Consider the following 115,343-nt stretch of genomic DNA (forward strand, 5'->3'; position numbering starts at 1 on the left):
CGCATGTTGATCTTCGCCAAAAATGCGTACAACACGATGTTGATACCTAAGACGACTAAACCGACATAGCCCATACTACCAGCGGCAATATCTGCAGATTGCAATCCAGTTGCCCAAGTTTGGATGGAGGTTATCTGGCTCATTGTACCTGTAAAACCAAGGAAAATGAGCAAGCCACCAGCCGTACCTTCAGACGTCAAATTAACTAACTTGGAGCCGCCTTTAAAGTAACTAAGTAGAAGGCCAAATACACCAAGAAGAATCGCCAAAGCCAGAGGGTGAGCACCGGCAAGAGCAATCGCACCGATAAGAGGGATCATAGGGCCGTGGTTGCCTGCAAGGTTTGCCCTAGGGTTGATAAAACCAGATGCAATCACACAGAAAAATAGAGCAGGGAAGAGCATTTCTACACGAGCGACTTCGATAGCAAACTCTTTACCTAAGTTTACATGATCCCAAGCCGCTGTTAGACCATCAGCCCACGACATCATTACCGCAGAATACATTGCGATAATACCGATAGTACCAGCTAGTGCAGGTACCAAGTCTTCTAATTCGAAGCGAAAATCACGACCTGGAAGGTTAAGGCCGAAGCGACGAGGCTTCATGATTTGCAGTTCGTGATCTAGGTAATCAGAGCGGGTAGCGAACTCAGAAGCTGGACGATGCAGTTCCTGATAGCTTTTATTCTCGATATCCGAATCAGAATGCGGTTTATTGACTGCGTCTGACATAGATTCCTCATATTTTAAAAAAGTTGTAGTGCTTTAAAACTGCTCAATAATTATTGTCTTCGAACAGTTCTGATAAAACGGTTTGCTGCTTCCTGCTGCAGGTACTTTGCCTTGATATACATGTAGCAAGCAATTGCTGTGCTTCAATGTGTGGCATGTACAAAGAAAAAGCGTCTGAAGTGAGGCTTTGACTTTCGTTGTGGAGTTTATCTTGGTAACCCTAAAGAGTGATTGATTTAGATCACTTTATGAAAGAATGTGAAAGAAAACTACACAGCTATGGAGTTTACGATATCTTCACATTTATTCGATTGAAATAATATTTCACATTGTAATTTTTCTTAGACCTGAACTGTATGTGTAACGCCTTTGTTGGTTGGTTGCGCTGGATCGTGTTTTTATAAAAATGTTAATTAGGTGCGTGCAATACATTGTGGTGTCTAATGGTGTTTTATGCGTGTTTGTTAGGATATAAACCCGCATGATGAATATATACTCAGATAAAGTGGCTTGATATCCCATTTTGATAGGTTAATAATTTGTTGCATGTCATAAGGTCTAGTGCTAGTTTGTATCGAACTGAAGGCAACAGCTTTTAGGAATACCTAATATAGATAATTAAAAATGGTATACACAATACAGGGAGTATAAGCGGATGAGTGAAGTACCCGCTCTGGATATCAAGGATTTACATAAAACATTTGGCCAAAATGAAGTTTTAAAAGGCATTTCTTTAGAAGCTCATAAAGGCGATGTTATTTCAATTATCGGCTCTTCCGGTTCAGGTAAGAGTACCTTTCTTAGATGCATCAACTTGTTAGAAACCCCAACCGCTGGCGAGATTTGGGTAAATGGTGAACTCATTCAGATGAAGAATAATCGTCAAGGTGAATCTGTCCCAGCTAATGAAAAACAAGTGCAACGTATTCGTTCTCGCCTTGCGATGGTATTTCAAGGATTTAATCTTTGGTCGCACATGACGGTACTGGAGAATGTAATTGAAGCTCCTGTACATGTTTTAGGCGTGCCGAAAGCCCAAGCTATAGAAAATGCCAACGCCTTGTTAAAAAAGGTTGGTTTGTATGAACGCAAAGATTACTACCCAGGCCACTTGTCTGGTGGACAGCAGCAACGTGCGGCAATCGCTCGTGCATTAGCGGTTGACCCTGAAGTGATGTTGTTTGACGAACCGACTTCTGCGCTTGACCCAGAATTGGTTGGGGAAGTCCTGGGGGTGATGCGTGATCTCGCGGATGAAGGGCGAACAATGTTGGTTGTTACTCATGAAATGGCGTTTGCTCGCGATGTCTCAAATCATGTGATGTTTCTGCATCAAGGGTTGGTAGAGGAGCAAGGTGACCCTGCTAAACTGTTTACTAACCCAGAATCAGAGCGTCTTCAGCAATTTATCTCATCTATCTATTAGCAATTATATTTAAAGTGTTTGATAACGATCGAGCACACAGTAAACACAACAACCTATAACGAAGAAAACACAATCACAGGAGTACGGAAATGAAAAAGTGGTTAGTCGTTGCAGCTTTAGCTGCTACTGCAGCAACAGGAATGGCCCAAGCGAAAGAATGGAAAACCGTTCGTTTTGGTATTGAAGGCGCGTATCCTCCATTTAGTTGGACTGAAGCAGATGGCTCTTTGAAAGGGTTTGATGTTGATATGGCCAATGCATTATGTAAAGAGATGCAAGTGAAATGTAAGATCGTTCCTCAGGATTGGGATGGCATTATTCCTTCACTACTTGCTCGTAAATACGATGCGATAATTGCAGCCATGTCAATTACGAAAGAGCGTAAGAAAAAAGTCGACTTCACTGGCAAGTATGCACTAATCCCTAACAAATTTATCGCAAAGAAAGGGGCTGGATTGAACTTTGATGCGCTAGACGGTGTGAAGATTGGCGTACAGCGTGCAACCACGCATGATAAGTACCTAACCGATAACTATGGCGGCAAAGTGGAAATTGTACGTTATGGCTCATTTGATGAGGCATATCTTGACCTTGCAAACGGCCGTATTGCTGCGGTACTAGGAGACGCTTCTGCTCTTGAAGAAGGTGTTTTGAATAAAGCTGGCGGTGAAGCGTATGAGTTTGTTGGCCCTTCTTTGACCGATCCTAAATGGTTTGGTGAAGGCTTTGGTATTGCTGTTCGCAAGCAAGATAAAGACTTAACGAAGAAGCTGGATGCTGCAATTCTATCGTTACGTGAGCAAGGTGTTTATCAAGAAATTGCTGCTAAATACTTTAACTACGATGTTTATGGTCAATAATTCATAAACATATCGGTTGCTGGTTTTCTGTTCCTAGAGGTAGCCAGCAACCGACCGTCTGAGTTTAGGGATTAGGAACTCACCTATGCTGGATTTACAAGGATATGAAGCCTCGATTTTAAAAGGGGCCGTGCTGACGATTGAAGTCGCAGTGCTATCGTTAATATTAGCGATGATATTAGGTATGTTAGGAGCTTTGGCAAAGCTGGCGCCTTATCGTTGGGCTCGTGCCATTGCGACGCTTTACACAACAATTATTCGGGGAATTCCCGATCTCGTCTTAATGATGCTGATCTTTTTTGGAGGTCAGATCCTACTGAACAACAGTCTTTACTCCATTAATGAATGGCTCAATGAATGGTTTACATCAAGTAACCCTGATCATGAATGGACGTCTTACCTTCCTGATTATATCGATGTTAGCCCGTTTATCGCAGGGATCTTGACAATTGGCTTTATATTTGGGGCATACATGGCGGAAACCTTCCGTGGCGCGATTATGGCTGTTGACAAAGGAGAGTTAGAGGCAGCTAAAGCCTATGGTATGAGCTCTGTGTTAGCGTTTAGGAGGATTCTACTGCCTCAGATGATCCGCCACGCGCTTCCGGGTTTTGGTAATAACTGGCTTGTGTTGCTCAAAACGACCGCATTGGTTTCAATCATCGGTTTGGAAGATATGGTACGGGTGAGCTCACTTGCGGCGGGCTCGACGAAGATGCCATTTACTTTTTACATGGCTGTTGCATTGATCTTCTTATTCTTTACGAGCGTATCGACTGGGTTACTGAAATTGGTTGAGCGCAAATTTAGTATTCATGCGAGGTAGTCATCATGGACTTTTCTTTGGTTATAGAAAGTTTTCCAACCTACCTTGAAGGCTTGTGGACAACAGTTTGGTTAGTCGGGTTAGCATTGATCATTGGTTTGGCAGTCGCTATTCCACTTGCTATTACTCGAAACAGTGAAAACTATTTACTCAGCTTGCCAAGTTGGGGCTTCATTTACTTTTTCCGTGGTACGCCACTTTTAGTTCAGTTATATCTAATTTATTACGGTATGGACCAGTTTTTCCCGGTGAAAGATACCTTGTGGGAGCACGCTTGGTTTTGTGCTTTGGTTGCGTTTGTTCTGAATACGTCGGCCTATACTGCAGAAATCATTCGAGGTGCAATCAATGGTTTGCCAAAAGGTGAGGTTGAAGCTGCAAAAGCCTATGGCATGGGGGTATGGAAAACGTATCGCCGAATAATTTTACCAAGTGCATTGCGTCGTGCGCTTCCAGCATACAGTAACGAAGTAATCTTTATGCTACACGGTAGTGCGGTCGCAGGTATCGTTACGATTGTTGATCTAACGGGTGCTGCGCGTTTGGTCAACTCTCGCTACTATGCGCCATTTGAATCATTCTTAACCGCTGGTCTGTTTTATATGGGGCTCACCTTTATCATATTGTGGTGTTTCAAACTCGCAGAGAAACGCTTCCTCGCTTATCTCAGACCATTAAGTTAATTAATTTAGATCGGCATCTCAATGATGCCGATAACTTTTTGATATCCATTCATAAAATTTCTTTATTAGCTTTTCTGTCAACAGGAAAATATTTTAATGCATGGTCCTTGCTGTAAGGTTGTGCGTTATATGAATAGACGATTTGTACCCATTTCATTTGTAATGTTGTTAATGATGGGCTGTGGTGGAGGTTCAGAGGATGAGTCGATTGTCACGAGCCCAACCAAACCGACAGAGGTTCCAAACATTCCAGATGCCCCTGACGTCCCCACTACCGAAATGCCAGAACAAGAGTCCGCAGTAGAAATAGCGTTAAGAACAGGTAATGCACTTGTCGTTGAAAAACCAAACGATTTTATTGTGGCAAGTCGAGACTATGTGACCGAATGGCAAGCAAAGTACGATGAAATAAAACGCACGTTGGCATCTAGTAATACAAGATCACAATTAACAGGTCTAACTTGGGAAGTCTCACATGATGCAGCCATCCTTAAGCATCAGTTTGGCTTTAACGACACGGTACTGAAAACAAATAAAGCACTTGTTTCTGGGTATAAAGACCAAGCATTAACTTTAGGGCTTGCAGGCCAAAAAAGAGCGGCGCGCTATCTGTTTTTGGGTGCAAATCCAATGCGTAGTTGGTATCGAGAACCATCGACAGTCAATGCTCAAATGCATCAATGGTTAAGATCGGCTATTAAATGGCTTACGGTAAACAGCAAAAGCAATACGCTTAGAGTTGTCATTGCCCAAATGGATGAATCTCGTTACTTTCCTGATGAATCAGCGACCAGAGCATGGTTTGATCAGCAATTTGGCTCTGCAGTCGAATACAATGCTCCTGATTCATGCGATGACACGGCATTAAGAAGCTGTTTATCAAGCAATATTGACTTACTCATCCTTTCTCAACACATGCAGCCAACCACCTCTCTGGATGAGACGATTCGTTACATAAATGCGGCTAATATTGCGGGCATACCAGTTTTATACATGCATTTAGATGGAAATATGACGCTGTTAGGCGACGCTATCTTTGACTACTTCAACGTGCAATACGTTGGCGATAATTACTGGCGTAGACTTGGTGTCGTCGATTGGAATCCTCTTGAGCTGGAGGGCGTTTTAGACTCAGATATTGTGGAGCAGCAAGCACTATTAAACCGGTTAGAAAATGAGAGCTTTTCGGTGAATATTGCGGAGTGCGATGATAAGTCATGCCCTAATACCTCAGGTATGCAGGAGCAATTCTATATGCCAATAGCGAGTATTCGTAGCAGACTGAGACAACTGGATGAGTCAAACGTATCGTTGTTTTCTACCAAGGACTATCGGTACGAGAAACTGATGTTACTGCTTGCAGATAAATATCGACAACAAGCCATTTTTCCTATGGACAAGCAAACAACACCAACCTCAGAATTTTTACGTTCGTACTATGCAGACCATATTCAATACCACGTGCGAGATGTGAATCCCAAGCAACCCGATATGGGCAATTTCTCAAGAAGTGAGTTTATAGGTGTCCCAAGGGAAACCAAAGTAGTGAACCTTGAGTCAAAATCCTACTTTCGATCTGCAGGTGTATATGCCTTCCCAGGAGAAACCACTCAGGTGACTCGGTTAGATAACTCCCCAGTGAAGACGTCGATTGCGTTTAACACATTACGTAGTGGCGCTACTCATGAATTTAATCCCAATGGTTACAACCGACCCAAACATGTCACTTCTGGGCAGTTTGAAGTTACTCCTGGAGAAACGATTCGGCTAACATCAGCATACGGTGGCCCAGTGCAAATTCATTTTAATGTAAATGATTTACCCGTGTCTTTTCGCTTTGAGAATGTCGGCTTGCATCCTGTGTGGCGCAGCGCTGCAGACAATGAGTCTTTTATACAACAACTAGAAGCCAATATGTTTGATTGGGCTGAATTGGTCACGTCTGGGTTTGAAGTGCATTCAAAGCAAGACAAAATGAAACAGTCAATGCAGGCAACGGAATGGGCAACGCCTGCGGATATGGCGTTAGCCACTCAACGTTATGTGAGCAATTTACCTCATGCGCTTTCAGGCTTTACTGGGCCGGGTATTGACGAAATTGAAGAAATACATGGTTTTTCCAGAGATCAGAGCTGGGATATTGCGACAATAGATATTGTGAAGCATATGAATGCAGACCAGCCAAATTGTGGCTCTGGATGTTCCGGAAATCCATATGATGCGGGGTGGGCCTTCAACCCTGTAGGGCATGGTGATTTACATGAGCTCGGACATGGATTAGAGCGATCTCGCTTTCGTTTTGAAGGTTGGGAAGGGCATACCAGCACAAATTTCTATTCGTATTACAGCAAATCGATGTTTTATCGTGAAACAGGGAATGATCCAACGTGCCAATCATTAGATTTTAAGGCGATGTACGAACTCTTGCAAACCAGTCAAGGTGAGCCTGACCCAGCAGAGTATATGCGGCAACTGAATAATAATGGATGGACATGGGGTGCTCGCCTTTATATCCAGATGATGATGTCTGCGCAAGGAGAGGGGATTCTTTCAAATGGCTGGCATTTATTAGGCCGCCTACATATTTTAGAGCGCAATTTTAATCAAGCGAATAATTCTGAGTCGAATTGGGATCTAGTGAAAGGGCGGCTTGGCTTTAGTCAGTATACCTTCAGTGAGTTGAATAGCTTGAGTCAGAACGATTGGTTGCTAATCTCATTATCTCGTGTCTTAGAGAAAGACATGACTAACTACTTGACGATGTATGGCTTTGTTTTCTCAGATAAAGCGAAAGGGCAAGTCGTGGCGAATGGTTATTCGGCAATGCCTTTAAACTTTTATGTATCTTCTAATACCGGATACTGCAAAACGGAGTTCGCATCCAGTCGAGTACCGATTGACGGTTTGACATCTTGGCCGTTATGAAAAAGGGGCGTATGCCCCTTTTTCAATTCACATTTACTTAAACACAGACCAAATTGGTGCGTGATCAGACGGTTTTTCGATGCCACGCAGCTCGTAATCGATCCCTGCTTCAGTACACTTTTGTGCTAAAGAAGGTGTTGCTAGAATAACGTCTATACGTAGGCCTCGGTTGTCATCAAACCCGCGAGAGCGATAATCAAACCACGAGAACTGATCATCAACATCTGGGTGCAGATTACGGAAAGTGTCTTCAAATCCCCAGTCTAACAACGTCTTAAGCCATTCACGTTCTTCGGGTTGGAAAGAGCACTTTCCAGTTTTTAGCCAGCGTTTACGATTGGCCTCACCAATACCAATATCAGCGTCAATTGGGCTGATGTTGATGTCACCCATCACGATCAATTGTTCATCCTTGGTATGATGTTCATTTAAGTAATTCATCAAGTCTTTATAAAACTGACGTTTGTACGGGTACTTAGTCTCGTGGGAAATGTTATCTCCTTGAGGGAAGTAGCCGTTTAGTACGGTCGTTTTATTGCCATTCTCATCTTCAAATGTAGCTATGATCATGCGTTTTTGATGATCTTCATTATCTGTAGGAAAGCCTTTTTGTACATGAATTGGCTCTTTCTTGCATAGCATTGCAACGCCGTAATGCGCTTTTTGTCCATGGAAGAAAACCTTATAGCCCATAGCTTCGACATCTTCTATTGGGAATGCTTCATCATGTACTTTGATCTCTTGTAAACCGATGACGTCAGGTTGATGTTTGTCTATCAGCGCCTGTAATTGATGAAGCCTTGCTCTTAGACCATTGATGTTGAAACTAATCGCTTTCATTTCTTTTCCTTTTGACGAAATTTTTGAAATGTTATCACGCTCTATTTGGAATACCCAGAGAGGAGCAAAACAAAAGCGTAACTTGGTCGTTGTTAAAAATTTATAAACTTTGGATTGATCTCTGATGTTAATGTGTTGTAATAATTTATCGCTAAGGAAATGTTAGATTTGTTTGCGATTTAAGGATGTCATATGCGAACCCTCTCTGTTCAATGGAAGATAACGGTATTATCCGGGCTGTGTTTAGTCATTACTTCTTTCTCTCTTATTGGCTTTTCTGTTTACAACGCTGTGACAAATCAGCAAATCATTAGAGACCAAAGTGCAATCTCTGTCAGTAAAAAATCGGAACAGTTGTTAGAAACTAGGGCGCTGCTGAATGCCACTGAGGTTTCGGAATTTTTTAGCGAAGCGTTATCCAGAGCAGAGCTGCTTGCAGACAGCGTGTTATTTCAAAAGAAATTGAGTGAAGAAAACTTTGGAGAGAGTGAGTCTTTGCGCACTGCGCTTGATGAAATTGTAAGAACATCAGTATTGAATTTTCCGGAAATAGAAGGGGCGTATCTGGTATTTAAGCCCGATCTTTTGGACAGCGAAGACAGTAACTATGTGGATGCAGATTATGTTGGTTCAAATGAGATAGGCCGCTTTGCTCCCTATTGGGTGACGACGGAAAATGGTGAGAATGTAGTTGCAAACATCCTTAGCGAAGCAGCCATTAATGCTGATGAGAATAGTGAACGATTTTTTTGTCCGCTAAGCAGTGGCACTACTTGTGTAGCATCGCCAAGACTAATTTCTAATGAGCGTGGTGAATTTATTACCACCTCGATATCTGTCCCTATTTTAGTCGATGACGTTGCAATTGGTTTTTTTGGTATCGACCTAAAATTGGATCAATTGCGTTCCATCGTATCGGATTCGGACAGCCAACTGTTCAACGGTTCTGGACACATCAATATTATCAGTTTGGACGGATCTCTTATCGCCAGTGATGACGAGAACAAATCAATTGGCCAGACTTTTACCAGTGATGTGATTTCTGCTGAGCAGCTGACTAACTTTTTATTCGGAGGAAAGGTTGTAAGCCAATGGAGTCACGATGAAGCATGGTTGACCGTATTTGCACCAATTGAAATTGCAAATCAAACATGGGGCATTTTATTTGATATGCCTAAAGCTAGCGTTCTGTCAGATGCAAAAGCATTGAATGATGTCATTGAAAAACAAGTAGAATCCGGAGTTAAAACCGAACTGGTCGCTGGTGGTGTATTAATTTTCTTTGGCTTGCTAACTATCGGTATCTCTGCCGCTAAATTGGTCAAACCTATACGAGAAGTGGTTGTGCGGCTTGAAGATATTGCTTCTGGTGAAGGCGATCTAACGCAAAGGATAGACGTTAAAAGTGATGATGAAATAGGTCAGTTAGCTAAAGGGTTCAATCTATTTCTTGAAAAACTGCAATACACCATTCGAGATATTGTAGAAACCACGAATCGAATTGGTACAACAACGCTGCAGTCTACCGTTGCCGCCCAGCAAACCAGTCAAAGCAGTGAAGCACAATTTAAAGAAGTGGATTTGGTTGCCACAGCGTCTGAAGAAATGACCCAAACCTCTGGGCTGGTGGTGCAAAATGCTCAAACTGCCGTTGATGCTGCAGAGCAAGCGCATCAATCTGCCGATATTGGTCAGAATGTGATAGAGCTTTCTGAATGCGAAATGATTAAGCTGGTGGAGCGAATGGAACGAGCTATCCCAGTTGTGGAAGAACTCGCAAAAAATAATGATAGCGTGACAGAGATCCTTACCGTAATTGAAGGTATTTCAGAGCAGACAAACTTACTGGCGCTTAATGCGGCGATAGAGGCAGCTCGTGCAGGAGAGCAGGGAAGAGGTTTCGCTGTTGTGGCTGATGAAGTTAGAAATCTCGCTAGTCGGACGCAAGATTCTGTTGGAGAAATACGTCAAGTGATTGCAAATGTCCAACAAGGTACCGAAGATGTGGTGAGTGCGATAAGGGAAGGTAATGGACTTGCGAACGATGCAGCAATTCAAGTGAAGCAAGCTGTTGAGGAGCTGAATTCGATTTTTGGTGCCATTGAATCAATTAATGATATGAATTTGCAGATCGTTAAGGCGGCAGAAGAGCAGCAATCTGTTTCATCAGAAGTGAATCAAAGTGTGGCTAATATTCGAGATCTCAGCGCACAGATCCTGACACAAGCGGAAGCATCTGAATCAGTAAGCCAAGACATTGGTGCGTTGTCGTCAAAACAACAACAACTGGTCGCGCAGTTTAAAGTTTAACTGATAGAGCTGCCTCAGGCTCATATGTTTGTCAGTGAATATATGAGCCTGAGGTAATAAGTTTTTAATCCTAGGATTATTATTCTTGTGCTTCGGCCAGTTTACGCTCCAAGTCAACTTTGATGATGTTGATGGCTTTAAGGGCGATTTCAGGTTCAATTTCATTGCTTTCTAATAAGTAAATCAAATCTACTGCAAGCTTAATTTCATCGGGAGCATGATCTAATCCAGAGCTTTCATTTTGCTGTGTCATATTATTGGTTCTTTTCTCTGTAAGTGATTTGATTTTCAATCTTCAGTTTAGCTTCTTTACAACGTTTAAGCCTTTGCTCTGTCGTCATTAAAGCTTGCTGAGCTTCTTGCCTGTTGAAAGACGAAGCATTTTCTAACGCGTATTGTTTATCCCGAACCATTTCCATAAGCCTGCGTTCCCAATCTTGGTGTTGAGCGAGCTCCTGATAAAGCACATTAATTGGCTTTCTGTAATGAGATGAGTGTTTGGGTTCGACTTTACGTATGTTTTGTGTAGCAAGCTCTCTTTGTATCGCTCCGATTTGCGATAAGAGCCTTTCAGAGAGAAATTCGGCACGCTGAGGCGTTAATAGTGATGCTTTTTCCTCTCGAATAAGAGAATCTAATGTTGACCTTGCTTCTGTCACACATGGCACTAGAAGGCGAGACTTACAGCGGAATAACCTTTCATCAAACAGTATCTGATGATGTTCACCTCTTTGACGATCGACCAATGCGGCTTGTGTTGCGAGCTCTTCTAAGGTGTTGATGAGTGACTCTAGTTTTTTCATAAGTTAAATAAACCAAGCCTCATAGGCTAACTTTACGGCAAGAACGCTCACAACGCAGACAAATACTGGGCGAATAAAACGAGCACCAAAACGGATCGCTGAATGTGCACCCACGTAAGCACCGGCCATTAAACACAGTCCCATCGTTAAACCGAGTACCCAATCAATATGGCCCAGTACAGCAAACGTAATTAAGGAAGTAAAGTTACTGGTAAAATTCATGGCTTTCGCCAGCCCTGATGCCAATAAGATATTCAGGCGGTATAGAGCCATTGAGCTTACGGTCCAGAAAGCACCGGTACCAGGGCCAGCCACTCCGTCGTAAAAGCCTAAAATGAGCCCTTGAGCGTATTGCTTTTTGTTCAATGTGGGGCAAGGTTTAGGCATTACGTCTTGGTTTGCATTCGGGGTCTTATGCCATATGGTGTAAATCGCGGCCGCTAAGATAACCAAAGGCAAGATCTTTTCCAGCCACTGTGTGCTAATCGCATCGACAAACAAGGTGCCCAGAGTCGCACCAATTAACGTACAAACAAACGCTCGTCCCCAGCAACGAGGTTTGAATAACCGTTTTTTATAGTAGGTGTAAGCGGCTGTTGAAGAAGCAAAGCTTGCCGCCACTTTATTTGTTCCCAGTGCGATATGGGGTGGCAGCCCAATAGAAAGGAGAGCAGGGACGGTCAGCATCCCGCCGCCACCCGCGACTGCATCAATAAAGCCTGCGATAAACGCAACAAGCGCCAACACTAACAACATGCTTGGCTCTAAAAGTTCCATATAGTCAGTTTCTTCTTTGTTCTTATGCTATCAAATCGATAGATAACTAATATTCAATTGTGCGTTTAAAAGGGGGTAATGAGTCTAAAAGTGACTTTCCATATCGTTTCGTTACGATACGACGGTCAAGGATGTAAACTGTACCAGAATCTCGTTCCTTACGCAGTAGTCTTCCTACCGATTGGATCAGCTTTTTGCTCGCTTCTGGTACAGTGATCTGCATAAAAGGGTTTCCGCCTTTATGTTCGATGTATTCTGCATGAGCTTGTTCGACGGGTGAGGTAGGTACCGCAAATGGAATTTTAGTGATAATCAAATTTTCTAACTGTTCACCGGGTAAGTCTAACCCCTCTGAGAAGCTACCTGTTCCAAATAGGATGCTTGTCTTACCTTTATCGATCAGCATTTTATGTTTTTTTAGTATTTCATACCGAGATTCTTTCCCTTGGATTTGCAATGCCCAGCCTTTTTTAACGAATAATGTTGAGAGCGCTTCCGATACTTGGTTCATTTGCCAATAAGAAGCGAACAGCACCAAATTGGCCTTGTTAGCTTCAATGATTTCCGGAAGTTTCTCGATAAGGCATTCAGTAAATTCAGACGCTTGTGGTTCTACCGGCATTTTGGGGATGATTAACTCAGCTTGTGTTTGATAATCAAAAGGCGAAGAGAGTGCAAGAAAACGAACGCCGTCTTCTTCTCTCTCACTTATCCCGGCTTGACGACAGAAAAAGCTAAATGAGTTGAGAGCTCTCATTGTCGCTGAGGTCAATACTGCGCCAACGCAGCGGCTCCAGATCTGTTGGTCCAACTGCCAGCCCACTTCGAGGGGGGATACATTGACAATAAAGTCGCCTTCTCGATCTGGATGAATCGATAACCAGCGCGCCAACGGTGCGCCTTTTTCTCGCTTAGGCTCTGCCATCAATGTCCACACTTGCGCTAAATTATCTAAGCGCTGGGTATAAAACCCTAATTCAGCTAAAGCGGGCTCTGCTATTCGGTTTGAAACTTCCCCATCTTTTATCCGTTCTGAAATTAGGTCGGCAATTTTAGCGACTGCTTGAGCCGCTTTTTGCGAGGGGGATTTAAGTGATTTAGATTCTTCTTCTAGCCAAGCCGGGAGTTCACCATGCTCAAACCGATATACCCCCTCTTCAAATAATGCGGCATCAAACCGACTCGCTAATTGGCTCAAAGAAGGGATCAAAAGCTGAATTGAATCTTGAAGCTCATTTCGAAAACGCGCCACTCTTTTTTCATCTGCTAAATTTGCAAATTTAGTGACTGATTGATTTAGACGTTCTAACCAACTTGCTGCTCCCTTAAGGCTTGCTGAAGCGGATGAATGATCCCGCGCAACATGAGGTAAGTGGTGGGCCTCATCGAAGACATAAATCGTATTTTCTGGCTCTGGCAGAATCACGCCACCGCCGAGATCGGCATCGGCCATTACGAGACTATGATTGGCGATAATGACATCGTTTTTGTCCAGTTCTGAACGTGCCTTTTGAAACGGACATCCTCTGTGTGCAGGTAAACTGTTATTACAGCTATGTTTATCACTCACAATAAGTTGCCAAATTTCATCTTTAATTGGTTTTGGCCAAGAATCTCGGTCGCCATCCCATTTACCTTGTGAAAGGCTTCGGTACATCGTTTCTAAGAGTTCGATATCCGCTTTTTTCGGTTTACTTTCAAACATAGCAAGCTGACCACCATCAACTCCGGATGCAGAAGCGAGTTTTTCTGCACAACAATAACGTTGGCGGCCTTTAGCAAGAATGAAGGAGAAATTATGTTCAGTGATGCGGCGATAGAGTGGCAGATCTTTGTTAATTAGTTGCTCTTGTAACGCAACCGTTGCCGTTGAGATAACCACCTTGCGATTATTCAATACGGCAACTGGAATGGTTGCCATTAAGTAAGAAAGGGACTTACCAATTCCTGTTCCGGCTTCTGCAACAATCATACGAGTCGATTTATGGTATGAGCCACATAAGGTTTTAGCGATCTCTGCAACTAAGTAATTTTGAGCTCTACGAGGAATAAAATTTTCTAGTTGATCTTGTAAGTTTTGATAGCTTTTGCGAATGGATTCTTGAATGTTTTTTGTCAGCATACAGCGCCCTTTTCCTAAGGGGGCTGATACTAGCACAGATCTCTAAACAGTACTTAGTTCACGAAATGGAATCCTTTTACGATAAATCTAGATCTCGTTCACAAAAAAAAACTGAACCATCATAAACTTACAATTAATTCTAAATGTAAAAAATATAACCCTCTAAATAAAATATTCGGCTAGTTTATTATGCTGTCTAAGGTGTTATGCAAGCTATGTTGTGGTTTTTTATTCTAAAATGATATTTTGTTTTATTTATGAATATTGACTGTTGTGTGCTTAGAAGTTAGTCGAATAAAATTGATTTAACAATGTAACTCATTGATTTGTAATTGCTTTATGTTTTTTTAGTTTTGTTTTTTAGAATATTTGACAGACCGAATAATCTTTTGCAATCTTAATTCCGAATTTAGCGGCGATGACATCAAGCCATTAAAGAGCAAGAGTCATCACCGAAAATACTAAAAGGGAATCGGGCAAGGATTTCCCAATTTAAGAAAAGGCAGTGGATTATTATGAAAAAGACTCTAGTAGCTTTAGCTGTACTAGCAGCAGGTTCTGCGCAAGCAGTTGAACTATACAACCAAGATGGTGCGACTGTTAACATGGGTGGCGACATTGAAGTTCGTTACGTGCAGAGCACTGACAAAGGTTCTGAATTTAAGCAAGAGATTGACGATTCAGATCTAAACTTTGACATCCGTTATGCAGTTAACGATAGCTTCTCTATTGGCGGTTACTGGGAACTAAACGACCTAGCAACTAAAGACGGCTCAGGCGGTGATGCTTATGTTTCTTTCATCTCAACTGATTTAGGTACTCTAAAAGTTGGTAAAACTGCAACTCAACTTGATGATGCAGGTATTGGTTCTGACTTCTTGTTTGGTGTCCAGTCTCATGTTGAGACAGCTGATTTCTCTGGTGACGAAGTTATCCGTTATGACCTAGACAAAGGCGATTACTACGTTGGTCTAGCGTATATGCAAGACCGAAATGGTGGAAATGGACTAGGTAAAGATGGTAGCTTAATTGACTTGAAAGCAGGTGTCCGTGTTGCAGACCTAGACATCTCTGTATTCTATGGTATTGCAGACCTGAGCGGTGTTGGTACAAAAGAAACTGACGTTCTTTTTGGTGCTGTTGACCAAGAAACAGGTCAGCCTATTGTTGTTTCAGGTGTAGTTAATGAAGTTGTAAATTACGATGCTAAACAGTCTATTTCTGCTCTACAAGCTTCTTACGGTGGCATCGAAAACCTTAACCTAGAAGTTGGATACTACCGTGCAGATCTTGAAGTAGCTGGTGCAGCAGATCAAGATGCAGATACTTTTGCTTTCGCTGCAGACTACACGTTAGACAAAGTAACTTTTGCTGGTGGCGTGAGCACAACAGACTACTCTTTTGATAAAGAAGATCACACTGACTGGTTTGTTAACACTGGTTACAGCCTAGCTCCTAACACAACTGTTTACGCAGAAGTTGGTGGCAACGATAAAGAAGAAAGCGAGACTGGCTTCGGTGTTGGTATTAAAGCATCTTTCTAAGAGCTTAAATTTCTCATAATATAATGACCACCCTCTCGAGGGTGGTTTTTTTTTCTAGTTAGCGTAGAGGGATATATGAAAGCTCAGTTTGCGACATTATTGTTATTAATTTCAGGCAGTTTACATGCTGCTTCTTTAGAGCCAAAAAATGGTGTGAACCTGTTGTATATTGGTGGTGCTGAGGTAGAGGAGCATCGTGATATAAATAAAATTGAGCCTGGTAAAATTCAGGTTATTTTAAACTACAACAAAAAGTTAAAAGGCTCAGGTAAGGACAGAGTTTTTGATTCGAGCCCCTATGTTGTAAGCTTCGATGCACCTGATACCGATATTGTTATTACCCCTCCTAAAATGTATACCTACGATCAAGCGGCCCAAGCATTTAAGAACAACCCTCAGTGGAAGATAGAAACAGTGACTGGTAAGTCTGTTGCTTATACCCAAGAAGCTTTAGACCAAACTGGAGGTTTCATGCCATTTTTTGATATGTCAGAGCGAGTAGCTAAGCATAATGCAGCTAGAGGGATCACATTTGGTGCTTCAACTGCGATAGCTACAAAAGCACAGATAGCCGATTTACCAAAAGCAGAACCGAAAGTAACAACTTCAATCACTAAAACTGTAAAATCTGAAATGGTGAATCTAGAACAACTAAAAGCATGGTACGTAAAAGCGACACCAGAAGAGCGTAAAGAATTTCGTCGCTGGATCATTGACCAAGAATAATGGTAAAAGGGTTGGCTATGGGCCAACCCTTTTTCGTTATCTAAAACAGTCTGGTGTTTCTAAAGCATGCTCTATTGCCTTTACTAGTTTGAGGACTTGTTCTTGTGAACTAATAAAGGGTGGCATCATATAAATCAGTCGGCCGAAAGGTCTTATCCAAACACCTTGTTCAACAAATAATGCTTGGATTGTCTCCATGTTTACTGGTTGATGGGTTTCAACAACACCGATTGCGCCTAACCACCTGACGTCTTTTACTAAAGCGTGTTTGCGAAGAAGAGGAAGTGTCTGAGCAAAGGTGGTTTCAATCGACTCAGTTTGTTTTTTCCAGTTTCCTTCTTGAAGAAGTGCCATACTGGCACTGGCAACTGCACATGCTAATGGGTTACCCATAAAGGTGGGTCCATGCATAAAGCAGCCTGCTTCTCCCCCACAAACTGTGTCAGCGATGTGCTTACTGGTAAGAGTGGCAGATAAGGTCATATAGCCGCCAGTTAAGGCTTTCCCCACGCATAAGATATCAGGTTGAATATCCGCATGCTCACAAGCAAACATTTTTCCAGTGCGGCCAAAGCCAGTTGCAATTTCGTCCAGAATCAAAAGTAGCCCATATTCATCACAAAGTTTTCTTATCCCCTTAAGAAACTCTGGGTGATAAATACGCATTCCTCCTGCGCCTTGGACGATAGGTTCCAATATTACCGCCGCAATCTCGTGATGGTGTGCTTCGACTTTAGATTTGAAGTCATCTAAATCAGCAGCATCCCACTCATCCCAGAAGCCTGTCTTTGGCGAACGAGTAAAAATATGTTCCGGTAAGAAGCCTTTATAGAGTGAGTGCATAGAGTTATCAGGATCTGTCACGGACATCGCTGCAAAAGTGTCGCCATGGTACCCATCTCTGAGAGTTAAAAACTTAGAACGAGCTTCTCCGCGAGAATGCCAATATTGCAGGGCCATTTTTAAGCTCACTTCGACCGCGACAGAGCCAGAATCAGCAAGAAACACGTGTTCTAGATTATTAGGAGCGAGCGAGAGCAGGCTTTTACACAGTGTTATTGCAGGTTCATGCGTAATACCGCCAAACATTACATGCGACATCTTGTCTATTTGGTTATGGGCGGCTTGGTTTAACTGTGGATGGTTGTAGCCATGGATTGCAGACCACCAAGATGACATCCCATCGATAAGCTGTTCACCACTTTCCAGCTCAAGGTAGACATCATTCGCCGCAACAATGGGGTAACAAGGGAGAGGGTTAATGGTGGATGTGTAAGGATGCCAGATATGCTTTTGATCGAATTGTAAATCCATAAATCACCAGATTAAAAAATAATCATTTGTAAACTGTTGTTTTTTTGTTGTGTTGACAGTTTAACTGGAGACGATAGACTAGCCAAGCAACTAAACTAATTAATAACAAAGGAAAGCAAGTGGAAGTACGTCATAACTGGACACTAGAGGAAGTCCGCTCTTTGATGGAAAAGCCTTTTATGGATTTACTTTTTGAGGCTCAAACCATCCATCGTCAATATCAGCAAACTAACCATGTTCAAGTCAGCACGCTGTTATCTATTAAGACTGGTGCGTGTCCAGAAGATTGTAAGTACTGTCCACAAAGTGCTCGTTATACTACCGATATAGAAAAAGAACGTTTGATGGAAGTCGAGCGTGTTCTTGATGCGGCGCAAAAAGCTAAAAATGCGGGTTCAACGCGTTTTTGTATGGGAGCTGCATGGAAGAATCCAAAAGAGCGCGATATGCCTCATTTAACGGAAATGATCAAAGGGGTGAAGGGAATGGGTTTAGAAACGTGCATGACCCTTGGTATGTTAACACCCGATCAAGCGACAAAGCTTGCAGATGCCGGTCTCGATTATTACAACCATAACCTTGATACCTCACCAGAGTTTTATGGAAATATTATCACCACCAGAACTTATCAGGATCGTTTAGATACCTTATCGCATGTTCGCGACGCGGGGATGAAAATCTGTTCTGGTGGCATCATTGGTATGGGTGAGAGTGCAAATGATCGAGCAGGCCTGCTGATGGAGCTTGCCAATTTACCGACTCACCCTGAAAGTGTGCCGATTAATATGTTGGTGAAAGTGAAAGGGACACCATTAGAAGAAGTTGATGACGTAGAGCCTTTTGATTTTATCCGTTTAATTGCCATTGCTCGTATTATGATGCCTCAATCAGCCGTTCGTTTATCGGCTGGCCGTGAAAATATGAATGAGCAGATGCAAGCACTGTGCTTCATGGCTGGCGCAAACTCTGTTTTCTATGGATGTAAATTGTTAACGACACCGAATCCATCTGAAGATAAAGATATGCTGCTTTTTGCCAAGCTTGGTATAAATAGTCAGGAAATCTCTCAAAAACCTGATGAAGTTGAAGAAAATGAATTGCTGGATCGTGTTGTAGAGCGTGTTGCGGCTAGACCAAGTAAAGGCGATTTGTTTTACGATGCCAGCGTTTGAACATCGAATAGCGCAAGCGTTAACTAAGCGACGTGACGAAGGGTTAACTAGGAAAGAGTGGTTACTTGAAGAGGGAAATGGGGTTGCTCTAACTTTATCAGGGCAGCGTTACACTAATTTCTCTAGTAACGACTATCTGGGGTTAGCAACTGACAGTGAATTAGCGAAGGCTTGGCAAGAAGGCATTTCCAAATATGGCTGTGGTAGTGCAGCTTCCCCTATGGTTACTGGGTACTCACGTGCTCACGCTAATCTGAATGCAGCACTGTGTGACTGGCTTGGCTTTGAACATAGTACGCTTTTTAGTTCGGGGTTTTCAGCAAATCAAGCACTGCTTTTTTCCCTGTTAGATAAAGAGGATGTGCTGATACAGGACAAACTCAACCACTCCTCTTTGATGGAAGCGGGTCTGTTGTCTCCTGCCAAAATGAAGCGTTTTCGTCATAATGATGATGAGCATCTTTCTCAGCTTCTTACACCTGAAATCAATCAGTTAGTTGTCACCGAAGGTGTGTTTAGCATGGATGGCGATCTTTCTCCTTTACAAGAGATCCAAAGGATCACCCAAAGCAACAATGCGTGGTTGGTTGTAGATGATGCGCATGGCATTGGTGTACTTGGTGAAGAAGGCCGTGGTACTGCAAGTCACTGTAATATCAAACCAGATATTTTGGTGGTGACCTTCGGCAAAGCGTTTGGATTATCAGGAGCTGCAATATTGACGAGTAAACCCGTAGGGGAATACATATCTCAGTTTGCACGTCACTATGTTTATTCTACCGCGATGCCTCCGTCACAAGCTTATGCGCTAACCCATGCTATTGGTATGATCAGGCAGCAAGAATGGCGACGAGAAAAACTTGCTGAGTTGAAAGACGTATACAGAGCTTCAGCTTCTAGTTTGGACGGCTTTGTCGACACAATTACACCAATCAATCCTTTTTTGATTGGCCAGTCAGAGAAGACATTAAATATCGCTGAAAATGTCAAAAAAGCGGGTCACTGGTTAACCGCCATTCGGCCTCCTACCGTTGCTACAGGCTCTGCACGGTTGCGCATTACATTAACGGCTAATCACAGTAACGAACAAGTTGCTTCTCTTGTTCAGGCTCTCACTGAGGTATTAGAGGTGTCCGGATGACAGAATTTGCATGTTTTGATTTAACTAATGCAGGCGATCAAAAGCGCGCGATTGCAGAGGCGTTTGGTAAGGCTTCGATAACCTATGATCAGCACGCGGCTTTTCAGAGAGAGGTAGGGCATAAGTTACTCGATAAAATGCCAAAGGATCTATTGGGTAAACGAGTTCTCGATTTAGGTTGCGGTACAGGTTACTTTTCACAGCAACTTAAGTTGCGTGGGGCTGAAGTGATTTGTATGGATTTGTCTCAAGAAATGTTGCAGCAGAGCCGGCAACGTTGTGGAGACCATGACATCCACTATCACGTTGGTGATGCAGAATCTATCCCGTTGCAAAGCAACAGCGTAGATTATGTCTTCTCAAGCCTTGCGTTACAGTGGTGTGAGGACCTATCAGTACCACTTAAGGAAATGAAGCGTGTTCTACGTTCTGGAGGTGAAGCTTTCTTCACCACTTTACTAGATGGCTCGCTGCATGAGCTAAAAAAGGCGTGGGGTAAAATTGACTCATATCAACACGTGAATGATTTTATCTCGATCAATCAGGTAAAAATTGCGTTAGCGCAAGCTGATTGCCATAACCATCATCTAGACTTGCCGGAAATCACCGTTTGGTATGAGTCTTCATTTTCTCTTATGCGTGATCTCAAAGGCATTGGTGCGAATCACGTAAGTGGACGCTCTCATGGTTTAACAAGCCGACGAGCACTCATTCAAGTTGAAGAAGAATATCAGGTGTTTAAAAACCATCAGGGTCTTCTACCCGCAACTTATCAGGTTTGTTTAGGGGTTATACATCTATGATTGATGCATTTTTCATTGCAGGTACGGATACCGATGTTGGAAAAACGGTCGCTTCAAAAGCGATTCTTCACGCGATGGCAGCAAAAGGGCTGAAAACAATTGGCTATAAGCCAGTGGCTGCTGGAAGTGAAAAAACTGAATCTGGCTTTCGAAATTCCGATGCCCTTCATTTACAAAAAGCGGCAACGATCGAATGTGATTACGATGACATCAATCCATATGCTTTGGAGCTCCCTGCTTCTCCCCATATTGCCGCAAAGCATGAAAATATCGAAATTTGTTACGATGTCTTAAGCCGCAAACTGCAGCAACATAAAGAAAATGCTCAAGTTGTACTTGTAGAAGGTGCTGGTGGGTGGCGTGTTCCAGTTTCTGATCAAGATTGCTTGTCTACTTGGGTTAAACAAGAACAGTTGCCGGTTGTTTTAGTGGTTGGTATCAAATTAGGTTGTTTGAGCCACGCAATGTTAACGGTTGATGCGATCAAAGCGGATGGTTTGAATCTAGTTGGATGGGTGGCGAATCGTGTTAACCCAGGAACAGAGCATTACGCTGACATTATTGAGATGTTAGAACAAAAGATTGATGCACCTAAAATTGGTGAAATCCCATATGTGCCGAGCGTAAAGCGGAAAGAACTTTCTAAGTATATCGACCTAGAGCCACTTGCTCTGTAACCAATAACAAAAAGGCTGCCATATGGCAGCCTTTTTAATTGATGACCTGTTTATTTTTCAGCAGCCATACCCGCATAAGCCTGCTGAAAATCTGAAATCTGTTGTTGAACCGGGGAGTCAGACGATAAGCCGAGTTGCTTTTTTGCTTCCTCTTCTGTTATCCCAAGGTGACAGCACAGTAAATCAATAGCCATTTGATAGTTGTTAGTTTCAACCATGGTGATTTCCTTTCTCTACATGGTGGATTATGTTCTGATAATGAATTTAGCAGGTTTTAAACAGGCTACAATACGACCAAAGTCTAAGCCGCTTTCTCACTTTGTAGAACTGAACCAGTTTTAGTATCGCATTCTGATACAGACATCAAATGTTTCAATTTCATTCTTAACCTTGTTTTCAAAAGGATTAGACTATATCTATGTATAACAAATCGCTGTTGCTACTAGGTATCTATTAGCTCAACAGCTTATAAAAGAAGCTTGCTGTTTCGGAGAAAGTTAAATGAAGCGAGTAATGTTATTTATCGCAACGAACCTTGCGGTTATGTTGGTTCTGAGCGTTGTTTTAAATATCGTTTATGCCGTAACGGGTATGCAGCCGGGTAGTTTGTCTGGCTTGTTAGTGTTTGCTGCAGTGTTTGGTTTTGGTGGAGCAATTATTTCGTTGATGATGTCGAAGAGCATGGCGCTTCGCTCCGTTGGCGGTATGGTGATTGAAAGCCCACGCAATGAGACAGAGCACTGGTTATTGGAAACGGTGCGCGAGCAATCACAAAAGGCGGGCATTGGTATGCCAACGGTTGCAATCTATGATTCCGCAGACATTAATGCATTTGCAACCGGCGCAAAGCGTGATGACTCACTCGTCGCGGTGTCGACGGGCCTTTTACATAATATGACTCGAGATGAGGCTGAAGCCGTATTAGCGCATGAAGTTAGCCATATCTCTAATGGTGATATGGTAACGATGACCCTGATGCAAGGCGTTGTGAATACCTTTGTGATTTTCCTATCTCGCTTTATTGCTAATATTGTGGCTTCGCGAGATTCTGACGACGGCGAAGGTGGCAGCAATATGCTGGTTTACTTTGGTGTATCAATGGTTCTGGAACTTGTTTTCGGCATTTTGGCAAGCTTTATTACCAAATGGTACAGTCGCCATCGTGAGTTTCATGCGGATGCAGGCGCGGCGCAACTTGTTGGTAAACATAAGATGATCGCGGCGCTAGAGAGATTGAAGATGAGTCATGAATCTCAACTTGAAGGTTCGATGATGGCGTTTGGTATTAACGGTAAAGCTTCACTGTCTGAGTTAATGATGACTCACCCACCACTTGATAAGCGAATCGAAGCATTACGTAATTCGTAATCATGGTCAATTAATCAGTATGTGTGAGTAGCCGCCATTGATTGGCGGCTATTTTTTTATTTAATAAAAGAGACGAAGAGCACCGTGAGTAAACAGTAAACTTCGCTGAAAGTTATTTGTTCTCATTATTTTGGACTAGTCTAATTACTATGTTGTAATTAATTGGATTGGTCTGGTGCGAGCAGTTACTTACTATCTCTTAATGGCTTTCGGCATCGCTCTAGTGAGTTTTTTTTTCACCAAAGAGCTAGCTCTTAGTTTTTATACTGGAATATTTAGTGCTTTATTGCCGACAGCTTTTCTTCGCTTACACCACAAGCATTCAGAGCGTCGACTTGGGGTTCTGGACTCACTTCACCACAAAATCCTTCCCTTTTTCCACCGTCAACTAGAGTCTGCGACCAATTACACTGAGTCCGGGTTTCACCAAATCACACATTTGCTCGTTGCCTTACAACAGTCGTCGAATGAACTTCGTACTGAGCTTCAAGGGCCAGATGTCGATAAACACCATGTGGTCAAACTGACAGCGCAGATTGAGCAGATTAATCAGGAGTTGGCTGTTTTGATGCAATTTAGTGACCGATTACAGCAAAAACAAGCTGGAGTGATTGAAGCAATTGCATTGTGTCAGCAATCCATTACTCAGTTTGATCATTCGGGTGGGCATTGGAATGAAGAGGAGTTACTTACTGCGCTGGAGTGTATAAAAAGTCGAACCAATACCGAAGAGCACACCGATCCGAGTGACGAAGGTAACGTGACATTTTTCCATTAGGGGGACACATGAGAAAAAGCATTTTGATTGTTGATGATTCGGAATCCCTCAGACAGGTCGTGAATATTGCATTAACAGGCGCAGGATATCAGATCATAGAAGCGAAAGATGGTGTAGAGGGAATAGAAAAGCTAGACGGTAGAAAAATCCATCTGATCATCAGTGATGTGAACATGCCGAACATGAACGGTATTGAGTTCGTCAAACATGTTAAGAACATGGAACGTTATAAATTTACTCCCATCATTATGCTCACGACAGAAACTCAGGAATATTTAATGGAAGAAAGCCGAAAGGCAGGGGCGAAGGCGTGGATGGTGAAGCCGTTTAAGCCCGATAAAATGTTAGAGGCGGTATCGAAGATCCTCTCAATCTAACAAGGAAGCGAGATGCAGCAAATATATCAACTGCCAGAAGAACTCACGATTTATGAGGTGGGTGATGTTCATCAGCAAATTAAAGGGATACTCAGCGAAGGCGATGCGTTGGTATTGGATGGTGCGCTTGTCGAAGTATTAGATAGTGCTGGCTATCAATTGCTTATTTGGTTCATTCGATATGCGGAACGTCAAGGTATGGCAACGCCCATTATTAAACCTAGCGAACAGATCATAAAGTATGGCGAGTTACTTCAATGTCCCGCGATTTTGGAGTGTAAACCTCAATGACCCCTGAGCTGCAAAGAGCCTTAACGACGTTTGTTTCAGAATCAACAGAGTTGATTAACGATGTTGAGCAACTCTTGTTGGCTTATGAAGGCGCAAGCAGCATTAAAGTCGAGTCCGTTGATGTGTTATTTCGTTGTATACATACCATCAAAGGCAGTGCTGGGCTTTTTGGATTGGATGAATTGGTTCGTTTTGCACACCAGTTTGAATGCTTACTTGATTTATTGCGTCGTGAAGACATTTCGTTTTCATCTGAGTTGATGGCTTTGATGTTGCGCAGTAATGATGCCTTGAGACAAATGGTCGAAGAGGTTGAGTCCTATGGGCGTTGCTCTGTACCTGTTGGCGCAGAACAGATGTTTCAAGATTTTGAGCACGTTCTTCCGAGTATTGAATCGTCATTAAGCAGTATTGTTGACCCAAACACGGTGCATGACGGCGATTGGCATATTTCATTTCGCCCAAATGCGGATGTTTTTCAGCAAGGCTTAGACCCTATCTCTTTTATCCATTATCTATCGACATTAGCAGAGCTCAAGCAAATTGATGTTTCTGAACAGAAGCTGATCGATGTCGGGGAAAATTTTGATCCTGAATTATGTTACATCGGGTTTGAAATTCAATGCTCAGGAGAGCTGTCTGACCAAATTATCTTAGATGCCTTTGAGTTTATCGCCCCCGAATCCACGTTACTTATTATTCCTCCCGAAAGCAGTAAAAAGCAGCAGCAAACAGCTGAAAAAACACCATCACCTTTTTCTCATGATGGCGAAGTGAAAAGTCACAATCCTGCACTGAAGAAAATGAAAACACTTCGAGTCGAAGCTGACAAATTAGACCAATTGATCGACTTAGTGGGTGAAATGGTGATCACTGGCGCGCGAACCAACCTCCTTGCTCATCAAACCGGGAATGAACCTTTGATTGAAGCAATGGCACAGCTTGAACGCTTGGTCGAAAGCATTCGCGACAGTTCACTGCAACTGAGAATGGTGCAAATTGGTGATACCTTTAATCGTTTCAAACGAATTGTGCGAGATACAGCCAATGAACTGGGTAAAGATGTGGATTTGCTGGTGAGTGGCGCGGAAACGGAACTAGATAAAACGTTTATTGAGAAGCTCAATGATCCACTAACACATTTGGTCCGCAACGCAATCGATCATGGTATCGAATCACGAGAAGAGCGCATCGATTGTGGTAAGCCAGCCGCCGGATCATTACGCCTTAATGCGTATCATGATTCAGGTTCGATTGTCATCGAAGTTTCCGATGATGGACGGGGGATTGATGAAGAGCGGATACACCGCCTTGCCAAGGAGCGTGGATTGATTGAGCCGAATAAACAGCTGAGTGGTTCTGACATACGTCAGCTGCTTTTTAAGCCCGGCTTTTCTACTCGGGGAGAAGTAACCGACTTATCTGGTCGTGGTGTTGGGATGGATGTCGTAAAGCGCAACATCGAACTGCTGAATGGCAGTGTAGAGCTGGACAGTGAATACGGCAAAGGGAGCAAATTTTCGATTCGACTCCCGATGACATTATCGATCATTGATGGGTTCATGTTTAAGGTGGCTGACAGCGATTACGTGATCCCTTTGGATAACGTGGTTGAGTGTCTGGAATTTAATGAGGTTGCAGATGCAAATGGAGATAAGCGCTTTGTAACTTTACGACAAGATGCTTTGCCGTATTTGCGTCTTGCCGAATGGTTTGGTGTGAAGTCACACAGCACGGTTGAACAGGAAGCGTTCATTGTCGTGCAGTTTGGCTCATTAAAAGCAGGTTTAGTGGTGGATAGGTTGAGTGGCGAATACCAAACGGTAGTTAAGCCATTGGGCTCTCTATTTGACGGGTTAAAAGGCGTGAGTGGGGCCACCATACTGGGAAGTGGTGAGGTTGCGATCATTCTGGATGTTTTTTCCCTTATCCAGACCGCACTCAACCATGCCGATACTCAAGCATTGGAACGCTTTGGCCAGCAAGAGGCGGGCAAAGGAGAATAGTCATGATTGCTAAGTTATCGATCAAAAACAAAATCATACTCGCGATGTGCACCATGGGAGTGCTTTTGTTTGTGATTGCTGTTTCTGTACAGGTCAAAAATCGCACTATAGAAAGTTACGCGATAACGGTTGGTTACGAAGAAATTCCAAAGGTAATTTTGTCATTAAGTATGCTCGATGAGCTGGGTGACATGAATTCGAACGTATTGGAATTCATCACCGGGGAAGCCGAAGAAGAAGCCGACTTTCTTGCCAATTACACCGAATTTGTGACCTTTTTTGAACAGTTAAAGCAGCTCAAATCGATTGATCCGGTATTAGTCCGACAGATTGAAAATCTTTCAACTCGCTATTATGAAGACATACAAAGCTTAGTGTTTAAACGCTTTGATCCCAGCTTAGAAAGCCAAGCTGTTGAAAAGTACAATGTGCTGATCCGCGATTACGCGGATCCATTGGAAACGCTGCTCAATACCTTGAAGGAAGAAGAAGTAGCGGATGCTGGGCGTTCTGGTGATTTTGCTGAAGTGCTGAATGATGACTTACCCGGTGTGCGTTACTACCTAGAACTGATAGATGAAGAGGGGGACATGATGTCCGCCTTAAATGCCTACATGAGAGGGGAGATTGGTGCGGTTAATGCTTTTGAAAAAGATTCGCGCAATTTTGCTGAGTTTCTTGCTGAAATAAAACCACTGGAAAGAAAACCGGAAGAAATTAAAAGCCTTAGCGAAGTCGAGCGAATGTATTTGGCACTCTACAATGGAGGGAAGGATATTTTCGCAACATATCGTCCACGTGACAAAATTGTGGCAGCGCTGGAGATAGACAAACTGGAGCATGAAGTCTTTAGCAAACTGGAAAAGCTTCTAGACCAAATTAGCTCTACAGCGAATGCGCAAAGTACAGGTTCATTGGATGAGCTGGTCTTAGCGGCACGAGAAAGTATCTCTCTCGTGTGGGGCTTGTTGGGTGTTGCGGTTGTTCTGGCGTTCATTACGGCTCTATTTCTTATTAAAGGCATCGTCTTGCCAATTAAAGCCTTGTCTGAGGCGGCAGAAGATCTACGCTCAGGAGAAGGGGACTTAACTCGCCGCATCCCAGATTTTGGGACGGATGAAATAGGTGAAACCGCCAAGAGCTTTAATGGTTTTCTCGACAAGCTACAAAACATTTTATTGGACATTCAGGGCTCAGTAGAGGCGATCTCTCATAGTACGAATGAAGTGACATCAACGTCGCAAATGCTTAGCTCAACGTCAAGCCAACTCGCATCAAGTGTCGAAGAGACCAGTGCATCACTTGATCAAATGAGCTCTTCTATTTCAATGAATACTGACAATTCACGTGTGACCAATGAAATCGCAACCCAATCAAGTTCTGAGGCGAATGAAGGGGGGGAGGCCGTAAATGACACAGTTGATGCCATGACTGCCATTGCTGAGAAAATTGGCATTATTGAAGACATTGCTTACAAGACTAATTTGTTGGCCTTGAATGCTGCGATTGAGGCGGCTCGTGCGGGAGAGCATGGTAAAGGGTTTGCTGTGGTGGCAGATGAAGTTCGTAAGTTGGCCGAGCGAAGTCAGGTTGCAGCGCAGGAAATTAGCAGCTTGGCTGATAATAGCGTCAAAGTTGCTCAACATGCCGGAAATATGCTTAATCGCATGGTTCCGAACATTCAGAAAACGGCTGATCTAGTTCAAGAGATCACCGCCGCTTCTACCGAACAAAGTACCAGTGTTGCTGAAATTAACCGCACGGTTTCTCAATTAGATGAGATAGCACAGCAAAATGCTTCTGCTTCTGAAGAGTTGGCGTCAACGGCGTTGATGGTACAAGAACAAACGAATGAAATTAAAAATACCGTTAGCTTTTTCAAGCTGGTGGCAAATACGGCGGTGATGAGGCAGCGACCAAGAAGAGTCGAGCCAGAACATGTTCCCAGCTCTAAACCAGAGAAAGGTTACGTGCCTTTTGATGATTAAGGCATGATGGAGGGTATGGCCATGGCACAAGGAACCGAAAAGTACCTAGAGTTCCAATTGGGGGAGAAGAGTTTTGCCCTACCTATTGCGCATATTCGTGAAATTATGGAATACCCAGCAGTTGAATCAGTATCCGGTGCACCCTCTCAGGTATTGGGTGTGATGAACCTACGAGGCAACTTAGTGGTGGTATTTGACATTGCGCACTGCCTAGAACAACGCTCTGAGCCCATCGGCAACAAGACTTGCGTCATTATCACTGAAAATCATGGACATGGTGCCATTGGCTATAAAGTGGATGTGGTAAAGCAAGTATTTGATATCAATCTTGACCACCTAGAATCCGTCCCTCAACTCAAAGGTCGATTAGAATCGCCGATGATAAATGCGGTCGCCAAGCTGCAAAATCGAATGCTCACAATCTTAGACAGTGACAAGCTATTGTCTGATGAGATGTGGCGATGGATGAACAATAAGTCTTTAGTTTCTGAGTAAGGTAACGCCATGGATGAAACGGAAGAGAGCAACAATGATGCATTGGATCTACTGTTTGTAGAAGTGGCGCAAGAGGTAGTCGCTTTACCAATTGAGACAGTAAAGGAGGTGATTGAGTATAGTGAAATCACACGAGTGCCAATGTGCCCCTTGGTGATTCGAGGCGTTATTAATGTCAGGGGGAGTGTCGTTCCTGTCATTGACGCTGCTAGTCGATTGACACTGACTCCGCCAGAGAGATATGACCGTTATAGCTGCATTGTTCTGTACGAAACACCAAACCAAAAAAGTGATGACTCGATGACTCTCGGATTAGTGGTGAGTCGGGTGCGATCCATTAAATCGGTTGATTCGCAAAGGTTGATGACTAAACCGCAATTTGGTTTGGCAGTGCCTACTGACTTTGTATGGAAAATATTAGCACTAGAGGAGAGTTCGGTTCCCATTCTCGATATGTCTGCGTTGTTAAGCAGCCAAGATATTAATAGTCAGATGCTGCATCATCAAGTGCGGATGCTTGCGGCTTGGGAAGCCTAATTATGCTTGGGAGAGAGCAGTTTGATCATGTGAGAGCATTGCTTGAAAACCATACGGGTATCCTACTTGGTGAGCATAAACGCGCGATGGTGGAGCATCGATTGGGGATGCGGATCAATCAACTTGGTTACCAAAGCGTTGAACAATATTTACAGCTGCTTGGGCGAGGTAACTGCGATAGCGAGTTGCAGTTTTTCATCGATAGACTGACGACACATGAAACTTCATTTTTTCGTGAGCCAATGCAGTTTGAAAAACTAAAATGGTGGCTTGAAAGCCTGCCTTTTCGTGCTCCATTGAAAGCATGGAGTGCTGCATGTTCCTCTGGAGAAGAGGCGTACAGTTTAGCGATGGTTTTGGATGATTCGTATGGAAACAGCAACTGGTCATTACTAGGGACGGATGTGTCAGCCAATGTTGTTGAGAACGCAAGGCAGTGCCAATATCCACTCTCACTCGCTGAAAAAATTCCCCCGTTTTATCGTAAACGTTATTGTCTGAAAGGTATTGGGGAGAATGAAGGGCATTTTACGATTGCACAGTGTCTTCGCCGCTTTTGTCACTTTAGCCAACATAACTTATTGGCCTCTCCACAACCACAACAATACGACGTGATTTTTCTGCGAAATGTTCTGATCTACTTTGATTCTGAACGTCAGAAAAAAATTGTTGATAATGTCATAGAGAGCCTTGCTGTGAAGGGGCTACTGTTCTTAGGTCACAGTGAAAATGTTCTGCGTAAGCACTCCAAGATGGTTCAGGTTGAAAACTGTATCTATCGAAGGGAGCGCTTATGAAAAACGTTGAGGTTTTTATTGTTGATGATTCTGCGGTCATTCGCCAAGTGTTGGGGGAGATCATCGATAAAGAAGCAGGGTTAGAACTATTAGGCGTTGCTCCGGATCCTCTGATTGCAATCAAAAAAATGGAGAAGCATTGGCCGGATGTGATCTTGCTGGATATTGCGATGCCAAAAATGGATGGCATTGCTTTTCTTAAGCAGATCATGTCGACGAAGCCTACACCTGTTGTGATTTGTTCGGCAAAAACCGAAGACAACCCAACACTCAGCCTTGAAGCTTTGTCTTCTGGGGCTGTAGAGGTGATTAATAAGCCACAGAGTCAGCTCAATGAGTTCCTTTATTCTGCGGAGGTGAAGCAAATTTTAAGGGCCCTGAAGCAGGCCGCGGCAACCAAGGTAAAAGCACTTAAATTTCTTTCGGAGCAAAGCTTTCGTCAGAGATTAAGTGCGGATGTGGTCATTCAAAAACAAGATTCACCTACAAACCATAATGCTGAAGTGGTCATCGTTATTGGAGCCTCTACTGGAGGAACAGAAGCGGTTGAACGCTTTTTAAAAAACACTGATAGCAACACTCCTCCCATCGTGATTGTTCAGCATATGCCTGAAAAATTTACGACAGCTTTTGCACAGCGGTTAGACCAATCGGTAGCGTTAAAGGTTAGTGAGGCACACAACAATATACAACTGCAAAGAGGTAACGCTTACATTGCTCCAGGTGGAATACATACCGTACTGAACTGTTTAAATGGTCAATACTTCCTAGAATTAAAAGATGGGCCACTGGTTTCAAGACATAAACCGTCGGTGGATGTGTTGTTTCGCTCAGCCGCTCAATGTGCGGGGCAAAGCGCAATTGGAGTGGTGCTGACTGGCATGGGTGATGACGGCGCGCAGGGGTGTTTAGAGCTGCATCAAGCGGGTGCGGTGACATTTGCACAAGACGAAGACAGCAGCCTTGTTTATGGCATGCCAAAAGAAGCCATAGATAAGGGAGGCGTTAAGTTCAGCTGTTCATTGGATATTTTGCCATTTCAGGTACAAAGGGTTTGGGTAAAACATGAAGAACTTAAGTGATCAAATTGAAGCAATGCACATTGCGTATTTGATTGTTGATCATCAGATGAATATGGTTGAATTATCGCCTCAGGCCATGGAGCTGTTTCGCGTAGCGAAAGGGCAGAACCTAAAACAAAATGGGCTGACGTATGTTAATGAGTTTTTTGAGCCATTTTCTCTTAATACGTTCCTAGAAGATGCATGTGCTCAGGATTTCGAGCTGAATACGGAAGTTGGGATCAGCTACCCAGACAAAAATATTCAGTGGGTCGCTCTATTTGTTATTCGCTATAAAGGAAAATTTTTACTTCACCTCAAAGATCGAAGCGAGTTAGTGGCAACGCGTCGACTTAATCGTCAACTTTCGACCCAAGACCCACATACGGGGCTGTTATACCGAGAAGCTTTTTTATCCCAAATTGGTAAAGAGCCTGTTCATGGTACCGTTTGCTGTGTCCGTATTTGTAACTACCAACGGATCAATGAAATATGGGGAACCGCTGTTGCTAATTTGGTGTTTATGGAGATCCTCTCTCGTGTGATGAGTGAGATGGAAAGCGCCGTATGCAGTAAACATTCAACAGATAGCTTTAATGTGTTTATTCCACCGAATACCCCTTTTGATGTGGAAGCGTTTTATGCAATGTTGAATGAGCCATTTCATTTTAATGCTCGTCAATTCTTCAGCAATGTGGCCTTAGGCTATTACATAGAAAAAGAAGGTGATGATCATGCGCATAGTTTAAATAAAGCAGAAATGGCAATCATGGACGTTTTAGCTGATCGAGTTAGGTTGGCTGAATTTCGTGAAGATCTAGCAAGGCAAATTGAACATCAAAATACGTTGGAAACCGAGTTTAGAGCTGCGATTGCTCAACCTGTTTTAGATGGCAGCTTTGAAACACTTTTTCAGCCGATTCATGACGCAAACAATGAATCGGTATCTGGTGCAGAATGTTTGATCCGCTGGTGGTTAAATGGTCAGCTTGTTTCTCCGGTAGAGTTTATTCCTATTGCAGAAAAGCTTGGTGATATCGGTATATTGACGTTATTCAACATTCAGCAACTAGGTCGACTGGTCAGAGAATTAGAAGAGCAGGGCCGTGATACATCATCGCTGCTTTTTGCTTTAAATATCAGTGTGGTGGAAATCCTTGATGTAGATTTTGTTGAGAAAATTACGTCGAGTATTGAGACGAATGGTTTGTGTACTGAACAAATTAAACTTGAACTTACGGAATCGGCGTTGATCGATAATTTCAATTACGTAAACCAAGTGCTAAAGAAACTGCAATTGAGAGGCTTTAAAGTTTCTATTGATGACTTTGGAACGGGTTTTTCGAGTTTAAGCTACTTATGTCGTTTGAGTTTTGATGAAATTAAAATAGATCGGGCTTTTGTAACCAATGTCGTGGATGACGATCGATTGCAAACGGTATTCAACTCCATTGCCTCTTTGGCTGCGAACATGAATAAACCAGTGGTTGCGGAAGGTGTTGAAACATTAGAACAATTGGTTTATGCCCGAGCAAAATGCGTCGATTCTATTCAAGGCTTCTATTTCAGTAAACCACTCACTGCGGAGCAGTACATGGCGTATGTCTCTAGCCGTCAATAATGCTTGGAAATGGTGCGACAGACAGAGTATTTATACCCTGCCTGTCATGGTTGATTTGTTTATAACTTAAAGCGCACAACCAACTGCTCAAGCTCTTCCACTTTCTGGTACAGCTGTTTCACTGCATGGGAGCCTTCTTGTGTTGTGCGGACAGAGGCGTCTGCTATCTGGCTTATCGAGTTTATGTCACGCGACATTTCCGTCGTAGCGGTTGCTTGCTGAGAACCAGCGGTCGCAATCATATCAATCATGGTGTTGACATCTTGAGCTCTAGCGACAATCTGAACCAGTGCGTCGCCGGCAGAATTGGACAAACTGACTCCTTCTGCGACCAAGGTAGTTCCTTCACTCATGCGTTCAACAGCCTGTCGTGTTTCTTGTTGAATGGAGGTGATGAGTCCGCCTACTTCTTCTGTCGCTTTTGATGTTCTTTCCGCCAGTCCACGAACTTCGTCGGCAACGACTGCAAAACCACGTCCTAAATCACCGGCGCGTGCCGCTTCAATGGCGGCATTGAGCGCCAATAAATTCGTTTGTTCAGCAATATCGTTGATCACTTTGATCACGTTACCGATTTCTTCTCCGCGTCGGCCTAAACTGTCAACGGTTTCCGCTGTTTCATTGACGACAGCAGAGATGCGATTCATTCCATCGACGGTTTCCTGCATCAATGTGCCACCATTGGTCGCTTCTTCTCCGGCAATACGTGCATTTTGGGCAGCTTCTGTGCTTTGCTCGGCAACTTGATTAACGGTCACCTCCATTTCTTCCACGGCACTGGCAATCATGGTGGCTTTGTCAGCTTGTTCCTGAATACCGGTGGCGACTCGCTGGCTGGTTTCATCTACCTGACCAGTATTGTTGGCCACTTCAGAGGCGACTTGCGTAATGTTAGTGATGACGTTCTTCAACGACTCTTGCATTTTGTCGATTGCCCGAGCAAGGTCACCCAATTCATCTTTGTTGGTTTCATTAATCGGAGAGGCTGACAAGTCACCATCAGCAATTGATTGTGCGCGTTCAGCAATGGTTTCAACCCGTTTTTTGATCATGGAAGACAGTTGCCATGCGACGATGCCGCCGACAAGCAGAACTAGGACTACATTAGTGCTGAGCCAAAAGATAATGTTGTCCATATTCGCATTGACAGCACGTAGTGCACTGATCGAGTCGTCACGCTCTTCTTGAGCGGATTGATCAAGAATCTTTTCTAACGGAGTGATAATGGAATGTTCCAGTTCGTCGACAAGTTTAATAGCAGCACTTTTTGTTGAAGGATCATAGCCATCAAAGACTTCTTGCGCGGTTTTAATGATTTCAAAGTAATACTGTTCAATTCTTTCTATATCTTTGATTTCAGATGGCTTTTGCTCTAGTGGCTTGATTTTTTCCAGATATTCCCCAAATGAAGCTGCGTCATTGTTAAAGCCATTGCGGGCGTTAGGATCCCCCATAATGTATGTGTTTAATGATGAAATCATATCTCCCGCTTCATCCACCATTTCTAGGTAATAGCGAACACCGGGTAAATCATCATTGAGCGACTCATTGAGATCCGTGGTTTTGTAAGCGTCAGCAAATTCACCATCTTTCAATTCGTCTAACAGTTGCTCTAATGGTTGGCCAACATTTTTAGTGATTTGAGCAATCTTATTGATGGCCATTTGTTCTTGTTTAGGGTCGTATTTGGCAAAGACTTCTCGTTCGAGTTGCTCAATATATTGATTGGCAAGTGATTGGATTTTATCCATTTTCTGAATGTCAGCGGTCTTTGCAGATTCTAAAGGGCGTAAAATGGAGTAATAGTGCTTAAATTCTTTTGTGTTTTCTTTAAAACTGCTGTATTCGTCAGCTTCACCATTTAGATACTCTAGTGCGTTGGTTTGTAAGTCTCCAATTTCATCCATAACGTTTAAATAAGCCAGTACGCCGGGTACATCATCAGATTCAACTTCTTGTGAAATAGCAGCGGAGTGGTTGACTAAAGACCATGCAATTAACGCTAGTGTTAAGGTCGTGATAATGATGATGGAGAAGCCCATATAGAGCATGTGAGACAATCTGATGTTCATACTTAAGTTCCATTTGATTTATCATTCATCTTAATGATTATTGTGCGGAATTAATTGAACTGCAAAATGTTTATCTACAACATTGTTACTAACGATTTCTAGTGTTAAAAAAAATCACAGCCTAAGCTGTGATTTTATTTTCAGGTTAGATTAAGTTAACGGCGTTTGGGTTTTCGGTTGCCATTCGGTTTCGAAGCTTGACTGCTTCCTATCGTATTTGGCTTTTTACCTTTATTCGCTTGGTTTGAATTCTGGTTATTGCCATGTGGCTTGCCAGCAGGCTTGCGATTTCCTTGTTGGTTAGATTTACCGCGCCCTGAGCCGTTCATTTTTTCAAACCCTGGCTGGTTCTTAGTATGTTTTGTTGCAAAGCGGTTTGCACCATGACGCCCAGACTTTCTACGTTGTGCAGGTGTCAAGGTGGTTAAATCTTCTGCTGGGACTAAACAGCCGGGTTTGTCGCCGATAAGGTGCTTTTTACCCATGTTAATCAACGCTTCTCGAATCAGTGGCCAGTTTGCTGGATCATGGTAGCGTAGCAGTGCTTTGTGTAGACGTCTTTGACGCTCACCTTTTGCAACTGGAACGACCTCGCGTTGTTTATATTTGACTCGTTTAAGAGGGTTGGTCTCTGAGTAATACATTGAGGTGGCATTACACATTGGTGATGGGTAGAAGTTTTGTACCTGATCGCACTCAAAATTGTTCTTTTTCAACCACAGCGCCAAATTAAGCATGTCTTCATCTTCCGCACCTGGATGAGCTGAAATGAAATACGGGATAAGGTATTGTTTTTTGCCCGCTTCAGCGCTGTATTTTTCAAACATTTCTTTGAAGCGATCATACGTGCCCATGCCCGGCTTCATCATGAGATCCAGAGGCGCCTTCTCAGTATGTTCTGGGGCAATTTTTAAGTAGCCGCCGACATGGTGAGTGACCAGCTCTTTCACGTATTCTGGAGACTCGATTGCCAAGTCATAACGTACGCCAGAGGCAATCATGACCTTTTTCACCCCTTTTACCTGACGAGCCGCGCGATAGAGGTCGATGGTGTGTTTGTGGTCAGTATTTAGCTTGTTACAAATTCCCGGAAAAACACAAGAAGGGCGACGGCAGTTAGCTTCTGCCTTTGGATCGCTGCATCCAAGTCGGTACATGTTTGCGGTTGGGCCACCAAGATCAGAAATAGTGCCTGTAAATCCAGGGACTTTGTCACGGATCTCTTCCAACTCATTCAGAATTGAGTCCTGAGATCGGTTTTGAATGATCCGGCCTTCATGTTCTGTAATTGAACAGAAAGAGCAGCCACCAAAACAACCACGCATGATATTTACCGATGTTTTGATCATGTCATAAGCAGGGATCTTTGCTTTGCCATACATTGGGTGAGGTACACGCGCATACGGCAAGCCAAACACATAATCCATCTCTTCGGTTGTCAATGGAATTGGGGCTTGGTTCACCCATAGCTCTCGATCACCGTGTTTCTGGATCAGTGCACGGCCGGAATATGGGTTGGTTTCCAAATGCATGATACGGCTAGCATGTGCGTAGAGAATACGATCGTTATTGAGCTTTTCAAAATGAGGTAAACGGACGGCGGTTGTCGCTGCATCGTGGCGAGAGGGCCGAATCGTGATCGCTTGCGCTTGTGGTGCTTCCGTTTTAGCTTTGGTATCGCATTGTTCCTCTACCGCATAAGGATTTGGCGGAATAAAGGCTTCTTTGCGCGGCTTTTCGATACGGGAAGAGTCTATAATGGTGTAGTTTTCCGGCTCTGCTGGAAGATTAATCGCTGTCCCACGAATGTTCGTCAAGCTACTGATTTCTTCTCCCTCAGCTAGACGGTGAGCCACTTCAACGAGCGCGCGTTCGGCATTACCAAAAAGCAAAATATCGGCTTTCGCGTCAAAAAGGACTGAACGACGCACTTTATCGGACCAGTAATCATAATGGGCTAAACGGCGCAGGCTGGCTTCAATACCACCGAGAACAATTGGAATACCTTTATAGGCTTCACGGCAGCGTTGAGAATAAACTAGAGTGGCGCGATCAGGGCGTTTACCCCCTTCATTATTTGGCGTGTAGGCATCGTCATGGCGTAATTTTTTATCGGCGGTGTAGCGGTTGATCATGGAGTCCATGTTACCTGCTGTGATGCCAAAGAATAAATTTGGCTTGCCCAATGCCATAAAGGCATCTTTATTATCCCATTTAGGTTGAGCGATGATACCAACGCGAAACCCTTGAGCTTCGAGTAAGCGACCGATGATCGCCATACCAAAACTAGGGTGATCCACATAAGCGTCACCCGTCACAATGATGATGTCACAGCTATCCCATCCTAGGGCATCCATTTCCTTGCGGCTGGTTGGAAGAAAAGGTGTGGTGCCAAAGCACTCTGCCCAATATTTCTTATGCTCATGAATGGGCGTAATTTCACTGTACATATTTTGCTCTCAGTTCCAGGGAGCGCGAATTATAGCGACTCAATGGCTGCTTATCTAGGGATATATGACCTTCGTATAAATAAGGTTTAACTAAACTTAAGTAGTAAGTCACGATATTGAATTATCTAAGAAACTATAATCATATAAAGAGGTTAGGTCACGACGAATCGTGAGCAATATGAGTACAAAGAGGTCTTATATGGATGAATATAACGAAGGGAGTCAGTATCATCCGCTGTATCCATTGGTTGAATGGCAATGGGATCTACAACAAGGTGATTTTAGCCTTGATCAAACGGCCAACCAACTCTTGCACGAGGCCGGTATTGTTGTGGATTCTATCGATGACATTTTATCGTTAATGACTCGTGAGCAACGATTGGAAATAAAAGATGCCGTGAAAAAGGTGCTACGTAGTGGCGAAGCGCAATACACGGGTTGTTGTCTCATGCCAACCAAAGGGCATTTAGTGTATGTTGAGGTGTATATTGAGAAAGCAGACGCCAATACGTTGCAAGGTTATTTTAGGCCACTACTAAACTTACCTGCACAAGATGATTTATCTAACCTCTTTCATGCTATTTTTGAAAATCAGCACCACGGTATTTTAGTAACCGACTCCCAAACCCGGATCTTAGCGTGTAACCGTTATTTTGAGCGTCAATCTGGCTTCCTACGTAGTGAACTCATTGGTTTGAAATCCAACATATTCAATGCGAATAAGCACTCTAAAGAGTACTACAGAGAGATGTGGCAAAGTATTCATACGAAAGGACATTGGTCAGGTGCAATTCTCAGCCAGTATGCAAATGGGGAAGTGATTCCTCAAGAGCTTACCATTCAAAAAATGAAGTTACGTGGAGACAGAACTTATTACGTCGGTTTGACTGTAGATCTGTCTGAACACCTCTATCGGCTGGAAGATAAAGAGGATGGGGGAGTAGAGCTGCTAACTCAGTTGCCAACGAAGAGTATGTTTCTCACTTTGTTACATGAACTCAGTCTATCTGAGTCTCACAAGGGATTAAAAGTCGTGATTGCGTTTCGCCCTGAGTTTGATGAGCAACAAATGTATGAGCGGAAGCAAGTATTATCAAATGCTTTGTCACGAGCTCAATCATTGTCTTTTGCTGGGTACCTGGCAAATGGTGTGTTTGCTGTATGTATTGAATGTAAGCAGAACAAAAACAGCGACGTAAGATGTTTACAGCAAGGTATTCGACAGTTTTTTAGTGAGTTGAAGCAGGATGCTGGAGCCAAGGTCCATGGTGATGTTCTTAACGGTCGAATCGGTATTTCAGTATTAGGGCAGGATGCAGAGAACGCGACCAAGTGTGTTACTCACGCACTGCAAGCCATGCTTGAAAACCATTCCGGGCAAGATAGTCATATCAGCTTTTATCACAGTGAAATTCACCATCGGATTGTACGGCGCAAGAGCCTTGAAGAGCACGTAAGCCATGTAATTCAAGGGCGAGCGCTGAACGTGCACTATCAACCAATCATAGATACCAACAGCTGGAGAATTGCCAAGCTGGAAGCCTTATGTCGCTTCCCCAACATTGATGGTGAACCTGCCAGTACTCAAGAGTTAATTGAAGTGGCAGAAGATCTGGAACTTATCGCAGAACTGGATCGTGCCGTTGCGGAAATAGCGATGAAAGATCTCCCTGCACTACAGCAAGTACTTGGCGATAACGTGAGTCTAACTATCAATCGCTCTCTCAATACGCATATGGAGCCACAAAGAGTCCTCCAAGATACGGTGGAACTCATCAGTGAGCATGCGGCAGATCCGACTCAAATTACTATTGAGATCACAGAAAGTGCCTATTTTGACAGTGAATCCAGTCAAAGTAATGCGTGGCAAGCTCTTAGGGAGCTTGGTTCGACAGTGGCAATCGATGACTTTGGAACGGGATATTCTTCTTTTACGTATCTCAGTGATTGCCATTTTGATTTTTTGAAAATTGACCGAGAGTTTGTATCTAATATCAATGCTGGTGAAACTAAATACAACATTGTAAAAATGATCACTGCACTTTCTCATCAGCTCAATGTAAAAGTTGTCGCGGAAGGTGTTGAAACGATGGCCGAGCTTAAAATACTGAAGTCGTTGGGCATTGACTATATGCAGGGCTATCTTTTTTCCAAGCCTCTGGCTCTGGAGGATATCGCGCAGGCTCGTGAATACCAACAACGTTTGGCGGAACAACTTCACCAATCAAGCTCACAAGGGAAAGAAGAGTCGATAGTTGCTTTGATTGCAGAAAACGTAAGCCATTTAGACCCCGGTGACCCTATCTCACTTGTCAATGAACAGATGCAAAATAATCCAGTTGGTTATTTACCTGTGATCATCGATAAGCAATGTGTCGGTGTAGTATCCCAAGCTCGGCTGAACTTACATCTAACCCCTTCAATGGGAACCGATCTAGAAACCCTTAAAGAGGCAAATATTTGGCATCGTCCAATCAATACGGTTATGGACACCCATTTCTCTCAATTGAATATGGATACCCCTCTGAACGAGCTAGGCTTATTGGTGGATGCACACCCTTTCCCTTGGGTGGTGTGTAACGAAAGAGATGAGTTTGTTGGTTTAATTGAGCAAGCCGAAGTGATTCGTTACTTGATGCAACTAACGACAAAAAACGAATGTGACGATTGACCTAACCAGTAGTAAAAATCTGCTAGAACTGCCGGATCTGACCTAATGTTATAGAAGATAAGTCTTCTTCATTGAATTTGGATTCGTATTATGAAGCGTTTGATGGAACAACCGTTATCTGAGCAAGAGTTTCATGCATTGCCTCATGTAGATTGGCAATGGTGCTTAGACGAACATCGGTTGGAAATTGATCGAGAGCTATGCAGCAGGGTGTTGGCCTCTCCAATGCCATCGATGACCGAGAATTTTCTTTTATCTTGCCTTAACTTTGATGATCAATCGGAATTGATCAAACAGTTTGAATCGGCTCACGTGCGCCAAGAGCCAGGCGTGTTCAGCTGCCCTTTGTATCTCGATAAAGGGAAAATCAGTTATGTGGAGTTCTCATACACGCCTAGCGTTGATAAAAGAATAACGGGTAGCTTATATCCTCTTTTATCGTTTCCTTCCAATGGTCAGGTATTTGGTAGCCTCTTTGATCAGCTTTTCGATAACCCCCATCGCGGCATTCTACTCGCAGACAGTAACAAACGTATTATGCTCTCCAATCACTACTTTCAAACACACAGTGGATACCGCAATATCGATTTAGTTGGCAATAGTTTATCTATGCTCAACTCAGGGAAACACAGTAAGGAGTTTTATCAGAAAATCTGGCTCGACATTGATGAAAGTGGATTTTGGAGTGGTGTCATACTGATTAAGGCTGCAGATGGTCGGATTATTCCTCAGGAAATGACGCTGCAGCGTCTTCATTTGCGAGATCGTGTGTTCTTTATTGGCTATTTTCTCGATTTATCCAACCATTTATATCGTGTTCAAGATGTGGAACATGGTGGTGTTGAATTGCTAACTCAACTGCCGACGGAACAGCAATTTACTCAATCTGTTGCTACTCGATGGATGGACGGACAGGAAGAAAATGTCTGTTTAGTTGTGGCATTTATCCCTAAGTTTTCTGGTGATGATGAATTTGAGATGAAATCTCTATTGTCTGAACACTTGGCGAGAAATCGGGTTGCGACTCAGGTTGGCTATATTGGGGGGAATCACTTTGTTGCTTTTTTAGAGTGTGAAAAATGTCAGGGACCGTCACAAGTTAGGATCATCCATCAGACGATTCGGCGTTTTTTTAGTGGACTTAACCAAAGCGCTGGAAAAGCCATTCATCGCGCTATTTTAAATGGGAAAGTCGGCGTTTCCGTTCTCGGACATGATACGCATAGCCCGAAACTCTTAGTTTCACATGCAGTGCAGGCGATGCTGGAGCAAACTGCAGAGTCGAAAGGTTTGATCACGTTTTATCACGGAGCCATTCATAAAGAAGTCTTACGGCGTAAGGAGTTAGAAGAGTGGACGGTGAAGTGCATAAAAAGCGGGAATGTGGAGGTGTTCTACCAACCGATTGTCGACGTGCACAATTGGGATATAGTGAAGTTTGAAGCATTGAGCCGATTTAAAACGCCCAATGGGAATATGTTAAATACACAGGAAATCATTACCATCGCTGAGGATTTAGATCTCATTGCTGATCTTGATTGGTGTGTTGGTAAGAAAGCGCTGCAAGATTTAGAGGTGATTCAACAGCGTTTTGGTGCTGGTTTAGGGCTGACAATCAATCGTTCCCTCAATACGAAACTGGAACCGGGAGAAGTATTAAAGAGTGCAGAACTGATGATCCGGGAGCACGCAAAAACGCCGCATTTGGTCACCATTGAGCTGACTGAAAGTGCTTATTTCGATAGTGAATCGCGACAATCCTCTCTTATTAGCAATTTACGTGAACAAGGGGTGAGTGTTGCGATTGATGATTTTGGTACGGGTTATAGCTCATTTACCTACTTAAGTGATTGCAATTTCGATTTATTAAAAATTGATCGTGAATTTGTCATCGATCTAAAAGTGGGGTCACATAAATACTACATTGTGAAAATGATCATCGAACTTGCCCATACGCTTGAAGTAAAAGTCGTGGCGGAGGGAGTTGAAACACGTTACGAACTCGAAGTGCTGTGCAGTTTAGGGGTGGATTATATTCAGGGTTATTTTTTCTCGAAACCTTTAGCGCTAGATGAACTGGAACATGCGTGGGAGTATTTTGACAAGCTGGAAGATTTTCTTGAGCGTCGGTCAAGTGTCAGAGGTGTGGGGATATTGAGCATTACACATACGCATATTCCATGTTTAGAGCCGCAAGACACATTAGAGAAAGCAAAAGGACTGTTTGACTCAAACAATTTCAACATCGAGTTACTCCCCATCTTAGACGGAAATACTTGTGTTGGATTAATTGATCGTGAAAGCTTGAATTTTCACCTTTCTCCAACGCTGGGGACTAAATTAGAAACCACGAAGGATCTGACTATTTGGCAAAAACGATTGAATCAGGTGATGAGAACGGACCTATACCGGATTTCCTTCCAAACCAAGGTGACGGAGATTGCGGATTTACTGAAAAGTGGCGTCAATCCACCTTGGGTTGTGGAAGATGAAGCGGGTAACTATTTAGGAACCGTCACGAAGCGCGATGTGTTTGAGTATTTTGCTAATGGCTAATTCATTAAGTTTTGTTATTATCCGCGTCCAGACTTTATCATTGAACGCGACAACTTATGATCCCACAACTGCTTACGCTTTTGCCACCGATGTTATTAGGGGCTCAATTACTTTTGACCTTAATTTTAGTGAAAGGAGAGATTTGCCCGGGGCAAAGAGGGAGAATTCATAAGGTGCTTCCTGCACTGGCGATTTTATGGTTGGCCGTCGCTTCGGTGAAAATTCAATCTTTCCTGATCGTGTTTGCTTTAGCGTATTTCTACTCGCAAGTTCAAACCAAGAAAACCAGAGAACAAGGGCCGTTGTGGGTGATGTATCTAGCAAATGGATTAGCATTAGCGTATGTTGGCATTTTGGTTGCTGAGCAGCTAAGTCTTGCTTCTTCTGTCTATTTATTCCTTCTTGTCCCGCTTCTTGGGGCCTCATTTGCCCATTTGTTGCTGATCATCGCGAAAACAAGACTTCAAGCATTCCATCGTATTTTGCCTGTTGTTGGAGTGGTGAGTTCGATGTTGGTTTGCGTGACGATTTTACTAAAAGCTTACGGTTTTGACGCTCAGCAACTGACACAAGTCACGCCTTTGCTCCTTATTGGTTTAGCCCTAATGATTTCAGCGGTTGTTGTGTGGTGCTGGCATATATTCACGCACAAAGCTGCCCATAAACTGCAGTTATTTGTCGCCATGGCAATGATGTTATCTGCCTCGGTATTTAATTTCGGCTTGTTTGCGCTCTAAGTAGTATTTCTTTAGACAGGCATCACTACTTTTTTCTGCCACTAACGCTAAGCTCTAAAGTAGGTTCGTGGGCGTGCAGAGGAGCAGTGCTATGGATTTAAGTAATGTTGGTAATTTGGACAGCATCATTTTGCTGGGTATTGTGAATGAGAAGCTCAGATTAGAATGCGATAGCTTCGAAGAGTTAGTTTCCATGTATGAAATGGATGTGGAAACGGTTGTGGGCAAATTGGATATACTTGGCTATCAATATGACCCGCTCACGAATCAATTTAAATCATACGAAAGATAGCCAAATTCAATTTACGCCATCTTGATCCCTTCAAGGTGGCTTTTACATTGCTGGCGAGCGGTATTAAAGAAAGCTTGAAGGTAACGTTTCTCTTTCTCAGAATGACGAGTTGCCGCAAATAATCGTCGCCAAAGCCCATCACCAAGCGGAATGCTGGTAATTAAACCTTGTCTTGAAAACTCACTGATTGCCCAATTGGGTAATGCCGCCACCCCCAACCCTGCTGACACCATTTGAACCAACATCAATGTGTTATCGGCTTGCTTCCACTTTGCGGGCTCCACATTCGCCGGAGATAAAAAGTGCTTAACAACATCAAGTCGCTGCTTTTGTACTGGGTAGCACAGCATGGTTTCATTGGCTAAATCGTCTGGAACGATGCGTTCTTTGTCTGCCAATGGGTGAGTGGTCGCTGTGATTAAACGCATTTCAAAATCGAAGAGCGGTTCGTAGTGTACTTCAGAGCGTGGTTGAATGTCAGAAGTGATCACGAGATCCAGTTCACCACTCACTAAAGCAGGTAAAGGTTCAAAGCCAAAACCTGATGAAAAATCCAATGTTACACTTGGCCAAGCGACTTGATATTCTTTGAGTGCAGGCATAAGCCATTGAAAGCAAGAATGGCACTCAATCGCCATGTGAAGGCGGCCATTAACGTCCTCTTTGAGGCTTGCTATTTCATTCTCTGCTTTGGCTAATCTAGGTAAGATCTCATCTGCCAGTCTGAGTAAGATCTCGCCTTCAGATGTGAAGCGAACAGGTCGAGTTTTTCTTAAAAATAATGGGTTACCAATTCTAGCCTCAAGATCCTTTAGCTGATGAGACAGAGCTGACTGCGTTAAGTGCAATGCTGTGGCAGTCGCCGTGAGCGATCCTGTGTCACGCAGTGAAGTCAGGGTCCTTAAGTGTTTCAGCTCGATCATGAGTTCCTCTCATTATGCATTCATCTTTATGAATTCTGTTAACAATACTCGGATTAAATAGAGCTGTAAACATCTAGATGGCCAAATCTATGGTGCTTAATATGAATAGTTTTATAACGTTACTCATTATTATGAATTTTTCTAATAAACAAGTTGAATAATTGGAGATTGTTCAAGTGCGTGATTAGCGAGATATTTTAGCCATCCAGACATCTTAATTGTCTGACCAAACATGAAAGAATTAACGAATCAGAAGGAATAGGGACATGGCTATAACAACACACATTCTTGGTTATCCACGTGTTGGTGAAAAACGTGAATTGAAGTTTGCACTAGAAAAGTACTGGCGAGGAGAAATTGATCAAGCAGAGCTAAAAGCTGTTGGTTCAACATTACGTAATAAGAACTGGCAAACTCAAACTGACGCTGGACTGAGCTTTGTGACTGCAGGTGATTTTGCTTGGTATGATCATGTACTTACAACCACGTTGTTACTGGGCCATGTGCCAAAGCGTCATCGCAACGGGTTCCCTGATCTAGATACCTTATTTAAAGTGGGACGTGGGCAATCTCAAGTAAACTGCGGTTGTAATGGCAGTGCCGCATCCGATATGACCAAGTGGTTTAACACTAACTACCACTACATTGTGCCTGAGTTTAGCAAAGACGATTCGTTTGAGGTGAGCTGGCCACAGCTTTTTGAAGAAGTGAATGAAGCCACCAAAGCGGGACATAAGGTTAAGCCTGTTCTTCTGGGACCAATCAGTTATCTATATCTTGGTAAAGAAGTTGAAGAAGGATTTGATCGTCTAACGCTACTGCCACGCCTGCTATCTGCTTACCAAGCGATTTTTGCCAAACTTGCCAAACAGGGTGTGGAATGGGTGCAGATTGACGAACCTATTCTATCACTGGAGTTAGAGAAGCCTTGGCAAGATTCATTTAAACTGGCGTATCAAGTACTGCGTAGCGATATAAAAGTATTGTTGACCACATACTTCGACTCAGTGTCAGACACGTTAGATAAAATTGTCGAACTGGATGTGGATGGTCTACATATCGACTTGTCCGCAGCTCCGTCTCAACTCGATGATGTTGTAGAGAAGCTACCTCAAGGCTGGGTATTGTCCGCAGGTGTGGTTAATGGGCGAAACGTATGGCGCGCAGATTTGAGTGCACAACTTGAGCGTCTTCAACCGCTTAAAGACAAGTTAGGGGACAATTTATGGGTAGCAAGCTCTTGCTCATTACTGCATAGCCCGGTGGATCTTGACCTAGAGCCAGCACTTTCAGAAAACGTAAGAAGTTGGTTTGCATTTGCAAAACAAAAAGTCACTGAAGTTGCGTTGTTAGGGAAAGCTTTAGAAGGCGATCAAGACGCTATTTTAGCCTGTGATACTTACAGTGCACCGATCCAAGCGCGTAAGACATCTACAGATGTCAATAAACCACAAGTTCAACACCGATTGAGTCAACTGACCAAAGCCCTAACAGAGCGTACGGCACCTTACGCGGAACGTGCCGCTCATCAGAGTGAAGTGTTGGGGTTACCTTTGTTTCCGACGACCACGATTGGCTCTTTCCCCCAAACCAGTGAAATACGTGTACAGCGCAGCGCATACCGCACGGGACAACTGTCTGAGGTGGAATATGAAACAGCCCTAAAAGGGCACATCGCGGATGCGGTGAAGCGACAAGAAGCACTCGATCTTGACGTACTTGTTCATGGTGAAGCTGAGCGTAATGATATGGTGGAATATTTTGCTGAAAATCTGGCAGGATTCCAAACCACCAAATTTGGTTGGGTTCAGAGTTATGGGTCTCGATGCGTGAAGCCTGCAATAGTTGTGGCTGACATTGAACGTGAAAAACCAATTACAGTGGGGTGGTCTACTTATGCACAGTCTCTTACCTCAAAGCAAATGAAAGGTATGCTCACTGGTCCTGTTACAATTTTATGTTGGACGTTCCCACGTGAAGATATTAGCCGTAAGGAGATTGCAGACCAACTAGCGCTCGCATTGAGAGATGAGGTATCTGATTTGCAAGATGCAGGGATCAACATCATTCAGATTGATGAACCTGCCATTCGAGAAGGATTGCCATTGAAAAAGCGTGATCACAAAGCATATCTAGAGTGGGCAGTTGATGCGTTTAAAGTATCAGCGGCGAGTGCGAAACCAGAAACGCAGATCCACACTCACATGTGTTACTCCGAGTTCAATGAGATCATTGATTCTGTTGCGGCGTTGGATGCGGATGTGATTACGATTGAAACTTCTCGTTCAAATATGGAACTGCTAAAAGCGTTTGAAGAGTTTAACTATCCAAATGAAATTGGCCCGGGTGTGTACGATATTCATTCTCCAAATATTCCAAGTGAAGAGTGGATTGAAGGTTTGATCAATACAGCCGCAGAAAAAATTCCAGCTCAACGCTTGTGGGTAAACCCAGATTGTGGCTTAAAAACACGTAACTGGGCCGAAACTGAAGCGTCACTCGCTAACATGGTTTCTGCTGCGAAGAAGCTACGTAAGGAATTTGCAGAGCAAGCGTAAATCCATTAAAGCGAAAAGAAAATGCCGACGTTATGTCGGCATTTTTCGTTTTGTATGTAGAACAAGACCAAACGCTTATTGCGATTTTAGCTGGCTACAAGTCTCTTCTGAGATAAATTCATCTGCCATCAACTGCCCTCGGTTATTACGCATTTTAATGCGGTAGCTCAGGCCAACATCAAGGTTCGTTTTAGTATCAGGCGAAGTGCAGTAGCTGTTGATGCTGTATCTCAATACTTGCTGTGCAGGTTTTGAGTTTGGGGCGTCATCGTTGTAAACCATCATAATTTCGATAGTTGTTCCCTTGGCGTTGGCGCGCATAATCGATAACGGGCCAGATTCCAAAGGGAGTTCCGCTGCGAGCAAGTTCGCACGGTTGCTTGCCAGTAGCTCAAGGTGACGTTGTCGCTCGGCGTTCGATGAACAACCAGCGAGAAGAAGAATACTGCTAATGATACAGCAGGTAGAGAGCAGCGCTTTTTTCATAATTAGAGTACTTTTTTAAATGGTTTTACAATAACTTTCTCATAAACGCCAGCAGCGACATATGGGTCGGCATCAGCCCAAGCTTGAGCCTCTTCTAACGATGAAAAATCTGCAATAACAGTAGAGCCGGTAAATCCAGCTTCTCCAGGGTTTTCTGAATCAATTGCTGGCATTGGGCCTGCGGTGAGCAATCGACCTTCGTTTTGTAATTGTTGTAGACGCTCAAGATGTTGAGGACGAACGCTCATGCGCTTTTCTAGAGAGTTTTCGATGTCTTGCGAAAAGATGACGTACCACATGACAATATCCTTGTTCGTAATGTGCAACCTGATTGAAGTCGTATAGGTTACAAGTTGAAATTGAAACTAACTCTACCGAATGTAACCACTTTTAAAAGTCGAACTATCATCAAAATGTGAAATTAGTCGTGAATGACCCGTTATTTCACATATTTAACTCATTGTACTATGTGGTTAATTAATAGCACGAGGCTTGCCGTCAGAGTCAATAGCGACGTAATTAAATGTGGCATCACAGACCATAAAACGATCTTCTATTCCGTGTTCTTTCACTGGTTTTACCCATACTTCTAAATCGATGCTCATTGATGTACGACCAATTTTAGTACACTCACCGTAACAACAAACCACATCGCCAACTTTCACGGGTTTCTTGAAAGTAATACTGGAGACAGAAACCGTAACAATGCGGCCAGAGGAAATTTCTTTGGCCAATATACCACCAGCTAAATCAAGCTGTGACATGATCCATCCACCAAATATGTCGCCATTGGCGTTGGTGTCAGCGGGCATTGCAAGGGTTCTAAGTAATAATTGGCCTTTAGGTGAATTCATTTTCGGACTCGTTTCAACATCTACAACAAACAAAACAGCGACCAAAGAGGTCGCTGAAAAAGTGTCACAATTATACCCAAGTAACCTCGAGATGCTAGGCTCAGTGAGATTGACTTAGTTTACAAATGTGGTGGTGATTTAATTATTCCGCTTGGTTGTCTTTTGGCAGATGCTTGTAGATATAGATGCCGGTCAGCAAGGTAAATCCAAATGTCGCAGCAAGTAGGCCAAATACTTTGAAGTTGACCCACACATCGAGTGGAAGTTTAAAAGCAATATAAATGTTTAATACCGCACAGAGAGAGAAAAACGTCACCCAAGCCCAAGTGATCTTTGCCCACACAGTATCGGGAAGTGAGATCTCTTTGCCTAACATGCTTTTGATTGCTGATTTGCCAATGATATGACTCGTTGCCAGACCTATCGCAAACACAAGGTATACGATGGTGACTTTCCACTTAATGAAGTTGTCATCATGTAAGAAAATGGTCATTCCACCAAAGATTGCAACCAACACAAACGTGATTAATTGCATTTTTTCTACCTTTTTGTATAGCGCATATGTAATGACCAGTTGTATCGCTGTTGCGGCGATTAGAGCGCCAGTAGCAACATAGATGTCATACAATTTAAAGAGTGCGAAAAATATAATTAGTGGAATAAAATCAATAAGCTGCTTCATTTTTAACATCATTGAGCATAAATGGAATGCCTGACAGTGTATCTAAATAACTGTCAGGACAAAACCATCAGAGATAAATAGGTTGGATTTAGCGTCTCAGCATATCCGCTTCGAGACGGGGGATAAGACGCTTGATGTCTTCGAGATAACCTTCTTCTCTTAAGCTCTCTACAGTTATTTGCAGCTCGGTATCGCTCATAGAAAAGCAGCAAGATTTTCCGGTCATGAGATTAAGGTATTGGTGATATTCCGTTTCGGTAAAGTGGCCGATTCGATCAACAAGTAAGCTCTTAATACCATGATGAATGAGATGGTAGTAGGTGTGTCTGTGCAGCTCCATAACCAGTACTCCTATGGAGAAAGAAAGCGACAAGGTCAAGATTTTGCCGCCTCAAATTATCGTTGTACTGGTGAAGCATATTCAATGCCATTAGTGAGCGACGGCAATCTCATTGTTCGATATCGAGCTGGCTTCTTCTGGAAAGTATCGCTTCAATAACTCGCTTAATGCTTGTTTTGTCGTTGGTTTTGTCAACCTGTCGTCCATTAACAGATCGATAAGTTCTAATTCCCTTTCCCCAGACTCCCCAGATAGCGCAACAATTGGCAAATCAGGACGGAACTGCTTAATCGCACGACTGGCATCAAAGCCATTCAAAACAGGCATTTGGATATCCATTAAAACCAAATCAACGGAATTGGCTTTGACTTGTTCAATCGCTTTCAGACCGTTATTCGCTTGTATAACGTTCACGTTTAACTGATCAAGGTAGAAGATGACTAACGATCTTTGAACTTCTTTATCGTCAACGACGAGCACAGTAATGTCGGACGTAGATTCCTTGAGAGCGACAGGGTCATCTAAAAGTTGCTCGGAAAGTATCGGCTCTGGTGTGAAGAAAAACGATGAAGAGACTAACTCTTTGTTTAGAGGTAAATCTTGAGCGGGAAATATTAACTTAAACGTTGTTTTCTCCCCTTCAATAGACTCACACTCAATTTTCCCGCCAAAGGATTGCATAACACGGCGGCAATAGCCCAAACCTAAGCCACTGCCACCGCTTTTATTGTGAGAAAAGAAGTCGTCAAAGATACGATGTTGGAATTCATTTGGGATACCTGGTCCTGTGTCAGTAAACAAGACGTAATTCTCAAACTTGCTTTTATGAGTACTGATTTCAATTTGACTGTCAGGATAGGAGTCAAAATAGTAGAGCGCATTGCGAAGTAAATTGAAAATGACAAAATTAAACAAAGTATCGTTTACTCTAGCAACGAAGTCTTGTTGAGTATTGAGGTGGACCCTTGCCCGAGAAGAGGAGTTCTCGAAGGCATAGCGCTCAACGGCTTGCTCAATCGCACGTTTCATCGACATTGGCGTTGATGGCTCGCTTTCCAATGATGAGTCACTCACTTCACGTAAAATAATGTCGATTAACTGGCGTCCTCTGGAAATAGCAGCGTTGCCTTTTCTCACTTCACTTAGCAGTAATTCCGGAGAATCGCCTCGTTCAATACGGTGGCTTAACATCTCAAATTGTAATTGAACTTGCGCTAAAGGATTGCGCATCTCGTGCGCAATAGAATTGGCTAGAGCTTGGGATTGTCTGACTTTACGATCGGCGTTGATGTAGCCTTGAGCTTTCACGAACACACTTTGAAGCGCTTGAATTTCTTCACTAAAGAAGAGTTTTCCATCCCGCTTACGATTTGCCAGCAATAGGTGTGACAGACGATCTGCGTGGTCAAAAATGGGTAAAACCAAAGCCACATTATTGTGGTGCATTTTCTTTAGATGTTCCGGCATTAACCCTTCACTACCAGTTTCTGAGCCAAGTAGGAGCTCTTCAAAAACCAAAATATTGCCTTTCTTTCTAAACTGAGACCGATAAAGCTGCTCTTCCTGATCGCTGGAAATCGTTTGAAGATCATAGTCACTAATATTGAGTATTGTCGCTAGCTTATGCATTGCCTGAGTTGTTGACTTCTGAAATGTATCAGCGAGCGCATAAATTTGTTCTTGTGGGGTGGATGTTGTGCCATACACAACTCTGCTTGCCATCGGTTTGACGCGCGAATACACCCATTTCCAAGTGATGGCAGTTGCAATACAGCTTATTGCAATTGTGCCAATCTGATCAGACTTCGAGAACAACTGGATGAGAATAAATAATGGGATGATGATTAATCCGCACGTTGTCACTGTTTTTAAGCTGGTATAAAGAATGTGCTTACCACTATAAAAGCGAGAAGTTATTAATGCATATCCCATTAGCAGCATCTCTGTTATCGATAATGCTGGAGGTAACCATGCTAATGAAAAATTATTCCACATAAATGGAACGATAATATGTATTACCAATGTTGAAAACATAAACACACTGATGCCGACTATCATATAAAGAGAGCGTACCTGGTGTATGGATATTGATTTTTTCGAGTAAACAATTAGGTTTCGAAATGTGAGTATGATGAGAGTTAGGCCCGTAAGGAAAAAATAGGGTGTAGCGGGTCCAAAATCTAAAATAAATCGACCTTTATCGATAATGTCAATCCCAGCAATAGTTAGGCCTGGAATTAAATTTGTGTAACTAATATACGTAGTAAATAGAATAATTAAGGCTAAATTAGCTCTTTTATAAAAGGCAGAGTTTAGATGTCGTGTTAATTTTAAAGAAACTAAAAAAGCAAATACCAAAGCAGAATAAGAACTGATATTAGCGACTATAGCAACAGTTATTGCAGTATTCTCTCCATAATTTACTAACAGAGGAGAATAGAAATAGGCATTACTCGCTATCCAGATCATGATAGATATGGAATAGAGAATATAAGGAATAGCAATACCCTGGCTAAACTTACTACCGGCTTTGTTGATCGACTTGATGAAGTGGCCGATCCACATCGCAACAATAAGAACAGTTACCAGTAAAAGAGACAATACTGGGTTTGATATAATCTCTTGTGATAGGTTACTCATAGATAGGGCTAGCCTCTTGTTTTGTCCTAAAAACAAGCTCGCTGTAGCTTTTAAAGTTTTGCTTTTCAAAGCTTTTGGCTACATTTTTTACAAACCAAAACCCTCGGTAAGTAAACAAGTTGGTTTCATTTATTGCATACCTTGCCACATCGATATAATTACCTGGTTTCAGTGCTCTATAAAAGAATAATAACCATGTGTGATCAATGATAGTGTACGCCAACCGGAACCCACTTCTTGATAATACAAATGCGATTTGCTTTTGTGCTAAATACAAGATGAACAATCGCTGCTTAGTTGAGCCTGATGTAGAGAGCCTGAGTATTTCACAAGCTTTATCGTCATTACAAATGAGACTGGAACATTCTTTGTCAAAACTGCGAAGTGATGTGTATTTTTTAAGGGCTGACTTAAAAATTTTGGATTGACTAACGACTGCTAACTGCTCTTTGTCGACCAACATTTCCCATCCATCATGCTGGAAGAAAGGGGAGAAGCTTAACCATGAATGACGTTCACTCCAATCTTGAACCAGAGCACTAGAGGCTAGAATGGGATAGTTATCAGTTAAGCGTAGCAGAACAAAATGACGTCCTTCTGCTGACAGGGACAAGGTGTCTAAAAGCTCGAACCACTTTTGTTCCAGTACAAACAAGTGAATGTTTGAAACTAAGATAGCGTCCTTTAGCGAGTACACGCCGGGTTCGTAAGGAGTTTTTACTTGGAGATCCGTCGTGCTGATATTTTCTACCAGCTGCCCAGTGTACTCATCTTCATTCAGGCTGATTGAACAACGCTCATCACAATGGCCTAAACATCTTGATTTGACTTTATGTAACTCATAGCTTGCCCACATCTTTAAAATTGAGTCGAAAAATTTCAAGGCAAATTTTTCTATTAAAAGATGCTCAGATTGTGGTGATAGATATGAGTCTTCAATAATTAGGTTTTGATATTCTTTGGAAGCGAATATTTTATTTAAATTGTCATTAATGAAATTTGGGTTATTTCTTAGAAGTGTTTTTTTTCTGCTTTCAACAATTGTTGATAACAAAGAGTGAATAGATTCTGCTCTTTCTAGTTCAACTATAAAATTAAAAATGTCAGTAATTTGCTCATTAGTTAATTGTTGATAATTTAGAAAGTAATTAGATAGAAAATTTGTGATTTTCATAGGCTAGCCAACGTTTTTATTGTGTTTTTTGTATATTCTTCCCGATAATAACAAAAACATGATTTATACGGCTAACTTTTTGAGAAATAGCGCAACCTTATGCATAAAAAAACCACCATACTTGAGAATGGTGGTTTTTAAAAATAATAAGATTATGCGTTTATTTATTAAACTTGCTGTTTTGCTAGTCCAGCTTCTTCTTTCGACTCTTCTACTAAAGCATCAACAATTACGGCACAAGCCGCATCACCAGTGATGTTCAGTGCGGTACGAATCATATCGAAGATACGATCGAGAGCAAATAGAAGTGGTAGACCTTCAATTGGGATACCCGCAGCTAGAAGTACTGCAACAACTAGGAATGATGGGCCAGGAACTCCGGCTTGACCTACTGCACCTAAAGTCGAAGTCACGATAATAGCGATATAAGCACCAATACCTAAGTCAACGTTGAATAGCTGTGCGAAGAAAATTGCAACCAAACCATAGTAGATGGCATTACCTGACATGTTGATTGTTGCACCAAGAGGTAGAACAAATGATGCCGTTGAGTTTTTCACTCCCAGCTCATGTTCACAGGTATCCATGGTGACTGGCAGCGTCGCCATGGATGATGCGGTAGATAAGGCAACTGCTTGAGGCTTCTTCATTGCCGTAAGAAACTTTTTAGCAGATGTCTTAGTGAATAGATGCACCATTAACGGGTAGGCGATAAAGCCAAAAATAAGGATTGCTGCGATATAAACAATGAATAGTTTAAATACGACCATGAGAGCGGCAAAACCAAAGGTACCCACAGCTTCAGCCATTAAGCCAAATACACCAATCGGTGCGATGATCATGACTTTATTGATCATCCAAACCATGGCATCAACAATGCAGTTTACGCCGTTTATGATTGGTTCACGTTTTTCTTTCGCTTGCTTTGAAATCGCAATACCGAAAAACATGCAGAATACAAGGATCTGGAGGATATTTGCTTCATTCAGTGACTGAAAAACGTTGGTTGGGATCATACCTGTAATGGTTGCCCAGAAAGAAGGTAATTCACCTTTAGAAGCGTACTCGGCAGAAAACATGCCTTCTACACCAGATAAGTCGATACCGATGCCCGGTTTAAACACTTCACCCATAAATAGAGCAAGTGCAACTGCCAGAGCGGAGGTAAGGCCAAAATACCCTAGGGTGATCACGCCCACTTTACCTGCTGATTGGCTGTTACCTAAGCCAGCAGCACCAGATATCAATGCAACGGCGACTAAAGGAATAACCAACATTTTTATTAGATTAATAAAGATTGCGCCCAAGGGAGCAAAAATGGTGGCGCTATGACCCATTAAGGCACCAACGGCAGTACCCGCGATCATTGCGATGACAACCTGCACGCCAATATTGTTTAGCAAACTCTTTTCTTTTAACACTTCCATAACCTCTGTGCTAATAAATTTTAAATTCCTGGATATTGACACCGCAAACAAGGATTAATTTGGGTGAATATCTTGTCTTGCTTTTTACATGTATCCTTTACATTTCGCAACATCATTACAATGAGGAATGCCGTTCTATTCGTATTTTTATTGATGATTGGCAAAAAAATGTACAAAAGAAAACGTTTGTTATTTGTCTGTGTTATTTATCTCGTAAAAATACAGATGATGCGAATGAAAGATGCGGAGAGAGATTAGGTGAGCTTTTGTTAAAAAAAAGATCGATTCCTTAGATTGATTAAGAAATCGATCTCATAACATTTTATTTAACTTTTCAGTTATTTTTGAGTGGCAGATTTCATCGAGGAAACAAAACCAGCAAGTTGCTTTAACATGACTTCAGGTTGTTCTATGTGTTTCTCGATGATTCTTACCACGGCAGAGCCTGAGATTGCACCAGCAGCTCCAGATTCCAACGCTTGTTTAACTTGAGCTGGTTCAGATATACCAAAACCAAGTAAAGATGGTGGTGCCTTGAATTGATTGAGCTTGTCCAGCATATCTCCTACAGGCATATTGGCTTTAGTTTCTGCCCCTGTCACACCTGCTCGAGAAAGTAGGTAAGTGTAGCCTCCTCCAAGCTCTGCAACCGATTTGAGTGTCTCATCGGATGCAGTTGGTGGAGCAATAAAGATAGGGTGGATGCCAAACTTTTGCGCCGCAGCAACGAATTCAGCGCTTTCATTTGTCGGTACGTCAGCGATAAGCACGGAGTCGATACCTGCTTGTGCACAGCGCTCATAAAAGTGCTCAATACCGCGTGAGTAGACAAGGTTGGCATACATTAGTAAGCCGATCGGCAGGTCAGGGTACTTATGGCGGATCTTACCGATCAGCTCAAAACAAATATCAGGGGTTGTATTTGAATCGAGCGCACGAATATTTGCCCCTTGGATTGTTGGCCCATCAGCCAGCGGATCCGAGAAAGGAATGCCAAGCTCTAATGCATCGGCACCCGCTTCCACCAACGTTTCCATAATTTGAAGAGACAGATCAGGGTTAGGATCTCCCACCGTTACGAACGGTACGAATGCGCCTTGATTTTTTTCATTTAAGCGCTCAAACATCTTTTCATAACGGCTCATTAGATCACTCCTTTTTCTTCTAAGATTGCGTGTACAGTGAAGATATCTTTATCACCGCGTCCAGAAAGGTTGACGACGAGTAGCTGTTCTTTTTCTGGGTTATTTCGAGCCATGCGCAGGGCATGTGCTAAAGCGTGGGAGGATTCAAGTGCTGGAATAATACCTTCGCTGCGAGCGAGCTCTTGAAAAGCATCAAGCGCTTCATCGTCCGTGACATTGTCATACTCTGCTCGACCAATGGCATTCAAATGAGCGTGCTGTGGCCCAACCGATGGGAAATCCAAGCCCGCAGATACTGAATAAGATTCTTCAACTTGGCCGTTTTCATCTTGCATCAACGGTGCTTTCATACCAAAGAATATACCAGTTTTACCATGTTTCAGTGGTGCGCCATGTTGGTCGGTATCAATGCCTTTACCAGCAGGCTCAACACCGATTAAGCGGACACTTTCTTCTTCTATGAAATCAGCAAACATACCGATTGCATTTGAACCACCGCCAACACAAGCGATGATCGCATCAGGTAAACGTCCTTCACGGGCAAGGATCTGATTTTTTGTTTCTTCGCCTATCATTCGTTGGAATTCACGAACAATGGTTGGGAATGGGTGAGGACCAGCTGCTGTTCCTAGCAAATAGTGTGCATCTTCATAAGTTGCCGACCAGTCGCGTAGTGCTTCATTACAGGCATCTTTTAAGGTCGCTGAACCTGAATGAACTGGTATAACCTCAGCTCCCATCAGTTTCATACGAAAGACATTTGGACTTTGGCGCTCTACATCTTTTGCTCCCATGTATACGCGGCATTTTAGGCCGAGTAGAGCACAAGCGAGCGCGGTTGCAACGCCATGTTGACCAGCGCCTGTTTCAGCGATGATCTCATTTTTGCCCATGCGCTTGGCAAGTAGAGCTTGACCAAGAACTTGGTTTGTTTTGTGGGCTCCACCATGAAGCAGGTCTTCACGCTTGAGATAAAGTTTGGTTTTTGTACCTTTAGTGAGGTTACGCGTTAATGTCAGTGCGGTTGGGCGTCCTGCATATTCTTGCAATAAACTCATAAATTCGCTGCGAAAGTCTGGGTCTTCCTGAGCATCAATAAAGGCTTGTTCCAGTTGCTCTAGTGCTGGGACTAAAATTTGTGGTACGTATTGACCACCGTATTCGCCAAAGTAGGCATCCAATTTAGCCATTTTTAATTCCTTGTTTCAGTATGAGATGAATGTCATCTCAGAAAAATTTGTCTTAATCATTCGTAACTAGTAGTTGCGGATAGCGGCAAAAGTTTGCTCAAGCTTTTCTTTGTCTTTTTTCCCGGGCGAGCTCTCTACGCCAGAGTTTAGATCAAGTCCTAGGCAACCTTGTTGTGATGCTTTTTGTGCATTGAAAGGATTGATGCCTCCGGCGAGCATAACTTTTGATGGGTCGGCTATCAGCGACCAATCAAATACCAAACCCGTACCGCCAGTTTGAGTGCCTACTTTGGTATCGAGTAGGTGGCGATCAATATCGACATCGATTAATTCAGGGACAGTATCCGTTACGCCGTAAGCTTTCCAAACTTCCACTCCGCTAGGCAATTGAGCGGCGAGGGTAGTTACAAAAGTTTGATCTTCCGTTCCGTGCAGTTGAACCGCTTTTAATCCCAACTCGTTCACTCTGGTTAAGATGAAATCTAAGTCGTGGTTTTGGAAAACACCAACAAAGTTCAATGGTGCTCCGCTCATCACCAAGCGGGCATGTTCAAGGTCGATGGCACGTTTTGATTGCTCGACAAAGATAAGTCCACCAAATACTGCACCAGCTTGATAAGCTTTAGCCGCATCATCAGGATGTGTCAGCCCACAGACTTTGTTTTCACCGAGGGTTACTTTCCTAACCGCGAGCTCTAAGTTGTCTTCTGCCATCAAAGAACTCCCAATCAAAAATCCATCCGCATAAGTAGCGAGATCTCGGACTTGCTGGTGTGTGTAGATACCAGACTCCGAAATGATCGTTGCGTTTGGCGCGAGTTCTCGGATGGTTGGTGCGAGCTCTTTGGTGCGATTCAGGTCGGTTGAGAGATCCCGTAAGTTACGGTTATTGATACCAATCACTTTTGCGTTCAATTTGACAGCGCGGTGCAGCTCTTCCTCATTGCTGACTTCAGTCAAAATGCCCATATTCAAGCTGTGAGCGACCTCTGCGAGTGCTTGGTACTCTTCATCATTGAGTACCGATAACATGAGTAAAATTGCATCAGCAGAGTAATGGCGCGCAAGGTAAATCTGATAGGTATCGACCATAAAGTCTTTGCATAGAACGGGCTGCTTTACTTGCTTGCGAACCTGAGGCAGAAAATCGAAACTACCTTGAAAGTACTTTTCGTCGGTTAGTACAGAAATTGCGTTCGCATGGTTATTGTAGACAGAGGCAATGTAATCCAAATCGAAGTCAGCACGAATGAGGCCTTTGGAAGGCGATGCTTTTTTACACTCAGTAATAAATGCGGTTTTTCCGGTATTGAGCGCAGCATAGAAATCGCGATCAGAAGGCTCAATGGTTTGTTGAAAACTGTCTAACGGCTGGCTTGTTTTTCGCTGCGCTACCCATTGGTATTTATCGCGAACAATTTTTGCCAATACTTCGGCCATCTGTGCTTCATTGACAGAAACATGGTCGGATAATTTATCTTGTGTCTGAGTCATTTTTCTACCTTGTTTGTAGAGCGTTGCTAACTACGCATGTTGGGCGAGTTGTTTCACCAGCTCATATGCCTTACCAGAGTTCATAGCATCAATCGCTAGCTTTGTATTGGCTTTCAAATCTTCGTGGCCAAATAGACGCATTAAAAGTGCGACATTGACTGCCACTGCGCCAAGTTGGGCTTCAGTCCCTTTACCGGTCAGGATATTCGTGATGATGGCTTTGTTTTCTTCAGGGGCGCCACCTTTGATTGCATCTAATGGATGCTCGTTAACACCAAAATCAGCAGGGGTTAGGGTATATTCGGTGATCTGGCCATCTTTTATTTCAGCGACGGTTGTTTTGCCGTGAATCGCCACTTCATCTAGCCCGCTACCATGAACAACGGCCGCTCTTTTCATGCCCATTTGAAGCATGGTTTCAGCAATTGGGCGTACCAGCTCTTCGCTGTAAACACCCATTAGCTCGATATTTGGGCGAGCAGGGTTAATCAATGGCCCCAAAATATTAAAGATGGTGCGAGTTTTCATTGTTTGACGAACTGGCATGGCATGGCGAACACCACCGTGATACTGAGGAGCAAATAGGAAAGCGACCCCAAGTTTATCTACCGCACTACGGGTATCTTCTGCGCTCATAGCTAAGTTGATACCGAATGAGTCCAGTAAATCAGATGAGCCCGATTTACTGGATACACTACGGTTACCGTGTTTTGCGACTTTTAAGCCACAAGCGGCAGCCACGAAAGCGGCGGTTGTCGAAATGTTGATGGTGTTATGACCATCGCCTCCTGTGCCGACAATGTCAGCGAAGTCGTAGTCTGGACGAGGAAATGGATTTGCGTTAGCCAATAGTGCTTTCGCTGCACCAGCAATCTCATCTGGCGTTTCCCCTTTAATTTTTAGGGCCGTAAGTGCAGACGCCATTAAAATTGGGTGAAGCTCACCACGAATAATTACGTCAAATAGCTGTTGGCTTTCTTCTTGAGTCAGTGATTGTTGGTCATAAAGCTTATTAATAATCTGTTCCATGATATCGTCCCTTATTGTTGTCCTTTCTTGCCTAGTGCCCAATCAATCGCATTCGTGAGTAACGTCTCTCCGTATGTCGTCATGATAGATTCCGGATGGAATTGAAAACCACAGACTTTGTCTTCTTCTTGTACCACTGACATCACCAAGCCGTCTACTTCGGCAGTAATAGTCAAAGAACTCGGAACTTGAGTGGCAACAAGTGAATGGTATCTAGCGATAGCAAGAGGGGAAGGCAGCCCCTGATAAGTAGGATGGCTTTGATGCGCCATCATAGATACTTTTCCGTGAATGATTTCACCTGCGCCAGCAACTTTACCGCCGTATGCTTCAACAATGGCTTGGTGCCCAAGGCAAATACCAATCATAGGCACTTTGCCTTTTAGGCGTTGAATGATTTCTGGCATAGAACCGGCGTCTGATGGAGCACCAGGTCCGGGAGAAAGGAGAACCACTGGGTTTTCAAGTTGTGAAACAGCCGTCTCAATGCTTTCTGCGGCAATGCTATTGCGATAAATCGTGACATGGTGACCTAATGCACGGAACTGGTCGACCAAGTTATAGGTAAATGAGTCGAAGTTATCGATAAATACAATGTTCGCCATGTCGATTACTCCTTATGAGCGGCTTGAATAGCTGAAATAACCGCTTGTGCTTTACCACGAGTTTCGTCTGCTTCAGCTTGCGGTTCAGAATCGAAGACAACACCTGCACCCGCTTGGACTTGAGCAATGCCATTTTCAACATAAGCAGAACGTATAACGATACACGTGTCGAGCGTTCCTTCGCCGGTTAAGTAACCGACTGCGCCACCGTAGCTGCCACGACGCGCACCTTCAACGTCTCGAATTAATTGCATTGCGCGAATTTTTGGTGCGCCAGTGAGCGTGCCCATATTCATGCATGCTTGATAAGCGTGAAGCGCATCTAAATCGTCACGTAACTGACCGACAACTCGTGACACTAGGTGCATTACGTGGCTGTAGCGGTCTACCTTGAGTAGATCAGCCACATGGCGAGTACCCGCTGCTGAAATACGAGCTACATCATTACGGGCAAGATCGACCAGCATCATGTGCTCTGCATTTTCTTTTTTATCGGTTCTTAGCTCTAATTCAATGCGGCTATCGAGGTCAAAGTTAATTTCCCCATTAGGATGCTTCCCACGACGACGGGTTCCTGCAATCGGATAAATTTCAACTTGGTTCGTATCCGTTTCATATTTCAGTGCGCTTTCCGGAGAGGCTCCGAACAAAGTAAATAACTCATCCTGCATATAGAACATATAAGGGCTTGGGTTACTTTGTTTTAGTGCTTTGTATGCGGACAATGGTGAAGGGCATGGCAGTGTAAAGCGTCTTGAAGGTACAACCTGAAATACATCACCTTTGACAACAAACTGCTTTAAATCCTCGACGATATTGCAAAACTCAGGATCAGAGATGTTAGTTGTAAGTGGCACATCGCTCAGTTTCTTAGCGTCAGGCAGAGCTTCAGGGCTAGCGCATTGCTGAGCAATATCAGCAATGCGTGCTTCAAGCGTGCTTTTCTGAGACGTATCGGTAAATAGGGTTGCTTGAAGCTGACAAGATTGGGTTTGATGGTCGACAACCAACAAGGTTTCTGCAACGTAAAAGACGTAATCCGGACATTGATTATCGGCTTGTGCATCACCAAGCGGTTCAAAATTTGCCACTAAATCGTATGCAAATAGACCACCTAGGAAAATCGCATGCTTGTGTAATCCAGTAAGATCGAAGCTATGTTGGATCAACCTTAATGCATCGAATGATGAAGCTTCGCGGAGGCGGGAGTCTTCGTCGAGCGTATCGCAAGGTGACGCGAATTCTAGTGTGAGGGTGGAGCCATCAAACTGCAGTGGAATATCATCACGAATATTGTCGCTAAGATGGGTGAGCAACTGCGTACCATTTTCTGTTAGTGCAGTCATGGTAACGGTGTGACCATAACAAACAATACGCACTGCTGAATCGACGATCAGTAAGCTTTTTAAGTTTTGTTTAGAATCAATCTCCGCCGATTCAAGCAGCAAGCTGTCGGTTTTGTTTTCACATAATGAGTGAAAAAGCTGAGTAGGATCGGGGCTGTATGGCACCGACGTATTGATCAGTTCAATCTTTCCTAGCTTTTTGATTTCAATGGCCTTGTTCACAAGACCTCCTTTTAATCTTTTCAATCTTCCTACCGTACATACTCGCATAAAGCAAACGTTCACCCAATCTGGAACTGCGCTTAACTGATGATTGTTTAACCGGTTGAATGTGATATGTACGACAAAATAAAAAAGCCCGCTTTAGTAGCGGGCTTGGTGATGTCTTTTTTTGTTTAGTTAGCGATAAACTAAAAGTACACGTGAGCCCACCAGGAACTTGACCAAGTGCGCCACCAGCTCATCTCTGCACATTGTGCAGTGATTTTTGCTTTCTGCTGTTGGTTAAATTCTTGTAACATAGTGAGCCTTAACAAATTGCCTTGTAATTGCGTACTAGTTAACTGGTTCAAAGATTAAAAGTCAACTCTTTAGACTAAAAATATGAGAATAGATTTACATAGCCATACAACGGCATCCGATGGTCGTTTATCGCCTCAGGAATTAATCGAGCGCGCGATGAGCTTTAAACTGAATGTATTAGCGATCACCGATCACGATACAGTGGATGCGTTAGAACCTGCTCGCCACTATATTTGCGAACAAGAACTGCCACTGGTTCTAATCAACGGGATCGAGATTTCAACCGTATGGCAAAATAAAGATATACACATTGTTGGGTTAAATATTGACCCGAACTCAGTAGAGCTGAATCGTCTCATTGATCAACAAAAGCAGCATCGCGAATCGCGGGCAGAGCTCATCGCACATCGATTGAGCAAAGCGACCCGTGACGGTGTATTGGAAGAAGTGAAGCTGATAGCTGGAGAAGCACCGATCACTCGTGCTCACTTTGCGAAATGGTTGGTGGATAATCAGTACGCTAAAACCATGCAACAAGTGTTCAAGAAATATTTAACTCGCAATAATCCGGGTTACGTACCACCTAACTGGTGCTCAATGTCAGATGCGGTTAGCGCCATTCACGCCGCTGGTGGTCAAGCTGTGTTGGCACATCCAGGGCGTTACGATTTAACCGCCAAATGGATAAAGCGTTTAATTACGGCCTTTGTCGAGGCGGGTGGTGATGCAATGGAAGTCGCTCAACCACAACAAGGTCAACAAGAAAGACGCAACCTTGCTGATTATGCGATACAATACAAACTATTAGCTTCTCAAGGTAGCGACTTTCATTACCCATCCCCTTGGATGGAGTTGGGAAGAAACCTCTGGTTACCATCCGGTGTGGAACCAGTTTGGAAAGATTGGGGAATTGAGCCTGAACCATGTTCAACGGAACCATCCCCACAAGTATAGAGTCGAGAGACTCGATAATGAGGAATTACAATGAGCCAGTTTTTTTACGTTCACCCAGAAAACCCGCAGGCTCGCTTGATCTCTCAAGCAGTAGCAATCATTCGTAACGGTGGCGTCGTCGTTTATCCAACTGATTCAGGGTATGCATTGGGCTGTCAGTTGGAGAATAAACAGGCACTTGAACGTATTTGCCAAATTCGCCGATTAGATGAGAAACACAACTTTACGCTGTTGTGTCGTGATTTATCAGAGCTGTCGCTCTATGCCCGTGTCGATAACGCCGCTTTTCGTTTGTTGAAAAACAATACGCCGGGTCCATATACCTTTATTTTTAAAGGCACTAAAGAAGTTCCACGTCGACTGATGAACTCGAAGCGAAAAACCATCGGTATTCGTGTTCCTGACAACCGTATTGCACTGGATCTACTTGAAGCCTTGGGTGAGCCAATGATGTCGACATCATTGATCCTGCCTGGTAATGACATTACTGAATCAGATCCTGAAGATATCCGCGATAAGCTAGAGCATGCGGTTGACTGTATTCTTAACGGTGGTTACCTCGGGGAGCAGCCGACAACAGTTGTCGATTTCAGTGATGGTGAGCCTGTTATTGCCCGTATTGGTGCCGGAGAGCCAGCGCCATTTGAGTAGTCAAAATTTGGTGATTTATCTAACAAGTTTTGCGATAATGTGCGACCGCGATTTTTGGGTCGCACTTTTTGTTTGTCCGCATGCCGGATAAATGCTCCATCGACGTCTGAGAAGACGACACATAGGTAATTAAATGAACGAAAAATTACAGAAAGTACTCGCTCGAGCTGGCCATGGCTCTCGTCGTGAATTGGAAGCTTTAATTAAAGCTGGCCGAGTCAGCGTCAATGGTATTGTTGCGAAGCTCGGAGAGAGACTGGAAGATGACAACGCCATCGTGCGTATTGACGGTCACACCGTCTCTGTGAAAGCACAAGAGGAAGTGATTTGTCGAGTTCTAGCTTACTACAAGCCGGAAGGTGAGCTTTGTACTCGCCATGATCCAGAAGGTCGTCGTACTGTATTTGATCGTTTGCCGAAAATCCGTGGTTCTCGTTGGATTTCTGTTGGTCGTCTGGACGCAAACACCTCGGGTTTACTTCTGTTTACCACTGACGGTGAGCTAGCTAACCGACTGATGCACCCAAGTCGCCAAGTTGAACGTGAATATCTAGTTCGCGTATTTGGTGAAGTTAACGAACAGAAAGTGAAAAACGTGGTTCGTGGGGTTGAGCTCGAAGATGGCATGGCACGATTTGAAGATGTTGTGTATGCCGGTGGTGAGGGCATGAACCATACATTCTACGTTGTGATCAACGAAGGTCGTAACCGCGAGGTTCGTCGCCTTTGGGAATCTCAAGAATGTACGGTGAGCCGTCTGAAACGTGTTCGTTACGGTGATATTTATCTTGATAAAAAGCTACCTCGTGGCGGATGGATGGAGCTCGATCTGAAAGAAGTGAACTACCTTCGTGAGTTAGTAGAACTTCGTGCAGAGAAAGAAACCTTGGTTGATCAGAATAAGGCCAATACTTCTCGTCAGCGTGAACGTTCACGTAGTCAGAAGATCCGTCGTGCTGTTAAACGTCATGAAGAGCGTGTAAATAACCCGGGTAGAAGTAATAACCCAGCACGCCGTAAGCCGAAGAAAGGCGCTGGTGAACAAGGTCGCCGCAATAAACAGCGATAAGATAAGAAGAATTAAAAAAAGCAGCCAATTGGCTGCTTTTTTGTTGATGGTACCCCATTAAAAATGGGGTATGAACTAAAGGGTTTGGTTTAATTGGTAGTATCGCCCTTGTTTATTCAGCAAATCTTCGTGCGAGCCATGCTCAACCACTTCACCTTGCTCCAGTAAGCAAATACTGTCCATCTTATCCAAATCAACCAGTCGATGAGTAATAAAGACCACGGTTTTGTCTGTAAAATGCGCTTCAAACAATTGCATGATCTGTTGCTCAGTTTGCTTATCCAAACCTTCAGTCGGTTCATCAAGTAACAAAATCGGAGCATTATGGAGTAATGCTCGGGCAATTCCGACGCGGCGCTTTTCACCACCAGAAAGCTGTCGGCCACCATCACCCATCCAAGTGTCTAACCCCTGATCTTGAAGCAGCTTTTCAAGCCCGACTTGAACCAGAACAGCAGAGAGCTTTTCATCATCAGCATCCGGTTTAGCCATCAAAAGGTTGTCTCTTAATGTGCCATTCAAAATATCAACCCGTTGGCTGACTACACTGATGGCTTGGCGAAGCTGACTTTCACTCCATTGCTGTAGCGGTTGACCTGCTATCTCTATCGAGCCGTGCTGAACATCCCAATAACGCGTCAACAGTTGCAGTAGCGTGGATTTACCTGAGCCAGTTTGACCGACGATAGCAACTCGATGCTTCGCTGGAATTTCAAGCGAGAGGTTTTTGACCACTTGCTGTCCATTATCCGGATAATGGAAAGAAATATCGTTGTAGCGAATCGAGAAGTTCTGATCATGCATGACATCTTGTTGAGGAAATACCACATCAGGTTCAGCGAGGATCACTTCGTTTAAGCGCCTTGCAGACGTAAGGGTTTGTCCTAAATGCTGAAATGCACCGGCAATCGGCATAAGGAGTTCGACGGTTGCCATTGTCGCGAAGGCAAATAGCGCAATAAGCGGATCAGGTTGGTTGCTACCGACACCATCAGCTGCTAACCAAAGTATAAGGACTAAGGTCCACCCATTCGCCAACATTAATAATGCTTGTGCCAAGCCAGAAAAATGAGCGTTGATATGCTGATTTTTGAGTAGCTTGCCTTGAGCAGAAATGATTGCATTGCGATAGCGTTTTTCTGCGCCAAATAAGGTCAATTCACTATAACCTTGCAACCAGTCGAGCGTGCTGATGCGCATTTGTGCTTTGTGCTGTGTTAGTTCGGCTCCGTTTCGTTTGCCCAACTTGTAAAACAGAATTGGCCACAAAATGAGCAGTACAAGCAAGATTGCACCAAGTGTTAAACCTAGCTGAGTATCAAACCAACATAAAATTGCGGTCAATATAGCAATTGTGAGAGTACCCACGACCATTGGACTAATAAGCCGTAAATAAACATGATCCATGGCATCGATATCAGCAACCAATCGATTGAGCAAGTCGGCATCACGTAAATTCGATACGCGACCCGGGATCAGTGGAGCGAGTTTAGAGAAGAAGAAAATACGTAAATCAGTCAGCAACTTAAAGGTCGCATTGTGGCTGACAACGCGTTCACCCCAGCGCCCAGCAGTACGGCCCATAGCGAAGCCCCGTACAAAAGCTCCGGGAAGCATATAATTAAAGGTTTCTCGCGCAATGGTAAGGCCTGCAACGGCTGCGGCAGATAAGAACCAGCCCGATAGAGTTAGCAGCCCAAAGGAAGCAAGCAATGTGAGCAGGGCTAATAGCATACCAAGCGATAAGCCAAACCAGTGTTTTTTATAAAGCTTTAGATAAGGGAGTAAATCACGCATCTAAGTTCCCCTTATTTGAATGGGTCAATGCATGGTTTGCTTTAAGCATTTGTTGGAACAATCCTTCTGTCGCTTCGAGTTGTGTGAATTGACCTGATTGCACCAGTTGCCCGTCTTGCATAACCAGTATTTGTTCAACATTTTGCAGCGGAGCGAGTTGGTGAGTCACCATTAATGCTGTTTTATTGGTTATCTGTTCATTAAGCCCTTGCATGACTAATTTTTCACTACGAGCATCAAGACTGGCCGTTGGCTCGTCCAGCAACCAGAATTGACCATTTTGTACCATGGCCCGAGCTAAGGCTAACCGCTGTGCTTGACCCACAGACAATCCGCCTGAGCGATCAGAAATCACATAATCTAAACCATGCTTTTCCACGAATTCGTTGGCGAAAGAATTGGCTAATACTTCTTGGATACGTGAATCGGAGACCTCAGTCTGACCGAGCGTAATATTGTCACGAATGGTCCCGTGCAACAGGAGTGGGTTTTGTCCAACCCAACTGATGTGTTGGCGCCAATCATCTAAATTCAAGTTGCTGCGTTCAATTCCATTGATCTTTAATGAGCCTTGATATGGTAAAAAACCAAGAATGGCATTGATTAAGCTAGTCTTGCCTGCGCCACTTGGGCCGACAAGTGCTGTAGTTTGGTTTGCATGAATAGTAAAAGAAATAGGCCCAACCAACAGGGTTCCTTCTGGGCTAAACACCTCCAGATCAACAGCGGAAATTTCAATTTGAGCTGGGTTTGGAAGAGGGGTATCTCCACTGCGTACAGTACTGACGTCAGTTTCTAAAAACTCGACAATGCTTTCGGCTGCGCCAACAGCTTGCTGCTTAGCATGATAGAAAGTGCCAAGATCCCTTAGTGGTTGATAAAACTCCGGTGCTAATACCAGAATGAACAAACCGGAAAAGAGTGTTACACCGAGGCCATAATCACCAAAATTCAGCTCTCCGATGAAAGCAAAACCAAAATACACCGCCGTTAAAGCGATGGAGATGGAAGTAAAGAATTCTAATACAGCGGAGGACAGAAATGCGATTTTTAACACATCCATTGTTCGGCTTCGAAATACTTCAGAAGCGCCACGCATCACCTCAGTTTCTGCTTTTGTTCGGTCGAACAGCCGAATGGTGGTCATCGATTGTAAGCGATCGTAAAAGTGACCCGATAGACGCTGTAGCGCTTTAAAGTTTTTTCGGTTGGCATCAGCGGCTTTCATTCCAACTAAAGCCATAAATAGGGGAACGAGGGGGGCTGTTAATAAGAAAATCAGGCCAGCTGCCCAGTTTATTGGAAACACGACAATCAAAATGACAAAAGGTACCAACACAGAGAGCGACATCTGAGGCAAGTAGCGTGCAAAGAAGTCATGCATGTCTTCTACTTGTTCTAAGAGCAGTGTTGCCCACGAGCCAGCAGGCTTACCTTTGATGTATGCAGGCCCTAGGTCACGCAGCTTATCTAGAATTAACTGCCGGATGTAGATCCGGATTTGTTCGCCACAACGGAATCCCGCGATTTCTCTGCCCCAAGAGCACAATGCTCGGAGTGCTATCGTGACAGCAAGGGCTGCAAAATAAGGTAGCAGTTCATACTTATCGACCTGTTCGATGATCAGTTGATGCAGAATGGTGGCGAGCAAAGCGGCTTGAGCCAGCAAGAATATGCTTGAAAGTACGCCAAGGCCAACAGCAACCATCAACCATTTTTTGGCTAACTTACTTTGCTGCTTGAGCCATTTATTCAAGCTGCGCTGTTTCTTTTTATCCATTATGAAGGCTTAAATGAGAATTATTTTTTTGATGTTGAGCGCGGCATTATACAAAAGAAAGCCCTGCGGGAATACCACAGGGCTTTAAAAGTCGACGAGTAAAATAACTTTTCTTTTTTAATCGTCTAATGCATCAAGAAAGCGCTCTGCATCTAATGCAGCCATACAACCTGTACCCGCAGAAGTGATTGCTTGGCGATAATTATGATCCATGACATCACCAGCTGCGAAAATGCCCGGAATGCTGGTTTGCGTTGCATTACCTTCAAGCCCAGACTGGACTAAAATATAGCCGTTATTCATATCCAGTTGGCCTTCGAAGATCGCCGTGTTTGGCTGGTGGCCGATAGCAATAAATGCGCCCATCACATCTAGTTGTTCAATTGCGTCACTTTGAGTGTCTTTAATTCGAACTCCAGTTACGCCCATATCATCACCGACCACTTCCTCTAGGGTCCGATCCGTATGGAGAATAATGTTGCCGTTTTCCACTTTATCCATCAGACGTTTCACCAAGATTTTTTCAGCGCGGAAAGAGTCACGACGGTGGATCAGATGAACTTCAGAAGCAATGTTTGATAGGTAAAGCGCTTCTTCTACTGCGGTATTACCACCACCCACAACTGCGACTTTTTGGTTGCGGTAGAAGAAACCATCACAGGTTGCACATGCTGACACACCACGACCCTTAAAGGCTTCTTCCGACGCTAAACCGAGGTATTTCGCCGAAGCACCCGTTGAGATGATTAAAGCATCACAAGTGTATTCACTGCTATCACCTTTAAGACGGAATGGACGTTGGCTGAAATCAACTTCGTTGATATGGTCGAAAATCATCTCGGTTTCAAAACGTTCAGCATGCTCTTTCATGCGGTCCATTAACCCCGGTCCAGTAAGTCCTTCAGGATCGCCTGGCCAGTTTTCCACTTCTGTCGTTGTTGTTAGCTGGCCACCTTGTTGCATCCCGGTAACCAAAACTGGTTGCAGGTTGGCACGTGCAGCATAGACAGCGGCGGTATAACCAGCGGGTCCAGATCCTAATATAAGTAACTTACAATGTTTAACGTCGCTCATTTGTGCTCCATTAGCGGTGACGCATTAAAAAATTCTAATTCGATTGTATGGAATATATGGGGTTAGTTAAAGAGGAGGCAAGTGGGAACAGTGTATTAATTGGTTATAGATTAGAACGTAAACATTACGTCTTTATAGCTGCTCATAATACAACTTTATGAAAAGTAACATCTTTTTTCTCTTGGTAGTGAAGTTGTCTGATTTTTAATACCATTCATTTTGCAAACTAAAATTATAAACTTGAAAAGTAATAATTCTTGGTGTTACTTACTATATTTTCATTTTTGATGGATTTAAACACTAGATATCATTGTAAATGCCAAATAAATGCGCAAATAATAATTGTGAATTAATTGTTAAAATTAAGCGATTGTGTGCATTTTTCAAGGAGATGGTGATGCTAAATAATCAGGAAACAACCTTGCAACTTATGAAGCTTAGTGAAAGTACGATAGCGGAACTTGCGCCTTCTTTTACCAAACTTCCTCATACAAAACATGCAGACGGAGCTTATCGTCTACGACGCTATTCGGTTGTCGCGCTTTATGAGGGGAAGGTTGTTGATTTGAATAAAAACGAGTTTATGCAAACGGGTGAGATCAATCGCTTTCAGGGAAATATAATTCGACAGTTTCAGCCTATCGAAGACTCCACATTACTCAGTGAAGGCATGCAAGAAATTTGTACGATGTTTGCAGCGACAAACCATCTCCAAGATGGGCAAGAAATTGAGATACATCAGATTCGAATTTCAGCTGTTTATGAACAGACTCAAGTCGCGCCTGAAGGGGTCCATCAAGATGGCTTTAAACACATCGCTTTGGTAGGCATGGGTCGACATAATATTGAAGGTGGCGACATCATGTTGTACAGCAGTTTCAATGAAGCGCCGTTTTTTCGCAAAGTGCTGCAAAATGGTGAAGTCGCTATGCTTGCTGATAATAAGCTTTGGCACAACGCTCAACCCATTCGCTCGGTCATTCAAGGTGAAGAAGGCTATATGGACGTGTTTGTATTGACAGCAAAGGGAACCGAGAATGAACTTCACTCCTAATTCAGTTCGAGCACAATTTCCAGCGCTTAAGCAAACTCACAATCATTTACCCGTCATTTTTTTAGATGGGCCTGGTGGATCGCAGGTACCAGAGAGCGTACTGGAAGCGATGACATCGTACCTTGGTTATTACAACTCAAACTTAGGTGGTCATTTTTTTTCTAGTCGACTTACTACCGAGCTGATGCAGGATGCACGTCAATATGCGGCTACGTTTGTGAATGCAGAATCACCCGACAATATTGTTTTTGGTCCGAATATGACCTCTTTGACGTTTCAGTTAAGTCGTGCAATAAGTCGAGATTGGAACTCAGCTGATGAAATTGTTGTAACAGCATTGGATCATTACTCAAACGTTTCCAGTTGGCAGCAGGCCGCAAATGATAAATCAGCAAAGATTCGAGTTGCACAGGTCAAGGAAAGTGATTGCTCTTTGGATGTCGAACACCTGTTGAATCTTATCAATACCAACACCAAGTTAGTGGCGGTCACGTTGGCTTCGAACACCACAGGATCGATTGTCGATGTTGAGAGAATTATTGAAGCTGCACATGATGTTGGGGCAATGGTTTATCTCGATGCAGTGCATTACGCTCCCCATCACTTGGTTGACGTGCAAAAATTAGGCTGTGATTTTCTTGTGTGTTCTGCGTACAAATTTTTTGGTCCACATGTTGGTATTGCCTATGTCGCGCCAAAGTGGTTACAAGCATTACGTCCTTATAAAGTTGAGCCAGCGACTGAACAGGGGCCTGGGCGGTTTGAAACAGGTGCCCAGAGCTTTGAAGGGCTAGCTGGTGTAATTGCTGCGATCAAATATCTTGCCCAATGGGGAAAACAAGATGCTTCACTTCGTGAGAAGCTTGTGGCTTCTTATCTTGATTTTTCTCAACATGAAACAGCATTAACTGACCATTTTCTATCAAAGCTTAGTGAATTACAGGGAGTACATTTATGGGGGAGAGCTCAAGCGCATAGTGAGTTACGAACACCTACGTTTGCGCTGACCTTCGATGAGTATTCAACGGCTGAAATTGCTAAGAGGCTTGGAGAGCGCAACATTTGCACATGGAATGGTCACTTTTATGCGCTGGGTTTAGTGCGTCAACTGGGGTTAGAAGAAAGTGGTGGTGTGCTGCGAATTGGTTTCATGCACTACAACACGCTGGATGAAGTGGATACTTTGTTTGACGTGATGAAGGAAATTCTTAACCAAAAATAGAAGAAAAGCCCATCCGGTGACAGATGGGCTTCTGAGTATTGGCTTATGCAGTTACTCAGAAATTTCAACTTCATATGAGGTGAATTTTCTGACGTTAATGACACCATTATCGAAGATTAGGTATTGCCCTTTGATCCCTTGGACTATTCCCGAAACCTCGGGGTTTTTATCAAAATTGTGCGAAACGATTTTAGTTGGGTGCTGCTCTACTGGGTAGCGAATGGCAGTAATATTTTCATGTAAGACTTCAACAGCGTCATCACCAAATTGTTGTTTGATAGCCGCTACTTTGTCTTGAACTAACGGATACAGTTCGGCAAATTTTTGTTCTAATGCCATTGGCTCTCCGTCACCTTTCAATAACGTGCGCCAATTGGTTTTATCGGCAATGTGCTTCGCCAGCTCAACTTCAATAAGGCCTGATATGTAGCGGGTTTTTACTTTGAAAATTGGCAGGCCTTGCGTGGCTCCTTGATCTATCCAGCGAGTTGGGATCTGAGTGTGGCGGGTGATGCCAACCTTAAGACTGGAGGTATTAGACAGGTAGACATAGTGATCAACCATGCAGTTCTCTTCTCCCCATTGTGGCTCACGACATGTTCCTTGCTCGTAGTGGCAGGTTTCGGGTTTCATAATACACATGTCGCAGCTAGCAAGCTTTTTCATGCAAACAAAACAGTGCCCTTGCGAATAGCTTTTCTTGGTTTTTTTTCCACAAGAGCAACAAAAGATGTTGCCAGTATGAGTGAGAGTAAGGCGTTTTCCAATGTAGGGTTTAAGGTCGACAAGTTTATCGCCTACAGGAAGGTGGTAGTGGACTTCGTCGTCCAATGATGCACGCATTTTACTAAGCGTGCCTTTCAAAATTAAAGACATGACAGTGCTCATTTTCGTTATTTTCAGCCATCAGGTGGCTATTTTTAGCTAGCAGTTTAGCAGACTTCAATTACTTAGAAAGCATAGCTTTGTCAGGTGCTTGCTCTGCATTGTATTTGTTTGGTGAATGGGTTTTGTATTGGTACTAAAGTTTATATGCGTGCTGCAGGAATCGATAATAAAAATATAGCGTTAGTACAACAACTTAACTGAGTTATCGTGTGATAAATTTATAAAACTTAGTGAGATTCTTGATAGAAAAAAGGCTGAAAGCTAGAGTTTACAAGGCTAAGAAGCGATTAGTTTTAAATTGCACAATAAAGCGAGACGATTTTGCACGACTTTTAATCATCAGTTGATATAGGTCGAAAATTTCTATCATACAGAATGATATTTCAGTTAAAATTTGGCACTAAGGTTGTAAAATGACAATCTTAACCGTTTTCAGTAATCCGTAACTCATATGAGTTTTGAACAAGGTCTTCGCGTTTGAGAGTTATCCATAAAGCCGTATTTATTTTAGGTATATTCACCATTCTTATCGTTCAGCTCTACCGCGTTTATGGTGACCAACGTGTTTACAAAGTTATGCCTGAACATTTTGCGTTTCTACCCACCAATGATCAGGTACAGAACGGTCTGTCTACTTCATCCATAAGTATTGATGGGAAAACAGCAATATTAGAGTGCGAGCTTAAAGAGAGCGATTATCCTTGGCCATATTGTGGTGTCTCTATTGTTGTTGATCGGGAAGATCCAACCGTTGGTATTGATTTTTCAAACTACCATACAATTAAACTGGATATCGATTTTCACAACTTAGATAATGATTCTGAACCGAGAATGCGATTCTACCTTCGAAATTACAATGCCGCTTATTCGATTCCAGACAATGAATATACCCATAAATATAATGGGTTAGAATACCATCCAGGTGTTGATAAAAAAGGCACCTCAATACCCCTTAGAAACCTTCAGGTCATGACATGGTGGCTTGTGGATAACGATATTTCCATTGAGCATTCTGCACCAGAAATGGGTAACGTGAATCGTATTGAATTTGCAACAGGCTCATCTCTACCACTCGGCCACTATCGAATGACAATCAATAACATAGAGCTTGTTGGTTCTTATGTAGAAGGTGAAGATCTCTTTATGGGGTTGCTTTTTGTTTGGGTCATTTTAGGTCTTTTGTACAGTGTGTTTGAGATCCGCCGTAGTCAGAAGCTCATTGTTGATGCACAGACACGCCAGTTAAAGCTTAAAAAACTCAACCGAGCATTGAAAGCCCAAAATATTCAATTTGCAGAACTTGCGCACCGAGATGCATTAACAGGTGCAATGAACCGTCACGCAGTACGCGATTGGCTAGCAAAAAATTATGAAAGTGGAGAGAGTGCTCGAAAGCCGCTTTCTGTTATCTACATTGATATTGACCATTTTAAGACGATTAATGATCAGTATGGCCATAGCATGGGAGACGACATTCTGCGTGAATTTACCATGATGGTAATGAGTGTTCTGCATGAAAATCACTGGCTGGTCCGCTGGGGGGGAGAGGAGTTTATTGCTTTTTGTCCTTCGCTTGATCTATTAGATGCGGAACTACTGGCAGAAAAAATTCGTATGACGATTGAAGGGCATCTGTGGGTTCATGGCCAGCGAATGACATCGAGCCTTGGAGTTGCCCAGCTAGGGAATGAACATTCTTCTGCGCTATTGGCTCGTGCCGATGAAGCGTTATACCGAGCGAAACGAAATGGTCGAAATTGTGTAGAAGTTAGTCGGTTAGATTAGCTTCTACATCCTCAATTTCAGGGTTTTCTTCTACCACTTTTATAATGGGTTCTTTAGGCCCAAGGAATTTGGGTTTGGCATCGAGAACATAAAGGTCTAAGAAAGCCTTAGTACGAGCAAATACTTCTCTGAGTCGGACTTTATATCCCGGATTTGTTGGGCCTGGAACTGCAAAGCAACTGGCGTTAATGTTGTGATGCTTTGCAATGAACAACGCGCGTTCGCAGTGGAACTTTTGAGAGATGATTAAAAAGTTATCAGTGTCGAAAATTTCTTTAGCTCGGACAATCGAATCTAATGTTCTAAATCCTGCATAATCTAAATAGATGCGATCTTCAGGCACTTCAGCACGGAGTAAATCACGCTTCATTGTCCATGGCTCATTGTAAGAGCGATGCGCATTGTCACCACTTAGTAAGAAGTTCGTGACTTTGTCTTGTTGAAATAACTCAATAGCTGCATCAATTCTGTGGCTATAGTACTCGTTTAGTGTACGTCCTAGATACTTACTTGTGCCTAGAACGACAGCAACATCAAACTGGTTAACCTGATCTTCACTGGTAAAGATCTCCGCATCCGTCTGATAAGAAACCCAACGGTCAATCCCTATCACAGTCAGTATGATTGTTAGAAGTGCGAGCGGCAGTGTTTTTGCTAACAATAACAATGAACGCTTTAAAGCACTTTGTCGCTGAAAAATATTTCTCACTAGATCTGCCGGTTTCTTTGTGCCCATGAGCCGATTATCACAAAACTAATCACAATCACAACCAACATCATGCCCGGCTCTAAGGTTTTTAATGTCCGAGTTACGTAAGGTGTTGCTTTTACGATGATTAATCCGTAACCAAACGCATTTATGAGAACGAAAACAATCGTTCGGATAAGAAAGTTTTGTCCTCTCAGTAAGCGCCGTAAAAGGGCATTTATTTCCCCCCCAAACATCACAAGTAAGCAGGCTATCAAGGCGATTGAGATTTCGCTGATGTATGGTGAAAGATGGCGTGCAATCGGAGTTAGGCTTTCAAACATGAGATTATTGATGTGAAGAATGACTACGATTCGTTACTTTAGCATATTCGTGTAGCAATACTAAGAGCCACCAAGCTGGAAGTGTTAAATTCTGGGAAATACGTCATTTTGCCAGAATAAATAATGTTAAATTCTCCAATCATCGAATTAATAACATCACTAAGAGTAATGAGAAAAAATGGACGAAAATTCGCGTTGTCTTGCTCTTAAAACAAAAGGTGAATTAGAAGATTTTTAGCTTAATTTTTATAGGTGTAAGGTAATTCCTATGTTACTTGTAGCGTGATCTTACAGGTTTGGGTGGTTTTGTTGGGGTTTCGATGGTTATCACTGGAAAAAGCACAAGAGTATTAATGTGTTTTACATTCGTGTCACTAGTTACGTATTGGGGATTGGAAGGAAGTAAAGTCGTCAGCTTATTTCCTGGTAAATTTCCAATTAAAATAGAAGATGATTCGTATTTTGGTGGAGATTCAAATTCCAGTATAGATATCAATGAAGGGATAGCTTCTGTTCATTGTAATATAGTTAAAGGGAGCTATCGTTGGCCCTATTGTGCTATCAATATTGATATTGCCACTGTGATTGAGTCGGGTATTGATATTAGCGAATTCGATGTTATTCGGTTTGATATTGACAAGCGACCAAGTCATAAGGGTAGAGCATGGGCTGCACGAATATATGTAGAAAATAAAACATCGAAATCGGAGGGACTTGATTGGCATTTTTCGCATAATAATAATGGGATAGAGTTTAACTCTCGACAACATATTATTGAAATACCCATCGATAAACTTGAAGTAATGAGCTGGTGGTTATTGAATAACAAACAATTGATGAAGAAGAAAGATCCAGAATTTGATAATGTATCTTCTATTCAAATAGCGACTATCGCGAATATCCCACCTGGCAACTATCACTTTTACTTAAACACGATTGAATTAATAGGAAACCCAATCAGTAAGCCTATTTTTTATAGCTCCATTTTTTCTATCTGGCTTGTTTATGGGATTTATTGTCTACTTCATGAGCTAACTAAAAATAAGAAGAAAGTAAGATATACTGAAACGCAATATAAATATATGGAAACGCAGAAGAATAAATATATGGATCTTGCGTTTACAGATGCGTTAACGGGAGCATTAAATCGACACGGTATTCGTCAGTGGTTAATGAAATATGAAGTGATGGCGCCCCAGCCCTATATGGGAGTACTTTACTTAGACATTGACCATTTCAAAGCCATCAATGATCAATATGGGCATAAAGTTGGTGATGAAGTTTTAAAGCAATTTAGTTCGACGATCGAACAAGTGTTTAGTCCGGTCTATCGGTTAACTCGGTGGGGAGGGGAAGAATTCATCGTGTTTTGTCCCGGAATTGGCTTTTCTGAACTTATCGAGCTAGCAGAATCGATTCGACAACGAGTTGAGCTAAATGCTTGGGTTCAAGATATCCCAGTTACTTGCAGTGTCGGTGTTGAGCTAGAGCGAGGTGATGGTGTATTTGCTGCTGTATCTCGCGCTGACCAAGCTTTATATCGAGCTAAACAATGTGGTCGAAATTGTGTGCAAATCTACCAAGACACGATACTCAATAATGTTTTGTGCTGTACGTCGCAAGGAAAAAGAGCCTCATGATGAGGCTCTTAGTTAGTTAAAACGCAGTACGTTTATAACGACGATAAACTGGTTGCCAGAAGTGACCTTCGATGGCTTCTTCAAGCGCTTCGTCAGTGATTTCTTGCGCAACACCTTGTTCTATCGCTTTTTTAGCGACCGCAAAAGCAATCTTCTTCGATACTGAGTGGATTGCTTCCAGAGGTGGCAGTAGGGCACCTTGGCCATTAATAGCAAGTGGTGAACATGTCGCGAGTGCTCGGCTTGACTCCATCAACATTTCATCGGTGACACGCTTAGCTGAAACGGCCAGTACACCAAGTCCAATACCCGGGAAAATGTAGCTGTTATTGCACTGAGCGATAGGGTAACTCTTACCATTTACAACGACAGGGTCAAACGGACTACCCGTTGCGACAAGTGCTTCGCCATTTGTCCAACGCAGGATGTCATTTGGCGTTGCCTCTACACGACTTGTTGGGTTGGATAATGGGAAGACGATTGGTCGAGCACAATGCTTATGCATTTCTTTAATGACATCTTCACTAAATAGTCCCGGCGCACCAGATACACCGATCAGAACAGTCGGTTGTCCGTTACGCATGACATCGAGTAATGAATACCCCGTACCTTCAGATTCCCAATTGTCAGTGTTGCTGTACTTCTGAACTAAACGTTGTTGGAAATCAAGCAAGTTCGGCATGCCTTCTTGCAGTAGTCCCCATCGATCGACCATGTAAACCTGAGAACGAGCTTGTTCATCGGAAATACCTTCAGAAACCATTTGTGCAATGATGGCTTCTGCAATACCGCAACCCGCGGAGCCAGCACCTAGGAAGGTGACTCGTTGCTCAGAAAGTTTACTGCCAGCCGCCTTACAAGCAGCGAGTAAAGAGCCAACGGTTACAGCTGCAGTTCCTTGGATATCATCATTGAAGCAGCAAATACGGTCTTTATAACGTTCAAGCAACGGCATTGCGTTCTTTTGCGCAAAGTCTTCAAACTGAATAAGTGCTTCAGGCCAGCGGCGCTGCACTGCTTGGATGAAATCTTCAACAAAGGCATCGTATTCAGCACCAGTAATACGCGGATGACGCCAACCCATGTACATTGGGTCAGCCAAGCGTTGCGGGTTGTTGGTACCCACATCCAGAACGATTGGCAAGGTGTAAGCTGGAGAAATACCGCCACAGGCAGTGTAGAGAGAAAGCTTACCAATTGGGATGCCCATACCACCAATCCCTTGGTCGCCAAGACCAAGAATACGCTCACCGTCGGTTACCACAATAACTTTGACATTGTGGTTTGCTGCATTATTTAGCAAGTCATCGATACGATCGCGATTAGGGTAAGAGATAAATAGACCACGTCCGCGTCGGTAGATATTGGAGAAGTTCTCACAGGCTGCTCCAACCGTCGGTGTGTAGATAATAGGCATCATCTCAGAAATGTGGTTTTGTACCAGACGATAGAAGAGTGTTTCGTTGGTATCTTGGATATTGCGTAAGTAGATATGTTTGTCCATATCACTTTCGAAGTTACAGTACTGCTTGTATGCGCGATCAACTTGTTCTTGAATAGTTTCTGTAGCTTCTGGCAGTAGGCCTTCTAAATTGAAAGAAATTCGCTCCTGAGCACTAAATGCACTGCCTTTGTTTAACAGTGGTGTACTTAGAAGTGCAGGACCAGCGTAGGGGATATAGAGTGGGCGTTTATCGTTATTCATCATTTGCCTATATACAGGGTAGAGAAGTCATAAAAATGATAAGGACTGAATAGCCTATTGTAAACTGGAGTACCTCCTAAACCCAGACCCTGTAAACGATTATTTGAGATATACCCAGCATCTTATTGTCACTTAAGTATATACTACCCAGCCGCTTGAATGATGAAGTACTGCCCATGCAATCTCTGCCAATTGATATTCTGGAAAATACGTTTAAAACCGAACTCAAAAAGAACCATTTAATCGTTGAAGCTGAGACAGGCTCAGGTAAGTCAACTCGATTACCCGTATGGGCCGCAACACATGGCCGAGTGTTAGTTGTAGAACCAAGACGTATTGCCTGTACTTCGCTAGCTCAGTTCCTTGCAGCGCAATCTGGCGATAAATTGGGAGAGAGCATTGGTTATGCCATCAAGCTGGAAAACCAGTTCTGCCAGAGCAGTAAGGTCGTTTTTGTAACCCCTGGTGTTGCATTGCGTTGGTATTCTGAGGATCAATTGGCGCAATTTGACATCATCATTGTGGATGAATTTCACGAGCGTCGTTGGGATACGGATGTTTTGGTTGGGTTGTTGAAACAACACAACACTCATCGAATAGTTTTGACATCTGCGACAATTGAAGGCGCTAAGCTTGCTCACTATTTAGCTGCGGACCGGATGCAAGCGGAAGGGCGAGTTCATCAGGTGGCATTGCAGTACAGAGCCACAGACTCAAGGCAGTTGCCTGATCCTCGCAACTTAGAGATGAAGGTTCGAGACGAAGTCATGTTGCTACTTACACAAACGGCTGGGGATATTTTAGTTTTTCTACCCGGACGAAAAGAAATCGCCCAATGTGCTCAGATGTTAAGCCATCTTGATGATGTGTTGGTCACGCCACTCCATGCTTCTGTTTCTGATCAGCAACGCGATATTGCTCTAACGATACAAGCTGAGCGAAAGGTTGTATTAGCGACAAATGTTGCGGAAACCTCTCTGACCATTCCCAATATATCGGCTGTGATTGACTCTGGTTTAGAGCGTAGAACTGAGCAGCGTAATGGCCGAACTACATTAAGTCTCAAGCATATATCTAAAGCCAGCGCTAAGCAGAGAGCAGGACGAGCAGGACGTGTAATGGATGGCATTTGTGTCCGTCTATATGGGGAGCATGCTGCATTAATTGAAGTAACGCCACCAGAAATGCAGCGCGAAGCGTTAACGGAGCCAATGCTTGCAGCCGCTTGTTGCGGAGTACCTCTAAATCAATTGCCTCTAATGGACGAATTGCCAGAAAAATCATTTCAGTCAGCGCGCGCTTTATTGTCCAACATGGCTGCCATTGATTCTCAAGGACAAGCAACAGCGCATGGACGTAAAATTTATCCATTACCGATCGATGCTTTATATGCTGATTTGGTTTCAAGAATGCCGCAAAAGTCGTTACAAGAGGCCATGATTGACCTTACCGCTGCGCTTGCAGTCCCAGCTCGCTTGTTTCAATTATCTGCTAATGAAGAAACGTTGGAAAAGCTCGCGCAACAAGAGCCGTTAGGTTGTGATGCTCAGTTAGTGATTGGTTTGGTTCGTGGCCAACAATTTCGTGGCGTCTCTATCGAGTCAGACGCATTGGCTGAAGCTCAAGGACTGTCTAAACAAATGAGGGCGTTGTTTGAGCTACCTGATCTGAGTGTGGCATCCCGATATGATCACAACCAGCTGCGAGCTTCGATTGCTCAGTTACATCCAGAATTGGTTTTTGTTCGAAGAGAAAAGCGCAAAGACGCATTTGCCAACGGCTTATTAGAAGTGATGGAGGGGCGAAACTCCCGTCTTAAACAAGAAAGCCAAGCTGCATTGGTGCTGGACATTCACAGCCTACCAGGTAGGGGCGTTAAGCAAACGTTGAACCTTGCTACATTCATGATGCCCGTTCCTATTTCGCTTATTCGCGAGCTTGAACTAGGAGAATGGCAAGAGGGAGATGTTGTTCTCGTTGACGATGTCGCTCATGTCGAAATGGAGATGATATATGCTGGTCGTAGTGTGCACAGAGAGCTTCGGCTGGCCCATGGTGAATTGACAACCAAACCTTTATTAGAAGCAGTCCAAACGGGAGCCATATTCCCGGGGTTTGCGAAACGAAGAGAAAATGAAATTCAGCATTGGAAATTATATGTTGATTTAGGCCTATCTGATATGTGCCATAGCCACAATGACGAAAGCTTTGAATCTTGGTTTATCGAGCAACTCAATGCGCTTGAACTAAGTAATATGGAAGAGTTGCAACTATTTTCTGAAGAAGATTTTCCATTCGATGGGATCCCATACTGGCAATATGAAGAGTTTGCGGAACTATATCCGTTTGAACTTAGTCTTGGTGATCTGAATTTGACGGTAGAATATTACGCGAAGAAAAAGCTGATTTACGTGGTCTATAAAGATGGGTTGCGTAAAGGAGATCCCAAACGTTGGGAGCTACCTCGTTGGCAAGGCTGGCGTATACAGTTTAAAAAGGCAAGCCGGATCATTGATGTAAGATAATTTTTACTTTGCAAAATATTAAGCACATGGTCGCATATATTTACTAATTGTTCCTTGATTGTTACTTACTTGGTTTTTATATAGCGAATGATGTTTGATATGGGGGCATAAAAGATCATTGTTTTATATCCTATTGCTATATGGGGCATGTTGGCTGATAGTGGGGGAGTGCTCAGTGAAACGTTTTACTCGGCTCTCAATCAAGGCAGCCATAAACAATGAGCAAATGATGCCATTATGTCGGGGGATGATATGGAACATCAAAATAAGACATGCGTTGTATTTGACTACACTTCGTTTTTAGGCGCTTCATGTAGTAAGAAATGGACTTTTCTTGAAGCAATGAGTACGTTTGCTCCCATTTTCAGTCTTGCATGGAAAAATTCCATTCAAGATCTGCATTCGCCTGAAGAGCGGCTTTGGGAACAGGCCATGAAATCACTGTCGGTGAGTCGAAGTGATGAATCCAATTTGGCAACGTTACTAAAGTTAGCCAAAACAGAAGGCATTGATGAACTCAGAGTGGTGCTTCCTTATGAATTGGATGGGGAACAACTTGAATCATTGCGGTTGAAAACAGAAGCAACAATACAGAGCCAACAACAAGATGAACTGCTGGTGACTTTGCAATAACAGTCAGTATTTTCCTACTCAAAAAGCCCATTCATGGGCTTTTTTTGTTTGCGTATCACACCTTTTTCATATCCTACCGAAAACTTGATTCTGCTTAGGTTATGATTCACCTTAATGAGGTAAGCGTGTGCTTTGATGATTGATTTTTGCTTGCCAAAATGTGAATAGATTTAGTAAAAATCACCACGATTACCATTTTCAAGGAATGAGACGGAGTATTCGAATGAGAATAAGTTCAGCTTGGGTGATGGCCACCGCTCTTTGTTTGCCCTCTAGTGTAGTGATGGCAGACTCTTCCACTACCAATAACATTGAATATGAGTATATTCATGCAGATCTGAGTTCAGGGTCTTTGAATGAAAACTTGGGCGAAAACAATAATGTTACGACGTTGACCATTGGTGGGAATTATTTGTTTACCGATCATTGGGTTGCATCATTGGACTACTCCGCTAGGTTTATACATCCTGCTAATACGACGACAGAAATATACAGCCTTATGCCTGGAATTGGTTATCGCTATGCTTTGATTGAGGATTTAGATATGCTCGCTCAAGCGAGTGTCGGTTATATTCGTGCTCGTACTACGAATGATATTACGGATGAAACCCTAAAGAGTGATACAGAACTTCGCTACGGTACAAGTTTAACGCTAAGTTATGCTCTGAATGAGAATTGGCAAGCTTCAGTGATTGGGGAGCTAACACGAAGCGATATTTTGGATGAAAACCTGCTGACATTAAGGGGGGACTACAAACTCTCCAAACGTTTTATGTTAGGCGGTTTTTATACCCATCGTGATACGGGGGAAAGTACCACGAATGAAGGTGGTATTTCGGTTCGATTTGCTTATTAAGCTAATTTCCTATCAATAAAAAAAGCCAGCGATACGCTGGCTTTTTTAGTGAACAATATGTTTATAGGACCGCAGCGATCCCTTTACATAATGGGCCCATATTATTGCGTGTCATGCCTGCAACACTAATACGACCGGAGCCGACGATGTAAATCGCAAACTCTTCTTTAAGACGGTTTACCTGCTCTTTAGAAAGACCAGAGAAAGAGAACATGCCGTTTTGGCGTTCGATAAAGCTAAAGTCTGCTTCAACACCTTCTGATTTTAGCGTTGTGACAAATAGCTCTCGCATCTCTTGAATACGATCACGCATTTCAGCAACTTCTGCTTCCCATTCTGCACGAAGTTCAGCGTTGTTTAGAATGTGAGTGACAACTGCACTGCCGTGAGCTGGTGGGTTAGAGTAGATAGAACGGATGATCGCTTTCACCTGAGAAAATGCCGTTGCTGCAACTTCAGTTGATTCAGCTACAAGGGTAAAAGCACCAACACGCTCGTTGTATAGGCCAAAGTTCTTAGAGAAAGAGCTAGCAACTAGGATCTCTTTGTTGTATTTCGCGAAAGTACGAAGGCCTGCTGCGTCTTCTTCTACGCCCTTAGCAAAACCTTGATATGCAAAATCGAATAAAGGAAGCAGCTTTTTCTCAGCAACCAGCTTAGCCAGAGTTTCCCATTCTTCTGCCGTTGGGTCGATACCAGTAGGGTTGTGACAGCAGCCATGTAGCAATACCACATCACCTTCGCTTGCCTTTTCCAGATCAGAAAGCATCGCAGCAAAATCTTTATCTTTGCTTTCTGCGTTGTAGTAGCTGTATTGAGCCGTTTCGATACCAGCAGCGGTGAATACACCGTTATGGTTTGCCCAAGTTGGATTACTGATCCAGATTTTAGCATTGCCGAGCTGACGCTTAATAAACTCACCCGCTACACGTAATGCACCAGTACCACCTGGCGCTTGAGCTGTTTTAGCTCGCTGCTCTGCTACGATCGCCGCGTCTTCTCCAAAAAGAAGTTTTTGTACAGCAAGACCATATTCAGCAGTACCTTCGATTGTTAGGTATGACTTAGTCTTTTCCGTTTCAATCAGAGCTGCTTCTGCTTTCTTTACTGTCGCTAAAACAGGGGTTTCACCTTGTTCATTTTTGTAAATTCCAACGCCTAGGTTGATTTTCTCTGCACGAGCGTCTTTTTTAAACTCTTCTGTTAGGCCGAGAATAGGGTCAGCGGGAGCCGCAACTACTTTTTCAAACATAATCGTCATCCATGTTAATCGAAGGGGAAAGTATCTCGTTCTTTTATACCTTTGTGTGAAGGGATAAACAACAATTTGTGAAAAGAAAATGGAAAAATAGTGCGATTCTGGTTGCTAGAATCGCCTACCTTAATTTTGTGTATGAAAAGTATCAAGATTTAATAGGTTTATTGGAACTAAATCGAAAAGGTGTTCAAATTGACACCAGTATCGATTTAAGGTTATTTACGTATCGATATCTCGCTTAAATCGCCTTGATATCACGGCCAATAGCTACAAGTTTTACACTGGTTTCTGGTTCAATTGTGCAGTTCTCACTGTGAAGAGCTATGCTTTTAGGCTTTTCGTCGCCAAACGTTGGTTTGTACATCTATTTTTGGCACTCAGGTGTCATGAACTATTATTAAAGCGATTCAACTCGCAAATAATGGGGCCAGTTTACTCTTAACGGAGGAGGTAAGTTTATCTATTTAAGATATTCGTTACGAGATTGATGAGAAGTGCAAGAATTAAAAGCACACGCTAAGAAAGAGTGTGCTTTATTCTATTGGCTTATTTAAAGCAGTGCGCTTTATTGAAGTGACTTTCGATCATGCGTTGCGTGATCGGGTGTTCCGGGCTCGTAAGAACTTGCTGAGTATCTCCAAATTCAACGACTTCGCCCTCATGCATCACCATGACTTGGTCGGTAATATGTTTCACAACACCAATATGTTGAGATACGTAAATGAACGAAACCCCCATTTCTTCTTGCAGTTCGAGAAATAGGTTGATGATTTGCGAGCGCATTGCCATATCGAGACCATTCAAGGCTTCATCTGCCACAATAATCGATGGTTGAAGGATCAAGGCACGAGCCAGACAAACACGTTGTTTTTGGCCTGTTGCTAACATTTGAGGGTAGAAATACGCGTGCTCGGGAAGCAAACCAACACGTAAAAGGGTCTCTTTTACACGTCGTACCCGTGCCTCTGGTGGCATATTAGTATTTCGTTTTAATGGTCCTTCGAGGATACGCCCAATTTGGATCCTTGGATTTAATGAGGTATTAGGATCCTGAAAAATCATCCGGATTAACTTACAGCGCGTTTCGTAATCTTTGTGCGCAAGCAGTTCACCATTGACGCGAATTTCACCTGATGTAGGCTCAACAACCCCAGCTAACATACGAGCGAGTGTGGATTTACCAGAACCATTTTGACCAATAAATCCGATGGTTTGTCCGGCTTCTAGGCTGAAGCTAACCGGCTTAACAGCATGTTGCACTTTTTTATGCAATAAGCCGAAACGCGTTACAAAGTCTTTGGATAGATCGTTGACCTCTAACAGCGCACTCATGATTTCTTCTCCATATTCAGCGGGAAGTGACAGGCGAATTTATGGTTCTTTACGCGCTGTGTCATTGGTATTTCAACACATTGACGTTGTGCGTATGGGCAGCGTGGACCTAAGCGGCAGCCGATTGGTAAGTGCTGCAAGGGTGGAATCGAACCCGGTAAAGACTGGAGTTTTTCTTTATGTGGTATCCAGTCGGCAAAATCTGGCATCGCTTTTAGCAGGGCATTTGTGTATGGGTGTTTTGGTGCCTTAAGGATTTTCTGAGTATCGGCAGATTCAACCGATTGTCCGCAATACATAACCGTAATACGAGTGGCCCATTGTGTAATCGTGGTTAAGTCATGGCCGATCAGCATAATGGTTGTGTTATGTACCTGATTCATGCGGCTGAGCAGACGTAATATTTGCGACTGGGTGATAGGATCCAAATCATTCGTTGGTTCATCAGCAATAAGAAGCTTGGGTTTTGCTGCGATGGCCATTGCAATCATTACTTTTTGACACTCACCATCAGTAAGCTCGTAAGGGTAACAGCTCATCAAGCCTTTATGATCCTTGATGCCTACTTTATGCAGCAACGCAATGGCTTGTTTTTTACGCCATTTAAATCTCTCGAACCACTTACCTTCAAAAGAATGGGAAGGAATGGATTCAATCAACTGTTTTCCGACTTCCTCAGAAGGGTCGAGACAGGTGGAGGGTTCTTGAAAGATCATTGCAATGTCGCGTGCAATCACTCGACGTCTTTCGCGAGGGGTGAGTTGCAGCAAATCGATGTTACCTAGTCTCATGCGATCGGCGGTGACTTTCCAATTATCTTTACATACACCAACGATCGCTTTGGCGACCAAGCTCTTTCCTGAACCAGATTCACCAACTAGGCCACGTATTTCACCTTCATTCATGGTGAGACTCATACGGTCGACGGCTTTCATCATTCCTTGAGGAGTTTCGATCTCAATGGTCAAATGTCGAATATCTAACAGAGGCATTATTCGATCCCCGCATTGAGTGCTTGGCGAACACCTTCACCAACAAGGTTAATGACGATTACAGTAAACATGATTGCGAGCCCGGGCAGAGTTACTGTCCATGGCGCGAGATAAATTAGTTCAACAGAATCACCTAAAATAGCTCCCCATTCAGAGCTTGGAGCTTGCGCACCTAAGCCAAGAAATCCTAGTGCAGTGATATCTAAAATAGCAATAGAGAGAGCCAGTGTGACTTCTGCTGCGATCACCACAAGGATGTTCGGCAAAATGGAGTTCCAAAGCAGGTAAAAGTCATTGGCCCCATCGAGTCTAGCAGCCATGATGTAGTCTTTTTCTACTTCGGTATGCACCGCGATATAGACTGAGCGAATAAAGCGTGGAATAAGTGCAAGGCATATCGCCAGTAAGATATTGAATTCACCGAAGCCAAGAAAAGCGACAAATATAATGGCTAACAACAGTGAAGGAATAGACATGACTGTATCGAGTAAGTGGTTCAATGTACTTGAAATTAACCCCTTGGTCATGCCAGCTAAAATACCAATGAAGCAGCCTACAGTCGTTGCAATTAGTGTAATTAAAACGGCTGCACCAAATGTCAATTGCGTTCCTGCAATTAATCTTGAAAGAATATCTCGGCCTAAGTCGTCGGTGCCTAGAAAGAATTCAACGGTGCCGGCTGGGTTCCAAGATGGTGGCACCAATAACTCCCCAGTTTGTGCTTGAGGGTCGTGCGGTGTAATCCAAGGCGATGCAAGGGTGATCAAGATGATCAGTGCAAGGCACCAGAGCCCAAACATAGCAAGGCTGTTTGAACGAAAGCTGCGAGAAAAACGCTCAAACTGCGTTGGGATGCTTTCTTCTTGATAAACGTTATTTGTTAGCATACCACTCTTTCCTTACTAACGGATTTATCATCGCACCGATAAGATCCGACAGAATATTCGCGGTTAACACGAATGTTGCCACTACGATGACGCCGGCTTGGATTGAGACATAATCTTGGTTAGATAGAGCATCTAATAGCCACCGGCCAATACCAGGCCAGTTAAAAATAGATTCGGTAATAATTGTTAGGGTTAGCATACTTGATAGTTGAACCCCAATTTTTGGAATGATCGGTGGAATCGCATTGCGCAGTACGTGCTGGGTGACGATTTCGTGGGTCGTTAAACCTTTAATGCGAGCTGCGCGAATGTAGTTTTGTCCCATGACTTCAGACACTGAGGTTCGCATAAGCCCGATAACTTGCGTTGTCGGTGCTAGCGCCAAAACTAAGCACGGTAAGATCAAGTGTTCAATAACACTTTGAAGCGCATGTGCACGATAGGCGCTTTCTGAAAAGAAAGCGTCGATAAGCGCAAAACCAGTGACGTGGTCAATTTGATAAAGCAAATCGTAGCGCCCCGACACAGGAAAAACTTCATAGTGCAGCGAGAACGCCATGATCATGAGCAGTGCGACCCAAAAGAGTGGGGCAGAGTATCCCGACATCGAAGTGAATGAAATAATCGTGTCTGTCCATTTGCCTTGCTTCATACCTGCCAAAGTTCCTAGTGGGATCCCAATCAGCAATGAAAAAATAAAAGCAATTAAGCAAAGCTCTAATGTTGCTGGGAAAACCACTTTCAGCTCATCAATGATTGGCACGCCAGCTTTGTTCAAGCCGAAATTGAAATGAGTGAGTTCACCCACATAGGTTGTCCATCCTGCCCAAAAGTTTTGGATTGCCCATGGTGATGAAGGATCAAGGCGTAGTAAGCTAAATCCGACGATGGTCAGGATGAGTAGTGTGATAATGAACAGATTAAGCCGTCGAATGGTATACAAAAACATTTATCGCAACCTCTCAACTTGATCAAATGGCTGGGTGTTAAACGGGCTCATTTTGAATCCAGTTAGTGAGTCGTCATAAGCTTGGAATTGCATCCCATGGTTTAGTGGGATAACTGGAAACTCTTCGTTTAATACATTCTGTGCCTGACGATATAAATTCAATCTGTATCTTGGCTTCTCAACCTCTAATGCCAGATCCAACAAGAAGTCAAAATCGGGATTACACCAGCTGGATACATTAAGGCCTGCTCGCTCCGAATCACATGACAGTAGCGGGCGGAAAAAGTTGTCGGGGTCGGCGGTGTCTGCAATCCAACCAGTTAGAAACAGATCGATATTGGCATTGGCGTCCACCTGTGTGCGATCGAATCGGTCATCTGTAAACAGATTTAGGGTGATACCGATATCCGCTAAGTTAGATTGGATAAGTTCAGCCGTTTTCCGTGGGCTAGGGTTGTAGGCTCTTGGTTCAAGAGGAACCGACATATTGAGTTCTAGTCCTTTATCAAACCCCGCTTCTTTTAGAAGTGCGATAGCATAGTTTCGATCGTAGCGAATTTGCACCGTATCTTTTTGGTAAGCCCAAGAACTCGGCGGGAGAACCGAATACGCCTGACTCCCGGTTCCGTAATACACGGAATCTAGGATGTTTTGGCGGTTGATAGCAAAGTTCAATGCTTTTCGTACCCTAGGATCATTGAGGGCTGGATGAGAAGTGTTGACGGCGATAAAAGAAATATTCATCGCGGGCTTTGCCACTAAATTGATGTGTTCTTGGTCTTCAATTATAGGGATTTGGCTCGAAAGAGGTGAACTTAATACGTCACACTCTTTACGAAGTAGTTTAGCCAGTGTGCCGGTTCCACGGTGGGAAATATCGAAAACAACTTGGCTCATTTTAGCTTCGCCTTTCCAATAGTTCTGATGACGTTTTAAGCGAATAAAATCGTTAACTTGGTACTCAGACAAATAAAATGGCCCAGTGCCAATGGGGAAGCTATCGAGTTGTCCTTTTTCGTCTTTATGCTCTAGTTCTGTTGCATATTCTTTGGAGTGGATCACCGCGTAGCTGGTGGCAATATTAGCGAGAAACGTATTGTCTGGCCGAGCTAACGTAAACTTCACCTGATGTTCGCCAATGGCCTGCACATCGACTAATAGATTCTGAAAATCAATCCCATCAAACCAAGGGTACATGCCTCCACCGACATAATGGAATGGGTTTGAACTGTCGATGATTCGGCGAAAACTAAACACCACATCTTGAGCATTCAAAGGACGAGTGGGCGTAAACCAAGGTGTTGACTGAAACTGTACATTTTCCCTAAGCGTGAAGGTATATTCGGTCGCTTGCTTATTGACTGACCAGCTTTGCGCGAGATTACCTACCGGTTGGAAGGTGTCAGGATCGAGTGTGAGCAGAGTATCAAAAATCTGCGGGCTAAGAGCTTCAGATGTAATGCCGCTGTCAACCAGTTGTGGGTTGAGTGAGGTTGGCCCTCCTTGCCCACAATAAACAAAGCCACTTTGGCGAATTTTGCTGTGATCTATTTCTTCGCCGCAGCCTGTTAATAGGCTAAAGCTAAATAGTCCCAATGTCAGTTGTATCAAAGCTCTCATAGACAGAATACTTTTGAGAAACGAAGCATAATAAAACTTCCCATTATGCCTCAAGATCTCAATAATTTACCATTTTTTATTTACTCAAACCAACTAATCGATTCGACAACGATCAGTTCACTTTTATTGCTATTAGGAGGTCGGTTAAACATCGTTCGTTAATCGGCTTTAGTGAGGTCGTATTTTCTCACCATTCCTCTTAACTGATGGTAGCTTAAGCCGAGGAGTTCAGCTGCTTTCCTCTGGTTAAACTTTGCTTCTTCAAGCGCGGCTTCGAGTAATTTAATGTCTTGTTGTTCTTGCCATTGTTTGTAATCCATTGGAAATTCCAACGGTACGTTGTCCGTTGCTTGCTTCTCAGCCGATTGAGAAGAAGTGTCCATCCATCCGGTCAAAAATGGGTCAAAAATCAGTGCTTCGATAGGGCTATCTTGAATGCCGTGCTGGTAAACTGCACGTTCAATGACGTTTTTGAGCTCACGAACATTACCCGGCCATGAATAGGACAATAAGCTCTGCTTGGCATGCTCTGAAAAACCAACGAAGTACTCAAAGTTCAATTCGCGGCACATTTTAATTGCGTAGTATTCAGCAAGTAGCATAATGTCTTCTTTTCTTTCTCTCAGTGGTGGCAGGTGGACGACATCAAATGCTAAGCGATCGAGTAGATCCGCTCTAAACGCGCCAGTTGCGGCCATGTCAGGTAAGTTAGCGTTCGTTGCACAAATTAAACGGACGTTAGCGTTCAGTAATTCATGTCCACCTACACGTTCGTATTGCCCATATTCGATGACACGCAGTAGCTTTTCCTGAACAAGTAAGGGAGCCGTTGCTAGTTCATCAAGGAACAATGTTCCGTTCTCAGCGCGTTCGAAGCGCCCTTTATGCCGTCCTTTTGAGCCAGTAAATGAACCAGATTCATGGCCAAACAGTTCCGAGTCAATTAAGCCTTCACTTAACGTAGAGCAATTTAAGGAGACTAAGGGCTGATCCCAGCGCTTGGATAAATAATGTAGCCGCTGTGCTATCAACTCTTTCCCTGTACCTCGTTCGCCAATAATTAAAATAGGGCGGTCGATGGCAGCGAGCTTCGAGACTTTATCAAGGACCGCAAGAAAAGCGGGAGATTCACCGATTAGATTCTGTTGCATGCTCTTCCTTACTTAGCTTGGTTAAATTTACCTATAATCGGTCAAATTCATCATACTCTGAGGTGGCTTTCAAGAGGCTATATTTTAACTTGTTGAAAGTAAAAGATAAAAAACTTGGCACGCATCTTGGTATATCAATAGCAACGGTTGAGCAATTTAAGCTCAGTATCAAAGTAAACAAGGAGATCACCATGGGTATCTTTTCTCGATTCGCAGACATTGTTAATTCAAATATTTCCGCTCTTCTCGACAAAGCGGAAGACCCAGAAAAAATGATTCGCCTAATCATCCAAGAAATGGAAGACACTTTGGTCGAAGTTCGTACTAATTCAGCAAAAGCGATTGCTGACAAAAAAGAATTGGCACGAAAAGTTGAGGCGATTGACGCTCAAATTAGCGACTGGCAGGAAAAAGCCACGTTAGCGCTAACAAAGCAAAGAGAAGATTTAGCTCGCTCAGCACTTATTGAAAAGCAAAAACTTCAAGATGTACTGAAAGGGTTACATACAGAGCAAACATTGGTTGAAGAGACCATTGACAAGCTAACGGGTGAAATCAGCAAGCTTGAAAGCAAAATCACTGAAACGCGAGCAAAACAGCAAGCACTGGCAATTCGAGGTCAAGCTGCGTCAAATCGTCGTGATGTGCAAAAGCATCTGCACACCGCTCGCACCAATGAAGCGATGGCAAAGTTTGATCAATATTCACGCAAAATTGATGAACTTGAAGCCGAAGCCGATCTTTACGCGAAAACAGGTAATGGTAAGTCACTGGATCAAGAGTTCGCAGAACTTCAAGCTCAAGATGAAATTGAGCAAGAACTTGCTAAGTTAAAGCAACAAATGGAAGAAAAGAAGTAAGCCATTTAAATCATAAATAAAATTGGGCGGGTATAAGGCTTCACTGTATTGACCTCATTGCACTGGTGTTATGTGGTAAAGTGACCAGACCTTTCCGCCCTTACTACAGGAGTTGCTTATGTCATTCTGGATTTCAGGTCCTTTGATTGTCTTTCTTATCTTTGTCGCGCCGCTTTGGCTTATCTTGCATTATCGCAGTAAACGCAAAACAAGCAGTGGACTATCGAGTGAAGATTATGAACGCCTACAATCATTATCGGATAAAGCTGAGTCTATGCAGCAAAGGGTTGATACGTTAGAGCGCATTCTGGACTCAGAGTCCCCAAACTGGAGGCAACGTTATGAGTAGTAAAGAGCTCTATCGTGATACCGTGAATGGGAAAATCACCGGAGTTTGTGCTGGGCTTGCCAATTATTTTGGTGCTGAAGTATGGTTAATCCGTATTTTGGTGATCTCTGCAGCGTTGTTAGGTGGTAGCTTTCTCGTATTACTGGCGTATGTGGCGATGACGTTGATGATCGAAAAGCAGCCAGCAAATTACGGTGAAACACTCAAGAGTAAGCAAGAACATAAGCTAAAAGCGAAGCCATGGCAGCAAGGGCAGTCACCAGAAGTGTTACTCAATACCTTGGAGAAAGACTTCAATGGTATTGAGAGTAAATTGCGTAATATCGAAGCTTATGTGACATCAGATGCATTTAAGGTCAATCGTGAATTTCGTAACCTATGATGCAGAATTGAGAGAAGGAGCTAAACCTTCTCTCATATCAACCGGTATAACAAAACTTTATAGCCTATCTACTAGTATCCCATACGTCATTCATCTATCTTAGTACTCATCTATAGCTAATGGATGAAAGACCATGCGAAAACACCTCTTGTTTCTTGCAGTGGCCGCCACATTAAGCGGTTGTGGTAAGGAACTTCCTCCGGTCCCTGAACCAGACTCCAGACCGGCTAAGTTATTTACGGTTTCTGTAGGCAATTCTCAATTTGAAAGACAATTTCCAGCCACCTCAGAAGCAGGTGATAAAGCCGTTTTAGCGTTTCGTGTACCAGGGCAATTACAATCGATAGATGTTGTCGCCGGACAACTGGTTACAAAGGGTGATGTATTAGCGCGCCTCAACCCGGATGAATACACACTGCTTGCCCAACAAGCTGAAGCTCAATTTAAATTGGCTGATGTGCAATACCAACGCTACAAAAAGCTGCGTAAAGATAAAGTGGTTTCAGAGCAAGACTTTGATCAAGCGAAAGCCAATCATAACTCTGCGAAAGCAACGTTAGATCAAGCTAATGCAAACTTGAGCTATACACGATTAGTTGCGCCTTATGATGGGACGATTTCACTGATCCCTGCCGAAAATCATGAATTTGTTGCTGCTAAAAAAGGGGTCATGAATATCCAAACCAATCAGTTGATGAAGGTTATTTTTCAGCTACCAGATCATCTGCTGTCTAAATTCGCTTCTGGTGCAGAACCTGTAGCAACAATGATTTTCGATGCATTTCCGAACAATCAATACGCCTTAACATTCCAAGAAATAGACACAGAGGCGGATCCTAAAACCGGCTCGTATAAAGTGACGATGATTATGGAGCGTCCCGCTGACGTGGGTATCCTGCCGGGAATGTCGGGACAAGTTAATGTTGTTTCTGCCTCTACAGGCGCAACGACCATTCCTCAGTCAGCTTTGTTTAAAGATGGCGAACAAACGAATGTTTGGCGTGTTAACGAGCAAGGCATTGTTGAAAAGGCGACGATTGAACTCAATGAACGCCGTCAGGTTGTTTCGGGTTTAGAAAATGGTGATCAGATCATCATTTCTGGTGTCAGTGGCATTGAACCGGGCATCAAAGTGCGCGAATGGATCAAAGAGCGGGGCCTGTAATTATGAAGAACTGGATAGTGTTAAGTGTTCTTTCATCTGCCGCGTTACTAACTGGTTGTGGTGGTGAAATCAAACATGCTGACTTTGGTCTACCCAAGGTGAAAGTTGAAAATCTCGGGCAGCAAGAAGCAAAAAATAATTTGTATTTTCCTGCGGTAGCGAATGCCTCTGAAAGATCACACCTTAGTTTTCGTGTCGCTGGTGAAATCAGCAAAATTGATGTGAAAGAAGGCGATCGCGTAAAGAAAGGGGATATCTTAGCTGAGCTGGATCCAACCGATTATCAACTTGATGTTGATAATGCAGCGGCCCGTTATTCGGTTGTCGATAGCCAGTATAAACGTTCTGCGCCTTTGGTTAAAAAAGGTCTGCTAGCCAAATCTCAATTTGATGAAATTGCTGCTCAGCGTCAGATTGCTTACGCAGAGTTACAGCTGGCTAAACTTCGTTTGTCATTTACCAAATTGACCGCCCCAGTGGATGGCATCATTTCACGTGTAAGTGCCGATCGGTTTGAGAATATTCAAGTTGGGCAGCAAATTGTTAATATCCACAGTATCGACAATGTCGAAGTCCTGATTCAACTTCCAGACCGAATTTACGTGAAACAACCTGAGAGGGATAAATTGTCTCATGTGCAGGCGGTTGTGCGTGTACCAAGTGGTAATGAATATCAGGCTGTAATTAAAGAGTTTACCACCGAACCTGATCCTGCAACGGGGACATTTACTGTGACGTTGTCACTACCTATGCCTGAGGAGGAGTACATCCTTGATGGTATGGCGGTTGAAGTCACATCTCGTGGAGAAGATGTTGGTCTTGAGCTGAATGCCGGAGTGCAAATCCCAATTGAAGCGCTATTTAATGCCGATGGTGATGCTCTAGACAGAGGAAATAAATTTGTCTGGGTACTCAATGATGATCAAACGGTAAGTAAACAACAAGTGATGCTTGGTAAAGCGAGCCGCAACTCGGTTCAGGTTCTAAATGGCCTTAAAGCAGATCAACAAGTAGTTATTGCGGGCATTTCCAGACTCAGAGAGGGGATGAAGGTGGAAGTAATTCAGGAGGCTGGTCATGAGTGAAATCACGAATAACACACCTCAACGTGATGAAGATATAACAGGCATTGCGGCATATTTTATTCGAAATCGTGTTATCAGTTGGATGATCTCGCTGATTTTCCTGATTGGTGGTGTTGCAGCATTTTTTGGTTTAGGACGTCTTGAAGATCCTGCCTTTACCATTAAAGACGCGATGGTCGTGACTGCATATCCGGGTGCAACCCCGCAGCAAGTCGAAGAAGAAGTGACTTATCCGTTGGAAAAAGCGATACAACAACTAACGTACGTTGATGAGGTCAATTCCATTTCTAGCCGCGGTCTGTCTCAAATCACGGTTTCCATGAAGAACAATTATGGTCCTGATGATTTACCGCAGATCTGGGATGAATTGCGCCGAAAAGTTAATGATCTAAAAGGTCAACTTCCTCCCGGGGTGAATGACCCACAAGTCATTGATGATTTCGGTGATGTTTACGGTATTTTGTTGGCGGTAACAGGGGAAGGGTACAGTTATAAAGAGCTGCTGGACTATGTTGACTACTTAAGGCGTGAGCTCGAATTAGTTGATGGTGTCAGCAAGGTATCGGTAACTGGGCAACAGCAAGAGCAAGTGTTCATTGAGATATCGATGAAACGCCTCAGTAGCCTTGGGTTGTCGCCTGATACCGTTTTCAATCTATTGTCGACACAGAATGTCGTCTCTGATGCTGGTGCTATCCGCATTGGTAGCGAATACATTCGTATTCAACCGACTGGCGAATTTGAAAATGTTGATCAATTAGGTGACCTGATCCTGACAGAAGCAGGTGCTCAGGGGCTTATTTATCTCAAAGACGTTGCTGAGATTAAACGTGGTTATGTCGAAGTTCCTAGCAATATCATTAACTTTAACGGTCAGGTTGCTTTGAATGTCGGGGTTTCTTTTGCACAGGGCGTCAATGTAGTTGAAGTCGGTAAAAGCTTTGATCGTCGACTTGCAGAGTTAAAGTATCAACAACCAGTTGGTGTCGGTATTTCCGAAATTTACAGTCAACCAAAAGAAGTCGATAAATCGGTTAGTGGCTTTGTGGTGAGCCTTGGTCAAGCTGTTGCGATAGTGATCATTGTTCTACTGTTTTTCATGGGGTTACGCTCTGGTCTATTAATTGGCTTGATACTGCTGCTGACGGTTTTGGGAACATTCATTTTCATGAAATATTTCCAGATTGATCTGCAACGTATCTCTTTAGGTGCATTGGTTATTGCACTAGGGATGCTGGTGGATAACGCCATTGTGGTCGTTGAGGGGATACTGATAGGTACCCAGAAAGGGCGAACGCGGCTACAAGCTGCGACCGATATCGTGACCCAAACTAAATGGCCATTGCTGGGTGCAACGGTGATTGCTGTCACGGCATTTGCTCCGATTGGCCTGTCAGAAGATGCGACTGGTGAATATTGTGGCACTTTGTTTACCGTTCTTCTTATCTCACTCATGCTGAGTTGGTTTACGGCGATATCTCTGACGCCATTTTTTGCCGATATATTCTTTAAAGGGCAAAAGGTGAAACAAGATGGAGAAAACTCCGATCCATACAACGGCATGATTTTCGTCATTTACAAGAACTTCCTTGAGTTCTGTATGAAGCGAGCTTGGCTGACTGTTGCAGTGCTTATTGTCGGCCTTGTTGCGAGTATCTATGGTTTCGGTTTTGTTAAGCAGTCGTTTTTCCCATCGTCAACGACACCGATGTTCCAAGCAGACATTTGGTTACCTGAAGGGACAGACATTCGAGCGACAAATACAAAGCTGAAAGCATTGGAATCTTGGCTGGCAGAGCAGGACCACGTTGAGCATATAACAACGACGGCAGGCAAAGGGTTACAGCGTTTTATGCTGACGTATGCACCTGAGAAGAGCTACGCCGCATATGGTGAAATCACCACTCGAGTCGATAACTATGAAGCACTTCAACCGCTCATGGCGAAATTTCGAGCACATGTTGAAGCGACGTTCCCTGAAGTCAATTACAAGCTTAAACAGATTGAGCTTGGCCCAGGTGGTGGTGCCAAAATTGAAGCGCGTGTGATTGGCTCTGATCCTACTGTCTTACGCTCGCTTGCTGCGCAGATCAGCGAGATTATGCATAACGATCCAGGTGCAACAAACGTGCGTCACGATTGGCGAGAGCGGACTAAGGTTTTAGAACCTCAGTTTAATGAAAGTCAGGCACGTCGCTATGGGATCACCAAGTCAGATGTCGATGATTTCTTGTCAATGTCATTCTCTGGTATGGCGATTGGTGTATACCGAGATGGTACAACCTTGATGCCAATTGTTGCCCGATTACCGGAAGATGAGCGTATTGATATCCGAAATATCGAAGGAATGAAGATCTGGAGCCCAGTACTGAGCGAATACATTCCGCTCCAGCAAGTGACTATGGGTTATGAGATGCGTTGGGAAGACCCAATTATTGTGCGCAAGAATCGTAAGCGTATGCTCACTGTAATGGCTGACCCAGATATTCTTGGCGAAGAAACGGCAGCGACATTGCAAAAACGTCTTCAACCGCAAATTGAAGCGATTGAATTGCCACCGGGTTATTCTTTGGAATGGGGTGGGGAGTATGAATCATCAAGTGATGCACAAGCCTCGCTGTTTACAACGATGCCAATGGGTTACTTGTTCATGTTCTTGATCACGGTGTTCTTATTCAACTCAGTGAAAGAGCCGCTGATTGTTTGGCTAACAGTGCCATTGGCTATTATTGGTGTGACAACAGGTCTACTGGCACTGAATACGCCATTTGGCTTTATGGCGTTGCTTGGTTTCTTGAGTTTGTCCGGTATGCTGCTGAAAAATGGTATCGTGCTCTTGGATCAGATTGAGATAGAAATGCAATCGGGCAAAGATCCCTATATTGCAGTGGTTGATGCGGCGCTAAGTCGTGTTCGTCCTGTTTGTATGGCCGCGATTACTACGATTTTAGGCATGATTCCTCTGCTACCGGATATTTTCTTTAAGCCGATGGCGGTAACGATCATGTTTGGTTTAGGTTTTGCTACGGTACTGACACTTATTGTCGTACCAGTCTTGTATCGTCTATTCCATAAGGTTAAGGTGCCAAACTAAGGTTTGGTTAACAAAACATGAAAAACGCCTCTGAACCTTCAGGGGCGTTTTTGTAAGGATACAAAAATGACTGATACAACTTGTGCTTGGGCCTTAAATCATCCGTTAGAAAAAAGCTATCACGATGAAGAGTGGGGCGTGCCTGTTTATGATGATACGAAACTGTTTGAGTTTATTACGCTAGAAGGTGCTCAAGCAGGACTTAGCTGGATTACGATTTTAAAAAAACGAGAAGGGTATCGAAAAGCCTTTGAGGGTTACGATATAAATAAACTCGCTCAATATGATGAACAACGCGTCCCATTGATTATTGAGCAATACGATGTCGTCAAAAACAAAGCGAAGATAGCGTCGGTTTATTCTAATGCCCGCGCGACTATCGAACTTCAGAAAGAGTATGGTTCATTATCCAATGCGCTGTGGCAGTTTGTCGAAGGTAAGCCTATCGTGAATCACTGGACATCAATGTCTGAAGTGCCTGCGGTGACGGAGCAATCCAAACAAATGAGTAAGTTCTTAAAAAAGAAAGGATTCAAGTTTGTTGGTGAAACCATCTGTTATGCTTTTATGCAGGCTGTAGGGATGGTGGATGATCATGTCGTTGGGTGTCCGCATAAGCCACGTTAATCGCTGTTTTATAAATTGTGATGCAGGGTTATTGGAGTTTTAGCGAAGCGAGAGAAGATATAATTCGATATATCATAGGCTATTACAACCAACTCAAGCCACTTCAATAGAATGATGGCCTGAAACCCAATGAGTCTGAGCAACAGCATAGTGAAAACTCTAAAACCGTGGCCAATTTTAATTGACCTCTACATGAAGAGCTTAAGTTTAAGACGATGTATAAAGTGGAATAAAAAATAGGAGCTGATGAAAGCTCCTATTTTTGTATTATTGTTCTTGAAGCATTGAGTTGTAACGCTTAAAGCCTGCTTCGAGATCTTGAATCAGGTCATCAATATCTTCTAAACCGATGTGTAAGCGGATAAGCGTTCCGTCAAAGTTTGGGTTTGCTACGGTTCTTAAGCTGTTAAAGCTCTTTGGTTCATTGGCGAGAATAAGACTTTCAAAACCGCCCCATGAGTACCCCATACTGAAGTGTTTCATACCATCGAGTAAGGTTGTCGTCGCGCGAGGGTAGCTTGTTTTTAGTACGAATGAGAACAACCCGTTTCCGCCTGTAAAATCACGCTTGAAGAATTCATGACCAGGGCAAGTTTCTAATGCAGGATGTCGAACGTGATCGACTTCGGGGCGAGACTGCAGCCATTGTGCAACCTTTAGGCTATTTTCTGCATGTTGTCTGAGTCTTACATCCATCGTGCGAAGGCCGCGCAAACCTTGATAAGCATCGTCTGGAGAGACGCATTGCCCCATCAAATAACTCTGCTCTCGCAGTTGATCCCAGCACTTATCATTTGCGACAGCGGTACCCAACATGACATCAGAATGACCAACAATATACTTGGTCGCAGCTTGGATAGAGATATCAACGCCGAACTCAAATGGAGAAAAATTAACACCCGCTCCCCACGTATTGTCCAATATGACTATCATGTCGTGCTCGTGAGCAATTCGTGAAAGTGTTGGCACATCTTGTACTTCCATGGTGATGGAGCCTGGTGATTCGAGAAACAACACTTTTGTATTGGGTTGGATTAAGTCGCGAATCTCTTCACCAAGAATAGGGTTGTAGTAAGTCGTCTCTACCCCCATTTTTTTCAAAATTTTGTCGCAAAAATCACGAGTAGGTTCGTAGCAAGTATCAACCATTAAAATGTGATCACCAGACTCTACAAACGAGAGAAGCGCGTTAGAAATGGCGGCAGTACCACATGGGTATAAGGCACAGCCTACGCCACCTTCGATTTCTATCATCGCATCTTGGAATGCAAAATGGGTATTGGTGCCGCGGCGTCCATAAAACAGGGTTTTATTTGCACGATTGATTGTCGCATGATTTTTTTCTGCAACCGTTTCAAAAACCACAGTTGATGCGCGTTGCACGGGTGGATTAACCACCCCGTTCGTCCATTTTTTAGAGCGGCCAGCAGTAACTAATTTGGTTTTTTTGCCTTCCGACATAAGAAATCCTTGTCTGATAACATTTTGATCTATTTAAAACACGCTATAGGGAGAAATTCAAGGACAAAAAGCCTCAAATTCTTGATGATGCCTGAAGCCTTTAGAGCAGCGGGTTGAACAAGTAGAAAACTCGTTCAAGAAAGCGTGAATACAATGAACGTTGCTGCCAGTTACTCAACTGGATCTCGATGGATTGTTCAATATAGCTCTGTTGGAGCCAGTACATTTCTTTAGTAAATGCTTCGTCGTCGACGGCGAGCGTAAGTTCAAAGTTGAGCCACAAACTCCGCATGTCCATATTCACGGTACCGACTAAGCAGAATTGTTCATCAATCACGACAGATTTGGTATGCAGTAGGCCACCGTAAAACTCAAAGATCTTAACGCCAGCTTCCATCAGTTCGGTATAAAATGCTCGTGATGCCCATTGCACCATCATCGAATCATTTTTCTGGGGGATGATAAGCTCTACTGTGATGCCTCGTTGAGCAGTTAGCTTTAATGTTTCTAGCAGATCAGCACTGGGTACGAAGTAAGGGGTAGTGATCCTGACCGATTGATTCGCTTGGTTGATCGCCAACGTCAGCACTTGAGAAATCAAATGCTCAGGCATGCCCGGTCCGGATGGGACAACTTGGATAGGGTGTTGCGGTTCATTCGGGTCAATTTGACATTCAGGCAATTGAGGCATGGTACGAGAGCCTGTTTCGACCTCCCAGTCCCAGCAATGAATCGCAGAAAGCACGTTGACCGTTGGGCCGGTAACACGAACCATGATATCAATCCACTGACCAACTCCAGACTCTTGTTTGAAGAACGCAGGGTCGACCATGTTCATCGAACCCGTATAGGCGACTTTATCATCGATTACGATGATTTTTCGGTGCTGGCGAAGATCCAACCGGCGTAGAAAGATACGCCATGGACTTACCTCTAATGCTTGCAGTACTTCTATACCTGCGCTTTTCATCATTTGGTGCCAATGGCTGCGGAAAAAGCGTGGGCTGCCTGCTGAATCTAACAAGAGTTTTACATCTACACCGCGTTTAGAGGCACGGATAAGTGCGGATGCAACGGAATCGGCTAGGCCTCCGGGATGCCAGATATAAAACACCATCCGAATGCTTGATTGGGCGGCTTCGATATCTTCGATCACTGAATGGAGGATATCTTGTGGTGAACTTTGTAATGACAGCGTATTACCACTTAATGCTGGTAACCCTAAGCGGTTGTTACACAGCTCGTCGATGCGAGAAATGTGCTGGCCAAAAGTTTCCGGTGAGTGGGCATGGCAATCATTCAGTTGTGAAAACCATTTTTCAAAAGGCGTAAACATCTCTTTCGCCCGTTCTGCCCGCTTCCTACCTAAATTCAGCTCTCCAAACAGAAAATAGCAGGCTACGCCGACAATCGGGATGATATAGATGATCATCAACCAAGCGAGTGAAACGCTAACGGCTCGACGCTTTAGAACTACACGTAAAGTTACACCTGCAACCAGCAGCCAGTAGAGCACGATGCTTGCTAATGTAAGAAATTGGTAGAACTTTTCCATGCATAATCCTGTATGAACTTAATCGCTTAGATAGTACTGCCAATCCATGACGAGCGGAATACACAAATGAAATGAATGTGAAAAAAGTGGCGAATGAAACAGGTCTAAATGTTGCCTGAGTGTGAAGAGGTGGTGTAAAAGTTGTTTGTTTGGTTAAGGTTTGACCATTTAAACTGTGCGATAGCACCAATATTAGAAAAATACACTATTTGGGGTTCCAATTGTAATTTCAAACTGTTTTACTTGCTACCTGTGTGGTGTCGCTTAAACTTTTTTATAGTGTACATAATTATGTACACCCAAGCCTTCTGACGCCTACCTAAAAACTCAACATCGGTAATAATAATTATGGCAAGTAATGCAAGAGGCCATTTCTCATCGAGAATCGGTTTTATTATGGCGGCAGCGGGATCTGCTGTCGGATTAGGAAACGTTTGGGGATTTCCAACGAAAGCCGCGAGCAATGGTGGTGCGGCATTTTTGGTTATCTACCTTGCAATGGTATTTTTATTAGCATTCCCAATGCTGGTTGCTGAACTGACTATCGGTCGTCATGGTCAATCAAACCCTATCGCATCTCTCAAATCCGTATGGACAAAAAATCGTGCTGCGGCTGGATTTTTTGGGGTAATCGCAATGGTTGCTGCGTCATTAATCCTAAGTTTCTACTCTATTTTAGCGGGCTGGTTAATGGGTTTTGCCGCAGCGCCAACATTAGAAGTGGTTGGCCTGCAAAGCGCGGCTGACTGGTTGGTAAATTTTAGTGGTGCACGAAATGTGCTACTAGCGACTCTGTTTTCTGTGCTCACTATCTACGTGGTTAAAAATGGCGTAGCTGATGGTATCGAGAAATGGTCAAGTCGCCTGATGCCAATGCTGTTTGTGCTATTTGGAGTGATGATCATTTATATCTTCACCCAAGATGGCGCAATGGAAGGCTTGAAAATGTACCTTGTCCCTGATTTTTCTCAGGTGACACCGTCGCTACTTGTGGACGCGATGGGGCAGGCCTTCTTCTCACTCTCTCTTGGTGTGGGCTCGATGATGGTTTATGGCTCTTACCTTAAAAAAGACGTCAATCTTCCAAAGACGGCAGGACAAGTTGCTGCGATTGATACCGGTGTTGCATTAGCGGCAGGTCTTCTTATTTTGCCTGCGATGTTTGTTGCGAAAAACAATGGTGTAGAAATCTTTAATGACGCAGGCCAGCTGATGAGCTCTGGTGATTTGGTATTTGCTGTTTTACCTTCCATGTTCCACACCATGGGTGGCGTTGGTGTCATCATTGGCACAGGTTTCTTTGTTCTGATGGTCATTGCGGCACTGACATCTTCCATTTCATTGTTAGAAGTTCCTGTTTCTTGCGCTCAAGATGAGCTAAAGATGGAGCGTACCAAAGCAACATGGGTGATTGGTGGGGTTATCTTAGTTCTGAGTATCGTAATCTCGCTCAATTTTGGCGCGCTATTCGGTTTGATTGCTGACATCTCAACCGTGTACATGCAGCCATTGCTAGGTGTGATTTGGGCGATTGTCGTTGGCTGGATCTGGAATCGCAATAAACTGCTTAATGAGCTTAAAGAAGGCAACCCTGAAATCGAACAAGGCCTATTCTGGAAAATTTGGCCATGGTATGTTCGAGTGATATGTCCGGTAGCTATTATGGCCGTCTTCATTTTCTCAATCATTTAGAAAGATTACATGAAACAAAACCTCCCAAATGGGAGGTTTTTTTATGCAAGTCGTTAATTAACATTAAATTATATTAAATGTTTTTACAGTATGGTCGATACATGTTTTGTAACAACAATCTAAAAAAAGAAGCAGGTATTTGAATGAAGTTATCGGTACGTAAAAAGTTGTATGCCGGTTTTGGCGGTATTGTGTTGATCATGGGAGCAATGGTGACGATGATCTGGTTAGAAGTCATGGGTTCCTATCGAGTTGCAGAAGAGCTTCGTTCTGATGATGTTCCTGAGAGCATGTATTACCTATTTTTGATTGATGACACAGGTGATGTTTTCCGTGATGCGATGGGTATGGTGAATGGCGTGCCGGGTGCGGCTTCAGATTACCAATCGAGCAAAGCAGAATTTGCCAACACCTTGGAGAATGTGAAAAAGCTTGAAACTCCAGGAAAAGAAGATTATCGAAACCTGCTTGAAATTGAAAAGCTGATGGCGAACTTTGCGTCAGAGTTTGAGCGAGATATCGTGCCGAAGCTAAAAGGGGATTACGATATGTCGCTTAGCGTGCAAAATCTGCGCGACTTATATGAGGTTTACTTAGTTTCAATTGAAGACATGCTTGATAAAACCTCTGCATCTGAACGTCAAGATACAGACGAAGCATTTGATACCTTAATGACATCTTTTAATTCGATTGAAAACTCAATTTATGTGATGACTGCAATCGCAATTGCCCTGTCAGTCGGTATTGCGCTAGCGTTGTCAAAGTCAATTACTAACCGCTTAAGTCACTTAGATTCTGTTGCTCAACGTGTGGCTGAAGGGGATTTAACGGCAGAAGATATCGATGATAAGTCTGGTGATGAATTGGCAAACCTTGCTTCTTCAGTGAATCGCATGCAAAGCTCTCTGGTCAGTCTTATCAGTTCAATGTCCAATGTCACTTCTGAAGTGAAAGTGGTCACCAATGAATTATCAACTGTCAGCCAAGATATTGTTTCAGGTGCCTCTTCACAAGCGGATAAAGCCAGCCTCATTGCAACCGCAGCCGAAGAATTAAGCTTAACCATCTCGGAAGTTGCACAACAAGGTATCTCTACATTTGAAGAAGCGCGCCGTTCTGAAGAGTCAGCGACTCAAGGGCGTACCGTCATCTCAGATATGGTTGGAAGTATTCAACAAGTTTCCATTCAGATGGGCGAAATGTCCGGTCAGATGAATGAACTTGGTGCTCATGGTGAGCAGATTGGCAGCGTCATCAAGGTCATTGAAGAGATTGCTGAGCAAACAAACTTGCTGGCCCTGAATGCTGCAATTGAAGCGGCTCGTGCAGGGGAAGCCGGTCGAGGTTTCGCTGTGGTTGCGGATGAAGTGCGTGCTCTTGCTGAGCGAACAACCAAAGCGACGCAAGAAGTCGGTGGCATTATCCAGTCTATCCAGTCTGGTACGCAGGAAGCGGTCACTTATACCGATGAAAACTGCCGTTTGGTAGAAGTTGGTGTTAGTCAAAGTACAGGCGCCGTCAATGCGTTGGATGAAATTGTGTCTGGTGCAGCAAATGTTCAGGCAATGGTGAATTCAATTGCGACAGCTGCGGAAGAACAAACCGCTGTAACCAAAGAGATTGCGTCGGATATTACCGCCATCAGTGACATTTCAGTTCGTTCACTGCAATTGGCAAACAGCAGCTCTGAGAGTGTTGATGGCCTAAATAATAAAGTAGCAGAGCTTGAACAGCTCATTGGTAAGTTCAAACTGAGCTAACCTTCTCCCTAAGCTGGCTTTCGCGTTTGGAACAGGTATACTTCTGCCTCCAAAGCGGAGCCAGCGATATGTTTGATATTCTTTTCACTCATGATGATTTTCTCATCATCAACAAACACCCTAATGTATCTGTCCATAAAGATGATGGCGACACCATGCTGCTACAAGAAGTCGCGTGTAAAACAGGGGACTCACAACTTTATCTGGTCCACCGCTTAGACAAAATGACTTCTGGGATCTTGCTGCTTGCACGTCACTCTACGGCTGCGAGTGCTCTGTCTCAGGCTTTTGCACAGCGAGATGTCTCGAAGTTTTATTTGGCATTGGGGAGTAAAAAGCCGAAGAAGAAGCAGGGTTTAGTGAGTGGAGATATGGAACGCTCGCGCAGATCATCATGGAAGTTAGTCAATAGCCAAAATAATCCTGCTATCACGCAATTTTTCTCAGTCGCAGCCGAGCCGGGCGAGCGGCTGTTTTTATGTAAACCTTATACAGGTAAAACACATCAAATTCGTGTTGCGTTAAAGTCGGTAGGCTCACCAATCGTTGGTGATGCAATTTATAACGCAGCGAGTAGCGCGGATCGCGGTTATCTTCATGCTTTTGCTCTGGGTTTTACCTACTTAAATCAGTCTTATCAATTTGTTTGTGATCCACGTGAATTTGCCTCATTGGGCGAAAAATGGCATCACGAAACCGTCAGTCAGGGGATTTCTGATTGGCTTAAACCATGGGAATTATCATGGCCGAATCTCAAAAAATAACTGAATCTCAAATGCAGGCAGAGAAGTTGCCTGTTTTTTTTCAACACTTGATCAATGAATTGGTCAATGCTCCAGATGAAGTGCGTCGCTTATTTCATGGGCGAGGCCGTCAATGGCCAGGTCTTGAGCAACTGACTTGTGACTGGTTGCAAGGGCAACTGGTTGTTAACTTGTTTAAAGAAGTGGATGACACTTTTATCGCTGTGCTTAAACAAGGTTTGGAATACCTTGCTCAGAGTGATGTTTGGGAGCAAAAGCAAGGCATCAGCATGTTATTGCAACATCGTTATGCCGATGGCGCACCTTCCGAAGTGATTTGGGGTGAGCTCAATAGTCGACCTGTTGTGGTAGAAAGTGACTTAAAATATCAGCTCGATATTGGCCGAAACCAAAACTTTGGTTTGTTTTTGGATATGCGATTTGGCCGAGATTGGGTGAAAGCGAACGCGAAACACAAAAACGTACTCAACTTATTTTCATACACCTGTGGTTTCTCTGTGGCTGCTATTGCTGGCGGAGCAGACAACGTAGTGAACGTGGATATGGCAAAAGCCTCTTTGGCAAAAGGACGAGAGAATCATCGCCTTAATGAGCATAATCTCAATCAGGTTAGCTTTTTAGCACATGATATTTTTAAATCATGGGGCAAAATCAAAAAGGCTGGGCCTTATGACATGGTGATCATTGATCCTCCTTCATTCCAAAAAGGAAGCTTTGCGTTAACGAAAGATTATAAAAAGATTTTACGTCGCCTACCGGATCTATTGTCTTCAGAGGGACAAGTATTGGCATGCGTTAATTCGCCAGCGGTAAGCAGTGAGTTTTTGATTGAAGGCATGAAAGAGGAAGCGCCAGAGCTAACTTTCCGTGAGCGGTTAGAGAATCCGCCGGAGTTTACCGATGTTGATCCTGAAGCATCGCTTAAGGCGTTGATATTTAGTTAATCAACCAACAAAAGGGGCTGCGTAAGCAGCCCCTTTTCGTTATGGACAGTGTATTTGGTAGAACTTAGTGGCCGACTTTTGTTTCAGCCAGCGCATCGAATTCAACAATGTAGTAGCGATTGCCGCTTTCGTCTTTGTTTTGGTTCAGTACTGGCGATTTATGCAGTTTGTTTACTGTTACAAAGATTTTGCCATTCGCTGTTGTTGCAAAACCATCGCTCCAGCTTAGTAATTCAGAGTTGTTGTGCAAGATTTTGTACTGGCGATCTTTACCGATATAACCAACCGCATTATTCTCAAGATCTGTCACGTAAACGTTGTCATTTTCATCGATAGTGATACCGTCACTCATCGGCTTATCCGCATAAACTTCAACACGTTTTTCTAGGTCTTTACTCGATAGTTTTGCGTTACGTAGATCATCCGTTTTCACGCGGTATAGCTTAGTACCATTCATCGCACCAAAGTATAACCACTTGTTTTTGCTATCTAGTGTGATTGGGTTAACGCCAATGCGTGCAGGTGCGTCACCCATCATGACAGTTTTGCCGTTGATAACAATATCGGTGTCTTCAGGTTGAGTAAACTGAGTGCCTTCCAATACGCGTTTCGCCATACCAGTTTTTAGGTCAATCACAACCAGTGCAGAGTTGTAACCTGCGCCAGTATCTGTGATGTAAACCATTTCGTTATCACGATCGACTGCTAAATCGTTAAGGAAAGAGTCTGCTGGAATGACTGGCGCTGCTAGGTAAACGATTTGGTGCAGTTGGTTTTTCTTTGTATCCCAACCAATTAAACGGCCGTTGTGAGTCGTTTCATCAGCCGTTTCTAGCATCCAAAGTACACCTTCTTTGTCAACGATAACGCCTAATACCGGGTTTAGACTTTGGCTGAATGCTTCATTTGGGTACGCCACCACTTTGCCGTTATTTTTGATTTCTACGATTTTGTTGTCGGCACCATAAAAATGGTGGTTGCTCATAAAAAGACGACCAGATTCTGAAACGCCAATGTTACCTGGAGGGTTTTGTTTATCAAACTGATGAACAATGTTTAGGTCAGCAGCGAATACGTTGGTAGAGATAGCTAGCGCAAGTGCGCCCAGAGTTGCTAGTGCATGTTTTTTCATGTTGTTTCCTTTTGAATTTGATTTTGAATGCCCATTCAAAATATGATCAATAAAAGTAACTGTCAAATACTTTTTGAATGATCGTTCAAAAATGTTATTATCGCTTTCAGAGTTGAATGAGGGATGAGTGATGGCAAAAAAGAAGTATTCAATTGATGAAGTAATTGCACAGGTTACTGATTTGTTTTGGAAAAATGGTTACTCGGCAACCAGTATCCAACACATCTCTAAGGCCACTGGGTTGAAGCCTGGTAGTTTGTACAATGAATTTGGCAGCAAGGAAGGCTTGTTTCGTTTAGCTCTAGAAAATTATGCCGCACAATCAGTGGCAGATATTCATGAGGCGGTTGCGACACAAGGTGGTATCCAATCCGCCATTACTTTCATTTTGAACGATTTGGTTCAACAGACTGAGCAAAGTCAATATTGCGGTTGTTTTTTAGTTAAAGCGCAATTAGAGCTGTCAGCGTTAGATGATGACTTACAGTTTTTAGCGACAGAAAAACTACAAGAGATCGAGAAAACATACGCGGAACACTTACGAAGTATCTTTAGTGATGAACAAGCAAAACACTATGCTCATCAACTGATGATGGTGATCTTTGGCATTCGTATATACGGGTATCAAAAAGGAGCAGGGGACGCACTGCAAGATACGATGGATGCGTTTTTGCCTTGGTTGAAAACGGATAGCTAATACTATCCGTTTACATCTAAAACTTAACCAAGTTCTACTTCGCTATTCGCCTGAATCGTCGACGAGCAGGCCAGTACGTAACCTTGTTCAATCTCTTCATCAGTCAGGGTTTCTTGGCTGGTTGAAGTAACGCTGCCCTTGGTGACTTTACATTTACAAGAACCGCAAATACCACTACGGCAAGCGACGATCAATGGCAAGCCTGCATTCTCAAGCGCATCCGCCAATACTTCACCTGAATTGACGGTAAAACTCTGGCCAAATGCCGGAACGGAGAGCGTGACACTTTGTTGTTCTTCCGCTTGGGATATTGCTTCTGATTCGTTGGGCGTAAAACTCTCTTCAAAGAAGTGATTCATATCGAAGTTGAGTTCCGATAAATACTGTTTTACATCCAGCATAAATTGCTTCGGTCCGCAGAGAAAAACGGTTCTTTCGTGCAAATCTACAACCAATTCACTTAACCATTCTTTATTCAATCGTCCTTGTGGGTGTCTAGTGCCTTGAGCGTCTTTTAACAATAGACTTAGAGTGAAATCACTATGCACGGCTTGTATGGTTTCCAGTTGATCAAAATAAATCGTCTGTTGTTTATTTCTGGCGATATGCAGAAACTGAATGTCGATCGCTTGGTTTTGATTTAGCCAATAGTTCGCCATAGAGAAAACCGGTGTGATACCGCAGCCAGCACTAATAAGTAGCGCTTTTCTTTTTGTTGGTGGATGGTCGATACAATTGAATTCACCAGCAGGGCGCAGCACTTGAAGGTCGTCACCAATTTTAAGGTGATCGACGAGGTGGTTAGAGACTTTTCCACCCTCAACACGCTTAACCGTCAGTTGTAAGAAAGGGTCACTCGGTAAAGAGCTGATGGAATAGGCTCGATATTCAGTTTTACCATCTAAATCGATGCCAAGACTGATGAATTGCCCGGGTTTGAATGAGTGAGATTGAGGCTTTTCCGGATGCTGAAGACGGAAACTAACGCAGTCAGGTGTTTCCTGCCATTTATCAATACAACGAAGTGAAACAGCTTGATTTTGTTGCCATTGGGAATACATATAGCGCTCTCATATCGGGAAAATACACGCAGCCTCATTGAAGAATGAGGCTGCGAATTGACGATGGACTTGTTTATGCTGCAAGAATGGTTTTTAGATCATCTTCAACATTTGAAATCATTCGCATGTCGAACTTCTCTTGAATGATGTTAATCAGGTTCTCAGTTAGAAATGCAGGAGCTGTTGGCCCGGTGTAGATGCCTTTCACACCGAGTGCGAATAGCGTTAGCAAAATGACAATTGCTTTCTGTTCGAACCAAGAAAGAACCAACGTGAGAGGGAGTTCATTGATGTCACAATCGAACTCTTTAGACAGAGCTAGTGCCAGCTGAATCGCCGAATAAGCATCGTTACACTGACCTACATCGAGCAAACGTGGTATGCCGTTGATATCACCAAAGGTGTTTTTGTTAAAGCGGAACTTACCACATGCCAACGTTAGAATCAGCGTATCTTCTGGCGCAGCGGTAGTGAAATCGGTGTAATAGCTGCGTTCTTTTTTGTCACCATCACAACCCCCAACAAGGAAGAAGTGTTTAATGTTGCCTTGCTTTACTTGGTCAATAACAGCTGGCGCTGCATTCATGAGCGCGTTTCGGCCAAAGCCAACTGTGATCATGTGTTCAATTTCATCATGCTGGAAACCTGGTTGCGATAACGCACTGCGGATAACCTTGCTGAAATCATCCCCTTCAATATGTTCAACACCCGGCCAGCCGACGATGCTGCGAGTAAATAGACGGTCAGCATATTGACCCACATTTGGATTTAGAAGACAGTTCGATGTCATCACGATGGCACCCGGGAAGTTAGCAAATTCTTTTTGCTGATTTTGCCAAGCACTACCGTAGTTACCTACAAGGTGAGGGTACTTTTTCAGCTCTGGGTAGCCGTGTGCAGGCAACATTTCACCATTGGTATAAACGTTGATGCCAAGGCCTTCGGTTTGTTGCAAGATTTTTTCTAGATCATGTAAGTCATGACCAGAAACCAGTATGCATTTCCCTTTAACCGGCTTCACATTGACGGCGGTTGGTTCTGGGTGACCAAATGTGATGGTTTCACCTTCATCCAGCATTGCCATCACTTTGTAGTTCATTAAGCCGATGCGCATAGAGCAATCAAGTAGCGCATTTAGATCTTCAGGGTCGGTGCCTAACCACGCCATGATCTCGTGGTACTCCGCGTAGATATCGTTATCTGTTTGGTGTAACACGCGTGCGTGCTCCATGTATGCCGCTGCGCCTTTCAGGCCATATAGACATAACAAACGCAAACCAATAACGTCTTCATGGACGGAGTCTTTTCCACGGTTTACCGCAACTTGCGGTGCGATGGCTAGGATTTCTTCGGCTGTTGCTGGAAGTTCAAAGTTTGCAACTTCAGGAACTGAGAGCTCATGATTCGAAATGGCTGCTGCCGCTAGTACTTTTTGTTTTAGTTCGGCTTTGAAAATGGCAGCTTGCGATGTTAAATCCAGAATACGTTGAGGATCGAAGTTAACGTTAGTTAAGGTAGAGAAGAAGGCTTTTGGTGCCCACTGATCAACAGCGTCTTCGATAATATCAAATTGGCGGGCTTGCGTTGCCCAGAAAGATACTCCTTGCAGCGTATAAACCAAAACGTCTTGTAGGTCGGACACTTCCGCCGTTTTTCCGCACATGCCTTGAGCAAATGAGCAGCCAGTTGTAGTAGGGGTTTGAATTGTCTGTTCACATTGAATACAGAACATCTTGGGTCTCCAGTGCTTATTATTATTCATCAAATTGTGAAATTCACATATGACCTAATAGAGCATGGAACGTGCCACTTTGTATCTGTTTGAATTTTAAGGATTTACTTTGATTTTTCAGTTTAACTTGATGTGTATTTAACAACGCAAATGATGTCAAATACACATCGGTAGAGTTTAATCGTTAGGAATCGACACCGAGCTTTTTGCCCATGCGGTACAGGTTCCCGCGATCCATTTGTAAAAATTGTGCGGCTTTTGCCCAAGTTCCGTCCGATTTATCAAGTGCATGGCGAATGAGATCTTTTTGATAGCCTTCCACGAGTGAACGCATAGGGCTGCTTTCTGCGGGAAAAAAATGCGTTGTCATTTTTACATCTTTAGTCGCGATATTCCCCTCAAAGTGGCTGAGTAAAATGGTTTGTTTTTCCTCTTGTATTGCACGTAGCGCCGCCCGGGTTAAGGTGTGCTCAAGCTCTCGCACATTCCCTGCCCAATGTTGTTGCTCCAAAGCACTTAATGCTTTGGGATGGAGGTGAAGGTTGGGCACGTTAAATTGTTGGCGTACTTTCTCTAATAAATAGCCAGCAAGTACTGGGATATCACCCTCGCGTTTACGAAGGGCCGGGACATGGATCGGAAACACATTTAGGCGATGATATAAGTCTGCACGAAATTGCCCTTGTTCCACTTCTTGTTCAAGTTGTCGGTTGGTCGCAGCAATGATGCGAACGTTGACTAAAAGATGCTTATCACTACCGACACGTTGCAGCTCGCCCTGTTGGATCACGCGAAGCAGCTTCGCTTGCAGCACTAATGGCAATTCACCAAGCTCATCAAGGAAAATGGTACCGCCATCAGCCAGTTCAAATTTTCCTGCTCGATGGCTATTGGCACCTGTGAAAGCACCTTTGACATGGCCAAAGAGCTCACTCTCTGCCAATCCTTCAGGTAAAGCGGCGCAGTTAACGTAAACCATGGGTTTATCTGCTCGTAACGAATTGGCATGCAGATGGTGAGCAACCAGTTCTTTACCTGTACCCGTTTCTCCGGTGATTAATACCGCATAGTCGGATTTGGCAACCGTGTCGATATTGTTTTTAAGCTGGCGCATTTGAGGGCTTAGTCCCACCATTTCACCATGCAACGACCGTGCTTGTTGGATGAGCATTTGGGTGACGTGTTTTTGCTTTTGGTTTTGAGCTTTTAGCGCTTTGAACTGCGCGATATTACGTAGCGTTGCCGCAGCTAAAGCCGCAAAAGTTTCAATCGCTAAGCTATCAACATGGTCGAACGCACCGACGGCCAGAGCATCAAGGGTTAGCACGCCCACGAGTTGTCCATCAACATAAAGACTTGCTCCCATGCAATCGTGAACATCAATGTTATGTTCTTCTGAAAGCATCATGCCATCAAAGGGGTCGGGAAGTGAGCTGTCGGCATCAAATCTAACGGGAGTTTTGCTTTCGATAATCGCTTGGAGCCTTGGATGAGCACTTGGGAAAAAACGGCGTCCTAATACGCTGGTGGAGAGACCTTTCACCGCGACGGGTGTAAGAAAACCGTCTTCATCAAACACAAACAGAGCACTGGCATCGCATGGAAAGACCTGACCGATTCCGTCGATCAGTTTTTGATATTGATGTTTGCTGGAAAGATTTGAGCTTAAATTGAGTGCGATGTTGAGAAGAACGCGTTCAGTGGTATCTGCCATGACGTTATTGTGCTACTTAGCTGAATTCGAGTAGCTACATGGTAACGTGATGATGTGTTTTATACATCACCTCGATACCATTATTCGATGTCGCTTTGACGACGATCAAGTCCTTAGACTATTCAGATTTTTCACATGAATCTGGCTGTTTGAGTGTATGGAAACCTGAGTAAATACGGGTAAAGGTAGTAAACCAGCAAGCCGAACCAAATATATAGGCGATCAGAGCAAAATGCTGAGGAAGGAGACAAAATAAGACAAAGCAAGCGATCGTCTCGGTCCCTTCGGTTAAACCGCTCATATAGTAAAGTGACTTATGTTTGTAAACCGGATTATCGATACCACGTTTACCTGCCATGACAGCAAATGCTAAGAAACTACATCCCGTTCCGATAAAGGAGAAAATCAAAAAGGCACCGGCAACGGCATTAGCTTCAGGGTTTGCGACAACAAAACCAAATGGGATGAGAGAATAGAATAGAAAGTCGAGGCTGATGTCGAGAAAGCCACCTGCATCGGTAATGCCTTGAATGCGTGCCAAAGCACCATCGAGGCCGTCCGCGATTCGATTCATCACAATGAATAAAAGGGCAAGTCCATAGTTTTCCATCGCAAGAGCCGGAAACGCTAAGCAACCAATTAAAAAACCAATAAATGTCGTTTGATTGGCTGTCACTCCCCATTTATTGAGTAAGGTTGCAGATTGGGTCAGTGGCCAGCGGATCACTTGAATACTAAATTTATCGAGCATGTTGCGTCTCCCATGGCCAATTCAATACATGCCCGTTCGCAGGCACATCTTCAATATCATGGGTCACCATTAACGCTGGTATGTTTGCTTTACGCAGCTGTTCGATCACCCAATCTCTGAACTGACCGCGTAGTTCTTTATCAAGTTTACTAAAAGGTTCATCCAACAACGCTAGTTTGGGTTTTGCTAACAGCATACGAGAAAGACTGACTCGCGCACGTTGTCCACCAGAAATTTGGTCAGGGTATGACTCGGCAAGGTGTTCTAAAGAGATATTGCTCAGAGCGTGCAAAGCGCGCAGTTTTCTTTCTTCGCCTTTAATGGCGTTTGGCAGAGCAAACGCAAGGTTCTGCCACACATTCAAGTGAGGGAAGAGCATGTCATCTTGAAAGAGTATACCGACCTCTCGCAGGTGTGGTTCTTTATCCATGAGTGTGGCGTCGTTAAGTTTTATCGTGCCTTGATATTCAAACTCATCACTTAAATGGCCTGCAATTAGGCTTAGCAATGTGGATTTTCCGCACCCACTTGGCCCCATTAAGCAGAGCACGTCTGCGGGCTGAACGGTGACATTGAGATCAGAAAACAGTGCTTCACCACCTTTTTTACGGATGGTGAGGCTTTCGAGACATAGTGTCATGCGTAACAGGTTCCTTACTAAATAGGCGACGACGATGTTGCAGTCGGCCTAATACAACAGCGAGAGAGAAGAAAACAAATGGCAGTATAGCTTGCCAAATGGCATAAATTGCGGTGACACGGCGGTCGAACCCACTGGATAAAGCAACCGCCTCTGTGGTGATGGTGGCGATGCGGCCACCACCTAAGATAAGCGTCGGTAAATATTGCGCCAAGCTTACGCTTGCACCAACCGCCCAAGCGTACAAGATGGCGGGTAAGAGTAGAGGCGCTTTTATATGAATAAACGTATAGAGTGGCGTTTTACCTAGGCTTAATGCGGCTCGAGTGTAGTTATTGTCGTAGCTTCGCCATGGGCCATCTAATGCAAGGTAGACAAAGGGGAAAGCAAAGAAAATATGCGACCAGCTTACCCAGAGGAAAAACGAATCACTAGAGAGGTAAAGGGTGCTGATTTGCAATCCAAATAGTATCGACAGCTGCGGGATCAACATTGGTAGGGCAATGATGTAATTAGGCAAATGGAGCTTGTATTTGGTCTTGTACTCTTGAGCCAAAATACCAAGCATAAGAGCGGCGGTTGCCGTCACCAGTGCTAAAAGTAAGCTCTGATGAATCGTTGGAATAATATTTACCCATTCATTCATCCAGAAGCGTTCACTGTATTTCGATGGCAATAGATCAGGGAATCGCCAACGATGAGCAAAACTCCAGATAGCCATCAACGGGAACATCATCGCAGCCATTAGGGCAGAAAATGCAAATAAGCTTTTCCCCGGTAATGCAAAGCCATAGCGCCCAGAAAACTGCCATTTTCCCCAATGATCTGT

General features: G+C 43.5%; 99 protein-coding genes, 1 pseudogene and 1 other annotated feature (2 of these 101 cut by a window edge). Of the genes and pseudogenes, 51 read left to right on the forward strand and 49 right to left on the reverse strand.

The window, feature by feature from the left end:
• A protein-coding gene (locus tag ACQEXU_RS00880) for a DUF3360 family protein (RefSeq protein WP_367986767.1) crosses the window boundary here: on the reverse strand, positions 1-734 show its start. 814 nt of this gene lie to the left of the window's left edge; the window shows 734 of its 1,548 coding nt (coding positions 1-734); its start codon is at positions 732-734; the stop codon falls past the left edge of the window.
• A 655-nt stretch (positions 735-1,389) separates the two neighbouring features.
• Here ACQEXU_RS00880 and ACQEXU_RS00885 point away from each other — a divergent pair.
• From ACQEXU_RS00885 to ACQEXU_RS00905, 5 genes are all read left to right on the forward strand, one after another.
• Positions 1,390-2,160, forward strand: a complete 771-nt coding sequence (locus ACQEXU_RS00885) for an ABC transporter ATP-binding protein (RefSeq protein WP_427009297.1) — start codon at positions 1,390-1,392, stop codon at positions 2,158-2,160.
• Between the two features lie 89 nt (positions 2,161-2,249).
• Entirely contained in the window at positions 2,250-3,020 is a 771-nt protein-coding gene (locus ACQEXU_RS00890; RefSeq protein WP_367986765.1) for an ABC transporter substrate-binding protein, read from the forward strand.
• Positions 3,021-3,105: 85 nt separating this feature from the next.
• A complete protein-coding gene (locus ACQEXU_RS00895; RefSeq protein WP_427009298.1) occupies positions 3,106-3,846 on the forward strand; it encodes an ABC transporter permease in 741 nt (246 codons plus the stop codon).
• A gap of 5 nt (positions 3,847-3,851) precedes the next feature.
• Complete coding sequence (locus ACQEXU_RS00900; RefSeq protein ID WP_367986763.1) at positions 3,852-4,529, forward strand: ABC transporter permease; 678 nt, start codon at positions 3,852-3,854, stop codon at positions 4,527-4,529.
• 129 nt (positions 4,530-4,658) lie between these two features.
• Positions 4,659-7,454 carry an ImpA family metalloprotease gene (locus ACQEXU_RS00905; RefSeq protein WP_427009299.1) on the forward strand — a complete coding sequence of 932 codons (2,796 nt, stop codon included), beginning with the start codon at positions 4,659-4,661 and terminating at the stop codon, positions 7,452-7,454.
• 33 nt (positions 7,455-7,487) lie between these two features.
• Here the strand turns inward: ACQEXU_RS00905 and xthA are convergent, their stop codons facing one another.
• On the reverse strand, positions 7,488-8,294 hold the full coding sequence (xthA, locus tag ACQEXU_RS00910; protein ID WP_427009300.1) for an exodeoxyribonuclease III: 807 nt from the start codon (positions 8,292-8,294) through the stop codon (positions 7,488-7,490).
• Between the two features lie 192 nt (positions 8,295-8,486).
• On the opposite strand from xthA, the gene ACQEXU_RS00915 reads away from it, so the two are divergent.
• Positions 8,487-10,604: a methyl-accepting chemotaxis protein gene (locus ACQEXU_RS00915; protein ID WP_427009301.1), complete on the forward strand. Its 2,118-nt coding sequence runs from the start codon at positions 8,487-8,489 to the stop codon at positions 10,602-10,604.
• A gap of 79 nt (positions 10,605-10,683) precedes the next feature.
• Here ACQEXU_RS00915 and rsmS read toward each other — a convergent pair whose 3' ends face one another.
• From rsmS to dinG, 4 genes are read right to left on the reverse strand one after another with little or no spacing between them, the layout of a single operon-like run.
• On the reverse strand, positions 10,684-10,857 hold the full coding sequence (rsmS, locus tag ACQEXU_RS00920) for a pleiotropic regulatory protein RsmS (protein ID WP_367986759.1): 174 nt from the start codon (positions 10,855-10,857) through the stop codon (positions 10,684-10,686).
• Between the two features lies 1 nt (position 10,858).
• Positions 10,859-11,407 carry a primosomal replication protein PriC gene (priC, locus tag ACQEXU_RS00925; protein ID WP_427009302.1) on the reverse strand — a complete coding sequence of 183 codons (549 nt, stop codon included), beginning with the start codon at positions 11,405-11,407 and terminating at the stop codon, positions 10,859-10,861.
• 3 nt (positions 11,408-11,410) lie between these two features.
• Entirely contained in the window at positions 11,411-12,184 is a 774-nt protein-coding gene (locus ACQEXU_RS00930) for a sulfite exporter TauE/SafE family protein (protein ID WP_367986757.1), read from the reverse strand.
• 46 nt (positions 12,185-12,230) lie between these two features.
• Positions 12,231-14,306 (reverse strand): ATP-dependent DNA helicase DinG, encoded by a 2,076-nt coding sequence (gene dinG / locus ACQEXU_RS00935; RefSeq protein ID WP_427009303.1) that lies wholly within the window; start codon positions 14,304-14,306, stop codon positions 12,231-12,233.
• A gap of 515 nt (positions 14,307-14,821) precedes the next feature.
• Between dinG and ACQEXU_RS00940 the strand changes: the two genes are divergently transcribed.
• Positions 14,822-15,850: a porin gene (locus ACQEXU_RS00940; protein WP_427009304.1), complete on the forward strand. Its 1,029-nt coding sequence runs from the start codon at positions 14,822-14,824 to the stop codon at positions 15,848-15,850.
• A gap of 75 nt (positions 15,851-15,925) precedes the next feature.
• Complete coding sequence (locus tag ACQEXU_RS00945) at positions 15,926-16,576, forward strand: YccT family protein (RefSeq protein ID WP_427009305.1); 651 nt, start codon at positions 15,926-15,928, stop codon at positions 16,574-16,576.
• Positions 16,577-16,612: 36 nt separating this feature from the next.
• On the opposite strand, the gene bioA is transcribed toward ACQEXU_RS00945, so the two are convergent.
• Positions 16,613-17,890, reverse strand: coding sequence for an adenosylmethionine--8-amino-7-oxononanoate transaminase (bioA, locus tag ACQEXU_RS00950; RefSeq protein ID WP_427009306.1), 1,278 nt, complete (start codon positions 17,888-17,890; stop codon positions 16,613-16,615).
• Positions 17,891-18,009: 119 nt separating this feature from the next.
• Here bioA and bioB point away from each other — a divergent pair, with 119 nt between their 5' ends.
• The 4 genes from bioB to bioD are packed head-to-tail and all read left to right on the forward strand — an operon-like array spanning position 18,010 to position 21,683.
• Entirely contained in the window at positions 18,010-19,062 is a 1,053-nt protein-coding gene (gene bioB / locus ACQEXU_RS00955) for a biotin synthase BioB (RefSeq protein WP_427009307.1), read from the forward strand.
• A complete protein-coding gene (bioF, locus tag ACQEXU_RS00960) occupies positions 19,049-20,203 on the forward strand; it encodes an 8-amino-7-oxononanoate synthase (protein ID WP_427009308.1) in 1,155 nt (384 codons plus the stop codon). Before bioB ends, bioF begins: the two co-directional genes overlap by 14 nt.
• Positions 20,200-21,006, forward strand: a complete 807-nt coding sequence (bioC, locus tag ACQEXU_RS00965) for a malonyl-ACP O-methyltransferase BioC (protein WP_427009309.1) — start codon at positions 20,200-20,202, stop codon at positions 21,004-21,006. Before bioF ends, bioC begins: the two co-directional genes overlap by 4 nt.
• On the forward strand, positions 21,003-21,683 hold the full coding sequence (gene bioD / locus ACQEXU_RS00970) for a dethiobiotin synthase (protein WP_427009310.1): 681 nt from the start codon (positions 21,003-21,005) through the stop codon (positions 21,681-21,683). The genes bioC and bioD overlap by 4 nt, the downstream gene beginning before the upstream one ends.
• Before the next feature lie 50 nt (positions 21,684-21,733).
• Here bioD and ACQEXU_RS00975 read toward each other — a convergent pair whose 3' ends face one another.
• Positions 21,734-21,901, reverse strand: a complete 168-nt coding sequence (locus tag ACQEXU_RS00975) for a hypothetical protein (RefSeq protein ID WP_367986748.1) — start codon at positions 21,899-21,901, stop codon at positions 21,734-21,736.
• A 283-nt stretch (positions 21,902-22,184) separates the two neighbouring features.
• Between ACQEXU_RS00975 and htpX the strand changes: the two genes are divergently transcribed.
• From htpX to ACQEXU_RS01030, 11 genes are all read left to right on the forward strand, one after another.
• Positions 22,185-23,051 (forward strand): protease HtpX, encoded by an 867-nt coding sequence (htpX, locus tag ACQEXU_RS00980; RefSeq protein ID WP_367986747.1) that lies wholly within the window; start codon positions 22,185-22,187, stop codon positions 23,049-23,051.
• Between the two features lie 175 nt (positions 23,052-23,226).
• Positions 23,227-23,829 carry a hypothetical protein gene (locus ACQEXU_RS00985; protein ID WP_427009311.1) on the forward strand — a complete coding sequence of 201 codons (603 nt, stop codon included), beginning with the start codon at positions 23,227-23,229 and terminating at the stop codon, positions 23,827-23,829.
• Positions 23,830-23,837: 8 nt separating this feature from the next.
• Positions 23,838-24,206 (forward strand): response regulator, encoded by a 369-nt coding sequence (locus ACQEXU_RS00990; protein ID WP_367986745.1) that lies wholly within the window; start codon positions 23,838-23,840, stop codon positions 24,204-24,206.
• 12 nt (positions 24,207-24,218) lie between these two features.
• Positions 24,219-24,497, forward strand: coding sequence for an STAS domain-containing protein (locus tag ACQEXU_RS00995; protein WP_367986744.1), 279 nt, complete (start codon positions 24,219-24,221; stop codon positions 24,495-24,497).
• Positions 24,494-26,503, forward strand: coding sequence for a chemotaxis protein CheA (locus ACQEXU_RS01000; RefSeq protein WP_427009312.1), 2,010 nt, complete (start codon positions 24,494-24,496; stop codon positions 26,501-26,503). The genes ACQEXU_RS00995 and ACQEXU_RS01000 overlap by 4 nt, the downstream gene beginning before the upstream one ends.
• A gap of 2 nt (positions 26,504-26,505) precedes the next feature.
• A complete protein-coding gene (locus ACQEXU_RS01005) occupies positions 26,506-28,491 on the forward strand; it encodes a methyl-accepting chemotaxis protein (protein WP_427009313.1) in 1,986 nt (661 codons plus the stop codon).
• A gap of 21 nt (positions 28,492-28,512) precedes the next feature.
• Positions 28,513-28,986, forward strand: a complete 474-nt coding sequence (locus ACQEXU_RS01010) for a chemotaxis protein CheW (RefSeq protein ID WP_427009314.1) — start codon at positions 28,513-28,515, stop codon at positions 28,984-28,986.
• Positions 28,987-28,995: 9 nt separating this feature from the next.
• Entirely contained in the window at positions 28,996-29,523 is a 528-nt protein-coding gene (locus tag ACQEXU_RS01015) for a chemotaxis protein CheW (protein WP_427009315.1), read from the forward strand.
• Between the two features lie 2 nt (positions 29,524-29,525).
• A complete protein-coding gene (locus tag ACQEXU_RS01020) occupies positions 29,526-30,320 on the forward strand; it encodes a CheR family methyltransferase (RefSeq protein ID WP_427009316.1) in 795 nt (264 codons plus the stop codon).
• The gene (locus tag ACQEXU_RS01025; protein ID WP_427009317.1) at positions 30,317-31,402 is read left to right on the forward strand and encodes a protein-glutamate methylesterase/protein-glutamine glutaminase; all 1,086 of its coding nucleotides are present in this window, start codon (positions 30,317-30,319) and stop codon (positions 31,400-31,402) included. Before ACQEXU_RS01020 ends, ACQEXU_RS01025 begins: the two co-directional genes overlap by 4 nt.
• On the forward strand, positions 31,386-33,002 hold the full coding sequence (locus ACQEXU_RS01030; protein WP_427009318.1) for an EAL domain-containing protein: 1,617 nt from the start codon (positions 31,386-31,388) through the stop codon (positions 33,000-33,002). The genes ACQEXU_RS01025 and ACQEXU_RS01030 overlap by 17 nt, the downstream gene beginning before the upstream one ends.
• Before the next feature lie 59 nt (positions 33,003-33,061).
• Here ACQEXU_RS01030 and ACQEXU_RS01035 read toward each other — a convergent pair whose 3' ends face one another.
• The gene (locus ACQEXU_RS01035; RefSeq protein ID WP_427009319.1) at positions 33,062-35,074 is read right to left on the reverse strand and encodes a methyl-accepting chemotaxis protein; all 2,013 of its coding nucleotides are present in this window, start codon (positions 35,072-35,074) and stop codon (positions 33,062-33,064) included.
• Positions 35,075-35,229: 155 nt separating this feature from the next.
• Positions 35,230-37,524 carry a YgiQ family radical SAM protein gene (locus ACQEXU_RS01040; protein WP_427009320.1) on the reverse strand — a complete coding sequence of 765 codons (2,295 nt, stop codon included), beginning with the start codon at positions 37,522-37,524 and terminating at the stop codon, positions 35,230-35,232.
• Between the two features lie 199 nt (positions 37,525-37,723).
• On the opposite strand from ACQEXU_RS01040, the gene ACQEXU_RS01045 reads away from it, so the two are divergent.
• The 4 genes from ACQEXU_RS01045 (at position 37,724) to ACQEXU_RS01060 (ending at position 43,780) form a co-directional block, all read left to right on the forward strand.
• Positions 37,724-40,195, forward strand: a complete 2,472-nt coding sequence (locus ACQEXU_RS01045) for an EAL domain-containing protein (protein ID WP_427009321.1) — start codon at positions 37,724-37,726, stop codon at positions 40,193-40,195.
• 90 nt (positions 40,196-40,285) lie between these two features.
• The gene (locus ACQEXU_RS01050; protein WP_427009322.1) at positions 40,286-42,751 is read left to right on the forward strand and encodes an EAL domain-containing protein; all 2,466 of its coding nucleotides are present in this window, start codon (positions 40,286-40,288) and stop codon (positions 42,749-42,751) included.
• Positions 42,752-42,807: 56 nt separating this feature from the next.
• On the forward strand, positions 42,808-43,488 hold the full coding sequence (locus tag ACQEXU_RS01055) for a hypothetical protein (RefSeq protein ID WP_427009323.1): 681 nt from the start codon (positions 42,808-42,810) through the stop codon (positions 43,486-43,488).
• 91 nt (positions 43,489-43,579) lie between these two features.
• Positions 43,580-43,780 carry a DUF4250 domain-containing protein gene (locus ACQEXU_RS01060; protein ID WP_367986731.1) on the forward strand — a complete coding sequence of 67 codons (201 nt, stop codon included), beginning with the start codon at positions 43,580-43,582 and terminating at the stop codon, positions 43,778-43,780.
• Positions 43,781-43,791: 11 nt separating this feature from the next.
• Here the strand turns inward: ACQEXU_RS01060 and metR are convergent, their stop codons facing one another.
• Positions 43,792-44,703 (reverse strand): HTH-type transcriptional regulator MetR, encoded by a 912-nt coding sequence (gene metR, locus ACQEXU_RS01065; protein ID WP_427009324.1) that lies wholly within the window; start codon positions 44,701-44,703, stop codon positions 43,792-43,794.
• 266 nt (positions 44,704-44,969) lie between these two features.
• Here metR and metE point away from each other — a divergent pair, with 266 nt between their 5' ends.
• Positions 44,970-47,261, forward strand: coding sequence for a 5-methyltetrahydropteroyltriglutamate--homocysteine S-methyltransferase (gene metE / locus ACQEXU_RS01070; RefSeq protein ID WP_427009325.1), 2,292 nt, complete (start codon positions 44,970-44,972; stop codon positions 47,259-47,261).
• A gap of 75 nt (positions 47,262-47,336) precedes the next feature.
• On the opposite strand, the gene ACQEXU_RS01075 is transcribed toward metE, so the two are convergent.
• The 15 genes from ACQEXU_RS01075 to ACQEXU_RS01145 form a co-directional block, all read right to left on the reverse strand.
• Complete coding sequence (locus ACQEXU_RS01075; RefSeq protein WP_427009326.1) at positions 47,337-47,747, reverse strand: GspS/AspS pilotin family protein; 411 nt, start codon at positions 47,745-47,747, stop codon at positions 47,337-47,339.
• A gap of 2 nt (positions 47,748-47,749) precedes the next feature.
• Positions 47,750-48,046, reverse strand: coding sequence for a YciI family protein (locus ACQEXU_RS01080; RefSeq protein ID WP_427009327.1), 297 nt, complete (start codon positions 48,044-48,046; stop codon positions 47,750-47,752).
• Between the two features lie 174 nt (positions 48,047-48,220).
• Positions 48,221-48,601, reverse strand: coding sequence for an acyl-CoA thioester hydrolase YciA (gene yciA, locus ACQEXU_RS01085; RefSeq protein WP_367986726.1), 381 nt, complete (start codon positions 48,599-48,601; stop codon positions 48,221-48,223).
• A 142-nt stretch (positions 48,602-48,743) separates the two neighbouring features.
• Complete coding sequence (locus tag ACQEXU_RS01090) at positions 48,744-49,283, reverse strand: septation protein A (protein ID WP_367986725.1); 540 nt, start codon at positions 49,281-49,283, stop codon at positions 48,744-48,746.
• Between the two features lie 88 nt (positions 49,284-49,371).
• The gene (locus tag ACQEXU_RS01095) at positions 49,372-49,623 is read right to left on the reverse strand and encodes a hypothetical protein (protein ID WP_427009328.1); all 252 of its coding nucleotides are present in this window, start codon (positions 49,621-49,623) and stop codon (positions 49,372-49,374) included.
• Positions 49,624-49,713: 90 nt separating this feature from the next.
• Positions 49,714-51,657: an ATP-binding response regulator gene (locus ACQEXU_RS01100; protein ID WP_427009329.1), complete on the reverse strand. Its 1,944-nt coding sequence runs from the start codon at positions 51,655-51,657 to the stop codon at positions 49,714-49,716.
• A 598-nt stretch (positions 51,658-52,255) separates the two neighbouring features.
• Positions 52,256-53,437, reverse strand: coding sequence for an acyl-homoserine-lactone synthase (locus ACQEXU_RS01105; RefSeq protein WP_427009330.1), 1,182 nt, complete (start codon positions 53,435-53,437; stop codon positions 52,256-52,258).
• Between the two features lie 167 nt (positions 53,438-53,604).
• On the reverse strand, positions 53,605-54,864 hold the full coding sequence (locus tag ACQEXU_RS01110; RefSeq protein ID WP_427009331.1) for a dicarboxylate/amino acid:cation symporter: 1,260 nt from the start codon (positions 54,862-54,864) through the stop codon (positions 53,605-53,607).
• 338 nt (positions 54,865-55,202) lie between these two features.
• On the reverse strand, positions 55,203-56,009 hold the full coding sequence (gene trpA / locus ACQEXU_RS01115) for a tryptophan synthase subunit alpha (protein WP_427009332.1): 807 nt from the start codon (positions 56,007-56,009) through the stop codon (positions 55,203-55,205).
• Positions 56,009-57,199 carry a tryptophan synthase subunit beta gene (gene trpB, locus ACQEXU_RS01120; protein WP_427009333.1) on the reverse strand — a complete coding sequence of 397 codons (1,191 nt, stop codon included), beginning with the start codon at positions 57,197-57,199 and terminating at the stop codon, positions 56,009-56,011. Before trpB ends, trpA begins: the two co-directional genes overlap by 1 nt.
• A gap of 66 nt (positions 57,200-57,265) precedes the next feature.
• Entirely contained in the window at positions 57,266-58,693 is a 1,428-nt protein-coding gene (trpCF, locus tag ACQEXU_RS01125) for a bifunctional indole-3-glycerol-phosphate synthase TrpC/phosphoribosylanthranilate isomerase TrpF (RefSeq protein WP_427009334.1), read from the reverse strand.
• 30 nt (positions 58,694-58,723) lie between these two features.
• Positions 58,724-59,722 (reverse strand): anthranilate phosphoribosyltransferase, encoded by a 999-nt coding sequence (gene trpD, locus ACQEXU_RS01130; RefSeq protein WP_427009335.1) that lies wholly within the window; start codon positions 59,720-59,722, stop codon positions 58,724-58,726.
• 11 nt (positions 59,723-59,733) lie between these two features.
• Entirely contained in the window at positions 59,734-60,327 is a 594-nt protein-coding gene (locus tag ACQEXU_RS01135; protein WP_427009336.1) for an aminodeoxychorismate/anthranilate synthase component II, read from the reverse strand.
• 5 nt (positions 60,328-60,332) lie between these two features.
• Complete coding sequence (locus tag ACQEXU_RS01140) at positions 60,333-61,895, reverse strand: anthranilate synthase component 1 (RefSeq protein ID WP_427009337.1); 1,563 nt, start codon at positions 61,893-61,895, stop codon at positions 60,333-60,335.
• A 126-nt stretch (positions 61,896-62,021) separates the two neighbouring features.
• Positions 62,022-62,137, reverse strand: a sequence feature (Trp leader region).
• Positions 62,084-62,194: a Trp operon leader peptide gene (locus ACQEXU_RS01145; RefSeq protein WP_367986714.1), complete on the reverse strand. Its 111-nt coding sequence runs from the start codon at positions 62,192-62,194 to the stop codon at positions 62,084-62,086. It overlaps the preceding feature by 54 nt.
• 82 nt (positions 62,195-62,276) lie before the next feature.
• Between ACQEXU_RS01145 and rnm the strand changes: the two genes are divergently transcribed.
• The 3 genes from rnm to rluB all read left to right on the forward strand — a co-directional run bounded on the left by rnm (position 62,277) and on the right by rluB (position 64,869).
• The gene (rnm, locus tag ACQEXU_RS01150) at positions 62,277-63,149 is read left to right on the forward strand and encodes an RNase RNM (protein ID WP_427009338.1); all 873 of its coding nucleotides are present in this window, start codon (positions 62,277-62,279) and stop codon (positions 63,147-63,149) included.
• 30 nt (positions 63,150-63,179) lie between these two features.
• On the forward strand, positions 63,180-63,800 hold the full coding sequence (locus ACQEXU_RS01155; protein WP_367986712.1) for an L-threonylcarbamoyladenylate synthase: 621 nt from the start codon (positions 63,180-63,182) through the stop codon (positions 63,798-63,800).
• A 133-nt stretch (positions 63,801-63,933) separates the two neighbouring features.
• On the forward strand, positions 63,934-64,869 hold the full coding sequence (rluB, locus tag ACQEXU_RS01160) for a 23S rRNA pseudouridine(2605) synthase RluB (RefSeq protein WP_367986711.1): 936 nt from the start codon (positions 63,934-63,936) through the stop codon (positions 64,867-64,869).
• Between the two features lie 75 nt (positions 64,870-64,944).
• Here rluB and cydC read toward each other — a convergent pair whose 3' ends face one another.
• From cydC to trxB, 3 genes are all read right to left on the reverse strand, one after another.
• Positions 64,945-66,666, reverse strand: coding sequence for a heme ABC transporter ATP-binding protein/permease CydC (cydC, locus tag ACQEXU_RS01165; protein ID WP_427009339.1), 1,722 nt, complete (start codon positions 66,664-66,666; stop codon positions 64,945-64,947).
• The gene (gene cydD / locus ACQEXU_RS01170) at positions 66,659-68,446 is read right to left on the reverse strand and encodes a heme ABC transporter permease/ATP-binding protein CydD (protein ID WP_427009340.1); all 1,788 of its coding nucleotides are present in this window, start codon (positions 68,444-68,446) and stop codon (positions 66,659-66,661) included. Before cydD ends, cydC begins: the two co-directional genes overlap by 8 nt.
• A gap of 117 nt (positions 68,447-68,563) precedes the next feature.
• Entirely contained in the window at positions 68,564-69,520 is a 957-nt protein-coding gene (gene trxB, locus ACQEXU_RS01175) for a thioredoxin-disulfide reductase (RefSeq protein WP_427009341.1), read from the reverse strand.
• Between the two features lie 394 nt (positions 69,521-69,914).
• Between trxB and ACQEXU_RS01180 the strand changes: the two genes are divergently transcribed.
• Together ACQEXU_RS01180 and ACQEXU_RS01185 are read left to right on the forward strand one after the other, a co-directional pair.
• Positions 69,915-70,574: a 2OG-Fe dioxygenase family protein gene (locus ACQEXU_RS01180; RefSeq protein ID WP_427009342.1), complete on the forward strand. Its 660-nt coding sequence runs from the start codon at positions 69,915-69,917 to the stop codon at positions 70,572-70,574.
• Complete coding sequence (locus ACQEXU_RS01185; protein WP_427009343.1) at positions 70,558-71,796, forward strand: cysteine desulfurase-like protein; 1,239 nt, start codon at positions 70,558-70,560, stop codon at positions 71,794-71,796. The genes ACQEXU_RS01180 and ACQEXU_RS01185 overlap by 17 nt, the downstream gene beginning before the upstream one ends.
• Positions 71,797-71,847: 51 nt before the next feature.
• On the opposite strand, the gene ACQEXU_RS01190 is transcribed toward ACQEXU_RS01185, so the two are convergent.
• Complete coding sequence (locus tag ACQEXU_RS01190) at positions 71,848-72,672, reverse strand: DUF2797 domain-containing protein (RefSeq protein ID WP_427009344.1); 825 nt, start codon at positions 72,670-72,672, stop codon at positions 71,848-71,850.
• A 489-nt stretch (positions 72,673-73,161) separates the two neighbouring features.
• On the opposite strand from ACQEXU_RS01190, the gene ACQEXU_RS01195 reads away from it, so the two are divergent.
• On the forward strand, positions 73,162-74,469 hold the full coding sequence (locus tag ACQEXU_RS01195) for a GGDEF domain-containing protein (protein ID WP_367986704.1): 1,308 nt from the start codon (positions 73,162-73,164) through the stop codon (positions 74,467-74,469).
• Here ACQEXU_RS01195 and ACQEXU_RS01200 read toward each other — a convergent pair.
• Both ACQEXU_RS01200 and ACQEXU_RS01205 read right to left on the reverse strand, forming a co-directional pair.
• The gene (locus tag ACQEXU_RS01200; RefSeq protein WP_367986703.1) at positions 74,453-75,205 is read right to left on the reverse strand and encodes a SanA/YdcF family protein; all 753 of its coding nucleotides are present in this window, start codon (positions 75,203-75,205) and stop codon (positions 74,453-74,455) included. The genes ACQEXU_RS01195 and ACQEXU_RS01200 overlap by 17 nt on opposite strands.
• Positions 75,178-75,501 (reverse strand): DUF3392 domain-containing protein, encoded by a 324-nt coding sequence (locus ACQEXU_RS01205; protein ID WP_367986702.1) that lies wholly within the window; start codon positions 75,499-75,501, stop codon positions 75,178-75,180. The genes ACQEXU_RS01200 and ACQEXU_RS01205 overlap by 28 nt, the downstream gene beginning before the upstream one ends.
• 320 nt (positions 75,502-75,821) lie before the next feature.
• Here ACQEXU_RS01205 and ACQEXU_RS01210 point away from each other — a divergent pair, with 320 nt between their 5' ends.
• On the forward strand, positions 75,822-77,141 hold the full coding sequence (locus ACQEXU_RS01210) for a GGDEF domain-containing protein (protein WP_427009345.1): 1,320 nt from the start codon (positions 75,822-75,824) through the stop codon (positions 77,139-77,141).
• Positions 77,142-77,157: 16 nt separating this feature from the next.
• Here the strand turns inward: ACQEXU_RS01210 and ACQEXU_RS01215 are convergent, their stop codons facing one another.
• Positions 77,158-78,846, reverse strand: a complete 1,689-nt coding sequence (locus tag ACQEXU_RS01215) for an NAD-dependent malic enzyme (protein WP_427009346.1) — start codon at positions 78,844-78,846, stop codon at positions 77,158-77,160.
• A 176-nt stretch (positions 78,847-79,022) separates the two neighbouring features.
• On the opposite strand from ACQEXU_RS01215, the gene ACQEXU_RS01220 reads away from it, so the two are divergent.
• The 3 genes from ACQEXU_RS01220 to ACQEXU_RS01230 all read left to right on the forward strand — a co-directional run bounded on the left by ACQEXU_RS01220 (position 79,023) and on the right by ACQEXU_RS01230 (position 82,860).
• Positions 79,023-81,371 (forward strand): helicase-related protein, encoded by a 2,349-nt coding sequence (locus tag ACQEXU_RS01220; protein WP_427009347.1) that lies wholly within the window; start codon positions 79,023-79,025, stop codon positions 81,369-81,371.
• 252 nt (positions 81,372-81,623) lie between these two features.
• The gene (locus ACQEXU_RS01225; RefSeq protein ID WP_367986698.1) at positions 81,624-82,004 is read left to right on the forward strand and encodes a transporter; all 381 of its coding nucleotides are present in this window, start codon (positions 81,624-81,626) and stop codon (positions 82,002-82,004) included.
• A 223-nt stretch (positions 82,005-82,227) separates the two neighbouring features.
• On the forward strand, positions 82,228-82,860 hold the full coding sequence (locus ACQEXU_RS01230) for an outer membrane beta-barrel protein (protein ID WP_427009348.1): 633 nt from the start codon (positions 82,228-82,230) through the stop codon (positions 82,858-82,860).
• Positions 82,861-82,921: 61 nt separating this feature from the next.
• Here the strand turns inward: ACQEXU_RS01230 and ACQEXU_RS01235 are convergent, their stop codons facing one another.
• The 7 genes from ACQEXU_RS01235 to pspF all read right to left on the reverse strand — a co-directional run bounded on the left by ACQEXU_RS01235 (position 82,922) and on the right by pspF (position 91,049).
• Positions 82,922-84,112 (reverse strand): amino acid aminotransferase, encoded by a 1,191-nt coding sequence (locus ACQEXU_RS01235; protein ID WP_427009349.1) that lies wholly within the window; start codon positions 84,110-84,112, stop codon positions 82,922-82,924.
• 552 nt (positions 84,113-84,664) lie between these two features.
• Entirely contained in the window at positions 84,665-85,450 is a 786-nt protein-coding gene (locus tag ACQEXU_RS01240; RefSeq protein ID WP_427009350.1) for an ATP-binding cassette domain-containing protein, read from the reverse strand.
• Entirely contained in the window at positions 85,447-86,442 is a 996-nt protein-coding gene (locus ACQEXU_RS01245) for an oligopeptide/dipeptide ABC transporter ATP-binding protein (protein ID WP_367986694.1), read from the reverse strand. The genes ACQEXU_RS01240 and ACQEXU_RS01245 overlap by 4 nt, the downstream gene beginning before the upstream one ends.
• Complete coding sequence (locus ACQEXU_RS01250) at positions 86,442-87,329, reverse strand: ABC transporter permease subunit (RefSeq protein ID WP_427009351.1); 888 nt, start codon at positions 87,327-87,329, stop codon at positions 86,442-86,444. Before ACQEXU_RS01250 ends, ACQEXU_RS01245 begins: the two co-directional genes overlap by 1 nt.
• Complete coding sequence (locus tag ACQEXU_RS01255) at positions 87,316-88,278, reverse strand: ABC transporter permease (protein ID WP_367986692.1); 963 nt, start codon at positions 88,276-88,278, stop codon at positions 87,316-87,318. The genes ACQEXU_RS01250 and ACQEXU_RS01255 overlap by 14 nt, the downstream gene beginning before the upstream one ends.
• Positions 88,279-89,898 (reverse strand): ABC transporter substrate-binding protein SapA, encoded by a 1,620-nt coding sequence (sapA, locus tag ACQEXU_RS01260; protein ID WP_367986691.1) that lies wholly within the window; start codon positions 89,896-89,898, stop codon positions 88,279-88,281.
• A gap of 158 nt (positions 89,899-90,056) precedes the next feature.
• On the reverse strand, positions 90,057-91,049 hold the full coding sequence (gene pspF, locus ACQEXU_RS01265) for a phage shock protein operon transcriptional activator (RefSeq protein ID WP_427009352.1): 993 nt from the start codon (positions 91,047-91,049) through the stop codon (positions 90,057-90,059).
• A gap of 191 nt (positions 91,050-91,240) precedes the next feature.
• On the opposite strand from pspF, the gene pspA reads away from it, so the two are divergent.
• The 8 genes and pseudogenes from pspA to ACQEXU_RS01305 all read left to right on the forward strand — a co-directional run.
• A complete protein-coding gene (pspA, locus tag ACQEXU_RS01270) occupies positions 91,241-91,909 on the forward strand; it encodes a phage shock protein PspA (protein ID WP_367986689.1) in 669 nt (222 codons plus the stop codon).
• A 118-nt stretch (positions 91,910-92,027) separates the two neighbouring features.
• Entirely contained in the window at positions 92,028-92,258 is a 231-nt protein-coding gene (gene pspB, locus ACQEXU_RS01275) for an envelope stress response membrane protein PspB (protein WP_367986688.1), read from the forward strand.
• Positions 92,251-92,640 carry an envelope stress response membrane protein PspC gene (pspC, locus tag ACQEXU_RS01280; RefSeq protein ID WP_367986687.1) on the forward strand — a complete coding sequence of 130 codons (390 nt, stop codon included), beginning with the start codon at positions 92,251-92,253 and terminating at the stop codon, positions 92,638-92,640. Before pspB ends, pspC begins: the two co-directional genes overlap by 8 nt.
• A gap of 133 nt (positions 92,641-92,773) precedes the next feature.
• Positions 92,774-93,805, forward strand: coding sequence for an efflux RND transporter periplasmic adaptor subunit (locus tag ACQEXU_RS01285; protein WP_427009353.1), 1,032 nt, complete (start codon positions 92,774-92,776; stop codon positions 93,803-93,805).
• Positions 93,806-93,807: 2 nt separating this feature from the next.
• Positions 93,808-94,890, forward strand: coding sequence for an efflux RND transporter periplasmic adaptor subunit (locus ACQEXU_RS01290; RefSeq protein ID WP_427009354.1), 1,083 nt, complete (start codon positions 93,808-93,810; stop codon positions 94,888-94,890).
• Positions 94,883-97,984, forward strand: coding sequence for an efflux RND transporter permease subunit VmeI (vmeI, locus tag ACQEXU_RS01295; RefSeq protein ID WP_427009355.1), 3,102 nt, complete (start codon positions 94,883-94,885; stop codon positions 97,982-97,984). The genes ACQEXU_RS01290 and vmeI overlap by 8 nt, the downstream gene beginning before the upstream one ends.
• A 66-nt stretch (positions 97,985-98,050) precedes the next feature.
• Positions 98,051-98,611, forward strand: coding sequence for a DNA-3-methyladenine glycosylase I (locus tag ACQEXU_RS01300; RefSeq protein WP_427009356.1), 561 nt, complete (start codon positions 98,051-98,053; stop codon positions 98,609-98,611).
• 26 nt (positions 98,612-98,637) lie between these two features.
• Positions 98,638-98,796, forward strand: a pseudogene (locus ACQEXU_RS01305) (IS3 family transposase); the annotation flags it as partial.
• An 82-nt stretch (positions 98,797-98,878) separates the two neighbouring features.
• On the opposite strand, the gene ACQEXU_RS01310 reads toward ACQEXU_RS01305, so the two are convergent.
• Both ACQEXU_RS01310 and cls read right to left on the reverse strand, forming a co-directional pair.
• Positions 98,879-100,072, reverse strand: a complete 1,194-nt coding sequence (locus ACQEXU_RS01310; protein ID WP_427009357.1) for a cystathionine beta-lyase — start codon at positions 100,070-100,072, stop codon at positions 98,879-98,881.
• A 100-nt stretch (positions 100,073-100,172) separates the two neighbouring features.
• A complete protein-coding gene (gene cls / locus ACQEXU_RS01315) occupies positions 100,173-101,627 on the reverse strand; it encodes a cardiolipin synthase (protein ID WP_367986675.1) in 1,455 nt (484 codons plus the stop codon).
• Positions 101,628-101,975: 348 nt separating this feature from the next.
• On the opposite strand from cls, the gene ACQEXU_RS01320 reads away from it, so the two are divergent.
• The 4 genes from ACQEXU_RS01320 (at position 101,976) to ACQEXU_RS01335 (ending at position 106,787) form a co-directional block, all read left to right on the forward strand.
• The gene (locus ACQEXU_RS01320) at positions 101,976-103,319 is read left to right on the forward strand and encodes a sodium-dependent transporter (protein ID WP_367986674.1); all 1,344 of its coding nucleotides are present in this window, start codon (positions 101,976-101,978) and stop codon (positions 103,317-103,319) included.
• 143 nt (positions 103,320-103,462) lie between these two features.
• Positions 103,463-105,079: a methyl-accepting chemotaxis protein gene (locus tag ACQEXU_RS01325; protein WP_427009358.1), complete on the forward strand. Its 1,617-nt coding sequence runs from the start codon at positions 103,463-103,465 to the stop codon at positions 105,077-105,079.
• A 68-nt stretch (positions 105,080-105,147) separates the two neighbouring features.
• Complete coding sequence (locus tag ACQEXU_RS01330; protein ID WP_427009359.1) at positions 105,148-105,843, forward strand: TIGR01621 family pseudouridine synthase; 696 nt, start codon at positions 105,148-105,150, stop codon at positions 105,841-105,843.
• 11 nt (positions 105,844-105,854) lie between these two features.
• A complete protein-coding gene (locus ACQEXU_RS01335; RefSeq protein WP_427009491.1) occupies positions 105,855-106,787 on the forward strand; it encodes a class I SAM-dependent methyltransferase in 933 nt (310 codons plus the stop codon).
• Positions 106,788-106,851: 64 nt separating this feature from the next.
• Here ACQEXU_RS01335 and ACQEXU_RS01340 read toward each other — a convergent pair whose 3' ends face one another.
• The gene (locus ACQEXU_RS01340) at positions 106,852-107,919 is read right to left on the reverse strand and encodes an L-dopachrome tautomerase-related protein (protein ID WP_427009360.1); all 1,068 of its coding nucleotides are present in this window, start codon (positions 107,917-107,919) and stop codon (positions 106,852-106,854) included.
• A 130-nt stretch (positions 107,920-108,049) separates the two neighbouring features.
• Between ACQEXU_RS01340 and ACQEXU_RS01345 the strand changes: the two genes are divergently transcribed.
• Positions 108,050-108,616 (forward strand): TetR/AcrR family transcriptional regulator, encoded by a 567-nt coding sequence (locus ACQEXU_RS01345; RefSeq protein ID WP_427009361.1) that lies wholly within the window; start codon positions 108,050-108,052, stop codon positions 108,614-108,616.
• Positions 108,617-108,639: 23 nt separating this feature from the next.
• Here the strand turns inward: ACQEXU_RS01345 and ACQEXU_RS01350 are convergent, their stop codons facing one another.
• From ACQEXU_RS01350 to ACQEXU_RS01375, 6 genes are all read right to left on the reverse strand, one after another.
• On the reverse strand, positions 108,640-109,677 hold the full coding sequence (locus ACQEXU_RS01350; protein WP_427009362.1) for a 2Fe-2S iron-sulfur cluster-binding protein: 1,038 nt from the start codon (positions 109,675-109,677) through the stop codon (positions 108,640-108,642).
• Positions 109,678-109,750: 73 nt separating this feature from the next.
• Positions 109,751-111,409, reverse strand: coding sequence for a hydroxylamine reductase (gene hcp / locus ACQEXU_RS01355; protein ID WP_427009363.1), 1,659 nt, complete (start codon positions 111,407-111,409; stop codon positions 109,751-109,753).
• A 184-nt stretch (positions 111,410-111,593) separates the two neighbouring features.
• A complete protein-coding gene (gene norR, locus ACQEXU_RS01360; protein ID WP_367986666.1) occupies positions 111,594-113,123 on the reverse strand; it encodes a nitric oxide reductase transcriptional regulator NorR in 1,530 nt (509 codons plus the stop codon).
• Positions 113,124-113,241: 118 nt separating this feature from the next.
• Positions 113,242-113,874, reverse strand: a complete 633-nt coding sequence (locus tag ACQEXU_RS01365; RefSeq protein ID WP_427009364.1) for a CDP-alcohol phosphatidyltransferase family protein — start codon at positions 113,872-113,874, stop codon at positions 113,242-113,244.
• A complete protein-coding gene (locus ACQEXU_RS01370; RefSeq protein WP_427009365.1) occupies positions 113,864-114,514 on the reverse strand; it encodes an ATP-binding cassette domain-containing protein in 651 nt (216 codons plus the stop codon). Before ACQEXU_RS01370 ends, ACQEXU_RS01365 begins: the two co-directional genes overlap by 11 nt.
• A protein-coding gene (locus tag ACQEXU_RS01375) for an ABC transporter permease (RefSeq protein ID WP_427009366.1) crosses the window boundary here: on the reverse strand, positions 114,480-115,343 show its 3' portion. Its footprint extends 834 nt past the window's final position; only the last 864 of its 1,698 coding nucleotides appear in the window; its start codon lies off the right edge, out of view — the gene reads right to left on this strand; it ends in the stop codon at positions 114,480-114,482. Before ACQEXU_RS01375 ends, ACQEXU_RS01370 begins: the two co-directional genes overlap by 35 nt.

This window comes from Vibrio sp. TRT 21S02 (assembly GCF_050113675.1).
GTDB lineage: Bacteria > Pseudomonadota > Gammaproteobacteria > Enterobacterales > Vibrionaceae > Vibrio.

Excerpts from the sequence above, each read along its gene's own strand:
- bioA (WP_427009306.1), bottom strand. The coding sequence starts at position 17,890 with ATGGATTTACAATTCGATCAAAAGCATATCTGGCATCCTTACACATCC.
- ACQEXU_RS00905 (WP_427009299.1), top strand. The coding sequence starts at position 4,659 with ATGAATAGACGATTTGTACCCATTTCATTTGTAATGTTGTTAATGATG.
- ACQEXU_RS00995 (WP_367986744.1), top strand. The coding sequence starts at position 24,219 with ATGCAGCAAATATATCAACTGCCAGAAGAACTCACGATTTATGAGGTG.
- pspB (WP_367986688.1), top strand. The coding sequence starts at position 92,028 with ATGTCATTCTGGATTTCAGGTCCTTTGATTGTCTTTCTTATCTTTGTC.
- ACQEXU_RS00975 (WP_367986748.1), bottom strand. The coding sequence starts at position 21,901 with ATGGTTGAAACTAACAACTATCAAATGGCTATTGATTTACTGTGCTGT.
- ACQEXU_RS01335 (WP_427009491.1), top strand. The coding sequence starts at position 105,855 with ATGCAGGCAGAGAAGTTGCCTGTTTTTTTTCAACACTTGATCAATGAA.
- pspA (WP_367986689.1), top strand. The coding sequence starts at position 91,241 with ATGGGTATCTTTTCTCGATTCGCAGACATTGTTAATTCAAATATTTCC.
- ACQEXU_RS01185 (WP_427009343.1), top strand. The coding sequence starts at position 70,558 with ATGAACTTCACTCCTAATTCAGTTCGAGCACAATTTCCAGCGCTTAAG.
- ACQEXU_RS01255 (WP_367986692.1), bottom strand. The coding sequence starts at position 88,278 with ATGTTTTTGTATACCATTCGACGGCTTAATCTGTTCATTATCACACTA.
- ACQEXU_RS00940 (WP_427009304.1), top strand. The coding sequence starts at position 14,822 with ATGAAAAAGACTCTAGTAGCTTTAGCTGTACTAGCAGCAGGTTCTGCG.
- sapA (WP_367986691.1), bottom strand. The coding sequence starts at position 89,898 with ATGAGAGCTTTGATACAACTGACATTGGGACTATTTAGCTTTAGCCTA.
- trpA (WP_427009332.1), bottom strand. The coding sequence starts at position 56,009 with ATGAGCCGTTATGAAAAGATGTTTGAGCGCTTAAATGAAAAAAATCAA.
- ACQEXU_RS01015 (WP_427009315.1), top strand. The coding sequence starts at position 28,996 with ATGGATGAAACGGAAGAGAGCAACAATGATGCATTGGATCTACTGTTT.
- ACQEXU_RS01205 (WP_367986702.1), bottom strand. The coding sequence starts at position 75,501 with ATGTTTGAAAGCCTAACTCCGATTGCACGCCATCTTTCACCATACATC.
- rnm (WP_427009338.1), top strand. The coding sequence starts at position 62,277 with ATGAGAATAGATTTACATAGCCATACAACGGCATCCGATGGTCGTTTA.
- ACQEXU_RS01330 (WP_427009359.1), top strand. The coding sequence starts at position 105,148 with ATGTTTGATATTCTTTTCACTCATGATGATTTTCTCATCATCAACAAA.
- bioF (WP_427009308.1), top strand. The coding sequence starts at position 19,049 with ATGCCAGCGTTTGAACATCGAATAGCGCAAGCGTTAACTAAGCGACGT.
- xthA (WP_427009300.1), bottom strand. The coding sequence starts at position 8,294 with ATGAAAGCGATTAGTTTCAACATCAATGGTCTAAGAGCAAGGCTTCAT.
- ACQEXU_RS01055 (WP_427009323.1), top strand. The coding sequence starts at position 42,808 with ATGATCCCACAACTGCTTACGCTTTTGCCACCGATGTTATTAGGGGCT.
- ACQEXU_RS01190 (WP_427009344.1), bottom strand. The coding sequence starts at position 72,672 with ATGTCTTTAATTTTGAAAGGCACGCTTAGTAAAATGCGTGCATCATTG.
- ACQEXU_RS01145 (WP_367986714.1), bottom strand. The coding sequence starts at position 62,194 with ATGTTACAAGAATTTAACCAACAGCAGAAAGCAAAAATCACTGCACAA.
- ACQEXU_RS01110 (WP_427009331.1), bottom strand. The coding sequence starts at position 54,864 with ATGGAAGTGTTAAAAGAAAAGAGTTTGCTAAACAATATTGGCGTGCAG.
- ACQEXU_RS01225 (WP_367986698.1), top strand. The coding sequence starts at position 81,624 with ATGGAACATCAAAATAAGACATGCGTTGTATTTGACTACACTTCGTTT.
- ACQEXU_RS01230 (WP_427009348.1), top strand. The coding sequence starts at position 82,228 with ATGAGAATAAGTTCAGCTTGGGTGATGGCCACCGCTCTTTGTTTGCCC.
- ACQEXU_RS00900 (WP_367986763.1), top strand. The coding sequence starts at position 3,852 with ATGGACTTTTCTTTGGTTATAGAAAGTTTTCCAACCTACCTTGAAGGC.
- ACQEXU_RS01285 (WP_427009353.1), top strand. The coding sequence starts at position 92,774 with ATGCGAAAACACCTCTTGTTTCTTGCAGTGGCCGCCACATTAAGCGGT.
- ACQEXU_RS01290 (WP_427009354.1), top strand. The coding sequence starts at position 93,808 with ATGAAGAACTGGATAGTGTTAAGTGTTCTTTCATCTGCCGCGTTACTA.
- ACQEXU_RS01200 (WP_367986703.1), bottom strand. The coding sequence starts at position 75,205 with ATGGGCACAAAGAAACCGGCAGATCTAGTGAGAAATATTTTTCAGCGA.
- ACQEXU_RS00915 (WP_427009301.1), top strand. The coding sequence starts at position 8,487 with ATGCGAACCCTCTCTGTTCAATGGAAGATAACGGTATTATCCGGGCTG.
- ACQEXU_RS01350 (WP_427009362.1), bottom strand. The coding sequence starts at position 109,677 with ATGTATTCCCAATGGCAACAAAATCAAGCTGTTTCACTTCGTTGTATT.
- ACQEXU_RS00885 (WP_427009297.1), top strand. The coding sequence starts at position 1,390 with ATGAGTGAAGTACCCGCTCTGGATATCAAGGATTTACATAAAACATTT.
- ACQEXU_RS01370 (WP_427009365.1), bottom strand. The coding sequence starts at position 114,514 with ATGACACTATGTCTCGAAAGCCTCACCATCCGTAAAAAAGGTGGTGAA.
- ACQEXU_RS01310 (WP_427009357.1), bottom strand. The coding sequence starts at position 100,072 with ATGTCGGAAGGCAAAAAAACCAAATTAGTTACTGCTGGCCGCTCTAAA.
- ACQEXU_RS01040 (WP_427009320.1), bottom strand. The coding sequence starts at position 37,524 with ATGTACAGTGAAATTACGCCCATTCATGAGCATAAGAAATATTGGGCA.
- ACQEXU_RS01135 (WP_427009336.1), bottom strand. The coding sequence starts at position 60,327 with ATGGCGAACATTGTATTTATCGATAACTTCGACTCATTTACCTATAAC.
- cydD (WP_427009340.1), bottom strand. The coding sequence starts at position 68,446 with ATGGATAAAAAGAAACAGCGCAGCTTGAATAAATGGCTCAAGCAGCAA.
- ACQEXU_RS01050 (WP_427009322.1), top strand. The coding sequence starts at position 40,286 with ATGAAGCGTTTGATGGAACAACCGTTATCTGAGCAAGAGTTTCATGCA.
- ACQEXU_RS01235 (WP_427009349.1), bottom strand. The coding sequence starts at position 84,112 with ATGTTTGAAAAAGTAGTTGCGGCTCCCGCTGACCCTATTCTCGGCCTA.
- trxB (WP_427009341.1), bottom strand. The coding sequence starts at position 69,520 with ATGAGCGACGTTAAACATTGTAAGTTACTTATATTAGGATCTGGACCC.
- ACQEXU_RS00930 (WP_367986757.1), bottom strand. The coding sequence starts at position 12,184 with ATGGAACTTTTAGAGCCAAGCATGTTGTTAGTGTTGGCGCTTGTTGCG.
- norR (WP_367986666.1), bottom strand. The coding sequence starts at position 113,123 with ATGGCAGATACCACTGAACGCGTTCTTCTCAACATCGCACTCAATTTA.
- htpX (WP_367986747.1), top strand. The coding sequence starts at position 22,185 with ATGAAGCGAGTAATGTTATTTATCGCAACGAACCTTGCGGTTATGTTG.
- ACQEXU_RS00895 (WP_427009298.1), top strand. The coding sequence starts at position 3,106 with ATGCTGGATTTACAAGGATATGAAGCCTCGATTTTAAAAGGGGCCGTG.
- trpB (WP_427009333.1), bottom strand. The coding sequence starts at position 57,199 with ATGGCTAAATTGGATGCCTACTTTGGCGAATACGGTGGTCAATACGTA.
- ACQEXU_RS01005 (WP_427009313.1), top strand. The coding sequence starts at position 26,506 with ATGATTGCTAAGTTATCGATCAAAAACAAAATCATACTCGCGATGTGC.
- ACQEXU_RS01365 (WP_427009364.1), bottom strand. The coding sequence starts at position 113,874 with ATGCTCGATAAATTTAGTATTCAAGTGATCCGCTGGCCACTGACCCAA.
- ACQEXU_RS00945 (WP_427009305.1), top strand. The coding sequence starts at position 15,926 with ATGAAAGCTCAGTTTGCGACATTATTGTTATTAATTTCAGGCAGTTTA.
- vmeI (WP_427009355.1), top strand. The coding sequence starts at position 94,883 with ATGAGTGAAATCACGAATAACACACCTCAACGTGATGAAGATATAACA.
- ACQEXU_RS01010 (WP_427009314.1), top strand. The coding sequence starts at position 28,513 with ATGGCACAAGGAACCGAAAAGTACCTAGAGTTCCAATTGGGGGAGAAG.
- ACQEXU_RS01245 (WP_367986694.1), bottom strand. The coding sequence starts at position 86,442 with ATGCCTCTGTTAGATATTCGACATTTGACCATTGAGATCGAAACTCCT.
- ACQEXU_RS01030 (WP_427009318.1), top strand. The coding sequence starts at position 31,386 with ATGAAGAACTTAAGTGATCAAATTGAAGCAATGCACATTGCGTATTTG.
- ACQEXU_RS01220 (WP_427009347.1), top strand. The coding sequence starts at position 79,023 with ATGCAATCTCTGCCAATTGATATTCTGGAAAATACGTTTAAAACCGAA.
- metE (WP_427009325.1), top strand. The coding sequence starts at position 44,970 with ATGGCTATAACAACACACATTCTTGGTTATCCACGTGTTGGTGAAAAA.
- ACQEXU_RS01020 (WP_427009316.1), top strand. The coding sequence starts at position 29,526 with ATGCTTGGGAGAGAGCAGTTTGATCATGTGAGAGCATTGCTTGAAAAC.
- ACQEXU_RS01090 (WP_367986725.1), bottom strand. The coding sequence starts at position 49,283 with ATGAAGCAGCTTATTGATTTTATTCCACTAATTATATTTTTCGCACTC.
- cydC (WP_427009339.1), bottom strand. The coding sequence starts at position 66,666 with ATGCGTGATTTACTCCCTTATCTAAAGCTTTATAAAAAACACTGGTTT.
- yciA (WP_367986726.1), bottom strand. The coding sequence starts at position 48,601 with ATGAATTCACCTAAAGGCCAATTATTACTTAGAACCCTTGCAATGCCC.
- bioC (WP_427009309.1), top strand. The coding sequence starts at position 20,200 with ATGACAGAATTTGCATGTTTTGATTTAACTAATGCAGGCGATCAAAAG.
- trpCF (WP_427009334.1), bottom strand. The coding sequence starts at position 58,693 with ATGACTCAGACACAAGATAAATTATCCGACCATGTTTCTGTCAATGAA.
- ACQEXU_RS01080 (WP_427009327.1), bottom strand. The coding sequence starts at position 48,046 with ATGTGGTACGTCATCTTTTCGCAAGACATCGAAAACTCTCTAGAAAAG.
- ACQEXU_RS01060 (WP_367986731.1), top strand. The coding sequence starts at position 43,580 with ATGGATTTAAGTAATGTTGGTAATTTGGACAGCATCATTTTGCTGGGT.
- ACQEXU_RS01215 (WP_427009346.1), bottom strand. The coding sequence starts at position 78,846 with ATGAATAACGATAAACGCCCACTCTATATCCCCTACGCTGGTCCTGCA.
- ACQEXU_RS01325 (WP_427009358.1), top strand. The coding sequence starts at position 103,463 with ATGAAGTTATCGGTACGTAAAAAGTTGTATGCCGGTTTTGGCGGTATT.
- ACQEXU_RS01340 (WP_427009360.1), bottom strand. The coding sequence starts at position 107,919 with ATGAAAAAACATGCACTAGCAACTCTGGGCGCACTTGCGCTAGCTATC.
- pspC (WP_367986687.1), top strand. The coding sequence starts at position 92,251 with ATGAGTAGTAAAGAGCTCTATCGTGATACCGTGAATGGGAAAATCACC.
- ACQEXU_RS01240 (WP_427009350.1), bottom strand. The coding sequence starts at position 85,450 with ATGAGTGCGCTGTTAGAGGTCAACGATCTATCCAAAGACTTTGTAACG.
- ACQEXU_RS01045 (WP_427009321.1), top strand. The coding sequence starts at position 37,724 with ATGGATGAATATAACGAAGGGAGTCAGTATCATCCGCTGTATCCATTG.
- ACQEXU_RS01300 (WP_427009356.1), top strand. The coding sequence starts at position 98,051 with ATGACTGATACAACTTGTGCTTGGGCCTTAAATCATCCGTTAGAAAAA.
- ACQEXU_RS00890 (WP_367986765.1), top strand. The coding sequence starts at position 2,250 with ATGAAAAAGTGGTTAGTCGTTGCAGCTTTAGCTGCTACTGCAGCAACA.
- ACQEXU_RS01105 (WP_427009330.1), bottom strand. The coding sequence starts at position 53,437 with ATGAAAATCACAAATTTTCTATCTAATTACTTTCTAAATTATCAACAA.
- dinG (WP_427009303.1), bottom strand. The coding sequence starts at position 14,306 with ATGCTGACAAAAAACATTCAAGAATCCATTCGCAAAAGCTATCAAAAC.
- ACQEXU_RS01000 (WP_427009312.1), top strand. The coding sequence starts at position 24,494 with ATGACCCCTGAGCTGCAAAGAGCCTTAACGACGTTTGTTTCAGAATCA.
- ACQEXU_RS01100 (WP_427009329.1), bottom strand. The coding sequence starts at position 51,657 with ATGTTTTCAACATTGGTAATACATATTATCGTTCCATTTATGTGGAAT.
- ACQEXU_RS01320 (WP_367986674.1), top strand. The coding sequence starts at position 101,976 with ATGGCAAGTAATGCAAGAGGCCATTTCTCATCGAGAATCGGTTTTATT.
- ACQEXU_RS01250 (WP_427009351.1), bottom strand. The coding sequence starts at position 87,329 with ATGCTAACAAATAACGTTTATCAAGAAGAAAGCATCCCAACGCAGTTT.
- priC (WP_427009302.1), bottom strand. The coding sequence starts at position 11,407 with ATGAAAAAACTAGAGTCACTCATCAACACCTTAGAAGAGCTCGCAACA.
- pspF (WP_427009352.1), bottom strand. The coding sequence starts at position 91,049 with ATGCAACAGAATCTAATCGGTGAATCTCCCGCTTTTCTTGCGGTCCTT.
- ACQEXU_RS01210 (WP_427009345.1), top strand. The coding sequence starts at position 75,822 with ATGGTTATCACTGGAAAAAGCACAAGAGTATTAATGTGTTTTACATTC.
- ACQEXU_RS01025 (WP_427009317.1), top strand. The coding sequence starts at position 30,317 with ATGAAAAACGTTGAGGTTTTTATTGTTGATGATTCTGCGGTCATTCGC.
- ACQEXU_RS00990 (WP_367986745.1), top strand. The coding sequence starts at position 23,838 with ATGAGAAAAAGCATTTTGATTGTTGATGATTCGGAATCCCTCAGACAG.
- hcp (WP_427009363.1), bottom strand. The coding sequence starts at position 111,409 with ATGTTCTGTATTCAATGTGAACAGACAATTCAAACCCCTACTACAACT.
- metR (WP_427009324.1), bottom strand. The coding sequence starts at position 44,703 with ATGATCGAGCTGAAACACTTAAGGACCCTGACTTCACTGCGTGACACA.
- trpD (WP_427009335.1), bottom strand. The coding sequence starts at position 59,722 with ATGGAACAGATTATTAATAAGCTTTATGACCAACAATCACTGACTCAA.
- cls (WP_367986675.1), bottom strand. The coding sequence starts at position 101,627 with ATGGAAAAGTTCTACCAATTTCTTACATTAGCAAGCATCGTGCTCTAC.
- rsmS (WP_367986759.1), bottom strand. The coding sequence starts at position 10,857 with ATGACACAGCAAAATGAAAGCTCTGGATTAGATCATGCTCCCGATGAA.
- ACQEXU_RS01075 (WP_427009326.1), bottom strand. The coding sequence starts at position 47,747 with ATGAAAAAAGCGCTGCTCTCTACCTGCTGTATCATTAGCAGTATTCTT.
- rluB (WP_367986711.1), top strand. The coding sequence starts at position 63,934 with ATGAACGAAAAATTACAGAAAGTACTCGCTCGAGCTGGCCATGGCTCT.
- ACQEXU_RS01095 (WP_427009328.1), bottom strand. The coding sequence starts at position 49,623 with ATGGAGCTGCACAGACACACCTACTACCATCTCATTCATCATGGTATT.
- bioD (WP_427009310.1), top strand. The coding sequence starts at position 21,003 with ATGATTGATGCATTTTTCATTGCAGGTACGGATACCGATGTTGGAAAA.
- ACQEXU_RS01345 (WP_427009361.1), top strand. The coding sequence starts at position 108,050 with ATGGCAAAAAAGAAGTATTCAATTGATGAAGTAATTGCACAGGTTACT.
- ACQEXU_RS01155 (WP_367986712.1), top strand. The coding sequence starts at position 63,180 with ATGAGCCAGTTTTTTTACGTTCACCCAGAAAACCCGCAGGCTCGCTTG.
- ACQEXU_RS01035 (WP_427009319.1), bottom strand. The coding sequence starts at position 35,074 with ATGAACATCAGATTGTCTCACATGCTCTATATGGGCTTCTCCATCATC.